General features: G+C 56.1%; 111 protein-coding genes and 5 tRNA genes (2 of these 116 cut by a window edge). 36 read left to right on the top strand and 80 right to left on the bottom strand.

Annotated features, from left to right (window positions below):
* On the top strand, positions 1-915 hold the 3' portion of the coding sequence (emrB, locus tag ENTCL_RS05195; RefSeq protein ID WP_013365060.1) for a multidrug efflux MFS transporter permease subunit EmrB. It extends 633 nt beyond the left edge of the window; 915 of the gene's 1,548 nt are visible here — the last part of the coding sequence; its start codon lies beyond the left edge, outside the window; the stop codon is at positions 913-915.
* A gap of 53 nt (positions 916-968) precedes the next feature.
* Here emrB and luxS read toward each other — a convergent pair whose 3' ends face one another.
* From luxS to mltB, 16 genes are all read right to left on the bottom strand, one after another.
* Positions 969-1,484, bottom strand: coding sequence for an S-ribosylhomocysteine lyase (gene luxS / locus ENTCL_RS05190; protein ID WP_013365059.1), 516 nt, complete (start codon positions 1,482-1,484; stop codon positions 969-971).
* Positions 1,485-1,635: 151 nt separating this feature from the next.
* Positions 1,636-3,192 carry a glutamate--cysteine ligase gene (gene gshA, locus ENTCL_RS05185; RefSeq protein ID WP_013365058.1) on the bottom strand — a complete coding sequence of 519 codons (1,557 nt, stop codon included), beginning with the start codon at positions 3,190-3,192 and terminating at the stop codon, positions 1,636-1,638.
* 78 nt (positions 3,193-3,270) lie between these two features.
* Entirely contained in the window at positions 3,271-3,699 is a 429-nt protein-coding gene (locus tag ENTCL_RS05180; protein WP_013365057.1) for a YqaA family protein, read from the bottom strand.
* On the bottom strand, positions 3,696-4,262 hold the full coding sequence (yqaB, locus tag ENTCL_RS05175) for a fructose-1-phosphate/6-phosphogluconate phosphatase (RefSeq protein ID WP_013365056.1): 567 nt from the start codon (positions 4,260-4,262) through the stop codon (positions 3,696-3,698). Before yqaB ends, ENTCL_RS05180 begins: the two co-directional genes overlap by 4 nt.
* Before the next feature lie 125 nt (positions 4,263-4,387).
* The gene (locus ENTCL_RS05170) at positions 4,388-4,702 is read right to left on the bottom strand and encodes a BON domain-containing protein (protein WP_013365055.1); all 315 of its coding nucleotides are present in this window, start codon (positions 4,700-4,702) and stop codon (positions 4,388-4,390) included.
* Positions 4,703-4,857: 155 nt separating this feature from the next.
* A tRNA-Arg gene (locus tag ENTCL_RS05165) sits at positions 4,858-4,934 on the bottom strand.
* A 178-nt stretch (positions 4,935-5,112) separates the two neighbouring features.
* Positions 5,113-5,189, bottom strand: a tRNA-Arg gene (locus ENTCL_RS05160).
* Positions 5,190-5,235: 46 nt separating this feature from the next.
* A tRNA-Arg gene (locus ENTCL_RS05155) sits at positions 5,236-5,312 on the bottom strand.
* Positions 5,313-5,375: 63 nt separating this feature from the next.
* Positions 5,376-5,452, bottom strand: a tRNA-Arg gene (locus ENTCL_RS05150).
* A 4-nt stretch (positions 5,453-5,456) separates the two neighbouring features.
* Positions 5,457-5,549, bottom strand: a tRNA-Ser gene (locus ENTCL_RS05145).
* A 275-nt stretch (positions 5,550-5,824) separates the two neighbouring features.
* Positions 5,825-6,010: a carbon storage regulator CsrA gene (csrA, locus tag ENTCL_RS05140; protein ID WP_000906486.1), complete on the bottom strand. Its 186-nt coding sequence runs from the start codon at positions 6,008-6,010 to the stop codon at positions 5,825-5,827.
* 240 nt (positions 6,011-6,250) lie between these two features.
* Positions 6,251-8,878: an alanine--tRNA ligase gene (alaS, locus tag ENTCL_RS05135; protein ID WP_013365054.1), complete on the bottom strand. Its 2,628-nt coding sequence runs from the start codon at positions 8,876-8,878 to the stop codon at positions 6,251-6,253.
* A 188-nt stretch (positions 8,879-9,066) separates the two neighbouring features.
* Complete coding sequence (recX, locus tag ENTCL_RS05130) at positions 9,067-9,570, bottom strand: recombination regulator RecX (RefSeq protein WP_013365053.1); 504 nt, start codon at positions 9,568-9,570, stop codon at positions 9,067-9,069.
* A 76-nt stretch (positions 9,571-9,646) separates the two neighbouring features.
* Positions 9,647-10,705, bottom strand: a complete 1,059-nt coding sequence (recA, locus tag ENTCL_RS05125; protein ID WP_013365052.1) for a recombinase RecA — start codon at positions 10,703-10,705, stop codon at positions 9,647-9,649.
* A 73-nt stretch (positions 10,706-10,778) separates the two neighbouring features.
* Positions 10,779-11,276 (bottom strand): nicotinamide-nucleotide amidase, encoded by a 498-nt coding sequence (pncC, locus tag ENTCL_RS05120; RefSeq protein WP_013365051.1) that lies wholly within the window; start codon positions 11,274-11,276, stop codon positions 10,779-10,781.
* Positions 11,277-11,453: 177 nt separating this feature from the next.
* Entirely contained in the window at positions 11,454-12,530 is a 1,077-nt protein-coding gene (gene mltB, locus ENTCL_RS05115) for a lytic murein transglycosylase B (RefSeq protein ID WP_013365050.1), read from the bottom strand.
* 276 nt (positions 12,531-12,806) lie between these two features.
* Between mltB and srlA the strand changes: the two genes are divergently transcribed.
* The 7 genes from srlA to gutQ all read left to right on the top strand — a co-directional run bounded on the left by srlA (position 12,807) and on the right by gutQ (position 17,702).
* Positions 12,807-13,370 (top strand): PTS glucitol/sorbitol transporter subunit IIC, encoded by a 564-nt coding sequence (gene srlA, locus ENTCL_RS05110; protein WP_013365049.1) that lies wholly within the window; start codon positions 12,807-12,809, stop codon positions 13,368-13,370.
* Positions 13,367-14,329 carry a PTS glucitol/sorbitol transporter subunit IIB gene (gene srlE, locus ENTCL_RS05105; RefSeq protein ID WP_013365048.1) on the top strand — a complete coding sequence of 321 codons (963 nt, stop codon included), beginning with the start codon at positions 13,367-13,369 and terminating at the stop codon, positions 14,327-14,329. The genes srlA and srlE overlap by 4 nt, the downstream gene beginning before the upstream one ends.
* 11 nt (positions 14,330-14,340) lie before the next feature.
* A complete protein-coding gene (gene srlB / locus ENTCL_RS05100) occupies positions 14,341-14,703 on the top strand; it encodes a PTS glucitol/sorbitol transporter subunit IIA (RefSeq protein ID WP_013365047.1) in 363 nt (120 codons plus the stop codon).
* A 17-nt stretch (positions 14,704-14,720) separates the two neighbouring features.
* A complete protein-coding gene (gene srlD, locus ENTCL_RS05095) occupies positions 14,721-15,500 on the top strand; it encodes a sorbitol-6-phosphate dehydrogenase (RefSeq protein WP_013365046.1) in 780 nt (259 codons plus the stop codon).
* A gap of 42 nt (positions 15,501-15,542) precedes the next feature.
* Entirely contained in the window at positions 15,543-15,902 is a 360-nt protein-coding gene (gene gutM / locus ENTCL_RS05090; RefSeq protein ID WP_013365045.1) for a transcriptional regulator GutM, read from the top strand.
* A 68-nt stretch (positions 15,903-15,970) separates the two neighbouring features.
* A complete protein-coding gene (gene srlR / locus ENTCL_RS05085; RefSeq protein WP_013365044.1) occupies positions 15,971-16,744 on the top strand; it encodes a glucitol operon DNA-binding transcriptional repressor SrlR in 774 nt (257 codons plus the stop codon).
* Positions 16,737-17,702 carry an arabinose-5-phosphate isomerase GutQ gene (gene gutQ, locus ENTCL_RS05080; RefSeq protein ID WP_013365043.1) on the top strand — a complete coding sequence of 322 codons (966 nt, stop codon included), beginning with the start codon at positions 16,737-16,739 and terminating at the stop codon, positions 17,700-17,702. The genes srlR and gutQ overlap by 8 nt, the downstream gene beginning before the upstream one ends.
* Here gutQ and norR read toward each other — a convergent pair.
* Entirely contained in the window at positions 17,695-19,206 is a 1,512-nt protein-coding gene (norR, locus tag ENTCL_RS05075; RefSeq protein WP_013365042.1) for a nitric oxide reductase transcriptional regulator NorR, read from the bottom strand. The two genes, gutQ and norR, sit on opposite strands and share 8 nt — an antisense overlap.
* Before the next feature lie 188 nt (positions 19,207-19,394).
* On the opposite strand from norR, the gene norV reads away from it, so the two are divergent.
* Together norV and norW are read left to right on the top strand one after the other, a co-directional pair.
* Positions 19,395-20,843, top strand: a complete 1,449-nt coding sequence (gene norV, locus ENTCL_RS05070) for an anaerobic nitric oxide reductase flavorubredoxin (protein WP_013365041.1) — start codon at positions 19,395-19,397, stop codon at positions 20,841-20,843.
* On the top strand, positions 20,840-21,973 hold the full coding sequence (gene norW / locus ENTCL_RS05065; RefSeq protein ID WP_013365040.1) for an NADH:flavorubredoxin reductase NorW: 1,134 nt from the start codon (positions 20,840-20,842) through the stop codon (positions 21,971-21,973). Before norV ends, norW begins: the two co-directional genes overlap by 4 nt.
* A 46-nt stretch (positions 21,974-22,019) precedes the next feature.
* Here norW and ENTCL_RS05060 read toward each other — a convergent pair whose 3' ends face one another.
* The 23 genes from ENTCL_RS05060 to ENTCL_RS04960 all read right to left on the bottom strand — a co-directional run bounded on the left by ENTCL_RS05060 (position 22,020) and on the right by ENTCL_RS04960 (position 45,531).
* Positions 22,020-23,066 (bottom strand): EAL domain-containing protein, encoded by a 1,047-nt coding sequence (locus ENTCL_RS05060; protein ID WP_013365039.1) that lies wholly within the window; start codon positions 23,064-23,066, stop codon positions 22,020-22,022.
* A 402-nt stretch (positions 23,067-23,468) separates the two neighbouring features.
* On the bottom strand, positions 23,469-24,290 hold the full coding sequence (locus tag ENTCL_RS05055) for a prepilin peptidase (protein ID WP_013365038.1): 822 nt from the start codon (positions 24,288-24,290) through the stop codon (positions 23,469-23,471).
* 5 nt (positions 24,291-24,295) lie between these two features.
* Positions 24,296-25,378 carry a hypothetical protein gene (locus ENTCL_RS05050; RefSeq protein ID WP_013365037.1) on the bottom strand — a complete coding sequence of 361 codons (1,083 nt, stop codon included), beginning with the start codon at positions 25,376-25,378 and terminating at the stop codon, positions 24,296-24,298.
* Between the two features lie 14 nt (positions 25,379-25,392).
* Positions 25,393-26,418: a type II secretion system F family protein gene (locus tag ENTCL_RS05045; protein WP_013365036.1), complete on the bottom strand. Its 1,026-nt coding sequence runs from the start codon at positions 26,416-26,418 to the stop codon at positions 25,393-25,395.
* The gene (locus ENTCL_RS05040) at positions 26,405-27,736 is read right to left on the bottom strand and encodes an ATPase, T2SS/T4P/T4SS family (RefSeq protein ID WP_157865576.1); all 1,332 of its coding nucleotides are present in this window, start codon (positions 27,734-27,736) and stop codon (positions 26,405-26,407) included. The genes ENTCL_RS05045 and ENTCL_RS05040 overlap by 14 nt, the downstream gene beginning before the upstream one ends.
* A 197-nt stretch (positions 27,737-27,933) precedes the next feature.
* Entirely contained in the window at positions 27,934-28,419 is a 486-nt protein-coding gene (locus tag ENTCL_RS05035) for a hypothetical protein (RefSeq protein ID WP_013365034.1), read from the bottom strand.
* Positions 28,407-29,234: a hypothetical protein gene (locus ENTCL_RS05030; protein WP_013365033.1), complete on the bottom strand. Its 828-nt coding sequence runs from the start codon at positions 29,232-29,234 to the stop codon at positions 28,407-28,409. The genes ENTCL_RS05035 and ENTCL_RS05030 overlap by 13 nt, the downstream gene beginning before the upstream one ends.
* A 1-nt stretch (position 29,235) precedes the next feature.
* Positions 29,236-29,796: a hypothetical protein gene (locus tag ENTCL_RS05025; protein WP_013365032.1), complete on the bottom strand. Its 561-nt coding sequence runs from the start codon at positions 29,794-29,796 to the stop codon at positions 29,236-29,238.
* A 3-nt stretch (positions 29,797-29,799) separates the two neighbouring features.
* A complete protein-coding gene (locus tag ENTCL_RS05020; RefSeq protein WP_013365031.1) occupies positions 29,800-31,257 on the bottom strand; it encodes a type IV pilus biogenesis protein in 1,458 nt (485 codons plus the stop codon).
* 18 nt (positions 31,258-31,275) lie between these two features.
* Positions 31,276-31,704, bottom strand: coding sequence for a TcpQ domain-containing protein (locus ENTCL_RS05015; RefSeq protein ID WP_013365030.1), 429 nt, complete (start codon positions 31,702-31,704; stop codon positions 31,276-31,278).
* A gap of 16 nt (positions 31,705-31,720) precedes the next feature.
* Positions 31,721-33,292, bottom strand: a complete 1,572-nt coding sequence (locus ENTCL_RS05010) for a type II secretion system protein (RefSeq protein WP_013365029.1) — start codon at positions 33,290-33,292, stop codon at positions 31,721-31,723.
* Between the two features lie 65 nt (positions 33,293-33,357).
* Positions 33,358-34,080 (bottom strand): type IV pilus major pilin, encoded by a 723-nt coding sequence (locus tag ENTCL_RS05005; RefSeq protein ID WP_013365028.1) that lies wholly within the window; start codon positions 34,078-34,080, stop codon positions 33,358-33,360.
* 301 nt (positions 34,081-34,381) lie between these two features.
* A complete protein-coding gene (locus ENTCL_RS04995) occupies positions 34,382-34,819 on the bottom strand; it encodes a lytic transglycosylase domain-containing protein (RefSeq protein WP_013365027.1) in 438 nt (145 codons plus the stop codon).
* A 39-nt stretch (positions 34,820-34,858) separates the two neighbouring features.
* The gene (gene hilD / locus ENTCL_RS22665) at positions 34,859-35,770 is read right to left on the bottom strand and encodes a transcriptional regulator HilD (protein ID WP_013365026.1); all 912 of its coding nucleotides are present in this window, start codon (positions 35,768-35,770) and stop codon (positions 34,859-34,861) included.
* A gap of 88 nt (positions 35,771-35,858) precedes the next feature.
* Positions 35,859-36,635 (bottom strand): YaiO family outer membrane beta-barrel protein, encoded by a 777-nt coding sequence (locus tag ENTCL_RS22660; RefSeq protein WP_013365025.1) that lies wholly within the window; start codon positions 36,633-36,635, stop codon positions 35,859-35,861.
* Positions 36,632-37,243 carry an acetyltransferase gene (locus ENTCL_RS22655; protein WP_420805092.1) on the bottom strand — a complete coding sequence of 204 codons (612 nt, stop codon included), beginning with the start codon at positions 37,241-37,243 and terminating at the stop codon, positions 36,632-36,634. Before ENTCL_RS22655 ends, ENTCL_RS22660 begins: the two co-directional genes overlap by 4 nt.
* Entirely contained in the window at positions 37,176-38,399 is a 1,224-nt protein-coding gene (locus ENTCL_RS22650) for a glycosyltransferase family 2 protein (protein WP_013365023.1), read from the bottom strand. Before ENTCL_RS22650 ends, ENTCL_RS22655 begins: the two co-directional genes overlap by 68 nt.
* A gap of 2 nt (positions 38,400-38,401) precedes the next feature.
* Positions 38,402-39,049 carry a PIG-L deacetylase family protein gene (locus ENTCL_RS04985; protein WP_013365022.1) on the bottom strand — a complete coding sequence of 216 codons (648 nt, stop codon included), beginning with the start codon at positions 39,047-39,049 and terminating at the stop codon, positions 38,402-38,404.
* A gap of 772 nt (positions 39,050-39,821) precedes the next feature.
* Positions 39,822-40,445 carry a thiol:disulfide interchange protein DsbA gene (gene dsbA, locus ENTCL_RS04980; protein WP_013365021.1) on the bottom strand — a complete coding sequence of 208 codons (624 nt, stop codon included), beginning with the start codon at positions 40,443-40,445 and terminating at the stop codon, positions 39,822-39,824.
* A gap of 148 nt (positions 40,446-40,593) precedes the next feature.
* On the bottom strand, positions 40,594-41,610 hold the full coding sequence (locus ENTCL_RS04975) for a HoxN/HupN/NixA family nickel/cobalt transporter (protein ID WP_418112712.1): 1,017 nt from the start codon (positions 41,608-41,610) through the stop codon (positions 40,594-40,596).
* Between the two features lie 13 nt (positions 41,611-41,623).
* On the bottom strand, positions 41,624-43,843 hold the full coding sequence (hypF, locus tag ENTCL_RS04970; protein WP_013365019.1) for a carbamoyltransferase HypF: 2,220 nt from the start codon (positions 43,841-43,843) through the stop codon (positions 41,624-41,626).
* A gap of 8 nt (positions 43,844-43,851) precedes the next feature.
* Positions 43,852-44,379 (bottom strand): electron transport protein HydN, encoded by a 528-nt coding sequence (gene hydN / locus ENTCL_RS04965; protein ID WP_013365018.1) that lies wholly within the window; start codon positions 44,377-44,379, stop codon positions 43,852-43,854.
* Between the two features lie 138 nt (positions 44,380-44,517).
* Entirely contained in the window at positions 44,518-45,531 is a 1,014-nt protein-coding gene (locus ENTCL_RS04960) for a LacI family DNA-binding transcriptional regulator (RefSeq protein ID WP_013365017.1), read from the bottom strand.
* A 236-nt stretch (positions 45,532-45,767) separates the two neighbouring features.
* On the opposite strand from ENTCL_RS04960, the gene ascF reads away from it, so the two are divergent.
* Complete coding sequence (gene ascF / locus ENTCL_RS04955) at positions 45,768-47,210, top strand: PTS cellobiose/arbutin/salicin transporter subunit IIBC (RefSeq protein ID WP_013365016.1); 1,443 nt, start codon at positions 45,768-45,770, stop codon at positions 47,208-47,210.
* 21 nt (positions 47,211-47,231) lie between these two features.
* Positions 47,232-48,656 carry a 6-phospho-beta-glucosidase gene (locus ENTCL_RS04950; RefSeq protein WP_013365015.1) on the top strand — a complete coding sequence of 475 codons (1,425 nt, stop codon included), beginning with the start codon at positions 47,232-47,234 and terminating at the stop codon, positions 48,654-48,656.
* A gap of 44 nt (positions 48,657-48,700) precedes the next feature.
* On the opposite strand, the gene hycI is transcribed toward ENTCL_RS04950, so the two are convergent.
* The 9 genes from hycI to hycA all read right to left on the bottom strand — a co-directional run bounded on the left by hycI (position 48,701) and on the right by hycA (position 56,512).
* On the bottom strand, positions 48,701-49,156 hold the full coding sequence (gene hycI / locus ENTCL_RS04945; protein WP_013365014.1) for a hydrogenase maturation peptidase HycI: 456 nt from the start codon (positions 49,154-49,156) through the stop codon (positions 48,701-48,703).
* A complete protein-coding gene (locus ENTCL_RS04940) occupies positions 49,149-49,559 on the bottom strand; it encodes a formate hydrogenlyase maturation HycH family protein (protein WP_013365013.1) in 411 nt (136 codons plus the stop codon). Before ENTCL_RS04940 ends, hycI begins: the two co-directional genes overlap by 8 nt.
* Entirely contained in the window at positions 49,556-50,323 is a 768-nt protein-coding gene (locus ENTCL_RS04935; protein ID WP_013365012.1) for an NADH-quinone oxidoreductase subunit B family protein, read from the bottom strand. The genes ENTCL_RS04940 and ENTCL_RS04935 overlap by 4 nt, the downstream gene beginning before the upstream one ends.
* On the bottom strand, positions 50,323-50,865 hold the full coding sequence (locus tag ENTCL_RS04930) for a formate hydrogenlyase complex iron-sulfur subunit (RefSeq protein ID WP_013365011.1): 543 nt from the start codon (positions 50,863-50,865) through the stop codon (positions 50,323-50,325). Before ENTCL_RS04930 ends, ENTCL_RS04935 begins: the two co-directional genes overlap by 1 nt.
* 15 nt (positions 50,866-50,880) lie before the next feature.
* Positions 50,881-52,590: a formate hydrogenlyase subunit HycE gene (gene hycE / locus ENTCL_RS04925; protein ID WP_013365010.1), complete on the bottom strand. Its 1,710-nt coding sequence runs from the start codon at positions 52,588-52,590 to the stop codon at positions 50,881-50,883.
* A gap of 17 nt (positions 52,591-52,607) precedes the next feature.
* Positions 52,608-53,531, bottom strand: a complete 924-nt coding sequence (locus ENTCL_RS04920; RefSeq protein WP_013365009.1) for a respiratory chain complex I subunit 1 family protein — start codon at positions 53,529-53,531, stop codon at positions 52,608-52,610.
* 3 nt (positions 53,532-53,534) lie between these two features.
* Positions 53,535-55,361 (bottom strand): formate hydrogenlyase subunit 3, encoded by a 1,827-nt coding sequence (gene hycC / locus ENTCL_RS04915; protein WP_013365008.1) that lies wholly within the window; start codon positions 55,359-55,361, stop codon positions 53,535-53,537.
* Positions 55,358-55,966, bottom strand: coding sequence for a 4Fe-4S dicluster domain-containing protein (locus ENTCL_RS04910; protein ID WP_013365007.1), 609 nt, complete (start codon positions 55,964-55,966; stop codon positions 55,358-55,360). The genes hycC and ENTCL_RS04910 overlap by 4 nt, the downstream gene beginning before the upstream one ends.
* Positions 55,967-56,050: 84 nt before the next feature.
* Positions 56,051-56,512 (bottom strand): formate hydrogenlyase regulator HycA, encoded by a 462-nt coding sequence (gene hycA / locus ENTCL_RS04905; protein WP_013365006.1) that lies wholly within the window; start codon positions 56,510-56,512, stop codon positions 56,051-56,053.
* 225 nt (positions 56,513-56,737) lie between these two features.
* Between hycA and hypA the strand changes: the two genes are divergently transcribed.
* From hypA to ENTCL_RS04870, 7 genes are all read left to right on the top strand, one after another.
* Positions 56,738-57,082 (top strand): hydrogenase maturation nickel metallochaperone HypA, encoded by a 345-nt coding sequence (gene hypA, locus ENTCL_RS04900; protein ID WP_013365005.1) that lies wholly within the window; start codon positions 56,738-56,740, stop codon positions 57,080-57,082.
* 12 nt (positions 57,083-57,094) lie between these two features.
* Positions 57,095-57,964 (top strand): hydrogenase nickel incorporation protein HypB, encoded by an 870-nt coding sequence (gene hypB, locus ENTCL_RS04895; RefSeq protein WP_013365004.1) that lies wholly within the window; start codon positions 57,095-57,097, stop codon positions 57,962-57,964.
* Complete coding sequence (locus tag ENTCL_RS04890) at positions 57,955-58,227, top strand: HypC/HybG/HupF family hydrogenase formation chaperone (protein ID WP_013365003.1); 273 nt, start codon at positions 57,955-57,957, stop codon at positions 58,225-58,227. The genes hypB and ENTCL_RS04890 overlap by 10 nt, the downstream gene beginning before the upstream one ends.
* The gene (hypD, locus tag ENTCL_RS04885; protein WP_013365002.1) at positions 58,227-59,348 is read left to right on the top strand and encodes a hydrogenase formation protein HypD; all 1,122 of its coding nucleotides are present in this window, start codon (positions 58,227-58,229) and stop codon (positions 59,346-59,348) included. Before ENTCL_RS04890 ends, hypD begins: the two co-directional genes overlap by 1 nt.
* Positions 59,345-60,355 (top strand): hydrogenase expression/formation protein HypE, encoded by a 1,011-nt coding sequence (hypE, locus tag ENTCL_RS04880; protein WP_013365001.1) that lies wholly within the window; start codon positions 59,345-59,347, stop codon positions 60,353-60,355. The genes hypD and hypE overlap by 4 nt, the downstream gene beginning before the upstream one ends.
* An 83-nt stretch (positions 60,356-60,438) precedes the next feature.
* Complete coding sequence (flhA, locus tag ENTCL_RS04875; RefSeq protein ID WP_013365000.1) at positions 60,439-62,514, top strand: formate hydrogenlyase transcriptional activator FlhA; 2,076 nt, start codon at positions 60,439-60,441, stop codon at positions 62,512-62,514.
* Between the two features lie 51 nt (positions 62,515-62,565).
* Positions 62,566-62,994 (top strand): TOBE domain-containing protein, encoded by a 429-nt coding sequence (locus ENTCL_RS04870; RefSeq protein ID WP_013364999.1) that lies wholly within the window; start codon positions 62,566-62,568, stop codon positions 62,992-62,994.
* Between the two features lie 35 nt (positions 62,995-63,029).
* Here the strand turns inward: ENTCL_RS04870 and ENTCL_RS04865 are convergent, their stop codons facing one another.
* A complete protein-coding gene (locus ENTCL_RS04865) occupies positions 63,030-63,374 on the bottom strand; it encodes a nitrous oxide-stimulated promoter family protein (RefSeq protein ID WP_013364998.1) in 345 nt (114 codons plus the stop codon).
* A 191-nt stretch (positions 63,375-63,565) separates the two neighbouring features.
* Here ENTCL_RS04865 and ENTCL_RS04860 point away from each other — a divergent pair, with 191 nt between their 5' ends.
* Positions 63,566-63,799, top strand: a complete 234-nt coding sequence (locus ENTCL_RS04860) for a SymE family type I addiction module toxin (protein ID WP_013364997.1) — start codon at positions 63,566-63,568, stop codon at positions 63,797-63,799.
* 4 nt (positions 63,800-63,803) lie between these two features.
* Here the strand turns inward: ENTCL_RS04860 and cynR are convergent, their stop codons facing one another.
* Positions 63,804-64,691, bottom strand: coding sequence for a transcriptional regulator CynR (gene cynR, locus ENTCL_RS04855; protein WP_013364996.1), 888 nt, complete (start codon positions 64,689-64,691; stop codon positions 63,804-63,806).
* A gap of 110 nt (positions 64,692-64,801) precedes the next feature.
* Here cynR and ENTCL_RS04850 point away from each other — a divergent pair, with 110 nt between their 5' ends.
* From ENTCL_RS04850 to ENTCL_RS04820, 7 genes are all read left to right on the top strand, one after another.
* Positions 64,802-65,461 carry a carbonic anhydrase gene (locus ENTCL_RS04850; RefSeq protein WP_013364995.1) on the top strand — a complete coding sequence of 220 codons (660 nt, stop codon included), beginning with the start codon at positions 64,802-64,804 and terminating at the stop codon, positions 65,459-65,461.
* A gap of 31 nt (positions 65,462-65,492) precedes the next feature.
* A complete protein-coding gene (gene cynS, locus ENTCL_RS04845) occupies positions 65,493-65,963 on the top strand; it encodes a cyanase (RefSeq protein ID WP_013364994.1) in 471 nt (156 codons plus the stop codon).
* Positions 65,964-66,060: 97 nt separating this feature from the next.
* A complete protein-coding gene (locus ENTCL_RS04840) occupies positions 66,061-67,260 on the top strand; it encodes a cyanate transporter (protein WP_013364993.1) in 1,200 nt (399 codons plus the stop codon).
* A gap of 370 nt (positions 67,261-67,630) precedes the next feature.
* Positions 67,631-68,287 carry a hypothetical protein gene (locus ENTCL_RS04835; RefSeq protein ID WP_013364992.1) on the top strand — a complete coding sequence of 219 codons (657 nt, stop codon included), beginning with the start codon at positions 67,631-67,633 and terminating at the stop codon, positions 68,285-68,287.
* Complete coding sequence (locus ENTCL_RS04830) at positions 68,287-69,297, top strand: acyltransferase family protein (protein WP_013364991.1); 1,011 nt, start codon at positions 68,287-68,289, stop codon at positions 69,295-69,297. The genes ENTCL_RS04835 and ENTCL_RS04830 overlap by 1 nt, the downstream gene beginning before the upstream one ends.
* Before the next feature lie 227 nt (positions 69,298-69,524).
* On the top strand, positions 69,525-71,210 hold the full coding sequence (locus ENTCL_RS04825; protein WP_013364990.1) for an arylsulfatase: 1,686 nt from the start codon (positions 69,525-69,527) through the stop codon (positions 71,208-71,210).
* 77 nt (positions 71,211-71,287) lie between these two features.
* Positions 71,288-72,550 carry an anaerobic sulfatase maturase gene (locus ENTCL_RS04820; RefSeq protein ID WP_013364989.1) on the top strand — a complete coding sequence of 421 codons (1,263 nt, stop codon included), beginning with the start codon at positions 71,288-71,290 and terminating at the stop codon, positions 72,548-72,550.
* A gap of 33 nt (positions 72,551-72,583) precedes the next feature.
* Here the strand turns inward: ENTCL_RS04820 and ENTCL_RS04815 are convergent, their stop codons facing one another.
* Positions 72,584-73,579: an HAD family hydrolase gene (locus ENTCL_RS04815; protein ID WP_013364988.1), complete on the bottom strand. Its 996-nt coding sequence runs from the start codon at positions 73,577-73,579 to the stop codon at positions 72,584-72,586.
* 17 nt (positions 73,580-73,596) lie between these two features.
* Positions 73,597-74,739 carry an OmpP1/FadL family transporter gene (locus ENTCL_RS04810; RefSeq protein ID WP_044612063.1) on the bottom strand — a complete coding sequence of 381 codons (1,143 nt, stop codon included), beginning with the start codon at positions 74,737-74,739 and terminating at the stop codon, positions 73,597-73,599.
* 300 nt (positions 74,740-75,039) lie between these two features.
* Here ENTCL_RS04810 and ENTCL_RS04805 point away from each other — a divergent pair, with 300 nt between their 5' ends.
* The 3 genes from ENTCL_RS04805 to ENTCL_RS04795 all read left to right on the top strand — a co-directional run bounded on the left by ENTCL_RS04805 (position 75,040) and on the right by ENTCL_RS04795 (position 80,391).
* A complete protein-coding gene (locus ENTCL_RS04805) occupies positions 75,040-76,971 on the top strand; it encodes a methyl-accepting chemotaxis protein (RefSeq protein WP_013364986.1) in 1,932 nt (643 codons plus the stop codon).
* A gap of 224 nt (positions 76,972-77,195) precedes the next feature.
* Complete coding sequence (gene mutS, locus ENTCL_RS04800) at positions 77,196-79,763, top strand: DNA mismatch repair protein MutS (RefSeq protein ID WP_013364985.1); 2,568 nt, start codon at positions 77,196-77,198, stop codon at positions 79,761-79,763.
* Positions 79,764-79,929: 166 nt separating this feature from the next.
* On the top strand, positions 79,930-80,391 hold the full coding sequence (locus tag ENTCL_RS04795; protein WP_013364984.1) for a helix-turn-helix domain-containing protein: 462 nt from the start codon (positions 79,930-79,932) through the stop codon (positions 80,389-80,391).
* A 50-nt stretch (positions 80,392-80,441) separates the two neighbouring features.
* On the opposite strand, the gene rpoS is transcribed toward ENTCL_RS04795, so the two are convergent.
* Together rpoS and nlpD are read right to left on the bottom strand one after the other, a co-directional pair.
* Positions 80,442-81,434, bottom strand: a complete 993-nt coding sequence (rpoS, locus tag ENTCL_RS04790) for an RNA polymerase sigma factor RpoS (protein WP_013364983.1) — start codon at positions 81,432-81,434, stop codon at positions 80,442-80,444.
* 58 nt (positions 81,435-81,492) lie between these two features.
* Positions 81,493-82,557 (bottom strand): murein hydrolase activator NlpD, encoded by a 1,065-nt coding sequence (gene nlpD, locus ENTCL_RS04785; RefSeq protein ID WP_238981811.1) that lies wholly within the window; start codon positions 82,555-82,557, stop codon positions 81,493-81,495.
* Here nlpD and ENTCL_RS23940 point away from each other — a divergent pair.
* Positions 82,499-82,633 carry a peptidase gene (locus ENTCL_RS23940; protein ID WP_238981791.1) on the top strand — a complete coding sequence of 45 codons (135 nt, stop codon included), beginning with the start codon at positions 82,499-82,501 and terminating at the stop codon, positions 82,631-82,633. The two genes, nlpD and ENTCL_RS23940, sit on opposite strands and share 59 nt — an antisense overlap.
* 105 nt (positions 82,634-82,738) lie before the next feature.
* On the opposite strand, the gene ENTCL_RS04780 is transcribed toward ENTCL_RS23940, so the two are convergent.
* The 11 genes from ENTCL_RS04780 to cysG all read right to left on the bottom strand — a co-directional run bounded on the left by ENTCL_RS04780 (position 82,739) and on the right by cysG (position 91,569).
* A complete protein-coding gene (locus ENTCL_RS04780; RefSeq protein ID WP_013364981.1) occupies positions 82,739-83,365 on the bottom strand; it encodes a protein-L-isoaspartate(D-aspartate) O-methyltransferase in 627 nt (208 codons plus the stop codon).
* Positions 83,359-84,120: a 5'/3'-nucleotidase SurE gene (gene surE / locus ENTCL_RS04775; RefSeq protein ID WP_013364980.1), complete on the bottom strand. Its 762-nt coding sequence runs from the start codon at positions 84,118-84,120 to the stop codon at positions 83,359-83,361. The genes ENTCL_RS04780 and surE overlap by 7 nt, the downstream gene beginning before the upstream one ends.
* Entirely contained in the window at positions 84,101-85,150 is a 1,050-nt protein-coding gene (truD, locus tag ENTCL_RS04770; RefSeq protein ID WP_013364979.1) for a tRNA pseudouridine(13) synthase TruD, read from the bottom strand. Before truD ends, surE begins: the two co-directional genes overlap by 20 nt.
* Positions 85,147-85,626 carry a 2-C-methyl-D-erythritol 2,4-cyclodiphosphate synthase gene (ispF, locus tag ENTCL_RS04765; protein ID WP_013364978.1) on the bottom strand — a complete coding sequence of 160 codons (480 nt, stop codon included), beginning with the start codon at positions 85,624-85,626 and terminating at the stop codon, positions 85,147-85,149. The genes truD and ispF overlap by 4 nt, the downstream gene beginning before the upstream one ends.
* A complete protein-coding gene (gene ispD, locus ENTCL_RS04760; RefSeq protein WP_013364977.1) occupies positions 85,626-86,336 on the bottom strand; it encodes a 2-C-methyl-D-erythritol 4-phosphate cytidylyltransferase in 711 nt (236 codons plus the stop codon). Before ispD ends, ispF begins: the two co-directional genes overlap by 1 nt.
* Positions 86,337-86,356: 20 nt before the next feature.
* Positions 86,357-86,668 carry a cell division protein FtsB gene (gene ftsB, locus ENTCL_RS04755; RefSeq protein ID WP_013364976.1) on the bottom strand — a complete coding sequence of 104 codons (312 nt, stop codon included), beginning with the start codon at positions 86,666-86,668 and terminating at the stop codon, positions 86,357-86,359.
* 150 nt (positions 86,669-86,818) lie between these two features.
* Entirely contained in the window at positions 86,819-87,145 is a 327-nt protein-coding gene (locus tag ENTCL_RS04750) for a DUF3561 family protein (RefSeq protein WP_013364975.1), read from the bottom strand.
* Positions 87,146-87,190: 45 nt separating this feature from the next.
* On the bottom strand, positions 87,191-87,796 hold the full coding sequence (cysC, locus tag ENTCL_RS04745; RefSeq protein ID WP_013364974.1) for an adenylyl-sulfate kinase: 606 nt from the start codon (positions 87,794-87,796) through the stop codon (positions 87,191-87,193).
* Positions 87,796-89,226 (bottom strand): sulfate adenylyltransferase subunit CysN, encoded by a 1,431-nt coding sequence (cysN, locus tag ENTCL_RS04740; RefSeq protein ID WP_013364973.1) that lies wholly within the window; start codon positions 89,224-89,226, stop codon positions 87,796-87,798. Before cysN ends, cysC begins: the two co-directional genes overlap by 1 nt.
* Positions 89,227-89,235: 9 nt before the next feature.
* Positions 89,236-90,144, bottom strand: coding sequence for a sulfate adenylyltransferase subunit CysD (cysD, locus tag ENTCL_RS04735; protein WP_013364972.1), 909 nt, complete (start codon positions 90,142-90,144; stop codon positions 89,236-89,238).
* A 9-nt stretch (positions 90,145-90,153) separates the two neighbouring features.
* Complete coding sequence (gene cysG / locus ENTCL_RS04730; protein ID WP_013364971.1) at positions 90,154-91,569, bottom strand: siroheme synthase CysG; 1,416 nt, start codon at positions 91,567-91,569, stop codon at positions 90,154-90,156.
* A gap of 237 nt (positions 91,570-91,806) precedes the next feature.
* Between cysG and ENTCL_RS04725 the strand changes: the two genes are divergently transcribed.
* Positions 91,807-92,850 carry an aminopeptidase gene (locus tag ENTCL_RS04725; RefSeq protein ID WP_013364970.1) on the top strand — a complete coding sequence of 348 codons (1,044 nt, stop codon included), beginning with the start codon at positions 91,807-91,809 and terminating at the stop codon, positions 92,848-92,850.
* A 59-nt stretch (positions 92,851-92,909) separates the two neighbouring features.
* On the opposite strand, the gene ENTCL_RS22645 is transcribed toward ENTCL_RS04725, so the two are convergent.
* The 4 genes from ENTCL_RS22645 to cysJ form a co-directional block, all read right to left on the bottom strand.
* Complete coding sequence (locus ENTCL_RS22645; RefSeq protein ID WP_013364969.1) at positions 92,910-93,062, bottom strand: Hok/Gef family protein; 153 nt, start codon at positions 93,060-93,062, stop codon at positions 92,910-92,912.
* 235 nt (positions 93,063-93,297) lie between these two features.
* Positions 93,298-94,032 carry a phosphoadenosine phosphosulfate reductase gene (gene cysH, locus ENTCL_RS04715; RefSeq protein ID WP_013364968.1) on the bottom strand — a complete coding sequence of 245 codons (735 nt, stop codon included), beginning with the start codon at positions 94,030-94,032 and terminating at the stop codon, positions 93,298-93,300.
* Between the two features lie 136 nt (positions 94,033-94,168).
* Positions 94,169-95,881, bottom strand: a complete 1,713-nt coding sequence (gene cysI / locus ENTCL_RS04710) for an assimilatory sulfite reductase (NADPH) hemoprotein subunit (protein WP_013364967.1) — start codon at positions 95,879-95,881, stop codon at positions 94,169-94,171.
* A complete protein-coding gene (cysJ, locus tag ENTCL_RS04705; RefSeq protein WP_013364966.1) occupies positions 95,881-97,683 on the bottom strand; it encodes an NADPH-dependent assimilatory sulfite reductase flavoprotein subunit in 1,803 nt (600 codons plus the stop codon). The genes cysI and cysJ overlap by 1 nt, the downstream gene beginning before the upstream one ends.
* Before the next feature lie 304 nt (positions 97,684-97,987).
* On the opposite strand from cysJ, the gene queD reads away from it, so the two are divergent.
* Positions 97,988-98,353 carry a 6-carboxytetrahydropterin synthase QueD gene (gene queD / locus ENTCL_RS04700; protein ID WP_013364965.1) on the top strand — a complete coding sequence of 122 codons (366 nt, stop codon included), beginning with the start codon at positions 97,988-97,990 and terminating at the stop codon, positions 98,351-98,353.
* Positions 98,354-98,430: 77 nt separating this feature from the next.
* Here the strand turns inward: queD and queE are convergent, their stop codons facing one another.
* From queE to ENTCL_RS04685, 3 genes are read right to left on the bottom strand one after another with little or no spacing between them, the layout of a single operon-like run.
* A complete protein-coding gene (gene queE / locus ENTCL_RS04695; RefSeq protein WP_013364964.1) occupies positions 98,431-99,102 on the bottom strand; it encodes a 7-carboxy-7-deazaguanine synthase QueE in 672 nt (223 codons plus the stop codon).
* Between the two features lie 54 nt (positions 99,103-99,156).
* Positions 99,157-99,864 (bottom strand): N-acetylmannosamine-6-phosphate 2-epimerase, encoded by a 708-nt coding sequence (locus tag ENTCL_RS04690; protein ID WP_013364963.1) that lies wholly within the window; start codon positions 99,862-99,864, stop codon positions 99,157-99,159.
* Positions 99,864-101,417, bottom strand: coding sequence for a PTS transporter subunit EIIC (locus ENTCL_RS04685; RefSeq protein ID WP_013364962.1), 1,554 nt, complete (start codon positions 101,415-101,417; stop codon positions 99,864-99,866). The genes ENTCL_RS04690 and ENTCL_RS04685 overlap by 1 nt, the downstream gene beginning before the upstream one ends.
* Before the next feature lie 171 nt (positions 101,418-101,588).
* Between ENTCL_RS04685 and ENTCL_RS04680 the strand changes: the two genes are divergently transcribed.
* Together ENTCL_RS04680 and ENTCL_RS04675 are read left to right on the top strand one after the other, a co-directional pair.
* Positions 101,589-102,413 (top strand): MurR/RpiR family transcriptional regulator, encoded by an 825-nt coding sequence (locus tag ENTCL_RS04680; RefSeq protein ID WP_013364961.1) that lies wholly within the window; start codon positions 101,589-101,591, stop codon positions 102,411-102,413.
* 392 nt (positions 102,414-102,805) lie between these two features.
* A complete protein-coding gene (locus tag ENTCL_RS04675; RefSeq protein WP_013364960.1) occupies positions 102,806-103,915 on the top strand; it encodes an SDR family oxidoreductase in 1,110 nt (369 codons plus the stop codon).
* A 59-nt stretch (positions 103,916-103,974) separates the two neighbouring features.
* Here the strand turns inward: ENTCL_RS04675 and eno are convergent, their stop codons facing one another.
* From eno to rlmD, 5 genes are all read right to left on the bottom strand, one after another.
* Positions 103,975-105,270 (bottom strand): phosphopyruvate hydratase, encoded by a 1,296-nt coding sequence (eno, locus tag ENTCL_RS04670; RefSeq protein ID WP_013364959.1) that lies wholly within the window; start codon positions 105,268-105,270, stop codon positions 103,975-103,977.
* 83 nt (positions 105,271-105,353) lie between these two features.
* Complete coding sequence (pyrG, locus tag ENTCL_RS04665; RefSeq protein WP_013364958.1) at positions 105,354-106,991, bottom strand: glutamine hydrolyzing CTP synthase; 1,638 nt, start codon at positions 106,989-106,991, stop codon at positions 105,354-105,356.
* Positions 106,992-107,218: 227 nt separating this feature from the next.
* On the bottom strand, positions 107,219-108,010 hold the full coding sequence (mazG, locus tag ENTCL_RS04660; protein WP_013364957.1) for a nucleoside triphosphate pyrophosphohydrolase: 792 nt from the start codon (positions 108,008-108,010) through the stop codon (positions 107,219-107,221).
* A gap of 96 nt (positions 108,011-108,106) precedes the next feature.
* Complete coding sequence (gene relA, locus ENTCL_RS04655) at positions 108,107-110,338, bottom strand: GTP diphosphokinase (protein ID WP_013364956.1); 2,232 nt, start codon at positions 110,336-110,338, stop codon at positions 108,107-108,109.
* A 51-nt stretch (positions 110,339-110,389) separates the two neighbouring features.
* Positions 110,390-111,691: a 23S rRNA (uracil(1939)-C(5))-methyltransferase RlmD gene (rlmD, locus tag ENTCL_RS04650; protein WP_013364955.1), complete on the bottom strand. Its 1,302-nt coding sequence runs from the start codon at positions 111,689-111,691 to the stop codon at positions 110,390-110,392.
* Between the two features lie 57 nt (positions 111,692-111,748).
* On the opposite strand from rlmD, the gene barA reads away from it, so the two are divergent.
* Entirely contained in the window at positions 111,749-114,496 is a 2,748-nt protein-coding gene (gene barA / locus ENTCL_RS04645; protein ID WP_013364954.1) for a two-component sensor histidine kinase BarA, read from the top strand.
* A gap of 33 nt (positions 114,497-114,529) precedes the next feature.
* Here the strand turns inward: barA and ENTCL_RS04640 are convergent, their stop codons facing one another.
* Both ENTCL_RS04640 and truC read right to left on the bottom strand, forming a co-directional pair.
* Positions 114,530-114,973, bottom strand: a complete 444-nt coding sequence (locus ENTCL_RS04640; protein ID WP_013364953.1) for a flavodoxin — start codon at positions 114,971-114,973, stop codon at positions 114,530-114,532.
* 16 nt (positions 114,974-114,989) lie between these two features.
* Positions 114,990-115,343 carry the 3' portion of a tRNA pseudouridine(65) synthase TruC gene (gene truC, locus ENTCL_RS04635; RefSeq protein WP_013364952.1) on the bottom strand. The gene runs 429 nt beyond the window's last position, so 354 of the gene's 783 nt are visible here — the last part of the coding sequence; the start codon falls outside the window, past its right edge — the gene reads right to left on this strand; its stop codon occupies positions 114,990-114,992.

Here is a 115,343-nt window from a genome sequence, read left to right as displayed (position 1 = left end):
CTGGTGATCGGTATCGGCAGCCTGCAGATCATGCTCGACCGCGGTAAAGAGCTGGACTGGTTTAACTCAACGGAAGTGGTGGTGCTGACGGTCGTGGCGGTGATCGCCATCAGCTTCCTGATCGTCTGGGAGCTGACCGACGATAACCCGATAGTCGACCTGTCGCTGTTTAAGTCGCGAAACTTCACCATCGGCTGTCTGTGCATCAGCCTCGCCTACATGCTCTACTTCGGCGCTATCGTACTGCTGCCGCAGCTGCTGCAGGAGGTCTATGGCTATACGGCCACCTGGGCCGGGCTGGCGTCGGCGCCGGTTGGGGTGATCCCGGTTATCCTGTCGCCGATTATCGGCCGTTTCGCCCATAAGCTCGACATGCGACGGCTGGTCACCTTCAGCTTTATTATGTATGCCGTGTGCTTCTACTGGCGCGCTTATACGTTTGAGCCGGGAATGGACTTCGGCGCGTCGGCGTGGCCGCAGTTTATTCAGGGCTTCGCGGTGGCCTGCTTCTTTATGCCGCTCACCACCATTACCCTGTCCGGCCTGCCGCCGGAGCGGCTGGCGGCGGCATCGAGCCTGTCAAACTTTACCCGTACGCTGGCGGGCTCTATCGGCACATCGATTACCACCACCATGTGGACTAACCGGGAAGCGATGCACCATGCGCAGCTTACCGAGTCGGTGACGCCGTTCAACAGTAACGCGCAGCAAATGTACGATCAGCTGCAGTCGCTGGGGATGACCCAGCAGCAGGCTTCCGGCTGGATAGCCCAGCAGATCACCAGCCAGGGTTTGATCATTTCCGCTAACGAGATCTTTTGGATGTCGGCGGGGATCTTTCTCATCCTGCTGGGGCTTGTCTGGTTCGCCAAACCCCCGTTCGGCGCGGGCGGTGGCGGCGGAGGCGCGCACTAGAAAGCAAAAAGCCAGTTCATCATGAACTGGCTTTTTTTGTATCAGGAACGAGACTAGATGTGCAGTTCCTGCAGCTTCTCTTTCGGCAGCGCCAGCTCTTCATTGCTGTTCACGCGTACGCCGCGATCGATAATGTGGTGAGCAATCTCCTGCGCTTCTTCCAGCGAGTGCATAGTGTAGGTGCCGCACTGGTAGACGTTCAGCTCAGGGATCTGGCTCTGGTCTTTCACCTTCAGCACGTCGGCCATCGCCGCTTTCCAGGCCTCGGCCACGCGGGTTTCATCCGGCGTGCCGATCAGGCTCATGTAAAAACCGGTACGGCAGCCCATCGGCGAAATATCGATGATTTCCACGCCGTTGCCGTTGAGGTGATTGCGCATGAAACCCGCAAACAGGTGCTCAAGGGTGTGAATACCGCGTTCCGGCATCACTTCTTTGTTAGGTACGCAAAAACGCAGGTCAAATACGGTGATCGCATCGCCGTGCGGGGTGTGCATGGTCTTCGCTACGCGAACTGCAGGTGCTTCCATTCGGGTATGGTCGACCGTGAAGCTATCTAATAACGGCATTCGTCACCTCCGATAGTGATTTTTTTAAAAAAAATTGAACTCTTTCGTACGGGGCGAGTCTGAGTATATGAAAGACGCGCATTTGTTATCATCATCCCTGACTTCAGAGATGAAATGTTTGGCCACAGTGATGTGGCCTTTTTCTTTTCTGTCAGGCAAAACGCGCAACCAGCGCGGAAAACGGCTCGCTATCCGCCGCCTCGATTTCACGCTGACGCGCCACCGATGCTTCCCGCTCTGCGTCAAAATCCGCTTCACTCAGAATCTCCAGCGGCTCTTCCCGCAGCAGAGTCCGGTATGCATCGCCGAGCGCTTTCCCCGTCCCCCCGATTCCTTGATCAATCATAGAACGCAAAATGCGCGCCGAAAACGTTAATTCCGGGTCATCAAAGCAGGCGACCAGCTCGTCGCACACGTTCTGATACGCCTGACCGCCGTCAATGCCGTCCAGCGTCTGGGCAACGCGCTTGAGATCGCGGAACAGGTCTTTCCCCACCTTCGGCAGCGGGAACTGCGCGGTCTCACAGCCGATACCTAACGTCAGGCCCGGCTTACGCCCTTCAAGGATCACGCGATTCCAGTTCGTGCGCGTGCACAGCAGCTCGTCGCTGCTCATTTCCGGCGCATCCGCCAGCACGCACCAGACCATGAACAGGTCGAGGAAACGCACCTGCTGTTCGTCGACGCCGATCGGCGAGAACGGGTTAATATCCAGCGAGCGCACTTCAATATATTCAATGCCGCCGCGCAGCAGCGCGTCCGACGGCGTTTCGCCGCTACGGGTCACGCGTTTCGGGCGAATCGGCGCGTACAGCTCGTTTTCAATCTGCAGAATGTTGCTGTTAATCTGCAGATGCTTGCCGTCTTTCTGCAGGCCGATTCTGGCGTACTCTTCCGACGGTGTTTTAATCGCCCGCTTCAATCCTGCCACATAGCCGTGCAGATCGTTAAACGTAATTCCGAGATTGCTTTGCGATTTATTGGTATAGCCCAAATCGCTCAGGCGCAGCGACGTCGCATACGGCAGGTAATACATCCCGCATTCGGTTTTCTCAAACGGCAGCGTCGTCGGCTTCCCTTGCAGGAACGAAGAGCAAATGGCCGGAGAAGCGCCGAACAGATAGGGGATCACCCAGCCGAAACGGTAATAGTTGCGGATAAGGCGGAAGTAGCCGGCGGAAATCGCCTCTTTGTCGTTCTCGGCATCATCAATGCCGCACTTCGCCTGCCAGAACGCCATCGGCAGCGAGAAGTTGTAGTGCACGCCGGAGATAGTCTGCATCAGCGCGCCATAGCGGTTTTTCAGCCCTTCGCGGTACAGCGTTTTCAGCCGTCCCGCGTTGGACGTCCCGTACTGCGCCAGCTCAATATCCTGGCCCGGCGCAATGTAGCACGGCATACTCAACGGCCACATGCGCTCATCGCCCAGCTTACGCGCGGTATAGCGATGCACATCGCGCATGAAGGTCAGCATATGATCGATATCGCCATCCACCGGAGTGATAAACTCCAGCAGCGCTTCCGCAAAATCGGTGGTGATCCACTTATGCGTCAGCGCCGAACCGAGCGCCTGTGGATGTCCTGTCGTTGCCAGTGTGCCATCTGCATTGACACGCAGCGTTTCGCGCTCGAGCCCGCGCTGGATCCCCTTAATCGCCTGAGGATGTTTTTCCAGCCAGGCCAGCGCCTGTGATACGTCCGGGATCAAATTGACCTCCCGCCTGTCGAAATCATTCTATTAAGCATAATTGTAATGGTTGACGATTAAAGGTCACAATCAGTCCAATTAGTGCCACCACGTCATACCCTGAAGCGTTGCGGCCGCAAGAAGCACGTAGCGCAGCGCTTTGCCAAGGCATAAGAAAAAAAGTACCGGTCCCCACGAAATGCGCATCCATCCTGCCAGCAGACAGAGCAGATCGCCCACGACAGGCATCCAGCTCAGCAGCAGCGTGGCGGCGCCGTAGCGCCTGAGCCAACCCACCGCTTTATCCTGCCAGCGTGATTTCTCACGCAACGGGAACAAACGTCCAAGAATAACGTTAGTTGCCCCTCCAAGGCTATTACCCATTGTTGCTATTAACACGAGCAGCCATGGGTGACTGACCTTCGCCAGCAGCATGCCGACCAGAACAACCTCAGAATTGCCTGGCAGCAGCGTCGCGCTCAGAAAGCTGCTGGCAAACAGCGAAAACAGCGCTAATGCGTCGCTCACAGCAGACGCACGTCCACAGCGTCCATTCCCGCGCTTTTAGCCGCCTGCAGGCCAAAATCAGCATCTTCAAACACCACGCACCGGCCGGGTTCAACCCCCATCTGCGAGGCGCACAGCAGGAAGGTATCAGGCGCAGGTTTATGATTTTTGACATGATCCGCCGCCACAACGGCGGAGAAATAGTGGCGTAACCCCAGATGCGTCAGCAGCGCCTCAGCAATAGCGCTTTCGCTGCCGGTGCCGACCGCCATCGGACGTCGGCCGTGCCACGCTTTGACGACATCAATCAGCGGCAGCGGACGGACGGTATCCAGCAGCATGGTTTTCACGGCATCGGTTTTCTCCCGCGCCAGCGCATACGGGTCGAGGGAGGCATGATGCTGTTCGATAATCGCCTGCGCAATCCGCCAGGTTGGAGCGCCGTTCAACGCCACCATTGCCTGCTCATCGAAACGCATGTCGTAGCGGCCAAGCACCTCACGCCAGGCCTGCCGATGGGTCGGTTCGGTATCCAGGATGGTGCCATCCATGTCGAAAATCAGCCCTGCATAACGTTCGTACATCGAATCCTCACAAACCGGGTAACGGAACGCTACTTTAGCGTAAAAGAGGGGAAGTTGTCGCCGCCCGCGGCACAAACAATAAAGGCACCATCCGGTGCCTTTAGGGGAGGAATGTCTGTATTGCGCTATTTAACCCGCATGCCGTTCTCGACGACACGCACCCCGGTTACGCCACGGGTAATCTCAACAGCGCGGTTAGCAATAGCCTGAGAAGTGACAAAGCCGCTCAGCTGCACGCGCCCCTTAAAGGTCACTACGCTAATTTCAGAGGATTTGATGTCTTTATCACTGAACAGAGCCGATTTCACTTTGGTGGTGATCACGGTGTCATCGATATAGCCGCCGGTGCTTTCCTTCGTTGAGGAACCAGCGCAGCCCGCCAGCGAAAACGCGACAATTATCGCTGCGCAAAACGCAGACACAGCTTTGAGCCATTTCATGGATTTCTCTCCTTGCTACCTGAATGCAGAATGATAACTACTATAAACTAGCCTGAAAGGAGAAAATTGCCAATGAGAATCAGATGATTAAGCGCATTTTAGCGCAACGGAAATAGGAAAATCTTCAGAGACAGGGGCATTAAGAAGGGAGGAGATGGTGCATCCGGGAGGATTCGAACCTCCGACCGCTCGGTTCGTAGCCGAGTACTCTATCCAGCTGAGCTACGGATGCATCGGGATTACTGCTTTACTACTGATATTACGAATAACGCGATATGGTGCATCCGGGAGGATGACTCGGCTTCGCCTCGCCCTGACGGGCCGTTGCTTACGCAACGTTATCCTCCCTGGTGCTGGCGATTATCGCGCAGACCATGACACAGTCTTTGCCGCTGTTATCCTGGAGAATATGGTGCATCCGGGAGGATTCGAACCTCCGACCGCTCGGTTCGTAGCCGAGTACTCTATCCAGCTGAGCTACGGATGCATCGGGATTGCTGCTTTACTACTGATATCACGTATCGCGTAAAAGATGGTGCATCCGGGAGGATTCGAACCTCCGACCGCTCGGTTCGTAGCCGAGTACTCTATCCAGCTGAGCTACGGATGCATCGGGATTACTGCTTTACTACTGATATCTGGCGTCGTTACTAAAACCACACCAGGTAAGAGATGGTGCATCCGGGAGGATTCGAACCTCCGACCGCTCGGTTCGTAGCCGAGTACTCTATCCAGCTGAGCTACGGATGCAAAATGGCGGTGAGGCGGGGATTCGAACCCCGGATGCAGCTTTTGACCGCATACTCCCTTAGCAGGGGAGCGCCTTCAGCCTCTCGGCCACCTCACCACACGCCTCTTACGAGTGCTTCGAAGAACTTGTTTAAGCTCATCGTCGCTGCGTGGCGCACATATTACTTTCTGGGACTTATAAGTCAAACAATTTTTCCAGCACTTTTATCGTTTGCACACTTCACGTTCAATTAGCCTGCAAAAGCGGCAAAAAGAGCGATTAATCAACATAGATCTGCGGCGTCACGAGAAAAAGGATGAGCGAAGAAAAGGGATATTCAGAGGGGTAACGCTGGAGGATTGCGTCTCACCGTAGAGTGAGACGCAGAGAAATCAGTAACTGGACTGCTGGGATTTTTCAGCCTGGATACGCTGGTAGATCTCTTCACGATGGACAGAGACTTCTTTAGGGGCATTTACGCCGATGCGCACCTGGTTGCCCTTCACCCCTAAAACTGTCACGGTGACCTCATCGCCTATCATGAGGGTCTCACCAACTCGACGAGTCAGAATCAGCATTCTTTGCTCCTTGAAAGATTAAAAGAGTCGGGTCTCTCTGTATCCCGGCATTATCCGTCATATAACGCCAAAAAGTAAGCGATGACAAACACGTAAACGTGTAAGCAGTCACGGCATCACATTCTGTTAAACGTAAGTTTAGCCGATTTACACAATTTCAACCTGACTTTATCGTTATCAGTATTGCGACGGCGAGACGCCAAAACGCCGGAGCGTAAGGCGTCTGCCGCGTTATTGTTATTACAGTTTTGCGCTAACCCAGCCTTTTACGCTGGCCAGTGCTGCAGGAAGAGCCGCTGCGTCAGTACCACCGGCTTGCGCCATGTCCGGACGACCGCCCCCTTTACCACCCACCTGCTGGGCGACCATACCAATCAGCTCTCCGGCTTTCACACGGTCCGTCACATCCTTAGAGACGCCCGCAATCAGAGAAACCTTACCTTCTGCGACCGTGGCCAGTACGATGACGGTAGAACCTAACTGGTTCTTGAGATCGTCAACCATGGTGCGCAGCATCTTCGGCTCAACGCCGGCAAGCTCACTTACCAGCAGCTTAACGCCGTTAATCTCTTCCGCTTTGCTGGAAAGGCTCGCACTCTCCTGCGCTGCCGCCTGCTCTTTCAGCTGCTGCAGCTCTTTTTCCAGCTGGCGCGTACGCTCCAGCACGGTACGAACTTTGTCCGCCAGATTATGGCTGTCGCCTTTGAGCAGCTGCGCAACGTCGCTCAGCAGATCGCTCTCAGCGTGCAGGCTGGCAATTGCGCCCTCGCCCGTTACCGCTTCAATACGACGAACGCCCGCCGCCGTACCGGATTCAGAGGTAATACGGAACAGACCGATATCGCCAGTGCGCGAGGCATGCGTACCGCCGCACAGCTCGGTGGAGAAGTCGCCCATGCTCAGCACGCGTACGCGATCGTCGTATTTCTCGCCGAACAGCGCCATCGCGCCTTTCGCTTTCGCGTCTTCCAGCTCCATGACGTGGGTTTCGACCGGCAGGTTGCGGCGGATCTGCGCATTGACCAGATCTTCCACTGCGCGGATCTCTTCCGGCTTCATGGCTTCAAAATGGGAGAAGTCGAAGCGCAGCGCTTTGTCGTTCACCAGCGAACCTTTCTGCGCCACGTGCGTACCCAGCACATCGCGAAGCGCGGCGTGCATCAGGTGCGTCGCCGAGTGGTTCAGACGGATACGCGCGCGGCGGACCTCGTCAACATCAGCCTGTACGGCGTCGCCCACCTTCAGGCTGCCGTTGCTCAGTTTGCCGAGATGACCAATCGCCTGACCATATTTTTGCGTGTCGCTGACCGCAAAGCCAAAGCCTGCGCCTTTCAGTTCGCCCTTATCGCCGACCTGACCGCCAGATTCCGCATAGAACGGCGTCTGATCGAGAATGACAACCGCATCCTGACCGGCGTTAATGCTGTTAACCGCTTTACCGTCGACGAACAGCGCGGTCACTTTACCGTTCAGTTCAAGATGGTCGTAGCCTTTAAACTCCGACGCGCCGTCAACGCGGATCATAGCGTTATAGTCAGCGCCAAAGCCGCTGGACTCACGCGCGCGGCGGCGCTGTTCTTCCATCGCGGCTTCGAAGCCGGCTTCGTCAACTTTGATATTGCGCTCACGGCAAACGTCCGCCGTCAGGTCAACCGGGAAACCGTAGGTATCGTACAGACGGAACGCGGTTTCGCCGTCCAGCGTATCGCCGGACAGTTTCGCCAGCTCTTCGTCGAGCAGCGCCAGGCCACGCTCAAGCGTACGGGCGAACTGCTCCTCTTCGGTTTTCAGAATCTGTTCAACCTGCGCCTGCTGACGCTTCAGGTCATCGCCTGCGGAACCCATTACCTCAACCAGCGGCCCAACCAGCTTGTAGAAGAAGGTATCCTTCGCGCCCAGCATGTTACCGTGACGAATGGCGCGGCGAATGATGCGGCGCAGCACGTAGCCACGGTTCTCGTTGGACGGAATAACGCCGTCGGCAATCAGGAACGCGCAGGAGCGGATATGGTCGGCAATAACGCGCAGCGATTTGTTGCTCAGATCGGTCGCGCCGGTCACTTTCGCCACGGCCTGAATCAGCGTGCGGAACAGGTCGATGTCGTAGTTAGAGTTAACGTGCTGTAGCACCGCGGCAATACGCTCAAGGCCCATACCGGTATCCACGGACGGCTTCGGCAGCGGTTCCATGGTGCCATCAGCCTGGCGGTTAAACTGCATGAAGACGATGTTCCAGATTTCGATATAGCGGTCGCCGTCCTCTTCCGGGCTGCCCGGAGGTCCGCCCCAGATGTGGTCGCCATGATCGAAGAAAATCTCGGTGCACGGGCCGCAGGGACCGGTGTCGCCCATCTGCCAGAAGTTGTCAGAGGCGTACGGCGCGCCTTTGTTGTCGCCGATGCGGATAATACGCTCACGCGGAACGCCCACTTCGTTTGCCCAGATGTCGAAAGCTTCGTCATCGGTCTCATAGACGGTGACCCACAGCTTCTCTTTCGGCAGCGCAAACCAGTTATCCCCGGTCAGCAGTTCCCAGGCATATTTAATCGCATCATGCTTGAAGTAGTCGCCGAAGCTGAAGTTGCCCAGCATTTCGAAGAACGTGTGGTGGCGCGCGGTGTAACCGACGTTTTCCAGATCGTTGTGCTTACCGCCCGCGCGCACGCAGCGCTGCGCGGTCGTTGCGCGGGAATAATTACGTTTATCGAGACCCAGGAACACGTCTTTGAACTGGTTCATCCCGGCGTTGGTAAACAGCAGGGTCGGGTCGTTGTTCGGCACCAGGGAGCTGCTGGCAACTACCTGATGTCCCTTGCTATGGAAAAAGTCGAGAAACGCCTGACGGATCTCAGCGGTGCTCTTGCTCATAATTATCCTGAAATCAAGCTAACGGATTGTTGCAGGCGCGATTGACCGGTTTTTAGACAGTCAGGCCACCTGGCGGAAAAAAGTGGGAATAAGATAAGTTTTCTTTAGAGGGAAGTAAAATCCAGGATGGTTCTATCTGCAAAAATACGCCAAATAGTCGCGTTTCGTGACGGATGACGTATGAGACGTCATACAAATCGGGAGGTAAAGAGCGCCTGGATATCCTCCATCAGATAGCCGCGGTTGAGTAAAAAGCGCTGTACCTTCACTTTTTGCGCAAATACCGTCGGCAGCGGCGTGCCGAATTTCCGCTCCGCCTGCTCGCGCGCCAGCGCCTGCCAGTCGGTCTCGCACTCATACATCGCCTGCTCGATCTCCTGCCGCGCAATCCCTTTCTGGTTAAGCTCCTGGCGGATACGCGCCGGACCGTAGCCCTTACGGCTGCGGCTGGCGATAAACAGCCGGGTGAAGCGCGCATCGTCAAGATAGCGGCTTTCGAAGCACCACTGGATAACGCTGTCGATGTCCTCGGGGGTCGCCTCCATCGCTTCCGGACCGTTTTTCCCCATCACCGGCGCCGCCAGCTTGCGGCGCAGCTCTTTTTCGCTGTGATCGCGCATCGCCAGAATGCGAATCGCTCTGTCCAGCAAACGCGCGTAGGCGGAACGGCGGGGTGAGGAACTGTCGGTCATAGCGGGCCTTTATCGACAACGGAACAAAAACAAAAGGGCCGCATCAGCAGCCCTTTTCGTCACTTTCAACACTCTATCAGAAATCTTCGCTGGTTTCCGCGACGTCGTTATCGTCAACGGTGAACGCCGGAGTAGGATCCTGGTTGTTGAGCAGCAGTTCGCGAACTTTCTTTTCGATCTCTTTTGCGGCGGCCGGGTTTTCCTTCAGCCAGGCAATCGCGTTAGCTTTACCCTGCCCGATTTTTTCACCGTTATAGCTATACCAGGCGCCCGCTTTTTCGATCAGCTTCTCTTTCACGCCGAGATCGACCAGTTCGCCGAAGAAGTTAATCCCTTCGCCGTAGAGGATCTGGAATTCAGCCTGTTTAAACGGCGCCGCGATTTTGTTTTTCACGACCTTCACGCGGGTTTCGCTGCCGACGACGTTTTCACCCTCTTTCACCGCGCCGATACGACGAATGTCCAGGCGCACGGAGGCGTAGAATTTGAGCGCGTTACCCCCGGTGGTGGTTTCCGGGTTGCCAAACATCACGCCGATTTTCATACGGATCTGGTTGATGAAGATCAGCAGCGTGTTGGACTGCTTCAGGTTACCGGCCAGCTTACGCATCGCCTGGCTCATCATACGCGCCGCGAGACCCATGTGAGAGTCGCCGATTTCACCTTCGATTTCCGCTTTCGGCGTCAGCGCCGCGACGGAGTCGACGACGATAACGTCGACCGCGCCGGAACGCGCCAGCGCATCACAGATTTCCAGCGCCTGCTCGCCGGTGTCCGGCTGGGAGCACAGCAGGTTGTCGATATCGACACCCAGCTTGCGGGCATAAATCGGGTCCAGCGCGTGTTCGGCATCGATAAACGCACAGGTTTTACCTTCGCGCTGCGCTGCCGCGATCACCTGCAGGGTCAGCGTGGTTTTACCGGAAGACTCCGGCCCGTAAATTTCAACAATACGGCCCATCGGTAAACCGCCGGCACCCAGGGCGATATCCAGCGAAAGCGAGCCGGTGGAGATAGTTTCCACATCCATGGAGCGGTCTTCACCCAGGCGCATGATAGAGCCTTTACCGAATTGTTTTTCGATCTGGCCCAGTGCTGCCGCCAACGCTTTCTGTTTGTTTTCGTCGATAGCCATTATTACTCCTGTCCGGGTGTTACCGCGTGAATACTGTTCTGTTGACGCAATTATACTGTATAGTCATACAGTATCAAGCATTTTGTAGAAATTGTTGCCACAGCAGCTGCAGCGCATACGCGGTGGCCTGTCTGCGTACCGCTTCGCGGTCTCCGGCGAAGCATTCACAGCGGGTAAAGCCCTGCCCGTTCGCACAGGCAAGGCCAAACCACACCGTGCCGACGGGCTTCGCCTCGCTGCCGCCGTCCGGGCCGGCGATACCGCTGACCGACAGCGCGTAGGTCGCCCGTGCCGCCCGCAGCGCGCCAATCGCCATTTCGACAACCACCGGCTCGCTGACCGCGCCGTGGTCCAGCAGCGTCTCTTCCCGCACGCCGATCATCTGCGATTTCGCCTCATTGCTGTAGGTGACGAACCCGCGCTCAAACCACGCGGAGCTGCCGGCGATATCGGTTATCGTTTTGGCTATCCAGCCGCCGGTGCAAGACTCCGCGGCGGTCACCGTCGCGCCCTGGGCCTTCAGCGCCAGGCCGACCTGCTCGCTGAGCCGCATCAGTTCACTGTCTGTCATGGTTATCCCTCGCGACCAAAAAAAGATGGGCATCAAGATAGCACTTTCTAAAAGAAGGTGGAGAGCGGGGAACAAATTTGCGCAGCGTCTTCAGAAAAATCGCGAGGCGACCGGGCAGACGCCAGCCGCGTCGATCGAAATGTGTCAGTCCCTCCTGGGCGAGGAGGGACCTGCGGGCTACTGCTGCGTGCGCGCCTGCGCCACGGCCAGCCCCAGTTGCCAGACCGCCATCGCGTAGTGGGTGCTGTGGTTATAGCGAGTGATGGCATAGAAGTTCGGCAGACCGTACCAGTATTCATAGCCGGTGCCGACATCCAGACGCAGCAGGCTCGCCTGCTGATGGCTGCCGAGCGGCTGGGTCGGCGTCAGCCCGGCGGCGGTCAACTGCGACACGCTGTAGCTGGTCTTAAAGCCGTTTTCCATCCCCGGCGCCTGGCCCATCGCCTTCACCGCCACCTGGTCGCCGCTCACCCAGCCATGCTGTTTGAAATAGTTCGCCACGCTGCCGATGGCGTCGTCCGGGTCCCACAGGTTGATGTGACCGTCGCCGTTGAAGTCCACCGCATACTGCTTGTAGGACGACGGCATAAACTGCCCGTAGCCCATCGCCCCGGCGAAGGAGCCTTTCAGATCGAGCGGGTCGTCCTGCTCATCGCGCGCCATCAGCAGGAACGTCTCCAGCTCGGCGGAGAAATACTGCGCGCGCCGCGGGTAGTTAAACGACAGCGTCGCCAGCGCGTCAAGAATGCGCGTTTTCCCCATCACGCGGCCCCAGCGGGTTTCCACGCCGATAATACCGACGATAATTTCCGGCGGTACGCCGTACACCTGCCAGGCGCGGTTCAGCGCATCCTGATGCTCGTTCCAGAACACCACGCCGTTTTGCACATTATCCGGGGTGATGAACTGTTTGCGGTAGCGCAGCCATGCGCCGTTCGGCCCGGTCGGCGCCTGCACGGTCGGCGCCTGGCGATCCATCAGGCGCAGAACATAGTCCAGACGCTTCGCCTGGGAGAGGATTTCATGCAGCTGCTGGCGGTCAAAACCATGCTTACTCACCATGCTGTCGATAAACTGTTCGGCCGCCGGATTATTGGCAAAATCGCCGCCGCTCATCGTGACATTATGCTGCGGCTCCAGCAGGAAGCCCCCGGACGAGGTGGTCTGAGGCGCGGCCTGCGTTTTGGGTTTGCTGCTACAGGCAGCGAGCAGGACACACAAAGGGAGTAAAGCCAGGTAACGACGCTTCAACATGGGACATCCGTTTAACAATTTCAGCAAGGGGGGGTGTATGGTAAAGCATACCGCGAATGACAAGAAGCGGTAGTCCCCCTTCAGCGCCAAATTCTCTGCCCTTAAGCGCAATGCGCCGTCCTGGCGTCTTTTTCATCTCAAATACATCACACCAACAAACTTTCACTTCAAAAGATTTATCTTTCATTTTGCGATCAAAATAACACTTTTAAACCTTTCAAAGTGATTAAAATATATTGCAGACAGAACAGGTACCCTTTGAGGAGAGAAAGAAGAATGATTGAAACCATCACCCACGGCGCCGAGTGGTTCATCGGGCTGTTTCAGAAAGGCGGAGAAGTGTTTACCGGTATGGTCACCGGGATCCTTCCGCTGCTGATCAGCCTGCTGGTCATCATGAACGCGCTGATCAACTTTATCGGCCAGGCGCGAATTGAGAAGCTGGCGCAAAAGTGTGCGGGGAATCCGTTGACCCGCTACATGCTGCTACCGTGCATCGGCACCTTCGTGTTCTGCAACCCGATGACCCTGAGTCTCGGGCGCTTTATGCCGGAAAAATACAAACCCAGCTACTATGCGGCGGCCTCCTACAGCTGTCACTCCATGAACGGTTTATTTCCACACATCAACCCCGGCGAGCTTTTCGTTTACCTCGGCATCGCCAGCGGTCTGACCACGCTCGGCCTACCGCTCGGCCCGCTGGCGGTCAGTTACCTGCTGGTTGGCCTGGTCACTAACTTTTTCCGCGGCTGGGTCACCGATCTGACGACCGCGATTTTCGAGAAAAAGATGGCGATTCAGCTTGAACAGAAAGTGCATTTAACAGGAGCGGCATCATGACGCGCATTCGCATTGAAAAAGGCGCCGGCGGCTGGGGCGGCCCGCTTGAGCTAGACGCCACGCAGGACAAAAAAATCGTGTACATCACCGCAGGCACCCGGCCGGCGATCGTCGACCGCCTCGCGCAGCTTACCGGCTGGCAGGCCGTGGACGGCTTCAAAGAGGGCGAACCGCCGGAAGAAGAGATCGGCGTGGCGATTATTGACTGCGGCGGCACGCTGCGCTGCGGGATCTACCCCAAGCGGCGGATCCCGACCATTAATATCCACGCCACGGGGAAATCCGGCCCGCTGGCTCAGTTCATCATGGAAGACATCTATGTCTCCGGGGTGAAGGAAAACAACATTCAGCCCGTCGGACAGGCGTCGCAAACGGCCTCCGCGACGGTGCACCGCGACTATGACGCCAGCAAGAAAATCACCGAGCAGAGCGACGGCCTGCTGGCCAAAGTCGGGATGGGAATGGGGTCAGCCGTTGCCGTGCTGTTTCAGGCGGGGCGCGAAACGATAGACACCGTGCTGAAAACCATCCTGCCGTTTATGGCGTTCGTCTCGGCGCTTATCGGCATCATCATGGCCTCCGGTCTGGGCGACTGGATTGCCCACGGCCTGGCGCCGCTCGCCAGCCACCCGCTGGGCCTGGTGACGCTGGCGCTAATCTGCTCCTTCCCGCTGCTCTCGCCCTTCCTCGGCCCGGGCGCCGTGATTGCGCAGGTCATCGGCGTGCTGATCGGCGTGCAGATTGGTCTGGGGAATATTCCGCCGCACCTGGCGCTGCCGGCGCTGTTCGCCATCAACGCCCAGGCCGCCTGCGACTTCATTCCGGTAGGGCTGTCGCTTGCCGAAGCGCGTCAGGAGACCGTACGCGTCGGCGTCCCGTCGGTGCTGGTCAGCCGCTTCCTGACCGGCGCGCCGACGGTGCTGATCGCCTGGTTTGTTTCCGGATTTATCTATCAATAAGGGGTTTCGCCATGACCGTGATTTATCAGACCACCATTACCCATATCGGCGCCAGCGCGCGCCTGGCGCTGGATGAACAGATGCTTATCACTTTTCGCGAAGGGGCCCCGGCCGATATCGAAGAGTTCTGCTTTATCCACTGCCATGGGGATCTCGCCGGTTCTCTGCGCGCTGCCAGCGCGCTGAAGCTCGGCGGACAGTGTTATCCGGTCACCGCCGTCGGCGATGTGGCGGAACAAAATTTACGCGAGCTGGGGCATATCACGGTGCGTTTTGACGGCCAGAGCACCCCAGAGTTTCCGGGTACCGTTCACGTCCGCGGGCCGGTACCGGAAGATATCGCGCCAGGTTGTGAACTGAAGTTTGTTGCTTAAGCCGTAAGGAGAAATGTATGAGTCAGGTTGCCGTTGTCATTGGCGGAGGACAAACCCTGGGGGCGTTCCTTTGCCGTGGGCTTGCCGCCGAAGGGTACCGCGTTGCGGTGGTGGATATACAAAGCGATAAAGCCACCCACATCGCCCAGGAGATTAACGCCGAATTTGGCGAAGGGTCAGCCTGGGGGTTTGGATCGGACGCCACCAGCGAGGCCAGCGTCGAGGCGCTGGCGCGCGGCGTCGATGAGATTTTCGGCCGCGTGGACCTGCTGATTTACAGCGCGGGCATCGCCAAAGCCGCGTTTATCAGCGATTTTACCCTCGGGGATTTCGACCGTTCGCTGCAGGTGAACCTGGTCGGCTATTTCCTCTGCGCCCGGGAGTTTTCGCGGCTGATGATTCGCGATGGCATTAAAGGCCGCATTATTCAGATCAACTCGAAATCCGGCAAGGTAGGCAGTAAGCACAACTCCGGTTACAGCGCGGCCAAATTCGGCGGCGTGGGTCTGACCCAGTCTCTGGCGCTGGATCTCGCCGAATATGGCATTACCGTTCACGCGCTGATGCTCGGCAACCTGCTGAAGTCGCCGATGTTCCAGTCTCTCCTGCCGCAATACGCCGCCAAGCTCGGTCTGCGCGCGGATGAGGTTGAGCAATACTATGTCGACAAAGTGCCGCTGAAACGCGGCTGCGACTACCAGGACGTGCTGGACGTGCTGCTGTTTTACGCAAGCCCGAAGGCCTCCTACTGCACCGGACAATCGATCAACATCACCGGCGGACAGGTCATGTTCTGATGACACCGGCCCCGCAAGGGGCCGTTATTACGGAGAGAAAAGATGGTATCAAGCCTTATCACCATTGCGGTTATCGCCTGGCTTGCCCAGCTGGCGCTCGGTGGCTGGCAGATACGCCAGTTTAATCGCGCATTCGATAAACTCTGCCAGCAGGGGCGCGTCGGCGTTGGCCGCTCCGGCGGGCGCTTCAAGCCGCGCGTGGTGGTGGCGATCGCGCTGGATAACGAGAATAACGTCGTCGATACGCTGCTGATGCGGGGACTAACGGTCTTTGCCAGGCCGCAAAAAATAGCGGCCTTACAGGGGAAGTCTTTGCAGGATTTGCAACCTGATGTGATCTTTCCCCATGATCCTCTCAGTCAGAATGCACTATCATTGGCGCTTAAACTGAAACATGGGTAATTTCGTTTTGAACGTAAATATCTTGCGAAATTATCATTTCGAAATCTGACCGCAGGATACCGACGCCTATGAAACCTCGCCAGCGCCAGGCAGCCATCATCGAATATTTACAAACACAGGGGAAGTGTTCGGTCGAAGAGCTGGCGCACCACTTTGCCACCACCGGCACCACTATCCGTAAAGACTTAGTCGCCCTGGAAAACGCCGGGACGGTCATTCGCACCTACGGCGGCGTCGTGCTGAACAAAGATGAAGCCGATCCGCCCATCGATCATAAGACGCTGATCAACACGCACAGAAAAGCGCTGATCGCCCAGGCCGCCGTACAGTTTATTCATGACGGCGACTCCATCATCCTCGACGCCGGCAGCACGGTGCTGCAGATGGTGCCGCTGTTAAGCCGCTTCAACAACATCACGGTAATGACCAACAGCCTGCATATCGTCAATGCGCTGTCCGAATTTGATAACGAGCAGACCATCCTGATGCCGGGCGGCACCTTCCGCAAAAAATCCGCCTCTTTTCACGGGCAGCTTGCCGAAAACGCGTTTGAACATTTCAGCTTCGACCGCCTGTTTATGGGCACCGACGGCATTGACCTGAACGCGGGCGTGACCACCTTCAACGAGGTGTATACCGTCAGCAAAGCCATGTGCAACGCGGCGCGGGAGGTCATTCTGATGGCTGACTCCTCCAAGTTCGGCCGCAAAAGCCCCAACGTCGTCTGCGGGCTGGAAAGCGTCGACAAGCTCATCACCGACGCCGATATCGACCCGGCGTTTCGCCAGGCGCTGGAAGACAAGGGAATTGACGTCATTATTACCGGAGAATCTCATGAGTGATTTTTTACTGAACGCTGGCCGCCAGACGCTGCTGCTTGAGCTTCAGGAGGCAAGCAGGCTGCCGGATCGTCTGGACGAAAGCTTTGTGCGCGCCGCGCAAACCATCATCAGCTGCAAAGGCAAACTGGTCGTCTCCGGTATCGGCAAATCCGGGCATATCGGCAAAAAGCTCGCCGCCACCTTCGCCAGCACCGGCACCCCGGCGTTTTTCGTTCACCCGGCGGAAGCGCTGCACGGCGACCTCGGCATGCTCGAAAGCCAGGACGTGATGCTGTTTATCTCCTATTCCGGCAGCGCCAAAGAGCTGGAGCTGATTATTCCGCGGCTGGAGGAAAAGTCGATTGCGCTGCTGGCGATGACCGGGAAATCGCAGTCTCCGCTGGCACTGGCCGCCGCCGCCGTGCTGGATATTTCGGTCGCGCGCGAAGCCTGTCCGATGCGCCTGGCCCCCACCTCCAGCACCGTCAATACCCTGATGCTGGGCGACGCGCTGGCAATGGCGGTGATGCAGGCCCGCGGCTTCAGCGAAGAGGATTTCGCCCGCTCGCATCCGGCAGGCGCCCTCGGCGCGCGTCTGCTGAACAAGGTGCATCACCTGATGCGTAAAGACGATGAGGTGCCAAAGGTGACCGTCGACGCCAACGTGATGGACGCGATGCTGGAGCTCAGCAGAACCGGGTTAGGGCTGGTTGCGGTCTGCGACAGCGCCGGTCAGGTCAGCGGCGTCTTCACCGATGGCGATCTGCGCCGCTGGCTGGTGCGCGGCGGCACGCTCAACGACGCTGTCAGCGAGGCGATGACCACGGGCGGCGTCACGCTGCAGTCGCAGGAGCGGGCCATCGACGCCAAAGAGATCCTGATGCGCCATAAGATCAGCGCCGCGCCGGTGGTCGATGAGAACGGCTATCTCACCGGCGCCATCAACCTGCAAAACTTCTATCACGCCGGGATTATTTAAGCCCCAGACGTTTTGCCAGCCGGTGCAGGTTGGCAACGTCCATCTCCAGCGCGCGGGCGGCGGCGGCCCAGGTATTCTGGTTCGCCGTCAGCGCGCGGGTAATGGCCTCCCGCTGAAACGCATCGGTCGCATCGCGCAGGTTCATCCCCTCCATCGCCGGTACGGACGGCGCGGCCCCGGTGGCAGCCTCCTGTCCGGCGCCAAAATGTGACGGCTCCAGCAGCACCTCATCGCCGGTGCCTGCCGCCCGCGCCAGCACCACCGCGCGGTGAATCGCATGCTCCAGCTCGCGCACGTTGCCCGGCCAGCCATAGCCGGTAAGCCGCGCGCGCGCCGCGGGCGTCAGCACCACCCGCGACAGCCCCAGCCGCAGCCGGCACTGCTCGCAGAAATACCCCGCCAGCAGCACCACGTCGTCCTCACGCTCGCGCAGAGGCGGCACCAGCAGCGGAAAAACGCTGAGCCGATGATAGAGGTCGGCGCGAAAACGCCCCGCCAGCACCTCTTCACGCAGGTCGCGGTTGGTCGCCGCCAGCACGCGCACGTCCACCCGCAGGCTGCGATCATCCCCTACGCGCTGGATGTCGCCGTACTGCAGCACCCGCAGCAGCTTGGCCTGCAGCGCCAGCGACAGCTCGCCGATTTCATCAAGAAACAGCGTCCCGTTGTCCGCCGTCTCGAACTTCCCGCTGCGGTTGCTGATAGCGCCGGTAAACGCGCCCTTCACATGGCCGAACAGCTCGCTTTCCGCCACGCTTTCCGGCAGCGCGGCGCAGTTGAGATAAACCAGCGGGCTGGCGGCGCGGGCCGATCCTTCGTGTATCGCTTTCGCCACCAGCTCTTTGCCGGTTCCCGTTTCGCCGGTAATCAGCACGTTAAGATCTGAGGCTGCGACAATGCCTATCTCTTTAATCAGCTGCTGCATCGGCGCGGAAAGGCCAATCATCTCCGTGTGCGTCGGCGCGCTGTCGGTCGCCTCGCCGCCGGACAGCGCATTCTGGCTTTCGAGGCGCGCGATAAGCAGCGCATTATTCAGCGCCCCGGACACCAGCGCGGCGACCAGCCGCAGCTCTTCGTCGCTGAAGCTGTCAAACTGCTCGGCATCCATGCCGTCGAGGGTCAGCGCGCCGATAAGCCGCTGTCCGGCGAACAGCGGCAGCCCGACGCAGGCATGAACCTTCAGGCTTTCCTGCCCGGGGATCATCCCGTCATACGGGTCGGGCAGGTCGCTGTCGGCCGGGAAGCGCACAACGTCGCCCGCGCGGGCGATCGCCTCCAGCCGCGGGTGCCCGTCGAGGGTAAAGCGTCGGCCCAACACGTCCTGCGCCAGGCCGTCGATCGCCAGCGGAATAAACTGGTGCGCTTCATAGCGCAGCAGCGCGGAGGCATCGCAGCCAAGCAGCTGGCGCAGCGTGGCGATCAGGCGGGCAAAGCGGTCGGCGTGGCCGATATCACTTTGCAATTCAATGGCTATCTTCGCCAGCTCTTGTACGGAAAAACTCATTGCTGCCTCATTGTCATTTTGACCGTGACCATTGTCACATTGACAGCGGCAATCATAGTCATTATGACAACAACCCGTAAAGCAAAAAATATCAATACCTTTAAAAATCAATCAAATAAAAAAATGGCACGCTATTTGATTATAGCCAGACATCTTTTTGGAAAAACGCATTACTGATTGAGGTTGTTATGGCTATTCAGGTTAAAAATAATATTCATTGGGTTGGACAGCGCGACTGGGAAGTCCGTGATTTTCACGGGACAGAGTACAAAACCCTGCGAGGCAGCAGCTATAACAGCTATTTGATCCGCGAAGAGAAAAACGTGCTGATCGACACCGTGGATCACAAGTTCAGCCGCGAGTTCGTGCAGAACCTGCGCATGGAAATCGACCTCGCAGATATCGATGCCATCGTCATCAACCACGCCGAAGAAGATCACGCCGGGGCGCTGACGGAGCTGATGTCCTGCATTCCGGATACGCCGATTTACTGTACCGCCAACGCCATCGACTCTATCAACGGTCATCACCACCATCCGGAGTGGAACTTCAACGTGGTGAAAACCGGCGATAGCCTGGATATCGGCAACGGCAAACAGCTTATCTTCGTGGAAACCCCGATGCTGCACTGGCCGGACAGCATGATGACCTACATGACCGGCGACGCGGTACTGTTCAGCAACGACGCCTTCGGCCAGCACTACTGCGACGAGCGCCTGTTTAACGATGAAGTGGACCAGGCTGAGCTGTTTGAACAGTGCCAGCGCTACTACGCCAACATCCTGACGCCGTTCAGCCGCCTGGTGACGCCGAAAATCACCGAGATCCTCGGCTTTAACCTGCCGGTCGATATGATTGCCACCTCGCACGGCGTGGTCTGGCGCGATAACCCAACCCAGATAGTCGAGCTGTACCTGAAGTGGGCGGCGGACTATCAGGAAGACCGGATCACCCTGTTCTACGACACCATGTCCAACAACACCCGCATGATGGCCGACGCGATAGCCCAGGGCATCAACGAAGTGGACCCGAACGTAGCGGTGAAAATCTTCAACGTGGCGCGCAGCGATAAAAACGACATTCTGACCAACGTGTTCCGCTCCAAAGGCGTGCTGGTGGGGACCTCCACCATGAACAACGTCATGATGCCGAAAATCGCCGGGCTGGTGGAGGAGATGACGGGCCTGCGCTTTCGCAACAAGCGCGCCAGCGCCTTCGGCTCCCACGGCTGGAGCGGCGGCGCGGTAGACCGGTTATCCACCCGCCTGCAGGACGCCGGTTTTGAGATGTCGCTGAGCCTGAAGGCCAAATGGCACCCGGATATCGACGCGCTGGAGCTGTGCCGCGAGCACGGTCGCGAAATCGCCCGCCAGTGGGCGCTCGCCCCGCTGCCGACGGCGGGTAAAACCGCCAGCGCCGCCGGGCAGGCCTGCGCCTGTGCCGCCGCCGCAGCGGCTGACCTTGGCCCCAGCATGCAGTGCAGCGTCTGTCAGTGGATCTACGATCCGGCAACGGGCGAACCGAACCAGGACGTCCAGCCGGGCACGCCGTGGCGCGAAGTACCGGACAGCTTCCTGTGCCCGGAATGCTCGCTGGGGAAAGAGGTCTTTGACGTACTGGCGACGGAGGCAAAATGAACCACGGCATCGTTATCATCGGTTCGGGCTTCGCCGCCCGCCAGGTGGTTAAAAATATCCGCAAGCAGAACGCCGATGTACCGCTTACGCTTATCGCCGCCGACAGCATCGACGAGTACAACAAACCGGATATCAGCCACGTCATCAGCCGCGGCCAGCGCGCCGACGACCTGACCCTACAGCCCGCAGGGGCGTTCGCAGAGCAGTACGCCGTGCGCCTGTTTCCCCACGCCACGGTAACGGATATCGACGCCAGCGCCCGCGTGGTGAAAAGCCGTGACGCGCAGTGGTCTTACGATAAGCTGGTGCTGGCGACCGGCGCGACGCCGTTCGTTCCGCCGGTGCCGGGGCATGAACTGATGCTGACCCTCAACAGCCAGCGCGAGTACGGCGCCGCGCAGCAGCGTCTGTTTGATGCTAAGCGGGTGCTTATTGTCGGCGGCGGGCTCATCGGTACCGAGCTGGCGATGGATTTTTGCCGCGCCGGCAAGCAGGTGACGCTGGTGGATAGTGCCGCCAGCATTCTGGCCTCGCTGATGCCGCCAGAGGTCAGCAGCCGTCTGCAGCATCGTCTCATCGACATGGGCGTCCATCTGCTGCTGAAAAGCCAGCTTGCCCTGCTTGAGGAAACGGCAAACGGCATTCGCGCCACGCTGGACGACGGGCGCAGCGTCAATGTGGATGCGGTAGTGGCCGCCGCCGGGCTGCGCCCGGATACCGCCCTCGCCCGCCGCGCCGGGCTGCGGGTTCAGCGCGGAGTGGAGGTTAACGGCGCGCTACAGACCAGCGACCCGCATATTTACGCGCTCGGCGACTGCGCGGAAATCAATGGCCGGGTTCTGCCCTTCCTGCAGCCGATTTTGCTCAGCGCCCTGTGCCTTGCCAAAAATCTGCTCGGCCAGCCCGGCGCCCTCACGCTGCCGCCGATGCTGGTGAAGGTCAAAACGCCGGATATGCCCCTGCATCTGGCGGGCGAGAGCCACCGCCGCGACCTGTGCTGGCATCTCGTCAACCGGCACAGCGGCATGGTGGCGAAAGGTCTTGATGAAGAGGGCAAGCTGCGCGCGTTTGTCGTCAGTGAAGACAACATGAAAGAAGCTTTCGCGCTGCTGAAAAGCCTGTCGGCCTGAGCGTCGTTTTAGCCCCAGTTGCTGGGGCTTTTACCAGAACGAATACTCACGCAACTTCCGTATTATCTGCCAGGCAATACAGATAATGAATAAATTCGACGTCATTTTTGACACCTATTTTTTTATAGGCGCTCAGCTTTTGGACGGACATTGTTTTAACGCTGCGGACGCTATTTTTTGAACTTAAGGCTAGCTTTTTCCCTAGGGCAATTAACGTAATAACCTCCGTTTCACGCGGAGAAAGGCGATGAAGACGAGCACAGCGATGCAGGAGTTCAGGCGTCATATGTCTGGTTATCGTATTCACCGTTGCATCTTCGGAAGTCATAGCGCTGCCCGTCTGCCGTAAATAGGTAATAAATTCATCACCATCAATAGGTGGGCTATAGCAAAAACCCTGAACAAGAGTGACACCTTTCGCAGATAATGCAGAGATCTGGGATTGACACTCAACCCCTTCAGCAATAATGCCTAGCTGCAGAATATCCGCCAGATGGACAATATTATCGATAATGCAGTCCGCCGTTTTCTCTCGGGTCATTGCCGCAATAAACTCGCGAGGGATCTTGAGATAATCCCCGCCAACCTGATGTAACAATGCCAGACCCGAATAGCCGGTACCAAAATCATCCAAAGCAAGCCTTACTCCCTTACGTCTCAGGAGGGAGACGGAGGAAAGGAGCTGCTGGTGAAACTCCTCAAATGAGGCATGTTCAAGAATTTCAAGAATAACGGTAACCCGCCCCCCCAGGGCAGCGATAAGGGCCTCACAGGAAGCGTGCAACCATGATTGCTCAAGCATGTCGGTTGTGACGTTAAACGTCAGCATAAACCCCGCAGGTAGCGCCTGTCCGGCAAACCGGTGGCATGATTCGGTCATTAGCGCTCGGGTTAATACCGCCAGGTCCTGCTGATCGCGCATATGTGGTAAAAACTCAGACGGAGGTAAAACACCCAATAAAGGATGAGACAGTCTGGCTAATACCTCGGCACCAACGCATTCATTACCCACCGTATCATGTACAGGCTGAAAGAAGGGAATAAACCAGTTATTATGCAAAGCGTCTCGGACATCCGGCATCGTCAAGGACATAACTCCCCCGATTTTATTTCACGGTACAACACAGGAAACTGCCGTAAAAACAATACGCCAAGAACATTAAACAAGATAAACAAATACAATAAAACCACCTTCAGAACACGCATAAAAATAGCGACGCTAAAACCGCATATGAAATAAAAACAATCGCGACAAACCAATCTGTCTCACCACCTGATAAAATAGTACATATTTTTTTATCCCGCGCAAACAAGACGTGCCAGATGAAAAGACCAGAAACCAAATAAAATACAGATAAAAAATTAAATGAAATTAAAACAAAACAACATAAAAAACCAAACACGAATAGATTAGCGATCGATTATCTCAAAAAAGCACCCACCACCGACAGACCAGATAAATATAAATAACGCATGCACAAATATCAAAAATATATTAACTAGAGAGTGTGCGAATGAGCATAATGAGATAAAGAGAAAAACCGCCTGTCGCAATTGCTGGCCCAAAAGGGATCACCTGATAAATGTGTCCGTCAGTGTCGATATCGCTGACTCTTCTCTTCTTAAGTAGCATAAACATAAGCATCCCCAAAACTGAAGATAACACCAGTAAGGCAGGCATCTGCTGCCAGCCTAACCATCCCCCTAGCGCACCGTACAATTTTATATCTCCCGCTCCCATCCCCTCTTTTTTTCGCACAACGCTAAAAATCAACACAACAGCCGAGAGAAACAACCAGGTTATCACCGCACCAAGCACTGCATCCCTGAGGCTGACTGGCGTTAATCCACCAACAGCAAATACCAGCCCCCCCCACAGCAAGGTGAATACCAGACTGTCAGGCAGCAACAGGTGATCAACATCTATCGCAACCAGACATAACAGCACGGCAAATAAAAAAAGGACCGGTAGCGTAGACAGCAGGTTTTGTCCACAAAACGCAACCATCCAGACGCCAATGAGAGAGAAAACTACACCAGTAGTAACCTCCATTAGCGGGTAGCGTGATGAGATCGCGCTACCGCAAAAGCGGCATCTCCCCTTTAAAAGCACCCAGCTGATAACCGGGATATTGTCGCGCTTCTGAATTGCAGACTTACAGGAACAGCAATGCGAAGGTGGCCATGCAATATTAAACACCTCGCTTCCGGGGGCCAGCAACGCAACAGGAATACGGTAGATAACAACATTTAAAAAACTACCGATACATAAACCTGTTACTAAAAAAAAGAGGAGGATGCCGCTTTCAATTAACATATCTATTACTCAAGACCACATGCTTTGAGGTTTTCTGGCGTCATACTAAAATCACTACGGCTATAATCAGCAATAAAGGTACCATGATCTCGGGTATGCGGTTTGCCGGATCCAGCAACGCCAATAATGGTAGACTCCATAATCTTCATATCTATGCTATCAATTTTCATTGCGTTTTTAAATGAGCCTCGGTCCTCCATTGAATACGATGCTCTTTTAGGAATTGGTTGATAACGTAACTTCTCAGTATCAGCCCCTCCGAATAAGATAAAGTTTCTAGCAGCGGCACCAGAGTACCGAGGGTACAACAACCCTCTGAATTGATAATAATCAATCTTGCTGTCTTTGACATTACTCCGGCTTAGTTTTTGATAAAGGAAAAGGGCTTGTGATTCATCATCCTGTTCGATTGGAACCTCAATCGCATTATATTTAAGCCATACTACCTTTTCTGAGTACGATTTATTCATCCTCCCTACCAGATCAACCATTTTCTTATAATCATGTCTGGCATTCCAGTTCGGCCTGTTATTTTGAAAATAAAATACATCTACTGATTTAAAATCCCGCCCAGGCAAATAAATATCTTTAGTTTGTCCTTTATTCCAAGAGTCGATCACCGCCTTATAAACATGTTTTCCCAGCTCAGGTACATGTTTCCATTCATATTGTCCATTGGTATGCAATACACCTGTAGGATCGGCGTAAGAAAAGACGCCATCTCGGTTAGCAAAACGGTTAGTTGGTGTTTTAAATAGCTCGACATAAACATGGATTTCATGTGCATCTGGACCTCTGCTTCCCCAGGCAGGAACCCATGGTTCAATAGATTCAGACATTCCACGCCATGGATCCATCCAAAGATCCAGCCCCCCAGAAAGGGTATGGGTCGGTTTAATAGCTTCCGTAAATGTTAATCGTAATGGAGTTTCAAGCGTGGGGCATCCCCGAATCTCATCAACGCTGGAAGGCTTCGGAGTGTTCACCGTAAAAGCCCCTCCTTCTGAGCCTCCAGAAGGAGCTGCTCCACCTGGAAACGATGCAAACATCGCTGTCATCAATAACGCATACTGCATTCTCATTTTCATATTAACCTCTTTTGTTAACCAGTCATTTTTGATAGTTCATCAGAAAGCGCAAATAGCGCAATAAACACCCAAACTACACACCCACCCAGAATCATCGTCGAAAAGGACTTCAACATACCCGCCAGCGCATTGATATTTTGATCGATTTTCTCTTTTGCTTTATCAGCGACAGTGACCAGCACCTGGTCAAACGAGGGTAAACTGGCATATAAGCTAATATTCAGTAATTCATCGCCGCCCAACAAACCCGTTTTGAACGCATCGCCATAGTTGAGCCCTCTGGCCATATTGTCTCGCATTTTCTGTATATGCGATTTAACCCAGCGGTTGGCATTTCTCTCAATAATAATGAGGCAATTTGCAATTGGAATTCTGTTTTTAATCATTAGAGACAAGTCGTTAATAAAAACGGTAGCAACCAGTTTCTTGTAAATAGAAAAAGGAATAACTCTATCAATAACTTTATTCCTGAACTCCCCATGAATATTGAACATAACAAAACGAATGATGACTATCGCAGCCACAATGACAATTAAAAAAGTCACCCATAATCCATTATATAAAGCAGTACCAAAATGATAGAGGTTTTGCGTCACGCCAGGCCAGCGACTTACCGCAACGACTTTCTCAAACGCCGGAAAAACTTTTATGGCATAACCAGCGATGACCACTAATGCCAGGACCATCATAATGGCAGGGAAAGTCACTGACTTAATCAGCTGGCTCTTTAATTTTTGCTGATAGTTGATAGTCATAACCATGCTGGCAAAACCTTGAGCGAGGCTACCGCTATTCTCAGCAGCCGTAATGGCGCTCAACTCCTCCATTGGTATTAGCGTTTCAAATGAAGATGATACCGACGGACTTTTTTTCATTCGAGTCATCAATGTATCAAGCTTCTTTGAAAATCCCTTTCCCAGCAGGGCCTCTCCTTCAGAGCGTAGCTTTTCAATAGAATCGTAAATTGGTAAGCCAGATTCCAGCATATCTGCGCAAAACTGATAAAGATAAACTCGTTGCTTTTTATTAAATTTTTTCAAGTAATACCTCCATATCAGCATCCTGGATTTGACCGAACTCCATCATAAACCAGTGATAACACGCTCGTTTTCGCAGGACATGCATAAATACTTTTTCTTTAATATCAAAACCTTCAGAGATCCCTGGAGATGTAAGACGTTTTTCTCGCCAGATAGAATAAACATTCAGCCACTGCCGATTTGCCAATGCGTCCAGTTCTCGATGTGTTGGTATTAAATACTCCATGACCAGCTGACGGGATTTCACCCCGGTAAAATTACAATTCCCGCATCCATCATCATTTGCTTTATACAACTCAAATTCTTTACCAAGAATATTTACATCATGCTTTATTTTACAATTTGGACAGAGCACTGGAATAAGTTTTTGACACTGTAAACCAGCAATAAAACCAGGGGTAGACAGTTTATCACTGCTAATTCCCAACGCTGAGAGTCGCTGCAGCAATGTCACGATGTTCCCCGCATGGACGGTTGTGAAACAATAGTGACCGCTCTCAACAGCGCCAGCTAATGCATTGGAAGATACAGGGTCGCGAATCTCTCCTACCATTAAAACATCAGGATCGCGCCGTAACGATGACTTTATCGCCGTGTGAAACCCACCGCTTTCACCGTCTAAAACAGAACTCTGTTTGGCTCCATATATCTGATACTCAACGGGATCCTCTACTGTGAGAAAACAGCCTTTGTCGCCATACCGGTTGACCTGCATCCATTCCATCATATTCTTCAACGTTGTTGACTTACCAGAACCTGTGGTTCCAGCAATAAAATAGACGCCGTATGGATTACTAAGGATTTTCTTTACATCATTAATTTCATCCTCTGAGACACCTATCTTCCCTAAATCAGGATTTACTACTGTCGATAATCCAGAAGGAATAATACGTAACACACAGTGGTAACACCCTTCTACTTCACCAAAAATTGGATAGTGTTCATAGCGAAAGCGATAACTACGCTCATTCAATGTATATAGTATGTTTGCACTTTGTGCAATTGCTCTATTCCATGTTGTATCACGCGTTGATGCCTGAACATTATAAAGCACAAAAATTAATTCATCGCATTTTGTAGATAGCATCTGATTATCAAGCATAAGTACGCCATTAATTCTAAGCTCTACTTTTGCCATCACATCGCTACGGGTAATATGTAAATCACTAGCTCCGCGCTTTACCGCATGCAACAACATTGCTTCCAATTCTTGTTGGATAGTACTGGAGTTAAGATCGCGTCGTTTAGTGTTTTCTAATGAGATATTCTCAATAAGTTCAAAATATAAAACAGAGTCAACAATAGCGACACCGCGCACATGCTGTTTATGAACGAAAGAAATATAATTCAAGTCAGATTGAATTTTCCCAGGAACGATTTCATCGGTATTTTTTAAAATAAAGTAGAAATGCTCATCCTGCTTACCAATAAGAATTTCTTCTTCCACTATAAAAAATTGCCAAAACTCGTTTCTATAGGCATGACTATTGATATTTCTAAGTTCTATTTTATCCACTATTGTATTTCCTTCAAAAGGAACTTTTGGCTCCCTTGTGAAACAAACTTATATTTTTTGGCGTTATCTGCAACAAAAATATCAGATGGTTTACGAAGTTTGATATTGTCCCCATCCTTAACAAGAATTCTCGGTAAGCCGGCGACTTCGGATATTAATAAAATAGCCGGTACCTCAGTGGCAATCACCGGTTTAAGCTCTGCTGTACTATCAGTCACCGCCGGAGAAGAAAGCTGTGGTATTACCTGGCCGTCTGCCTTTAATTTATTTAGTTCATTGCGTAATTTTTCTAATGCGAGTTGGTTACTGAGCTGCCTTTTCTGTGCCTCAAAGTTGAAATCTTCCTCCAACAGGCGAACAATTTGCTCCTGACCAGGGCTGGCCAATGAAGAAGCACCATTTACTTCCTGCGCCGCAACGCTTGCACATGCAGATAATGTCGCTACTGCAATACTAAAAACTGATATGATATTTAGTTGGCGCATAATAAAGTTCCTGAAACCTCTACTTCGGATGATTTTTTCTTTTCTACTTTATTCACGAGAAAAGATTCATTATAAGCCTGACGCCCCAAAAAAGATGATATCTCTCGTATATTGTCAGGTAATATGGTAGTCCATTGCACATTGAGGAACCCATAAAGATTCTTCACATCAGGTAGAATATGTTCCACAGCACTAATTTCAGACTGGGGGTAACCAGAAATGTTTACCTTGTTTTTGCCATCAGCGACCATAGAGTTAAATGAATGTACATAGTTCACTAGCTCACTGCATTTCGCGACGGCGATAGGCTTTCTTAACTTGTATTTTTCAATCAAACTATCATTACTCAATAACGATGGGCTAACCATATATTCTAATCCTTTGTCTGAAATATTTGCCTTGAAGTTATTATTGAATATAGATAGTTCTTGAACATTAAATATTCTGCCACTTAAAGATTTATAGCTAAAAGTACATTTCGATAGATCGCAAACATAGCTATCAAGATTAAACCCAGATAAAGACAACGGAATACTGCTTTTGTTAATTTCTAAAAGTGAATTCACAAATTGCGATAATGGCGCGCCGTTTAAGATCCTGAAGTAATAATCATCAATTGACTTTTTTTTCCTTGAAAGTTCCTGCTCCGTTTTTACTCTCTCTGCCTCCATTAAAGATTCTTGATGCTGGAAATAGTACCATGCGCCGCCAGCAATGAGTCCAAAGAGAATAAATGAGACCATGCCAATGATCAGATACGACTGTCGTTGAATCTTGGCTATATAATTTTTCCAGTTTGAATTAGATAAACTCATATCAAGTCCCTATGAAAACCTTAAGCACTACACCAAATAATGATAAAAAGAGCACACCTATTCCAAGCATCATAGATAAATACGTGACTTTCTTCTTGCTAACACTCTTTTTATAATTGTGATTGGTTTCCAGCACCTCTTCAATATGAGCAATGGTTAAGCAATTCCATGACAAAGATGCATAATCGCTCGATAGTATATACTCACGATAACATTCAAAAAATGCACCATCTAAAAAAATATCAGTTCCTTCAATAACTTCGCCGTTGTAAATTGCTAACAGATAGTTCTCGTCGTCAGAATCATTTGTATAGTAAATACCGTCACCAAAAACATTACGGACGTAGAGCGCGAAGGGTTCACCTAGAGCGTAAACTTCTGAACTGTAACCTGAACACACTTTCTTGTCTGCATTAAGATACTCAATCCGCCGATGGTGTTTTTCTGCTACGCGCCTCCAGCTCCTTTGTCTGGCATCCGTCAGTTTTTTTGTCGTATTTTCCGATGAAACCCAAACGACTCCCAATGCTATTTTTTCATCTGCAATCTGCTCAAGCTTCATAATTTATGGCGCCATTACGGGAGCTCGATAATAATCTATCCCAACAATCATTGCGATAGTGTTATCACTATTCTCTCGGTTATAATTGCCACCAAATATCATTGCACCACGATCGTCGTTCTCCTCCCCACCTTCGTATTTAGCAACAACCATAAGCGTTCCCGGTTTAAGAACAGAGGTATTAAACATTTCCGTCGTACTGACATTTGGCAACTGAACAGATTCAAAATTTTCCACAGAGTTGAGCGTCTTTTTAGTAAATGCGCTAACAACCTCAATAGTACCATTAGATAATATACGTGGTGTTAATATAAAACTAGAACCCGTCACTACCTTATCAGTTTCAATAGTGGTATCAACGACAGATGTCAGTGAATTAGTCGTCTGCGTTCTTCCAGAAATATAGTTCTGTGTTTGAGTTAAATTTACAGGTACAGGCACATTATTCCGCGTAATAAATGTCCCGCTCTGCAGTACGTTTTTCCCGGTCAATTGATAGATCGCTTCAATTTTCCCCGAAATATTGAATTTTTGTTTACTTTCTAACGGAGTCCAGAAATCACGCCCAAAACTCGCTCCCGTTAGTGACGTGAGTAAACTGGGATCAATACCTAAATTTGTACCACCATTGAGATAGTTAACATTAGCGGCTGCACCAAGCTTTTGGACCTTCTTTTTGTCAATGGTAAATATTTTATAGGTCAATACAAACTGGCGATTGTTATCTTCACGATGCTTTTTCAGCACCTCTTCCAGCATACGATGCTCCGATGGGCGGCCTATGAATGCCAAAACAGAAGCGTCCTTAATAATATTATAATTACCGCTACTTACATACTGTTTAGCCATGTTATCGACATCATCCCAAAAGCTGGATTCAAACTTCAGCTCCGTCTTTCCTTTCAATCCACCGCTAGATGTAGCTTCATTACCAGAAAGATCGATGCTGGTTTCAAACTTATTATTTTCCCCATAAAAATCCAACTTGATAGCATAATGCTCATAATAGGAAATGTTTAAAATATTATTTTTATCAAGCTTTACACTAACATCATACAGTGCTGATACATAACGGATAAATTCATCTACCGTCCCATTAAAATTTACATTATGCAGTTCCTTTTGCACATCATCTTTCTTTTGCCCTGGGTAGGTTTCTTTAATTCTATAGGTCAACCCTGCCTGAGCGGCAACAGTACTCATCACCGTCTCAATGCTCATTATATCGAAACTGGTAATAGAAATTTTCTGCTCCAGGAGACGTTTTTTCTCCTCACTGTAAGCAACCGGCTTTCCCAAAAAAGGGGTATTGTAAATTGTAAAAGGAGAAGATTTTACCTCTTCTGCTTCCAGAATATCAGGGCTTTGAGCGAGTTTATTTTCTATCGAAAACTTTTCATCAAAAGACGAGCATCCCTGCAATGCAATCGCCATAAGCATTACTGATATTTTTAACTTCATGTTTGTTACACCTTATTATTACTGAGAGTCTATAACCAGCACGTTGTTCCCGGTATACAGTTTCACCACCAATCCATATTGTTCTGAAGAAAAAAGTTCTCCCAACGACCGCAGAATGTCTTCATTAGACTTTCCGTTAAACTTAACTTCTCTGTAGATAATATAGTCTTTATCACTACCCCAGAGCAGCTTATAGTTTTGAGTAACAGCCCATTTTTTAACTTCCTGGCTCAAGAGAGCGCCTTCATTAAGCGTAATGGAAGACCCCATGCCATTGTTATTAACTTTAGCTCTTTCAGTTATAACATTGGCTTCAGATAGACGGTCAACGCTAAAAGGGCTTTCTGGATTAGCTATTTTCTTTGTATTATTTGATGCAACAGGAGATGCAATCGCCTGTAAAGATAACGCACCCAAAATAATGGCTAAACTCCATTTTGCTTGCATATTTTTCTCCGTGAAATTAATTTTGTTCTTCAGTACTACACCAGGTTGTGATATTGACAGATAAAAACCTTGGATTTAAATATACCAATGCCGAGTTATCTATAGGGTTAAATACTCCCATGGTCGCTGTGATATACCATTTCCCTGCAGATTGATTCACCTGAATAGCTGTACCTGATAACTGACCCAACTGCCCGCCACTGTTTCTGTTAATAGAGAGTTGACTGAAGTCTGCTTTATATCCCCCCTGCCCATCCCTTGTATCGGCAACAATAGACGATACTGACGCCGTCAGCCGTGGATGGAGTGTTGTACCGTCCGGGGCTACAGGACACTCCTGAATATTGAGCTCAATACGTCCTTCTTCAGTAGTCACATTGCCGGTATAATTGTCCGGATTTGTTATTACCAGATGATTTTCAGTACTGTTTCCAAATGCAGAATAGATTGTATTGGGAATTGTCCTGTATACTTTTTTCCCTGCATCCGTTAAAGAAGTCTCTTCCACTAAAACATTCGCCAACAGCGTCGCCGGATTACCTGCATCATCATTGAGTTTTAGCAATGAAGCATCATTGTTATTGCTATCGCTACCTACCGCTTGCGTAAGACATAATTTGCTGGTACCTGTATTTAGATCCCAACACAAGCCTGGCTCATTGTTATTTGCGCCAGAACCTTTAGTTAGCACCAAGTTATTACCTGTATCATCAGCCGTCAGACAGGGGCCGGACATTTTGCTCGCTATATTCCAGCACACTTTATCAGTTCCAACACGACCATCGGCGCGTAAAAATTTTCCACTATTCGGATCGATACTTAACCGAAGGCCATAATTCTTGTTTTTATCTAAAGAAGCTAAATTTTTCGCCAGACTTGCCAACGTAACGGGCTGTCCGGCCACAGTAGCCAACCCCCATCCAGTCACGCCAGTGGAGCTGCGTTCGAGTACATAAATGTCCTTTAAAGTGATAGAGTATTTTTCTGCCGCTTTCTCAAGACTATTCACATAGTTGGTAAAAGAGAATGCATCATCAGGACTTAGTTTATCGTAGCTAAGTATAAAATCGACGCGATCTATTGCACTCCCGATAGAAGCATCTTTTCCTACGAAGTCTATTCGGTTGATACGAAAATCACTATTGGTTAACACACTCGGCTCATCACAGGGTATGTAATCATTCGTGAAGTCATACTTACCTTGTGTGCCCGTACTGATACAAAACTTCCGTGTAAAATGAATTCGGGTCGATTTACCCGCCCCCCAGTTAATGATCTCATTAGCATTAACTGACAGGGAATCCTCTAACCTTTTATTATTTGTACGGTTTGTATAAGGTTTGTTGGGTGTATCACTATACAATGGGTTAATTATCTCTTGTTCTTTACCCGGGCGCCCTACCAACACTTTCTCATCGGAAACAAACTTTAAAATACCATCAATCTCAGAAATTAATGCATTAGAAACAATCTGTCTCCTGGCTTCGTTCGCTTCCTTTTCTTTATATTTTACAATCGACATCATAGCCACGCCCATAATAGCGAGCGTGATAATCATTTCCAGAAGCGTGAAACCCTTCATTCTCATAACTAATTCCTGAGTAAAGATACTGGTCCTCCGGATGGAAAACCAGTATTCAGGGTTAATAATAATTAGCGGCTTGCCAGCGTAATGGAGTTAACGGTAGCAGTACAGGTAGCCAGGAGCTTGGCAGAATTCAGAGACTCCTGACCATCCGCACCAAGGCTACGCAGAATAGCAGTGCCATCTGATGCAGCAGTCATATCAACACCGCCTGCAGTCAGGGAGTAGTTGCCCGAACCAGACGTCCCTACAGCTACGTATTCCCAGTTGTTGCCAACCTGGCCCAGAATGGAACGACACTGTTCCTGACTCAGTCCATTCAGTTCCATGGCAAACCCTTTAAGGGCATTTGGACCAGTTGCACCAGCTACGGTAATCGCACCGCCGATGCCGATGAAGTCACCAGAAATATTATTACGCACTTCATCCGGAGTGATTTTACCCAGCTGCGTCAGCTGAGCTGCGGAAATTGCATCGGTTGTAGTCTTAATCGTATCGCCCGTTAACGTCAATGGTGATACATATGCAGGGTATCTACCATCACGCTGGTAAGCATCCTTCATTGCAACGCGCACGGTATTGGTGTTGGTAACCAGTTCAGTCACCGCGCGAGAATCAAACGCACGCTGTGCCAGCACCACCACGCCTGCAGCAATCGTACCGATAATACCGAGAACGATAATAACTTCCAGGAGGCTCATACCACGCTGCTTACGCAGTTCCTGATATTGCGCCAGTTTTTTACGAGCTTGTTCCTTCAATGCCTGAGTTTTATTATAAACAACGATCATAACTACTCCTTTGAGGATACTATCTCAAGAGAACTGCTCTTGAGGATATTAAAAAGATCATGGGACCAGAATATAAACTCATCAAAGATCAATGGATTTACCCATGAAAGCATCAGTAAATAGATAACTCCCATAAGAAAACCACACCCAACCTTTCCCGGATAGACTATCCATTTATGGTTTTTTACATTCATCCATTTCATTAGCAATGATTCATCACTGAAATTCACTAACACGATAATTATAGAAATTAACATCCTGTAACGTTATCGTTAACAGAGCCGATAGTGTAATTTTAAGCTCACATGCCAGGTTTTTCTTTTCGCTTTATGATCTGATAGTGCTTGCGCACTTTTTTCGCATACTGCTGTCGCTTTTTTATTTGTCGCGGCTTGGTTGAAAAACCCGCATTGTATGCACCGACTGCATCCCAGTTATTCCCAACTCTGTTCATGGCCAGCTTTAAGAAATATGTACCAACATAAATATTTATACATTTATCCAGCAACAGTTCAGGACTAACATCAAATTTTTGCAGGTAGCTAAAGTGCTGCGAATCAATTTGCATAATCCCAACGCCGAATCCCTTTGTAGGGTTTTTGCCGATAGCTAAATGATCAAAATTTGATTCAACCCTGGCTATTGCACGTAAAAGATCCGGGTCGATATAACTATCACGCCCTGCATTCTCGAAACAATCCGCGATAACTGAATTGCAATAAAGAATAAAGAAAAACATCGCACCGCAGCGTTTTAAATAAAAATAAAACATAGTTAATCAATGATTTATCGAACGCATAAATGCTGATGGTGTAATATTGAATCTTTTTTTAAAGCAATAAATAAAATATGAGACGCTGTCATAACCGCATAAAACAGCAACTGTACTCACACTGTGTTTTCCAGCGCGCAATAGCTTTGTTGCCAAGTTCATTCTGGCAGTAAGGTAAAGCTCACTGAAAGTTGTTCCTTCTACAGCAAGTTTTCTCTTTAGTGTCGATGCGCTCATAAATATCATTGATGAAACATCAGCCAACTTCCACTGTCTTTCTGGTTCTGCGTAAATAATACTATAGACCTTATCTTTGACACTCATTTTTATAGAACGCGATAACATTCCTGCCGCCACCGGATGGCGAATAAAAAATGATAATACAAAGAGTAAAGAATTAGGAACTAAGCCACTATCTATGCTATCGCTTTTGAACTCGCCTGGCGAATGTTGTTTATCTTGACAAATTAATTTATTTTTTAATGAATCAAATACCTCGCGTCTGGCCGGGAAATCCTCGGTATAAACCACCCTCGGATGGTTGATTACCCCTGTTGGTATAGCTTGTAGATTTTCAGTCAGCAACTCGTACGTGCTCATCAATATATTATGCGGTACTTCTAATACTTCAAATGAAAGATGCCCATTGATATCTTCGAGGAGCACACTTACTGTTTGTTCCTTTTCAAGAACAATCATTCCGGGAGCTTCACATTCAATGATTTGTTTGCTTTCAGTTGTTATTTTTATATTTCCACTTCTGATGCAAACTAACGTAAATGAAGTCACGCAGAGATTATCTACTAAAATAGCCTCACGCGGTTTGCTTATGCACGATGATGATAGCGTGCAAATATTCCTGGGTTGTACCTGCATTGAATCAAGACCAGATACTTCCGCTAAATAATAGTTTCCCATACTCCCTCCTTAAGCAGAAATAGCAATAAACCAGCATATTCACTTTAACATCCATTAAAAGTGAAATAGCTCATGGATAAAAATCGCATTACCACCTAATATTCAATGATACATGACCAGAAAGTCCGCTGTAGCTATACAGAGGTGTTTCATACCATTGTTTTCCCAATAACACCCCTAGCGCCAGATCGTTTGTTAATGGCTGATTACGTTTTAGACTGATACTATGAAGTTTTCCACGTTGAACACCTGGCATCCAGTCATAAACATACGCGCCAGTCCCCGTACTTATCCATAACTGTGTACTCCCTTTTCCGGTGAAATCCTTTATTTTTAAAGATAGTAAATGACTATCACTATCTCCAGAACCGACCGTGTAATAATGTGAATAGCGATATGACGTAATTAACGAGCGGGTATATACACTCCCGCCAACTGACCAGGAGTTTACTTCCGTGTTTCCATAATATTCCGAATGCTTCCCACCTAACGTCAGTACTACTGGTTTAAGTACTTTAACGTTAATGTCGCCAAATACCTCGCGCTGAGCAAAAACGGGACTATTATCAGCAACTGACAGGCCAGACCTAGTAGAAATAGCTGGTGTCCAGTTATACCACAGAGTCCCTCTGCCTCGAGTTCCCTCAAACGATACGCCACCATTATATTCTCGCTTCCCATGAGCTACATTTAGTGCAACGGCACCATTATTTTCCAGTCGATTAACGGCCTCTATAAACGCAACGTTACGCTTTCCATATTGCGAGCTATAATCAGTATATTCATATCCTGCAGAAACTTCCCCAGCCGCATATGCGGGCAGGGTTAGTATCATACAAGGAAGAAAAAACAGGGTATTCCTCATGACTTCCTCTCTACATTTATCAATTCCTGTCGCAAACGGTAATCACCAACGGGCAAATTACGCTCAACGGTAATTCGCGGCGCCAGACGGGTTCCTGGCTGGATAATTCTTCCTGGTAAAATAATGACTTGTACTCCTAAAGCTGAGTCCGCGCCGATCAGACAACCGAGTTTCTCTCTTCCGGAGTCAATTATCTGGTTGCCAACATGAACACTGATTGTACGTCCATCGAGGCGGTGGTTGCTGGTTCTGACCTGCGCACCAAGATATACGCGTGGTTCAAGTACGCTGTCCGCAATAAAGCATTGCGGACCAATTCGCACACCGTCTTCAATTACAGACCCTTTGATCTCAGCAGCAAACCCCGTTCGTACGTCGTTTCCGAGAAAAGTTCCTGCGCGAATGAATGTATAATTACCAATAAGACAGTTTGAGCCTATTACTACGGGTCCTTCTAAAACCACACCATGGCATATTCTGCTACCGTGACCAATCAATACAGGCCCATTTTTCTCATCAATAACCGCACCGATAGAAATATTAACACCGGGATATTTCGGACCTTGTTGCAGATTCAGATTTTGATGCTGCTGCAGTCGTTTGTTTATCGACAACGGGGTGAGTCGATTCCACCATATGTGTATATCTTGTGGGTTTATCCCTTGTGGGCTCTCGGCCGGTGAAAAATGCAGGAACTCCATGAATCATCCATATTGCATAGGAAAGAAGAACATACAGTACTGACAAAGGTGCCAGCACAACCAAAGACAACGATCGGTGTAGCAGCGCGCTTAAAAAACCTATACTGCATACTATGGTTACCCATAACAGAGGAAAGATGGTCTGAAATACGCCGGCGATATCACTTTCCAATAATGACATTCCCCAGGCAGTCAGATAAATCAGTACACCGAAGGCAACCACAAAGAACATAGGTAAAATGCTGAATAAACCAAAACGCGTAAGCAGTATTTTTCTGTGTAAACGTATGCAGACAGCATAACCGACAATCCAGCGACGCCAGCGCTTCCACTCCTCACGTAATGTATTGCACTCCTGAGGGTAAACAATACAACGGTTACACTGCCGGATGCGATACCCTCTCTGAACCAATGTCCATGTCAGATCGAGATCCTCTACTTTTGTTCGATCGGAAAAGCCATGTTTCAGCAATACTTCCGTGCGGAACATGCCGCACGCCCCACTGATAATAAATGGAGCTCCGCCCAAAACCTGTTGTAACGTACGCTTCATCGCAATCATTGGGAGTTTAACTGTCGCGCGAATATGCGGGAGAACCCCTGCAACTCTTAAATCTGAAGAAGGTATTCCACCAACAGCATCCGCGCCCCGTTCAATTTCTGCCAACAAAAAACCAAGTCCATCACTATCAGAAGGAATACGCGTATCGGCATCGCTAAGAAATACATGTTCCGCTGTTGCATGTTTTACGCCATTCATCAGCGCACCTCCTTTACCCGTATTTTTTTGATGAATAACTAACAGTCGTTCTCCCCACCTCGCAGCCATCATTTCCAGTACCTTTGCCGTATCATCTGTCGAACCATCATTAACGCAAATGACCCGCTTTATATATCGATTATTCAGCAAACTCGTCAGAGAAGCCTCAAGGCATGGAGCTTCATTAAATGCAGGGATAATAGCTTCAACAGAATCCAGATTCTGGCTAGGCTTTCGCCGCAGGATAACCAGAAGATAAAGCAGCATTGCCATACACATCATCATGAAAATTAACGTTTTCATGCTTAAAGCACCATTTTATGAATACTGAATGCTTCACTCATTTCGCATCCCACCTGTTGTCCTCGAAAACGGGCAACAGCACGTACCTGATCGGGTTGCATATAGTTTCGGTGCAATTGGCTATTATGTGCCTGCAAAGCAACTATTTTCTTATCCATATTATCCTGACTTATTTCGGCATATACGTGCGGAGCAAAAGATGCCCACGTACTCGGTGTTTCGTAACATAGAATTTGCCGAGCCATGCGACAGGCAACAATGGATGCATCATAAACAATACGGTGATCCTGATGACGATCGCTACGACACATTGTGTAAACTCGCGATACCCCCTCCGCTAGATGGATATGTCCGTAGATGGCGTCTTCCAATGCTTTAATAACAGCATCTAACTGCATTCCGAGACGTGTATCATCAAAATCGAAGTTAATTACCTGCGTGATACCTAAATGTGCTAATGCTGTTCTTGTTTCAGCAACCCTGTTAACACTTTCATGGCATCCTGCTTTTCCTTCAGTTAGAACGATTGCAATTATTGAAACCCCGATATCGGCATAGTGAGCCAGGCTTCCACCACATCCAAACTCGATATCATCCGGGTGTGCACCTATGGCTAAAATATTTTTAAGTTCAGTTTTTAGACTTAACATAAAGGGTTTTCTTCCTTCTCACTTTAGCTTTCTCAGTCCCTATAGGTACTTACCGCCCGAGGCATTCACTCACATTAATAAAAAGAGCACTGACAATATTAATATAAACAAACCAGCTAACTAAAATAATCTCTTTAAAAACACGTAATGAGCGTGCTCTTTATTAAAGATTAAATATTAGCTCAACATTCCCTCACTTCTTATGTAGGTAATACCCTACCCGATCGATTATCTTGCGTAAATACAATAATCAGACCAATAACAAATCAAACAGTCAAAACAAAAGCACAAAACACCAACAAACACATAAAATTAAGTTGAAAACATCAAAATGACACACAAAAATCTATACAATCCATTAAATTTAACACCAGTTATGTTTTTTTATATTACATAAAAATAAATTAACAAATTATCGCAATATTAATACTTTACTTATTTATGCGAAACTGGATTAAGCAAATGCCAATAATTTAATTTTCCACGAAATTGTTTCTTCAGATATTAAATAGCACTAATTCGATAAAACCGAATAATAAGATCGAAAAAGCAATGGCAGTATTTTAAATAGTAAAGGAATCGCAGCTGACCAAACTTGTTACGGTACCAGGAGCACCTCACGGATACAGTCAAGTGCTGGAGCACATAGTAAGATGGATGCATTATTAATGCGGGAAAGGGAATAGGGCGTATTAGGTAGAGATATAACAAAGCAGCGGTCAGGTCCCCGCTGCTGGCATTACTGCATAAATAGCCAACAGCGGGGCGGCCATTAACGGGTAGTCAAAAGGTAATCAACCGTCTCAGCAAAATGCGTCACAAACGCGCTGACATCCTGGGTATTAAGCCCTTTCGGGTTTACCTGGTATTGCCCTTTAACAAACATGGCGGGCACGCCGGATAGCTCAACCGCCTGCGCCATGGCGTTCTGCTTTGCCGTTAAGGATTTCACCGCAAAGCTATTCCATGCCGCGTCGAAGTCACTGGCATTAACCCCCGCTTTTTCGAAAACAGCGCGAATATCGTCAACGGTGTTAACCGACCGATTTTTTTGCACCGCTTCAAACATCAGCGGCTTGACCTTGTCCTCTACCTGCAACAGTTTTGCGACCGACCAGGCGTGGGTAAGATCTTCGCCTAATGGGCCCATAAAGCTGGCGTGGTATTGCGTTAACGTCACGCCGGAAGGCAGCTTTTTCTTCACGCTGTCAGCCACTTTCATCACTTCATCGTACTGATAGCAGGAGGGGCAATAAAAGGAGAAGAACTCAAGCACGGGGGGCGCATCCTGCACCGTTTTTTTCAGAGAGACGAACTCTTTTCCATCAGAGTAAGAAGCGGCCTGTGCGCCAAACGAAAGTAACAGAGCAACGAAGGGAAGCAGATACTTTTTCATTTCCATATGCCTGGTTAAAAGGTGATATATAAAATTTATATGAATAATTCATTGATTATTCACATAATTTATAATAACAACGAGCACAGGGAAAAACGTCTTCCCTTACGCTCATTTACGTATCCCCTTTCAACCGCCCCTGCCGGTATCAGTGCCGGACCGCCAGCGAATCGTATCCCCGCCAGCGGTAGTTGAGCATCGACACGCCCCAGCACAGCGCAAACAGGCCGATAACCATAAACCCGGCGTTGCCGAGGTTCTCGTTCAGCGCGCCAATCCACGCCCACACGCCGCCGCTGAGCGCAAACTTATCCCTCACCAGCCCCAGAGCTTCCAGGCCGCCGATAAACAGCGCCACGACAACGGAGGTGCCGGTGATGGTCATGTTGTAGTACAGCTTGCGCTGCGGCTTGTTGAACGCCCAGCCGTAGGCCCCGACCATCAGCACGTTATCGAGCGTATCGACCAGCGCCATGGCGCTGGCGAAGAGCGCCGGAAACACCATGATCGACCAGATAGCGATACCGCTGGAGGCGCTGGCCGCAGACAGCCCCAGCACGCCGATTTCCGTCGCCGTATCAAACCCGAGGCCGAACAAAAAACCCACCAGATACATCTGCCAGCTCTTGTTCACCAGGCGGAACGTTTTGCCGAACAGCCAGCTCATCATGCCGCCGCCGGTCGCCACGCTCTCGCTAAACGGCTTCCCTTGCTTAAACGCCTGAAAGCTGTGCCAGACGCTGCGCAAAATCACGAGGTTGACGAAGGCCATCGCCAGCAAAAACGCGGAAGACACCGCCGTGCCGATCAGGCTACCGGCGTCGTGAAGCCAGGCCATATCCCGGCTGAAGGCCGTTGCCGTTGCGGCAATCGCCGCCGAGGCCAGCACCACAATCGACGAGTGGCCGAGCGAAAACCATGCTCCAACGCCGAACGGGCGCCTGCCCTGCTGCATCATTTTGCGCGTGACGTTATCAATCGCCGCGATATGGTCGGCATCCACCGCATGGCGCAGGCCATAGCCCCAGGCCAGCAGGCTGGCCGCCATCAGCGCGCCGCTGTGGCCGAAAGCCCGCCACGCCCAGCACCAGGCCAGCAGATTGGCGACCAGCAGCAGGAAAATCAGCAGCGCCGCGCGCGGCTGCAGGCGGAGTCGTCGGGTCATCCTCATGGCGTACTTACCCCTGAAGCCGGGCGGCGGCGATGACCGCCTGCCCGTAAGCAATCGCGCCATCGCCCGCAGGCAGCAGCGCCGGAAAGAGAAGCGTAAAATCGGCAAGCCTGACCGCCAGACGCGATTTTAACAGCCGGTTATGCAGCACGCCGCCGCTGCAGGCAATCGTGGTGATACCGCGCTGAGCGGCGTGGTGGCGGGCAAGGTCGGCAAGCCCCTGCGCCAGCGCATCGTGAAACGCCCAGGCTTTCTGCGCCGCAGGCGCCTGCCAGCGCAGCCACTGCGTCCAGAATACGGCCAGATCCAGCTCGCCGTCCCGCAGCGGCAGCGTCACCGGATGCGTCACGCCGCCGCACTGCAGCGCCATCGCCTCCAGCAGGCAGGCCGCTTCGCCCTCGTAGCTGAGCGTATCGGGCGCGCAGCCGAGCGCGCTGGCGACCGCGTCAAACAGCCGTCCGCAGGACGACGCCAGCGGCGCGTTAATTCCCCGTTCGATCGCCCTCGCCAGCGGCAGCCAGGGCTGCCGCAACAGCGCGTGCGCGGCCTCCAGCTGCTGCCAGTCCGGCACAAACGCCAGGCAGTGCGCCAGCAGGTTGCGCCACGGCTGACGCGCGGCCAGATCGCCGCCGGGCAGCGCCACGGCGGGCAGCCCGCCAAGGCGTTCGCACTCGCGGTAGTTCACCCGCAGGCACTCGCCGCCCCACAGGGCGCCGTCCTCCCCCATGCCGATGCCGTCCAGCGTCAATGCGATAACGTCGCCGCCCTCCAGCGGCCAGCGATGTTCGGCCAGGCAGGCCGCCACATGCGCATGGTGGTGCAAAACGGTGATGTGCGGCTGCGGCATCGCGCGCGCCCACTGGCTGGAGCGGTAGCCCGGATGCGCATCCGACACGACCTGCTGCGGAGTAAAATCATAGATGGCCTGCATCAGCGTCAGCGCGCTGCGCCACTGCGTTTCCACGCCCTCATCGGTAAGGTCGCCAAAATGCTGGCTGAGCACGGCCTGCTGGCCGCGCGCCAGACAAAAGGTGTTTTTCAGGTCGGCACCAAGACACAGCAGCGGCGGAACGTCGGTAAAGCCCGGCGGCAGCGGCAGCGCGTCAGGCACATAGCCGCGCGCGCGGCGCAGCATTTCGCCGCTCTGCCGTACCAGCGAGTCGTCCATCCGCTGCACGATATCGCGGTTATGCAGCAAAAAACCGTCGGCGATAGCGGCTAAATCATCGCACGCATCCGCATTGCAGAGCGCGGGCGGTTTGCCGCTCAGGTTGCCGGACGTCATCACCAGCGGGCGCTTTAACGCCTGCATCAGCAGATGCTGAACCGGGTTCGCCGGGCGCATCACGCCCACCTCCGCCAGCCCTGGCGCAATGCCTGCGCATACGCCGTCAACGGCCGCTTTCGCCACCAGCACAATAGGCGCTGCGGGCAGCGCCAGCAGGGTCCTGGCGCTGGCAGGCAGGTGGCTGGCGTCAGGGATCATCACCGCCAGCGGCTTCGCCGGCCGTCGCTTGCGCGCCCGCAGCGTTGCAACCGCCTCATCGTTACCGGCATCGCACACCAGATGGAACCCGCCCAGCCCTTTTACCGCCACAATGCCGCCCGATGACAGCAGATTCACCGCAGCAAGCAGCGCCGCCTCACCGCGATGGCTGACGCCGCCGTGCCGCCAGGTCAGCGCCGGACCGCAGTCGGCGCAGGCCACCGGCTGCGCATGGAAGCGTCTGTCGTGCGGGTTGCGGTATTCGGCCTCGCAGGCGGGGCACAGCGGAAAGGCGGCCATCACCGTAAACGGGCGGTCGTAGGGCATGGCGTTGATGATGGTAAAGCGCGGCCCGCAGTGGGTGCAGTTGATAAACGGATAGCGGTAGCGGCGGTTATCGGGATCGTTCATCTCCGCCAGGCAGGCCGGGCAGGTCGCCGCATCCGGCACAATCTGCGTGCTCATGCTGCCCGCCTCGCTCTGACGGATGGTAAAGTCTTCCGGCAGCTCGTCCCAGCTGAACGGCGTGGTCTGTACCGCATCGATGCGCGCCAGCGGCGGGCAGCGGGCGTAGAGCTGTGCCACGAACCCCGCATCGGCGCCCACAAGATGCACCAGCACCCCTTCGCTGTCGTTGCTGACGTCACCGCGGCGGTTAAGCTGCTGCGCCAGCTGCCAGACAAAGGGGCGAAACCCGACGCCCTGCACTTTGCCGCGAATGCGGATGGCCACCCCGTTCATTCTGCTCCTTATCCGGCAAACGCCGCACGGCGGCGTTTTTCGGCGCTCATCTGTTCCAGACGGTTGCGATCCACGCAGATCAGCGCATGGGTCGGACAGGCCGCCATGCACGCCGGACCTTCCGCACGATGATGGCAGAGATCGCATTTGTTGGCTTCGGCTTTTTCCGCCAGCACGTTCAGCCCCACGCCGCTGTTGCGGATAACCGGGCGCACCACCACCTCCATCGCCCCGTACGGACAGGCGACGACGCAGGTTTTACAGCCGATGCAGCGCTCCTGCATCACGTGGACAAACCCCTTATCGCGGCTTATCGCCCCGTTCGGGCAGACGTTCGCGCAGGGCGCGTCTTCGCACTGGCGGCAGGCGGTAGCGGTAGAAATATTCACGCCCTTGATCACATGAATACGCGGCAGGAAGCTCTGCGGCGTCAGCGCGGCGCAGTCCTGATTTTCCTGATGCGATACCACGCACGCCACTTCGCAGGTCCGGCAGCCAATGCACTTGCTTGCATCAGCGATGATGAAACGGTTCATCAAAATCTCCAGCAGAAATCATTAACCCGTAACGGTATGCATAATTCGCGCCATATTTTAACTACTTGTTTCTCATGCGGTTAGATGAGGTATCCGCAATACCTGACGCTGTCATCGTCACTTCTGACGATGACAGCGTCAGGCCCGCGGTCCCGCCGTCACCGACTCGCGCAGGCACAGCTCGCCGGGGAAGGTCTGCTGGACGTTGAACTCGCCGCCGTCGAGCATAAAGATAAGGCGGTTGATGGTTTCCTGAATCATGGCGGTCACCGGGATTTTGACGCTGGACAGCGACGGCACGGTATAGGGCGCCAGCGCGATGTCATCAAAACCGATCACCGACACCTGCTGCGGCACGCGAATGCCGCGCAGGTGAAGCTGCCTGATGGCGCCTATCGCCATATCGTCATTACTGGCGACCAGCGAGCTGAAGGACGCATCGCGCGCCAGCAGCGTCTCGACGCCGCGGGCGCCGGTTTCCGGGGTCCACTTCCCTTCCACAATCAGCTCATCGCGCAGCGCAATGTCGTGCTGCGCCAGCGCCGACCTGTAGCCGGACAGGCGCTCCACCCCGGTCGGCGAATCCAGCGAGCCGGTGATAAACGCAATATCCCGGTGCCCGAGCGCAATCAGCTTTTCCACAGCGGCCTGGCTTGAGGCCTTGTGATCCGACCACACGCAGTGGCTGGCGTGGCGGCGCAGACGGCGGTTGAGCACCATAATGGGCTGCTGGTGCTGCTCAACTATCTCGTCCATCTCCTCTACGCTGAGAAAGCGCGGGTAGATGATGATGGCGTCACAGCGCAGGTCGAGCAGATACTGAATCGCGGCCCGCTCCTCGTCGGCGCTGTGCTTACCGTCCGCAAGGATCAGCTGGCGCCCCCGGTCTTCGGTCATCCGGGCAGCGTGGGATAGCAGTTCGCTGAAGTACACGCCGTGATACAGCGTGTTGGTCACCACCAGCCCCAGGGTCTGCGTGCTGCTGGTCGCCAGATTGCGCGCCAGCAGGTTTGGACGATAGCCGCTTTCAGCAATAGCCTCGAACACGCGATCCTTCGTCTCCTGGCTGACATAGCCGTTGCCCGACAAGACCCGGGATACGGTGGCTTTCGACACCCCCGCGCGTTTTGCTACCTCCAGCATGGTTGCCATCTTGCGTCGTCCTTAAAGAATAAAGTGCAGGCAGTGTACTTCAGCCCCCGGCGATTTTCAGCACCCGGTCACGATAAGTGATCTTATTCACGAAAGAGAAATAACATCAAAACATATCTTGCATCACACAATGAAACTAATCATGATTTTGTGGAACCGGTTTCCTACATGACGTTTCATCCCTGTCCTTGCAGGCGTGCAGATGTCCCTTACTGATAACACAGGATAGAAATCCGATGTCTAAAAACTATGCCGCGCTGGCCGGCGACGTTGTGCTGGCGCTGGGCGGCGCGGGCAACATTGTCGCCGCCACCCACTGTATGACCCGCCTGCGCTTTGTTTTGCAGGACCCGACCCTCGCGGACAGCGCGGCGCTGAAAAATATTAAGGGCGTGATGGGCGTCGTGCGCAGCGACAACCAGTGCCAGGTCATTATCGGCAATACCGTGTCCCAGGCCTACCGGGAAGTGGTCCGGCTGCTGCCGGAAAACCTGCAGCCCGCCGAACCCCAGGGCAAACCGCCGCTGACGCTGCGCCGGATCGGCGCCGGCATCCTCGATGCGCTGATTGGCACCATGTCGCCGCTGATCCCGGCGATTATCGGCGGGTCGATGGTCAAGCTGCTGGCGATGGTGCTGGAGATGAGCGGCGTGCTGCCGAAAGGCTCCCCGACCCTGACCATCCTCACCACCATCGGCGACGGCGCTTTCTTCTTCCTGCCACTGATGGTGGCCGCCTCCGCCGCCATCAAATTTAAAACCAACATGTCGCTGGCCATCGCCATCGCCGGCGTGCTGGTGCACCCGAGCTTTATTGAGCTGATGGCGAAAGCCGCGCAGGGCGAGCACGTCGAGTTTGCCCTTATCCCGGTGACGGCCGTGAAGTACACCTACACCGTGATCCCGGCGCTGGTGATGACCTGGTGTCTGTCGTATATCGAACGCTGGGTGGACCGTATCACCCCGGCGGTCACCAAAAACTTCCTCAAGCCGATGCTTATCGTGCTGATCGCCGCCCCGCTGGCCATCCTGCTGATTGGCCCCGTCGGTATCTGGATCGGCAGCGCCATCTCCGCGCTGGTGTACACCATTCACGGCTATCTGGGCTGGCTGTCGGTCGCCATCATGGGCGCGCTGTGGCCGCTGCTGGTGATGACCGGGATGCACCGCGTGTTCACCCCCACCATCATTCAGACCATCGCCGAAACCGGCAGGGAAGGCATGGTGATGCCGTCGGAAATCGGCGCCAACCTGTCGCTTGGCGGTTCGTCGCTCGCCGTGGCGTGGAAAACCAAAAACCCGGAGCTGCGCCAGACGGCGCTGGCCGCCGCCGCCTCGGCCATTCTGGCGGGGATCTCCGAACCGGCGCTGTACGGCGTGGCGGTACGTCTGAAGCGCCCGTTGATTGCCAGCCTGATAAGCGGGTTTGTCTGCGGCGCGGTGGCGGGCATCGCCGGGCTTGCCAGCCACTCGATGGCGGCGCCGGGGCTGTTCACCAGCGTGCAGTTCTTCGACCCGGCCAACCCGATGAGCATCGTCTGGGTCTTTGGGGTGATGGCGCTGGCGGTGGTGCTCTCTTTCGTCCTGACCCTGCTGCTGGGCTTTGAGGATATTCCGGTTGAACAGGACGCGGCGGATGCCCGTCGCGCCCAGGGCGTCACGACGCCTGCTAATTATTGACACTGATTCACGAGGTAATGCATGTCGAGTTTTCCGCAAGGATTTTTATGGGGCGGCGCACTGGCCGCCAACCAGTCTGAAGGCGCATGGCGGGAGGGCGGAAAGGGCTTAACCACCGTCGATACTATCCCGCACGGCGCCGGGCGCATGCCGGTGAAGCTGGGCCTGGAAAAGCGCTTTACCCTGCGCGACGACGAGTTTTACCCCAGCCATCAGGCCATCGATTTCTATCATCGCTATAAGGAAGATATCGCGCTGATGGCGGAGATGGGATTTACGGTCTTTCGCACCTCCATCGCCTGGAGCCGCATCTACCCGAAAGGCGACGAGCTGACGCCAAACCCGGAGGGTATTGCGTTTTACCGCGCGCTGTTCGAAGAGTGCAAGAAATACAACATTGAGCCGCTGGTCACGCTCTGCCACTTCGACGTGCCGATGCATCTGGTGGTGGAGTACGGCTCCTGGCGCAACCGCAAAATGGTTGAGTTTTTCACCCGCTATGCCCGCACCTGCTTCGAGGCTTTCGACGGGCTGGTGAAATACTGGCTCACCTTTAATGAAATCAACATCATGCTGCACAGCCCCTTCTCCGGCGCCGGGCTGGTGTTCGAAGAGGGCGAAAACCAGGATCAGGTGAAATACCAGGCCGCGCACCACGAGCTGGTGGCCAGCGCCCTTGCGACCCGCATCGCCCACGAGGTGAACCCGCAAAACCAGGTGGGCTGCATGCTGGCGGGCGGTAATTTTTACCCCTGGTCCTGCAAGCCGGAAGACGTCTGGGCGGCGCTGGAAAAAGACCGGGAAAACCTGTTCTTTATCGACGTGCAGGCGCGCGGCGCCTACCCGGCTTACTCCGCCCGCGTATTTCGTGAAAAAGGGATAAACATCGAAAAAGCGCCGGAAGATGACGACATCCTGAAAAACACCGTCGATTTCGTCTCCTTTAGCTACTATGCCTCCCGCTGCGCCTCGGCGGAGATGAACAGTCAGAACACCAGCGCGGCCAACGTAGTGAAATCGCTGAAAAACCCGTACATCAGCGCCAGCGAATGGGGCTGGGGCATCGACCCGCTCGGCCTGCGCATCACCATGAATATGATGTATGACCGCTATCAGAAGCCGCTGTTTCTGGTGGAAAACGGGCTGGGCGCGAAGGACGTGGTGGAGGCCAACGGCGAGATCAACGACGACTACCGTATCACCTATCTGCGCGAGCATATCCAGGCGATGGGCGAGGCCATTGCCGACGGCGTACCGCTTATCGGCTATACCACCTGGGGCTGTATCGACCTGGTGTCGGCCTCGACCGGTGAGATGAGCAAGCGCTACGGCTTTGTGTACGTCGATCGCGACGACGCGGGCAACGGTACGCTGGACAGAAAACGCAAGAAGTCGTTCTGGTGGTATAAGAAGGTGATTGCCAGTAACGGGGCGGACCTGGCGTAATGCGCTGTGCCGGGCGGCGCAAGCATCGCGCCGCCCGGCCCGGCTCAGAGCGGTGTAAAGCCGCCGTCGCCTTCCCACGCGGCCAGGCGCTGATACACCACTTCCACCGCTTCTTTAATTTTCGGCGTCATCGGGTAGTAAAAACCGACGATATCCGGCTGAATCCCCAGAAAAATCACCTCGCCGACGTCCTCTTTAAGCTGATCGACCAGGTAGTTCAGCGGCATATTATGGGTGGTCATCATAAACATTTCGGCGATATCGTCGGGATCCACGATGCGGATCTCGCCCGGATTTAGCCCCATGTCGGTGGCGTCGACGATCAGCAGCCGCTGCGGGCGCAGCTCCCGGATCGCCACCACCTCGTTTTCCGGCGCGCTGCCGCCGTCAAAAACCCGCCATTGTCCCTGGGGACGGGCGGCGCACATTTCCGCCAGCAGCGGCCCGGCGCCGTCGTCGCCCATCATGCTGTTGCCCACGCAGAGCAAAACGTCAGTCACGCAGCCTCCTCACCATCAGGTAGATGGCGTTTTCCTGGTAAATATCGTGCAGCATGCTGAGCATCAGCTTGCTGCAGGCCTGCTGCTGCGGGGTTTGTCGCGCCTGCGCGTCATCGAAGGCGCGCGCCAGCATATTGACGTGATTGCTGTCGATGACTATCTCGCCGTACTTCGGCACGCCCTCCATTTTACGCCGGGCTTCGCTGCCCTCCGCCAGCGTCGCGATCCAGGCCAGATACTCCGGCCACGGGCAGCTTAGCGCCGCCTCAAGACAGTCGATGACGCCAAGGTGGTGGCCAATCGCGAGGCTGTAGTAAACCACCTGCTGCGCGGCCGCGGGCGTTGCGTCGTTTTCATCAATAAACTTGCGGCTCAGCTGACTGAACACCACCGTTTCGCTCATCGGATGCGCGCCTCCTCAACCACCTGATTAAGATGCGTGACGATCTCGGTCAGGCGCGGATCGCTCTCCGCCTCCAGCCAGCGCAGTACCTGATGGTCGCCCTGCCCCAGCATGCGCATATAGTCATCGGCAATCTGGCGGCCATAGCGGTAGCCCGCCAGGCGACGCGCGGCGCGATCGATGCGTACGCGCAGCGGCTGTACCATCTCCGGATGCAGAATTTCGGTAGGTTTCTCGTCCAGCTCGCCCGGCGTGCGGGCGTGAATTTTCTGCTCCAGCAGCCCCAGCGCCATCGCGAAACCATACAGCGTGGCGGCAGGCGTCGGCGGGCAGCCGGGAATATACACGTCGACCGGGACGATTTTATCGGTGCCGCCCCAGACGCAGTACAGATCATGAAAAATGCCGCCGCTGTTGCCGCAGGCGCCGTAGGAGATACAAATTTTCGGGTCCGGCGCAGACTGCCAGGCGCGCAGCGCCGGAGAGCGCATCGCGCGGGTCACCGCGCCGGTAAACAGCAAAATGTCCGCATGGCGCGGCGACGGCACCACTTTGATCCCGAAGCGTTCGGCGTCAAACAGCGGCGACAGGGTGGCGAAAATCTCGATTTCGCAGCCGTTGCAGCCGCCGCAGTCAACGCGGTATACGTACGCGGAGCGTTTGATCTTCTTCAGGAGCGACGCCTTCATGCTGGCGATGGACTCGTCCACCGTCATCGGCACCGGCATTCCATTGTCATCGCGCGGCCCTAACAGATTGCTCATCAGCTGGCCTCTCTCATGTGGCGGGTGAGTTCAATACGATCGGACGGCACCAGGCATTTCTGGCGCTTGCATTCCGGGCAGGTTTCAAAGCTTTCGCGGTGGTTTTCCGCGCGGCTGTCGCCGTTGTGCTTAAGCAGCGCGATGGCGTAATCAATCTCTTTTTGCACGGCGAACGGGCGCTGGCATACGCGGCAGCTGCACAGCGCAAAGCGCGACTGCTGGAGGAAATCTTCTTTCTTCCACACCGCCAGCTCATACTCCTGAGACAGCCTGATGGCCGCCGTCGGACACACCTCTTCGCAGCGGCCGCAGAAAATGCAGCGCCCCAGGTTGAACTGCCACGCCAGCGCATTGCCGGCGAGGTCGGTTTCTACCGTCAGCGCGTTGGACGGACAGGCGTTAACGCAGGCCGCGCAGCCGATGCACTGCTGCGGGCTATGCTCCGGTTTGCCGCGGAAGTTTTTATCCACCTCGATAGGCTGCAGCGGATACGCGGCCGTAGCGGTGCCGGTTTTTAACGCTTTTTTGATAAAAGTAAACATGATGGCTCCGTTAACTTATTTCAGCGGCGAGTTCTTACGCTCGATGCTATAGCGCTCAAGCTCTTTGTACGGCACCGTCTGGCTCTTCTTCTTACGCACATCTACCACCGTCATCCGGTCCGTGCAGGAGTAGCATGGGTCCAGGCTGCCGATAATCAGCGGCGCGTCGGAGACGGTGTTGCCGCGCAGCATATAGCGCAGCGTCGGCCAGTTGGCGTACGTCGCCGCGCGGCAGCGCCAGCGGTAGAGTTTCTGGTTGTCGCCGGTCATGCTCCAGTGGATATCGTCGCCGCGCGGCGCTTCGGCAAAACCGAGCGCGAAACGGTGCGGTATATAGGTAAAGCCCTCAACCATCAGCGGCCCGCCAGGCAGGTTATCGAGGCCGAAGTCGATCATGTTCAGCGCGGTATAGACCTCGTTGATACGCACCTTCAGACGGGAGATAACGTCGCAGCCCTGCTCGCTGTGCACCTCCATCGGCAGCAGACCGTAGCCGACGAACGGATGGTCGGCGCGGGTGTCGCGGGCGTGGCCGCTGGCGCGCACCATCGGTCCGACGTTACTGAAATCGCGGGCAATCTCCGGATCAAGACGGCCAATGCCGACGGTGCGCTGCGCCATGTTCGGCGTGCTGAGCAGCATGTCGACCAGATCCTGCACCTCGCGGCGCATCTGCTGGGCAAGCTGGCGGGTCTTGATCATGTCATCTTTCAGCAGATCGCGACGAATCCCGCCGATCAGGTTGAGTCCGTAGGTTTTACGCGCGCCGGTGAGGATCTCCGCCATCTTCATGGAGGTTTCGCGCACGCGGAAGAACTGCATAAAGCCGGAGTCGAAGCCGACGAAGTGGCAGGCCAGCCCCAGGTTGAGCAGATGCGAATGCAGGCGCTCCACCTCAAGCAGAATGGCGCGGATCATCTGCGCGCGCTCCGGGACCACGATGCCCATCGCGTTTTCCACCGAGGTGGTATACGCCGTGCTGTGGGCGAAGCCGCAGATACCGCAGACGCGATCGGAGAGGAAGGTGACTTCGTTGTAGCCCATGCGGGTCTCCGCCAGCTTCTCCATCCCGCGATGGACGTAGAACAGGCGGTAGTCGGCATCGATAATGTTTTCGCCGTCGACGAACAGACGGAAATGCCCCGGCTCGTCCGAGGTGACGTGCAGCGGGCCAATCGGCACCACGTTGTTTTTCTTACTGCCGAGCTCGTTGATGAACTCGTAGGTTTCGCTGTCGGTGGTCGGCGCCGGGCGCTGACGGTAGTCCATGCTGTCTTTTCGCAGCGGATAGAGTTCATCCGGCCAGTCATCCGGCAGAACCAGACGACGCTCGTCCGGCAAGCCGACCGGGATGAGCCCGTACATATCGCGCACCTCACGCTCGCCCCACACGGCGGCAGGCACGCGCGGCGTGACGGACGGATACTCGGGCTTATTGGCATCCACTTCAACGCGTACGGTTATCCAGCACTTCGTCCCCTGCTCCATCGACATCACGTAGTAAACGGCATAGTGGCCGTTCAGCTTACGTTCATCGTTGCCGAACAGCACCGACAGCCAGCCGCCCTGCTGGTAGTAAAGAAACTCCACCACTTCCGGCAGATAGTTAACCTTTACGGTAAGGGTGACCTGGTCTTTGGTCTGCCACGCTTCGTCGAGCACAACGCCGGGAAAGGCCTGGTGCAGCGCCGCGAGATAATGTTGACCTGTTTTTTCTTCAGACATGTAGAAACTCTCTTAAATCACGCCACCAGCAAGGAGACGAACGCTAAAAAGGCAAAGCCAAACCCGGCCCAGGTAACCCGCGAGGTCGCGGCAAAACGCAGGCGCGCCATGCTGTTTTCAAACAGCGCAATCACCGCCACGCCAAGCAGCAGCTTCACGATGGCGACAATCACGGCCAGCGCCGCGCCTGCGGCGGTAATCTGCTCCATCTGTCCCCACGGCAGAAAAACGCCGACGAACATCTGCAGCACCACCAGCTGTTTCAGGCTAATGCCCCACTTGAGCATGGCAAACCCGCTGCCGCTGTATTCGGTCAGCGGGCCTTCCTGCAGCTCCTGCTCGGCTTCGGCGAGATCAAACGGCAGCTTGCCCATCTCGATAAAGGTGGCGAACGCGCAGGCGCACATCGCCAGCACCAGCGGCACCGAGCGCGGCAGCGGCCAGTGATACAGGGTGTCGGCAATATTGCTGATGTGCGTCGAGCCCGCCACCTGGGCCGCCACCCACAGCCCCAGCAACAGGACAGGCTCCACCAGCACGCCGAGCATGGCCTCGCGGCTGGCGCCAATCCCGGTGAACGGGCTGCCGGTATCCAGCCCGGCAATCGCAAAGAAGAAACGGGCGATGGCGAAAAGGTAGATAAGGGTGATCAGGTCGCCGAGCGACGGCAGCGGTGAACCGACCGTAATGACCGGCAGCGCCATGGCGATGGTCAGCATGACGCCGACCATTACGAACGGCATCAGGCGAAAGACCCAGCCGGATGCCGCAGGCGCGACGCTCTGGCGCCCCAGCAGCTTTATCAGATCGCGGTATTCCTGCAGAACGCCAGGACCGCGGCGGTTGTGCAGCCGGGCGCGCAGCACGCGCGTCACGCCTGACAGCAGCGGCGCGACGGCAAACAGCGCCAGCGCCTGAATTATCGGAAACAGCACACTCATTTGTCAGGCTCCTCGGGAAATCACAATCACCACCAGCACCGCCAGCTCAATCAGCGCCAGACGGTGGAAGATGGCCGGCACCGCCGCCCGCTCCCAACCGGGCACCAGCGACACCGGGTTCAGCCATTTGCGCAGCTTCAGCACCGGCGCAAACGCCTCTTTCACCGGCATCGCGAAGCCGTGGGCGGTAATAACCATCGCGGACTCGTGCTCATAGCCGCACGCCCACGCGCTGCCGCGCGAACGGCCCGGCAGGCGATCGCCTTTCATCAGCATCATGATGAGGAACGGCAGCAGCGGACAGGCGATCAGCAGCAGGGTTATCATCGGCTGCGATACGGCGGTATGCGCGGTCTCCAGCGGCAGCGGCACCGCGTTTTGCAGCAGCGGCAGCAGCCAGGGCGCGGCGACCCCGCCAATCACGCAGCACAGCGCCAGCGCCACGGTGCAGGCCGCCATCAGCAGCGGCGCGCAGCAGGCCTGCTGCGCCTCCTTGCTGCGCGGCGCGCCGAGGAACGTGACGCCGTACACCTTCGCCATACACATCACCGCTAACGCGCCGGTAATCGCCAGGCCGACGGCCAGCAGCGGCCCGATCAGACGGCCAACAAACGCCCCGCTCTCGCCCAGTCTGAAGAAGGACTGATAGATGACCCATTCGCCGGCAAAACCGTTCAGCGGCGGCAGCGCGGCCATCGCCATCAGCCCCACCAGCATCGCCAGAGAAATCACCGGCATCCCTTTGCCAATACCGCCAAGCTTTTCAATATCGCGATGGCCGGTACGAAACCAGACGCTGCCCGCGCCCAAAAAGAGCGTGGTTTTAAACAGGGTGTGGTTGAAAAGATGGTACAGACCGCCGGTCAGCCCCAGCGCGACCAGCACCGGCTGCTGCAGCGCCACGCCGGTCACCCCGGCGCCCAGCCCCAGCAGGATGATGCCGATGTTCTCCAGGGTGTGATACGCCAGCAGTCGCTGGATGTTGTGCTCCATCAGCGCATACAGCCCGCCAACAAACGCCGTCACCATCCCCAGCGCCAGCAGCGCCACGCCCCACCACAGCGGCTGATGGCTGCCGATAAGCGACAGCGTCAGGATCCCCAGCAGGCCGATTTTCATCACCACGCCGGAAAACAGCGCGGCGGCCGGAGCGCTGGCGTTGGCGTGCGCCTGCGGCACCCAGCCGTGCAGCGGAATAATGCCCGCCAGCAGGCCAAAACCCGCCACGCCGAGCAGCCAGATATCAGAGCCGAGCGGCAGCATCTGCGCCCGCACGTTCAGCGCGCTCAGATCCAGCGTGCCGTAACGCTGCCACACCAGCCAACAGGCCAGCGCCAGCAGCAGCGTGCCCAGACGCCCCAGCGCGAACCAGAGCTTGCCCGACTGCGCGCAACCGGTAAGAAACGCGGCGCACAGCGCCATGATTTCCGCCATTACCACCAGCGCGCCAAGGCTGCTGGCGACCACCGCACAGACCGCTGCCGCCAGCAGGAGGTTAAGCAGCAGGCCGTTGCTTTTGGTCTGCGGATGACGGTGCCAGTCGATGTTATAAATACTGACGAACAGGCCGCATACGCCCAGGGTAATCAACCAGATGGCATTCAGCGGCGTCAGCAGAACACTGTGATGAATCAGCGGCATCAGGCCGTCGGTCACCTCGCCGTGGACTAACGTCTGAATCCCCGCCGCCGCCGCGCACAGGCTGCCGACCGCGCCGCCGATACCGGCAACCGCGCCGCTCAGCGTTTTATGAAAGGACAGCAGCCCGGAGAAAATGGCCGCCGCGGCAAACCAGGCCACGGCGCTGTTGGTTAAAAGAAGAGCCGTCATTTTGCGCCTCCATCCAGAGCCTGAAATAACGACAAGTCGCCGTAATCGACGTTCACGTTCAGCTCGCGCTTACGTTTACTGACCTGGGCGATGTCACGAATATCAACCTGCAGCAGCGCTTTGGTCGGGCAGGTGCGTACGCAGGCCGGTCCCTGCGGGTCGAAGTAGCACAGGTCGCACTTCACGGCGATGGCGCGCACGCCGGGAACCCAGTCCAGCAGCGTGCTGACGCGCGCGGGCGCCGGCGGCGCAGGAAGCGCTTTCGGGCTGTTCACGTTGGCCGGGATATCCAGCGGACGGCTGCCGGAAAACTCGATGGCGCCAAACGGACAGGCGATGCCGCAGAGCTTGCAGCTCACGCACAGGCTTTCATTCAGCTGTACCGCACCGTCGATGCGGGTAATGGCGTTGACCGGGCATACCCCGGCGCAGGGCGCGTCTTCGCAGTGATGGCACAGCTGCGGCGCGGATTCTTTTTCATTTCTCATCACCCGTAAGCGCGGCATCGCCTGCAGGCCATGCTGGCGATGGGTTTCGGCGCACGCCGCTTCGCAGGTGCGGCAGCCGATGCATACGGTGGAGTCAGCGATTACAAAACGGTTCACCAGGTCATCCTCAGGTGACAGTCATTTTTGACGAAAACAGGCGGCACGGCGTCATTTTTGACGCACGTCGACACCTCTGAAAGTTCAGGCCAGTTGCGCCTGTTGTCCGCACAGCTGCGGCAGGCTTACCGGCTGGTCACGCTCGATGGCGGTATACAGCCCGTTGTAAACCGACGCGATTTTCTCCAGATAATGCTCCAGCACTTTTTCGCGGTCGCGGTTGCTGATACGCCCGTCAACCTGCCCGTCGGCGCTCAGCTGCGCCTGTGCAATCAGCTGCTTATCTGAACCGTCCACGCTCTCGACGTAGTATTCGATGGTGTGGCTGTTGAAGCCTTCGGCGAGCGTCACGGAGATATGAAAGTGTTCAAACAGCACAAAGCACAGATCCTTCTCCGCCGCGCAGCTCATCGCGTGATGCAGGCGCGCTTTCGACAGGGTTATCCCCTGGACCAGCGAGTTGCAGTAGGTATGCCAGTGATCCTGCTGGCGACGATGGCGGTCGGCGATGTAATCCGCCTTTTCGCTAATTTCCCAAATTGTCATGTCAGGTTATCCGGTTAAATGGAGACTTACCGGTTAAGCACGTTCCATGCCAATTTTTAACATATTGATTTTTATTAAAAACATAGCCATGACCTCTCTGCAGCGACATGTCATTTTCGTCACCGTGACGTCGTCATCGTCAGTTTTTACTATCTGGCATCAATATTGCATTCACTGCGCATCAGGTACTGAAAATCTGATACGGATTACGTATCGGGAGGCAGCATGCACGAAATTACGCTCTGCCAGCGGGCGCTGGAAATTGTCGAACAGCAGGCCGCCGGCAGCGGCGCGTCGCGGGTGACGGCCGTCTGGCTGAAAGTCGGCGCGTTCTCCTGCGTGGAGCCCGCGGCGCTTGAGTTTTGCTACGAACTGGTCTGCCGCGGCACGCTTGCCGAAGGCAGCACCCTGCATATAGAGGAGCAGCAGGCGGAGTGCTGGTGTCCGTCCTGTCAGCAGTATGTCCATCTGCTCTCTTCCCACGTCCGGCGCTGCCCGCAGTGCCAGAGCAATGAGTTACGGATCGTGGCCGACGACGGCCTGCAGATCCAGCGTATTGAAGTTGAGTAACAGGAGTCCGTTATGTGTACCACCTGTGGTTGCGCCGAAGGCAACCGATATATTGAAGGCGACGAGCGCAACCCGCATTCGGCCTTTCGCAGCGCCCCTTTCGCACTGGCGACGCGCCCGGCGATGCGCATCACCGCGATAAAATCTGACTTCAGCCCGCAGCGGTCGGCCCTGGGCGATTTGCACTACGGACACGGCGAGGCGGGCACCCACGCGCCGGGAATGAGCCAGCGCAAAATGCTGGAAGTGGAAATCGACGTACTGGACAAAAACAACCGCCTGGCGGCGCGCAACCGCGCCCGCTTCGCCGCCCGCGGGCAGCTGGTGCTGAATCTGGTCTCCAGCCCCGGCTCCGGCAAAACCACCCTGCTGACGGAAACGCTGCTGCGGCTGAAAGGAAAAACGCCGTGCGCGGTGATTGAGGGCGATCAGCAAACCATTAACGACGCCGCCCGCATCCGCGCCACCGGCACCCCGGCGATTCAGGTCAATACCGGCAAAGGCTGCCACCTGGACGCGCAGATGATTGCCGATGCCGCCCCGCGGCTGCCGCTGGCGGACAACGGCATCCTGTTTATTGAAAACGTCGGCAACCTGGTCTGCCCGGCAAGCTTCGACCTCGGCGAACGTCACAAGGTCGCCGTGCTCTCGGTGACCGAAGGCGAGGACAAGCCGCTGAAGTATCCGCACATGTTCGCCGCCGCCTCGCTGATGCTGCTGAATAAAGTCGATTTGCTGCCGTATCTGCAGTTCGACGTGGAGAAATGCATCGCCTGCGCCCGGGAGGTAAACCCGGCGCTGGAGGTCATCCTGGTGTCCGCGACCAGCGGTGAAGGGATGGACGCGTGGCTTAACTGGCTGGAGGCGCAGCAATGTGCATAGGCATTCCCGGGCAAATCTGCGCCATCGACGGCCAGCTTGCGAAAGTGGACGTCAACGGCATCAAACGCGACGTTGACCTGACGCTGGTCGGCGCCAGCGACGAACACGGCCAGCCGCGCCTCGGGCAGTGGGTGCTGGTTCACGTCGGCTTCGCCATGAGCGTGATTAATGAAGAAGAAGCGCGCGATACCCTTGAGGCGCTGCAAAACATGTTTGAGGTAGAGCCGGACGTCGGCGCTCTGCTGTACGGCGAGGAGCAATGATGCGCTTTGTTGATGAATACCGCGCGCCGGAACAGGTGATGAAGCTTATCGACAGCCTGCGGGAGCGCGCCCGCCACCTGCCCTACAGCGCGGCCGCCCCGCTGCGCATTATGGAAGTCTGCGGCGGGCATACCCACGCCATTTTTAAGTTTGGCTTAGACCAGCTGCTGCCGGATAACATCGAATTTATCCACGGTCCGGGCTGCCCGGTTTGCGTGCTGCCGATGGGGCGCATTGACGCCTGTATCGAAATCGCCGCTCACCCGGAGGTTATCTTCTGCACCTTCGGCGATGCGATGCGCGTGCCCGGCAGGCAGGGATCGCTGATGCAGGCGAAAGCGCGGGGCGCCGACGTGCGGGTCGTGTACTCGCCGATGGACGCCCTGACGCTGGCGCGCCAGAACCCGCAGCGCAAGGTGGTCTTTTTCGGTCTGGGTTTTGAAACGACCATGCCCGCCACCGCCATCACGCTGCAGCAGGCGCGTCGGCAAAACGTGACCAATTTCTTCTTCTTTTGCCAGCACATCACCCTGATTCCCACGCTGCAAAGCCTGTTGGAACAGCCGGATAACGGTATTGACGCTTTTCTGGCGCCGGGTCACGTCAGCATGGTCATCGGCACCGACGCTTATGATTTCATCGCCGGATGCTATAAACGCCCGCTGGTGGTCGCTGGTTTCGAACCTCTTGATCTACTGCAAGGCGTAAGCATGCTTGTTGAGCAGAAAATAGCGGGTCACAGTCAGGTCGAGAATCAGTATCGCCGGGTGGTGCCTGATGAAGGCAACCGGCTGGCGCAGGCCGCCATCGCCGAGGTGTTTACCGTCAACGGCGACAGCGAATGGCGCGGTCTCGGGCTTATCAACGACTCCGGCGTACATCTGACCTCCGGCTATCAGCATTTTGACGCCGAGGCGCATTTTCGCCCGGCGCCGCAGCGCGTATGCGATGATCCTAACGCGCGCTGCGGCGACGTGCTCACCGGACGCTGCAAGCCGCATCAGTGCCCGCTGTTTGGTACGACCTGCAACCCACAAAGCGCCTTCGGCGCGCTGATGGTCTCCTCGGAAGGGGCCTGCGCGGCGTGGTATCAATATCGACGTCAGGAACACAACGCATGAAAAGCATTCAGATAGCGCACGGCAGCGGCGGTCAGGCGATGCAGCAGCTGATAAACGACCTGTTTATGCAGGCTTTCGCCAACCCGTGGCTTGCCGAACAGGAAGACCAGGCGCGCATTGACCTTGCCCAGCTCACGGCCAGCGGCGACCGGCTGGCGTTTTCCACCGACAGCTACGTTATCGACCCGCTGTTCTTCCCCGGCGGCGATATCGGCAAGCTGGCGGTCTGCGGCACGGCCAACGACGTCGCCGTCAGCGGCGCTATCCCTCGCTTTCTGTCCTGCGGCTTTATCCTGGAAGAGGGCCTGGAGATGGCCACGCTGGAGGCGGTCGTCGCCAGCATGGCGCAGACGGCGGCGGCGGCCAACATCGCCATCGTCACCGGCGATACCAAAGTGGTGCCGCGAGGCGCGGCCGATAAGCTGTTTATCAATACCGCCGGGATCGGCGCGATCCCGGCGACGGTTCGCTGGGGCGCGCAGCAGCTGGCGGCGGGCGATGTGCTGCTGGTAAGCGGCACGCTGGGCGATCACGGCGCCGCTATTTTAAACCTGCGCGAGCGGCTGGGGCTGGAGGGGGATCTCCAGAGCGACTGCGCGGTGCTGACGCCGCTGATTCAGACCCTGCGCGATATTCCGGGCGTGAAGGCGCTGCGTGACGCGACCCGCGGCGGCGTCAACGCCGTCGCCCATGAGTTTGCCGCCGCCAGCGGCTGCGGCATTGAGCTGCATGAAGCGCGTCTGCCGATCAAACCGGCGGTACGCGGCGTCTGCGAGCTGCTGGGCCTTGACCCGCTGAACTTCGCCAACGAAGGCAAACTGGTTATCGGCGTCCGTCCCGATGCGGCGGACGAAGTGCTGGAGCAGCTGCAGCGTCATCCGCTCGGGCGCGATGCGGCAATTATCGGGGAAGTGAGCGAGCGAACCGGCGTACGCCTGGCGGGGATTTACGGCGTGAAACGCACGCTTGAACTGCCGCACGCGGAGCCGCTGCCGCGCATTTGTTAACCCGGCGGCGCGAAACATCTTTTCTATAATCATCGACACGTTTTATTTTGCACGGGTTAACCGCTGCTTTTTGGATAATTGCAATGTCATATACACCGATGGGCGATCTCGGACAGCATGGGCTGTTCGACATCACCCGGACTCTTTTACAACAGGCCGACCTGGCGGGCGTCAGCGAAGCGCTGACGCGGCTGGCAAAGCAATCCGCGCTGGCGGACAGAGCCGCAATCATCCTCTGGCAGCCGGGAAACCACCGCGCCCGCTATTACGCCAGCGCGCAGCCAGGCGCTCCCATCGAATACGAAGACGAAACGTATCTGGCTTACGGTCCGGTGCGCCGCCTGCTGTCGCGCCCGGACGCGCTGTACTGCAGCCACGATGAGTTCAGCGAAGCGTGGCCGCAGCTGGCCGAAAGCGGGCTGTACGATCCCTTCGCGCAGTACTGCCTGCTGCCGCTCGCCGCGGAAGGCCGAATTTTCGGCGGCTGCGAGTTTATCCGCAACGATGCGCGCCCGTGGACCGAGAAAGAGTTTCAGCGTCTGCACACCCTGGCGCAGATTGTTGCGGTGGTGACCGAGCAGATCCAGAGCCGGGTCAGCAACAACGTTGATTACGATCTGCTGTGCCATGAGCGCGATAACTTCCGCATTCTGGTGGCTATCACCAACGCCGTACTGTCGCGGCTGGATATCGATGAGCTGGTGAGCGAAGTCGCCAAAGAGATCCACCACTATTTTTGCATCGATGCCATCAGCATCGTGCTGCGCAGCAACCACAAGGGCAAGCTGAACATCTACTCCAGCCACTACCTCGATGAGAACGAGCCGGTTCACGATCAAAGCGTGGTTGACGAAGCAGGCACCCTCAGCGAACGGGTGTTCAAAAGCAAAGAGATGCTGCTGCTGAAGCTGCACGAAGGCGACGCGCTCGCCCCCTACGAGCGGATGCTGTTCAACATGTGGGGCAACCAGCTACAGACGCTGTGCCTGCTGCCGCTGATGTCGGGCGACAAAATGCTGGGCGTGCTGAAGCTCGCCCAGTGCGACGAGAAGGTGTTCAACACCGCCAATCTCAAGCTGCTGCGCCAGATCGCCGAACGCGTATCGATTGCCCTGGACAACGCGCTGGCCTACCAGGAGATCCATCGCCTGAAAGAACGGCTGGTCGACGAAAACCTGGCGCTCACCGAACAGCTGAACAACGTCGACAGCGAATTCGGCGAGATAATCGGCCGCAGCGAGGCGATGTACAGCGTACTGAAGCAGGTGGAGATGGTGGCCCAGAGCGACAGCACGGTGCTGATCCTCGGCGAAACCGGCACCGGTAAAGAGCTTATCGCCCGCGCCATCCACAACCTTAGCGGACGCAACGGCCGGCGGATGGTGAAAATGAACTGCGCGGCGATGCCGGCAGGGCTGCTGGAAAGCGATCTGTTCGGCCACGAGCGCGGCGCCTTTACCGGCGCCAGCGCCCAGCGTATCGGCCGCTTCGAGCTGGCGGATAAAAGCTCGCTGTTTCTTGATGAAGTGGGCGACATGCCGCTTGAGCTGCAGCCGAAGCTGCTGCGCGTTCTGCAGGAGCAGGAGTTCGAGCGCCTTGGCAGCAATAAGCTGATCCAGACCGACGTCCGGCTGATCGCCGCCACTAATCGGGATCTGAAAAAAATGGTGACCGATCGCGAGTTCCGCAGCGATCTCTACTACCGCCTGAACGTGTTTCCAATCCACCTGCCGCCGCTGCGCGAACGGCCGGACGACATCCCCCTGCTGGTGAAAGCGTTTACCACGAAAATCGCCCGCCGCCTCGGGCGGCAAATCGACAGTATTCCGGCGGAAACCCTGCGAACCCTGAGCCGTATGGAGTGGCCGGGCAACGTCCGCGAACTGGAAAACGTGATTGAGCGGGCGGTGCTGCTGACCCGGGGCAGCGTGCTGCAGCTCTCGCTGCCGGAAATCAGCATTGAGTCGGACACCCCGGAGCTGGCGGCGGAAAAACCGCTCGACGGCGAGGACGAAGCGCAGCAAATTCTGCGGGTGCTGAAAGAGACCAACGGCGTGGTCGCCGGGCCGAAAGGCGCCGCGCAGCGCCTGGGGCTTAAGCGCACCACTCTGCTTTCGCGGATGAAGCGCCTTGGCATCGACAAAGACATGCTGGTGTAAGCGGCTGTTACAGGCTATAACTCTGTGCACGTTCAACAGAAAGGAGGCATCATGGCAGTATCTGCACGCAACCAATTAACCGGGAAAGTAAGCGCCGTAGCCACCGGCGCGGTGAATGATGAGATCGAGCTGACCCTCGCAGGCGGCGCAAAGCTGGTGGCTATCGTCACCCACAGCAGCAAAGAAGCGCTGGGTCTGAAGGACGGCAAAGAGGCGATTGCGCTGATTAAAGCGCCGTGGGTAACGCTGGCGACGGAAGATTGCGGACTCAAGTTCTCCGCCCGCAACCAGTTTGCCGGCAGCGTCTCCCAGGTCACCGAAGGGGCGGTCAACGCCACCGTTCACGTCAAAACGGACGCTGGTTTTGAGCTGGTGGCGGTTATCACTAACGAAAGCCAGCACGAGATGAAGCTGACGGCAGGTAGCCGCGTTATCGCGCTGATTAAGGCCTCGGCGATTCTGATTGCCACCCGCGCGTAATGCGCTGCGCGCGCCGCGCACATGCGGCGTGTCGCTTATTTTTTCGGTCGATATTTTTCCGGTAGCTCCGGCACCGGACGCCGGTCGTCCAGCAGATGGCGAATCGTCAGAATGGGGTGTCGCCACAGCATTCGCGGCCCCGCCCAGCGCATAATCTGCTTCATCTCTTCCCGTTTGGCCGGCTGATAACAGTGAACCGGACACTGCTTGCAGGCGGGTTTCTCCTCGCCGAAGACGCACTTATCAAGCCGTTTATCGGCATAGGCGTTTAGCGCCTGATAATACCCCTCCCCGTCGGAAGCCTGCGGGCACTGACGCGCATAGAGAGCAATCATCTTTTTGATCGTCAGCTTTTCCCGAAGAATGCGTGTTCCAGCCATCACGATATCCTGACTAATAAGTTGCATAAATAATACACCTTTATTGATATCCCCTCCAGCGACAATGACCGCACTCAGTCCGAAAGCGGATGCTGCCCTGCATAGACAAAAAGCAGGCTTATCGTATTATTTACCTGTTTTTATATACAGTATTTGTACTGTCAGCATGTAACGGCAAGGGGGAAACCGCTATGCAGTCTCAGCCTCATCAGGGAGTGAGTAAAACCTCCCGTCAGGTCACCGTAAGCTATGTCAGAAAACGTCATCAGGACCCAGAAACCTTCCGTACCCGCAGGATGAGCCGCCACCCGAGCCTGGTGCTGAGCGGCGACTGGCTGGAGGAGGCCGGGTTTCCCACAGGTACGCCGGTCGCCGTTTCCGTCGCCTGGGGCAGGCTTATCTTAAGCCCGGTGGAGGTGGAATAAGGCATCATGCGCCCAGCGCTGAAGAAAGGTGATGAGCACAGGCAATGAACGCACGCAGGGCCGCGCTTTGATAGGCCCCCCTGCGCTGCATAATGACAGCCGTTCTTTGCAGCAGCAGCGGGTTGAGAGGGATAGCCACCAGCCCCTCGTGCTCGCTGGCGATAGCCGCAGGCAACAGCGTTGACAGCGATGTCCGGCGAACAGCTTCGATGACCGCGCTGATTGAGTTCGCCTCCATCATCACCTGCGGCCAGATGCCGTTTTGCCGGCAGTAGCGATCGATCTGCTCTCGCGTCGCGAACTCTGCGCTCAGCAGAATGAGGTGCTCATTATTAAGTACGTTGAGGCTTACCCGCCGACGCGAAGCCAGAGGGTGGCGCTGATTCACCACCAGCGCCAGGGTCTCCGTCAACAGTGGCTGAGTTTCGACGTCCTGCGAGTGCCCCTCTTCAAACGCGATGCCGACATCCAGCATATCGTCGATGAGCAGGCTCTCCATTCTGTCCTGAGACATCTCATGTACCGTCAGCCTGACGCCAGGATACCGGTGGTAAAACGCTTCGATCAGCGGCCCGACAAAGTAGGCGGTAAACGTCGGCGTCACGCCGACGCGCAGCGAACCGCGGCTGAGATCGCCCACATCATGGATGGCGCGTTTGCCCTCCTCGAGGTCCTGTAGCGCCCGCCGGGCGTAGCGCAGATACACCTCTCCCGCATCCGTCAGACGCGTGGCGCGCCCGGTTCGATCGAAGAGCTGAGTATTCAGGCTCTCTTCCAGCTGCTTTATCTGCTGCGACAGCGCCGGTTGCGATACGTGTAGCACCAGCGCGGCGCGGGTGAAGCTGTGGTGTTCCGCCACCGCCAGAAAATAGGTGATGTGCCGTAGCAGCATGCAACCTCCTATAAGAAATACCAATAGAACCCATCATAAATGAGTCTTTTATCTTATAAAAGAAGGCGCGTAACCTGCCGTTTATTGACACCGAAGACACAGGATCGCCCGTGAAAGAGATCGTTGAAGGCATTCTTAAATTCCAGCGTGATGCGTTCCCGGAACGCGCCGAACTCTTTAAGGGGCTGGCGACCCGGCAGAATCCGAAAGCGCTGTTTATCTCCTGCTCCGACAGCCGCCTGGTTCCCGAACTGGTCACCCAGCGCGAGCCGGGAGAACTGTTCGTCATTCGCAACGCTGGCAATATTGTTCCCTCCTGGGGCCCTGAGCCCGGCGGCGTCTCCGCCTCTGTCGAATATGCCGTCGCGGCGCTGCGGGTATCCGACATCGTTATCTGCGGACATTCAGACTGCGGCGCCATGGCGGCAATCTCCTCCTGCGCCTGCCTTGACCACATGCCCGCCGTTAGCCACTGGCTGCGCTATGCCGATTCCGCGCGGGTGGTTAACGAGGCTCGCAGCCACGCGGATGCTCACGCCAAAGCCGCATCAATGGTGCGCGAGAATGTCCTCGCCCAGCTGGCGAATATTCAGACCCACCCCTGCGTGCGCCTGGCCTTAGCGGAAGGACGCGTCGCGCTGCACGGTTGGATCTATGACATCGAAAGCGGGAGCGTCAGCGCCTTCGACGGCGCCAGCGGCCGCTTTGTTTCATTAGCGGATCACCCGCGTACTCGCGCGGTCGCTCCCGCACATCCCGCAGCGATATAGCGTTCATCTTTAACAAAAAAAGAGGTTTACTATGATTCAGTCTCAAATCAGCAGAGAAGTTCGCCTGACCCTCGCCGACGCCATTTTGCTGGCGAAGGCCAGAAAAGATCTCTCCTTCGCCGAGATTGCCGAAGGAACCGGGCTGTCTGAAGCCTTTGTTACCGCCGCGCTGCTGGGACAGCACGCGCTTCCGGCCGCCGCGGCGCAGCATGTGGGCAAGACGCTGGGCCTGGATGATGATGCCGTAGCGCTGCTGCAGACAATCCCACTGCGCGGCAGCATCGAGGACCGGGTACCGACAGACCCGACGATGTACCGCTTCTACGAAATGCTGCAGGTTTACGGCACGACCCTGAAAGCGCTGGTCCATGAGAAGTTTGGCGACGGGATCATCAGCGCCATCAACTTTAAGCTTGAGGTGAAAAAAGTGGCCGACCCAGAAGGCGGCGATCGCGCGGTGATCGTGCTGGACGGCAAATACCTGCCGACAAAACCGTTCTGATTATCGCCTTTTACGCGGCTGACGTTTAGTATCAGCCGCCCCCTTCGGGAGAATCCATGTCTGATCTTCTTTATTTTGCGCAGCGTCAGGTACGGTCATGAGCCAAAAACAAAAACAGAGCCTGATGCTGCTGGTGTTAGTCCTCACGGGCCTTAATATGCGCCCGCTGCTGACCTCCGTCGGCCCGCTGCTGCCCCAGCTGCGTCTGGCAAGCGGCATGAGCTTTACCGTCGCCGCGCTGTTGACCGCCCTACCGGTTATCGCAATGGGCGTACTGGCGCTGGCGGGAGGCTGGATAGACCGTCATATCCGCGAGCGCAACAGCGTGGCCCTGAGCCTGCTGATGATCGCCATTGGCGCGCTGCTGCGTGAAACGGCGCCCCATAGCGGCATTCTGTTGTGCAGCGCGCTGCTGGGCGGGATCGGTATCGGGATCGTACAGGCCATTATGCCAACCGTTATCAAGCGTCTGTTTCATCAGCGAATGCCGCAGGTTATGGGCCTGTGGTCGGCGGCGCTGATGGGCGGCGGCGGGCTGGGCGCCGCCATCACCCCCTGGCTTACGCAGCACAGCAGCGTCTGGTATCACGCGCTGGCCTGGTGGGCGCTGCCGGCGCTTATCGCTCTCATTGGCTGGTGGCCGCAAAGTAAAACGCTGGCGCAACCCGCGCACGCCGCCGCCTCCGTACCGCTGCGGGTGCACATCACCCCACGCGCCTGGACGCTTGGTCTCTACTTTGGGCTGATCAACGGCGGTTATGCAAGCCTGATTGCCTGGCTACCGCCTTACTACATACAGCTTGGCGCCAGCGCCCAGGCCAGCGGTACGCTGCTGGCGCTGATGACCGTCGGGCAAACCGCCGGGGCGCTGCTTCTGCCGATATTTGCCCGCCGGCAGGACCGGCGCAGGCTGCTGTTTTTCGCACTGGCGCTACAGCTGGCGGGGTTCTGCGGCTTTATTATGCTTCCGCTCTCGCAGCCCGTACTCTGGGCGCTGCTCTGCGGCGTGGGTCTCGGCGGCGCGTTCCCGCTTTGTCTCGTCCTGGCATTGGATCACTCCCCGCATCCGGCGATTGCCGGGCGGCTGGTCGCCTTTATGCAAGGTATCGGCTTTATTGTGGCGGGACTGTCGCCGTTCCTGTCTGGCGTGCTGAGAAGTCTGAGCGGTGATTTTCTGCTGGACTGGGCGTTGCATGCTCTGTGCGTGGTCGGGCTGATGCTGCTGACCCTGCGTTTTATCCCGGCGCGCTACCCGCACGAATGGCGGACGTTGAGCACAACGTTCCAGAAGCCCTGAGGATAATATATGCTGCCTGCTGCTGGCCAGTAATATGCCAGTGTAAAAACAACGGGGAGAAAACGCGTTTTTTCTCCCGTTAATATAAAAACGGCAGGCAATATTACTTTTCTGTCGGAAATAATTCTTCCGTTAAATTATTCCAGCCCGTTAAGTTCGCCTTGCGCATTACCTGTACGGCAGTCTTTTTTCCGCCGTATCGCCCCCCAAGGCCCGGCCATAATGCCGGTGTCGTTTCCCCGGGAATCGTAGTATACTTCCGGCGTTTTTTAAAACAGCACCACCCTCATATTTAAATTAATCCTGTTCGTTTAAATATTGTCACCAATAAACCTCTTATTTTATGTCAGCAGAAAGGGAGTTTTAAAACGTGAAGACATTGCTTGCGGGCGTCACGCTGCTCATTTTAGGAGACAGCCACGTCACCTTCCAGGATTCATTACTCTCCGTCCTGCCGGAATCGTATGAAAAATTAGGCGCGAAGGTCGTGACCTACGGCGTTTGCTCCTCGGCCCCGAACGAATGGCTAAAAGGGCCGGAAGACGACGGCTGCGGCGGTGCGCTCAGAATGGGCACCGAGCCGGTAAAAGACCCGTTTGCGGCGCCCTTTCCTTTCCCTGACATCAACAGCCTGATAGCAAAATGGAACCCCACGGCGGTTATCGTGGTGTACGGCGACACTATCGGCTCCTACGGCGCGGATACCCTGCCTGGCGAATGGATAGATGCGCAGATCGGCCCGCTGACGGCGGCTATCAGCAGCAAAACGAGCTGCATCTGGGTCGGCCCGACCTGGGGCACCTTCAACCCGCGCTACGGCAAAACGGAAGAAAAGACCCGGCGCATCGCGGCATATCTGAGCACCCACACCCGTCCGTGCACCTACATTGACGGCACGTCGTTTATGCAGAGTAGCGCCGTGAAAACCGTGGATGGCCTCCATTTAACGCCGGAGAGCTATAAGGCCTGGGGCGCGGGCATTGTTAACGCCACCCTGCCGGCACTAACGACGGAGAACAAAGGCTGATGATGCACCGTCGTCACGACATTGACGGCCTGCGCGGCCTCGCCGTTGTACTGGTGATGTTTTTTCATGCGGGGTGGTTGTCCGGAGGCTTTGTCGGCGTCGACGTGTTCTGCGTGATCTCCGGGTACTACATGAGCCAGACGGCCCTGATGTCAGCGTCGTTTTCGCCGTGGACCTTTATCACCCACCGTTTGCAGCGTTTGCTGCCGGCGCTACTGTTCATGGTTGCGCTGGTTTGCGCCGCCATGCTGTGGTGGCTGCTCCCCCGCGACAGAGCTGATATTGCGCAAAACGGGATGACGGCGCTGCTCTATTTTTCGAACCTCTGGGCTCACGAGCACGCGGGATACTTCGCCGGGCAATCGCTGGCGTATCCCTTCCTGCATACCTGGTCGCTGTCGGTAGAAATGCAGTTTTATCTTTTAATCCTGCTGCTCGGCATGGCGCGTCAGGGATGGCTTGCGCTGTGTCTGATAGGCGCAGGCTCGCTGCTGTCAAGCCAGGCAGGCTGGGGAATGGGTTATTACGGCCTGACCGACAGGCTCTGGCAGTTTGCGCTTGGCGGCGCGATAGCCTACCTTCCCGCGCGGCAGCTGGCGCGAGTACCTTCTTCGCTGCTGTATGCTGCGGCCGTTGCCGCTATCGTGGCCTGTGGTTTCCTCTACACCAACGCAAATGCAAGCCCCTCGCTGTGGTCAATCGTCCCCTGTCTCGCCGCAGCGCTGATAATTCTGCTGCCGGAATCCCCCGCGCAGAGGGTCCTGAACACGCTCTCGCCGGTAGGGCTGATTTCATACTCGCTCTATCTGTGGCACTGGCCGATTATCGTCGGGGCAACCTACCTTTTCGAGCGGCAGATAACCGGGCTATCGATGGTACTGGCGCTGCTGGTATCGCTGCTGATGGGGGTTATCAGCTACGCGTTTATTGAAAAACGCCTCTCCGCCGTTCGCTTAATCGCCATGAATCTCGGCGTAGCCGCCGCGCTTTACGGCATCAGCATCTGGTAATGCGTGCTGATTCCTGATTACGTCCTCTCTGCTTCAGAGTAACTCCGGTGGTATCCCACTACTGGAGTTTTTTACTTTTATGTACTTCACTTGACAATGCCTTACTCAAAGGGAGTAGCGATCTGCGCTGCGCCAATGGTTGCCGTGCACCTGGCCCCTGGTCTCATTGAATGAATCAGTCCTGAAAAGAATGCCCCCTGACGAATACGACAACAAAGGAGTTGAGTATGAAGAATACGTACAAGGGAATAGGTGTGCTTGCGTTTGCCGCAGGTTCGCTTATGCCGGCAGGCGTTGCGCACTCCGCCGACCAGACAGCTACGCAACCGGACGCTGGCGCAAAGAAGCCAAACATCATTCTGATTGTCTCTGACGATACAGGCTATGGCGATCTGGGCGTTTACGGCGGCGGTGAAGGACGAGGCATGCCGACGCCGAACCTTGATCGTATGGCGGATGAGGGGATGACATTTTTTGATTTCTACGGACAGCCCAGCAGTACCCCTGGGCGCGCGGCGATGCAGACAGGGCGTATCCCTAACCGCAGCGGCATGACCACGGTGGCCTTCCAGGGCCAGGGCGGCGGTCTGCCGAAAGAAGAGTGGACGCTGGCTTCGGTACTCAAAACGGGCGGCTACAAAACCTTCTTTACCGGCAAGTGGCATCTCGGAGAGGCGGACTACGCCCTACCCAACGCTCAGGGCTATGACGAAATGAAGTACGCCGGTCTGTACCATCTTAACGCCTACACTTACGCCGACCCGACATGGTTCCCGGATATGGACCCGAAACTGCGTGAAATGTTTGCCAAAGTGACTCGCGGCGCGCTGTCCGGTAAAGCGGGCGAAACGCCGAAAGAAGAGTTCAAAATCAACGGCCAGTATGTCAATACGCCGGAGGTTGACGGTAAAGAGGGCGTGGTGGGTATTCCGTTCTTTGATCGCTACGTTGAGAAAGCCTCGCTGGACTTCCTGGATGCTAACGCCAAATCCTCAGAGCCGTTCTTTATGAGCATCAACTTCATGAAGAACCACCAGCCTAACATGCCGGATCCGGACTACATCGGCAAATCGATGTCGAAAAGCAAATATGCGGATTCAATGGTCGAGATGGATGCCCGCGTCGGGCACATCATGGATAAGCTGCGCGAATTGGGGCTTGATAAAAACACGCTGGTTGTCTGGACCACGGATAACGGCGCGTGGCAGGACGTCTACCCTGATGCTGGCTACACGCCGTTTCGCGGCACTAAAGGCACCGATCGCGAAGGGGGTACTCGCGTACCGGCTATTGCCTGGTGGCCAGGGAAAATTAAGGATCACAGCCGCAACCACGATATCGTCGGCGGTCTTGACCTGATGGCAACGTTTGCCTCTGTCGCCGGAATCAAGCTTCCGGAAAAAGATCGCGCCGGACAGCCGATTGTCTTCGACAGCTACGACATCTCTCCGGTGCTGTTTGGCACAGGAAAAGACCCGCGAACCTCCTGGTTCTATTTCACCGAGGATGAACTGACCCCGGGGGCCGTTCGCGTCGGCCACTATAAAGCGGTCTTCAACCTGCGCGGCGACGATGGCGCCCAAACGGGCGGACTGGCGGTAGATACCAACCTCGGCTGGAAAGGACCGTCTTCCTACGTCGCAACGGTACCGCAGATTTTTGACCTCTGGCAGGACCCACAGGAACGCTACGATATCTTCATGAATAACTATACCGAGCATACCTGGACGCTGGTGACCTTTAACGAGGCTATCAAAGAACTGATGCAAAGCTATGTGAAGTATCCACCGCGTAAACCGCAAAGTGAGGCCTATAGCGGCCCGATTACCCTGTCGCAATATGAGCGTTTTAAAAATATCCGTGACCAGCTTGAACAAAAAGGTTTCCAGCTGAGTATGCCTACCGGCAATTAACATTAGAAAACGGCCCGGCAGTTTGGCTGCCCGGGCCGCATTTTTATGTGCGCAATGAATGATGCAGGATGTCGCCAATGAAAAAGAGCACCACAATCCCGTTGACGCCGTTACAGAATCAGGGGAAATATCTGCCCGCCTATAAACGCCGCTATCACATGATGGCCAAACCCTCCGGTTCGACCTGTAATCTCGACTGCAACTATTGCTTTTATCTGCACAAAGAGCAGTTGCTGCACCAGGAAAGAGATAAGGGCATGAGCGATGAGGTGCTGGAAAACTTTATCCGTCAGTATATTCAAAGCCAGGACGGTGAAGAGATTATCTTTTCCTGGCAAGGGGGCGAGCCTACGCTGATGGGGCTGGCGTTTTTTAAAAAAGTGGTTGCCCTGCAGCAGAAATATCAGCCTAAGCACCAACGTATCGAAAACGACCTACAGACCAACGGTATTTTACTTAACGATCAATGGGCCGCCTTTTTAAAAGAACACCGCTTTCTGGTCGGTATTTCAATTGACGGGCCTGAGGAGATGCATGACCGTTTTCGCGTCACCCGCAGCGGCAAACCTACCTTTCAGAAAGTCATGCAGGCGATTGAGACGTTAAAACGCCACGGCGTACCGTTTAATACTCTGGTGGTGGTTAACCGAATCAATGCGCGCTTTCCCCGTGAGGTCTACCGCTTTCTGACCAGGACCCTCGGCTCCACCTACATCCAGTTTACGCCCTGCGTTGAACCCGTTGACTTTAAAACCACCGCGCCGCAGTTCTGGCAGGAAGACACTATTCCGCTGACCGGCAGTCGCCGGGCTAAACCCGGCGATCTGGACTCGATCGTCACCGACTGGTCCGTCGATCCCGACGACTGGGGCACGTTCCTGACAGAAGCCTTTGATGAATGGGTTACGCACGATCTGGGGCGAGTTCAGGTAAACCTGTTTGAAACCGCCGTGGTGCAAACGATGGGGCTACCGTCTCAGCTGTGCATCACCGCGCCGTTTTGCGGGAAAGCGCTGGCGATCGAGAAAAACGGCGATGTCTACTCCTGCGATCACTACGTATACCCGGAGTATAAGCTCGGTAACATCCGCGCCCACAAGCTGGCGCATATGGTCTTTTCAGAGCGGCAGAAAACCTTCGGGATGGGTAAAAAAGAGACCTTGCCCGCTTACTGCAAGAGCTGCCCACACCTGAATTTGTGCTGGGGCGAGTGCCCGAAAAACCGGATAGTCAGAGCCCCCGACGGCGAGGAAGGCCTCAACTACCTGTGCCCAGGCTTTAAGCATTTTTACGCAACGGTAAAACCCACCCTCGAGAAAATCGCCGCGATGCTGAAATAGCATCGTAACTGGCCGCGGCTGCGGCCTGTCTTTTCACTTCCCGGAGCAAAGACTGGGATCAAACACAGTTTTCCAGTCCTGCTTCATATCCACCACCACCCAGCCTTTTTGTTTCGCCAGGGATAATCCTTCGACAAGCTTACCGCTGGCCGTCGGGGGGCTGTCATAGGCATATTCCCGCGCCGCATCCGTGTGATGCACCAGCAGGCCAAACGTTTTGGCATCGGGGTTGCTGGCAGCATATTGCAGCATCGCGAGGTCGCCATCGCTATTGCCAAAAGCGGCGACCGGACGCTGCCCCATAAACAGATGAATGGCGACGGGCTTCGATGCGCCATCATCATTGAACGCCCCTTTCATGGTTTTTTGCAATTCAACGCCTTTTTCGCCGAGCGAGTAATCACTCAGCGAGAACGACCCGACCACCTGCTCCGGCGGAATGCCATACATGCTGTCCGACATCACCCGCATAAAATCGATGCCGCCGCCGGAGATAATCCACGTTTTAAAACCGTTAGCCCGCAGGTAATCAAGAAGCTGACGCATCGGCTGATAGCCCATACGATCATAGCGGCAACCGGTCCGTTTATCCTTGTGCGTATCAAGCCAGTCGCGAACGCGCGCGGCAAAAGCTTCAGTGGTCATACCGCTGTGCGTCAGCGCTACCAGCCTGAGTAGCCCCTTCTCGCCGGACGCAGCCACGGCTTTCAGGTCATTTTCCAACACGGCGGCAATCAGTGGGTCTTTCTGCCATTCGGGATGCTCAGGCGCCATCCGTTTGATTTCATCCACCGCAAACTGCAGTTGAAACGTCAGCGGCGCTTCCGGCCAAAGCGTACCGTCATTATCGAAGACCACATAACGCTTATTCAGCGGAATAAAGTCAGGACTCCCGTCGCGGGTTGTTTCCTGAATCCATTTTTCGATAGCCTGTTTTGTCGGCGTATCATTCCAGGCTGGCAGCGCATCGGAGTTTGCCGAGCAGCCGAAGCTCAGCAGCAGCGTGCCGAGAAGTACGGATTTCCTCATCATGCATCCTTCCAGGGTCAGAACTGATAGCTGTAGTTAACGCTGGCGAACCACAAATACGGGTTGTCATAACCCCCTTTAAACACTGCGGGAGATTGCACCTGCGCCGATTGCATATGCAGATATTCCACGGCAAAACCAATATTACTTGCCGGGGTGATTTGATACTGCGCGCCAGTAGCAAAGCGCCATTCGTCGCCGGTGGGCAGCGTCATTGCCGCGTCGCTCTGGTCGCGGTATGGCGAACTGTCGTAAGCCACGCCCGCGTTAAGACGCCACTGTTCAGTGGGCCGGTATTGCACGCCCAGTGCGGTATGCCAGGTATCCGTCATCCGGTTACTTTTATCCAGCGTCTGACCGCTGACGGTAATTTGCGGGGCGCCAAACTGGCTCCAGTCCTGCCAGCCCAAATCGCCCATCACTGACCATTGCGTATTGAGGTCATGCACCAGGCTCAGCATAATTTGCTGCGGCGCGCGGACCTGTGCGGAAATCGGCAGGGTATATTCAACATCAGGCAAATTCGGGAAGCGTGCTTTTCCATCAATATTAAAGTCATAATCCGTTTTGCTGTTCCAGGTGATGCCCGCGCGGGTGCGTTCAGTGAGCGCCATCAGCAAGCCCAGACGGTAACTCATCGCCCAGTCGTGGTCCTGATCTTTCTCATCGCTGCCATCAACGCTGCGCGTCAGCGATAAAAAACCATAGTTAATATTGGCGGAAGCGCCAAGAGAGAGACGATCGTTGAGTTTATATGCCAGCGACGGGCTCAGCGTCATCGCCACCATGGTGCTTTTTTTAATAAGCCTGTCCCCCGCCCAGTCGCCAAAATCAATTCCTAACCCATAGTTGCCGTAAAGGCCCAGCCCGGCATACAGGCTGTCGTTCATTTTCTGACTATAAAAACCGCTGGCGTTAGGGAATATTTTCATGACATTCCCCGGGCGTTTTAACGATGGGTTATCGAGCTGATAATCGATATTACCGTTCATCAACTGCAGCCCTCCGGTAAACATGTGATCCGGCAGGCGCGTCATCCCCGCGGGATTGCTCACAATGGTCGATGCATCCTGGGCCCGGGCGGCTTGACCTGCGCCAGCCAGCGCCGTGTCCTCCGTACCTATTTCATAGAAATAAAGTGCGCTGGCATGTGACAGCATTGAAAAAAACAATCCAAATCCACCACCAATGATAACCGTGAGCGTCCCTTTCCGGCCTGTCGAAACAGACGTTATCGCCACAAGCAACCTCTTGATTATTAGTATAAAAACAGATACAGAAAATGAGTTATAAAAGTATAGCGTCAAATTGAGTCTCTATAGGTAAAACATCCTGACATTAGTATTCCTCCTCACATTAGAAAATAAATAAAAGAAGAAACCGCTATACAGCAGCGCCGCTTTTTTTCCGATAAATGATAAACACGCGCAGCGTGCGAGTGACATTATGGGGAAAAGACGATGAAAGACGCGACGTTTAGAAAAAAGAAGGTACGAGTCAGAACGCTAATGCTGTTATCCATTTTCGTCACTATCACCGTCGGCTTTACGGTGACGATTGGCTTTTTGATCTGGCAATCCATGGCGCAGCAGGAATCGCTGGCCAAAAAACACTTCCAGCAGATTGCGCTGGCGCAGTCCTTACAGGTCAGCCAACGGCTTGATTCCGCGCTGGCGGCCGCCCGGGATATGGGCAACAGCGCCCTGGCGCTGCGCGATGCCGGAATTCTCGACCGCCAGGGACTGAATCATCTGCTCAGCCAATACCTCAGCGCGCACCCGCAGTTTTTGTCGATGTCGATGGCCTTCGAGCCTGACGCCTTCGACGGCAAAGATGCGGCGTTTGCCGGTCAAAGCGGCGAAGACCCGGCCGGACGCTATGCGCGCTATGTCGATCGCGATAACGCCGGAACGCCCGCGCTGCACAATCTGGTGGACTACGAAACGCCGGGCAGCGGCGATTACTACCTGCTGCCGCGCAAACGGCAAAAAGAGGTGATCATCGAACCCTACATTTACCCCTATAACGGCGTCGATGTGATGCTGACCTCCATTGCCGCTCCCATCATGCGCGACGGTAAATTTTTAGGTTCGGTGACGTCCGACTTTTCGCTGGCGACGCTGCAGGGTCTTATCGGCGCCATCCGGCCATGGAACGGCGCGGGCTACGCGGTGCTGCTGTCGGCGGACAACAGGGTGGTCTCCAGCCCAGAGAAAACCGCCATCGGCAAACCTTATCGCGGTACGGTATCCGGCAGCGAAGTGACCCGCGTTGACGATCCGCTGCTCAAGGAACCGGCGTTTATTACCTGGCAGAAAATCGACGTCGGCAACAGCGGGACGCCGTGGAAGCTCGCCATCATTACTCCAGTCAGCGACGTGATGGCCGAGGCCTGGCGCTACCTGATGAAAGCGCTGGCCCTGATGGCGCTGAGCATCGTGGTGGTCAGCGTGGTGATGGCGCAGGTCTTCACCCGCAAAGTGGATCGTCCGGTCGGCGGCGAGCCAACGGATGCCTCTGAAATTGCGCTGGCGGTGGCGCGAGGCGAGCTGAACAACACCATCCCCGTACGCCAGGGCGACAGCAGCAGCATCTTCTTTGCGCTGCATACCATGCAGGCGCAGCTAAAGCGCATCGTCGGCAATATCAACGATGCCAGCCACTCCGTGCACGGCGGCAGCGGCGAGATTGCCGCGGGCAACCTCGATCTTGCGTCACGCACCGAGGAGCAGGCGGCGGCTATTGTGCAGACCGCCGCCAGCATGGAGGAGATCTCGGTAACGGTGAAAAACAACGCCGATAACGCGCACAAGGCGACGCATCTCACCAGCAAAGCCGCCGATATCGCCGGGCGCGGGGAGGTGCTGGTTAACGAAGTGGTGGACGTCATTACCCGGATTGACGAAAGCGCGCGCAAAATCGGCGAGATCAACAGTATCGTCGACGGTATCGCATTCCAGACCAATATTCTGGCGCTGAACGCCGCGGTGGAAGCCGCGCGCGCCGGTGAGCAGGGGCGCGGTTTTGCCGTGGTGGCGGGCGAAGTGCGCAATCTCGCCCAGCGCAGCGCCGACGCGGCGAAGGAGATCTCCCAGCTGATCGGGGAATCCTCCAGCCGCGTCAGCAAGGGGGTCGAGCTGGTGCACGAAACCGGCGGCATGATGAAGCAGATCATCGATGCCGTCTCCAGCGTGCGCCTGGTGATCAACGACATCGTCCAGGCGCTGGACGAGCAGACCCGGGGCATCAATCAGGTCAGCACCGCCGTAAACCAGCTCGACAGCACCACCCAGCAAAACGCCTCGCTGGTGCAGCAGATATCCGCTGCCGCCATGTCGCTTGAAGACCAGGCGAAATCACTGGAGCAGACGCTGGCGTTCTTTAACTCGTAAATCAGGACGTTGCGGGCGCCTGCACCTCGGGCGCCCGGTTTTTGCTCTCCATGCTCCCCCGTCCGTTCTGGCATCACTCTTCGCTGGATAACGTTTCGCTTTTTCGTCACACTACCCGTCATGCAAAAACCGGCAGGCTATTCCGGGGATTATCCCCCATCGGGAACGCCTGGCTAAGGTTGGCCGAATGAAAATAAAAGAATTGATATTGCGGGTAAAATCCAATGGTTAACTCATCAGAAATGGACTATTCAGACCACACGCCGATGATGCAGCAGTATCTGAAGCTGAAGGCCCAGCATCCGGAAATTCTGCTGTTCTACCGGATGGGCGACTTCTACGAGCTGTTCTATGACGATGCGAAACGCGCATCGCAGCTGCTTGATATTTCGCTGACCAAACGCGGCGCCTCGGCGGGCGAGCCCATTCCGATGGCGGGCGTCCCCCATCACGCGGTTGAAAACTACCTCGCGAAGCTGGTGAACCTCGGCGAGTCGGTGGCGATTTGCGAACAGATTGGCGACCCGGCCACCAGCAAAGGTCCGGTTGAGCGTAAGGTAGTGCGCATCGTGACGCCTGGCACCATCAGCGACGAAGCGCTGCTGCAGGAGCGCCAGGACAACCTGCTCGCCGCCCTCTGGCAGGACAGCAAAGGCTATGGCTATGCGACGCTGGATATCAGCTCCGGCCGCTTTCGCCTGAGCGAACCCGCGGACCGCGACACCATGGCCGCCGAGCTGCAGCGTACCAACCCGGCCGAACTGCTGTATGCCGAAGACTTTGCCGAGCTGGCGCTGATTGAGGGCCGTCGCGGCCTGCGCCGTCGCCCGCTGTGGGAGTTTGAAATCGACACCGCGCGCCAGCAGCTGAACCTGCAGTTTGGCACCCGTGACCTGGTCGGCTTTGGCGTCGAAAACGCCCCGCGCGGGCTGTGCGCGGCGGGCTGTCTGCTGCAGTACGTGAAGGACACCCAGCGTACGGCGCTGCCGCATATTCGCTCCATCACCATGGAGCGCCAACAGGACAGCATCATCATGGATGCGGCGACCCGCCGTAACCTGGAGATCACCCAGAACCTGGCCGGCGGCGTGGAAAATACCCTCGCCGCCGTGCTCGACTGCACCGTAACCCCGATGGGCAGCCGTATGCTCAAGCGCTGGCTGCACATGCCGGTTCGCGATACCGCCGTGCTGCTCGACCGCCAGCAGACTATTGGCGCGCTGCAGGACAGCGTCGAGCTGCTGCAGCCGGTGCTGCGCCAGGTCGGCGACCTCGAGCGTATCCTGGCGCGGCTGGCGCTGCGCACCGCCCGTCCGCGCGATCTCGCCCGTATGCGCCACGCCTTCCAGCAGCTGCCGGAGCTGCGCGAGCTGCTGGCTGGCGTCGACAGCGCCCCGGTGCTCGCGCTGCGTGAGAAGATGGGCGAGTTTACCGGGCTGCGCGAGCTGCTGGAGCGGGCCATCATTGAGGCGCCGCCGGTGCTGGTGCGCGACGGCGGCGTAATTGCTCCGGGCTATAACGAAGAGCTTGACGAATGGCGCTCCCTTGCCGATGGCGCGACGGACTACCTCGACCGCCTGGAGATCCGCGAGCGCGAGCGTCTGGGGCTGGATACCCTGAAGGTCGGCTATAACGCCGTACACGGTTATTACATCCAGATAAGCCGCGGCCAGAGCCATATGGCGCCGATTCACTACGTGCGCCGCCAGACGCTGAAAAATGCCGAGCGCTACATTATTCCGGAACTCAAAGAGTACGAAGACAAGGTGCTGACCTCGAAAGGGAAAGCGCTGGCGCTGGAAAAACAGCTCTACGACGAGCTGTTCGACCTGCTGCTGCCGCATCTTGCCGAACTGCAGCAAAGCGCCGCAGCGCTGGCGGAGCTCGACGTACTGGTTAACCTCGCCGAGCGGGCGTACACCCTTAACTACAGCTGCCCGGTATTTAGCGACAAGCCCGGCATCCGCATTGTGGAAGGCCGCCACCCGGTGGTAGAGCAGGTGCTGAACGAACCGTTTATCGCCAACCCGCTGAGCCTGTCGCCCCAGCGCCGGATGCTGATCATCACCGGCCCGAACATGGGCGGTAAAAGTACCTACATGCGGCAAACCGCGCTGATTGCGCTGCTGGCCTATATCGGCAGCTACGTACCGGCGCAGAAGGCTGAGCTAGGCCCAATCGATCGCATCTTCACCCGCGTCGGCGCGGCGGATGATCTGGCGAGCGGCCGTTCGACCTTTATGGTGGAGATGACCGAGACGGCAAATATCCTGCACAACGCGACCGAAAACAGCCTGGTACTGATGGACGAAATCGGCCGCGGCACCTCGACCTACGACGGCCTGTCGCTGGCATGGGCCTGTGCGGAAAGCCTGGCCAACCGCATCAAAGCGCTGACGCTGTTCGCCACCCACTATTTCGAGCTGACGCAGCTGCCGGAAAAAATGGAGGGCGTGGCCAACGTGCACCTCGACGCGCTGGAGCACGGCGACACCATCGCCTTTATGCACAGCGTGCAGGACGGCGCGGCCAGCAAAAGCTACGGGCTTGCCGTGGCGGCGCTGGCGGGCGTGCCGAAAGAGGTCATCAAGCGGGCGCGGCAGAAGCTGCGCGAGCTGGAAAGCCTCTCGCCCAATGCCGCCGCGACCCAGATTGACGGTACGCAGATGTCGCTGCTGGCGCCCGCCGAAGAAACCTCTCCTGCCGTGGAAGCGTTGGATAACCTCGATCCGGATTCGCTGACCCCACGCCAGGCGCTGGAGTGGATTTATCGGCTGAAGAGTCTGGTTTAACGCCGCCGTGCCCGGTAGCGTTTACCGGGCCTGTACGGTTTCTCCAGGCCAGGCCCGCCGCGGCTGTCGCCATCGTGTCGTGCTGCTGTCGGGGTGAGGTCGTGTCGCTGTCGATACATTTAGGCAATACTTTCATCCGACAACTCACTATCCTGGAGATACCGATATGAGCAGTAAATTCAGAGAGTATCGCCTTGCCCGCGCCTGGTCTCAGGAGCAGTTGGCTGAAATGGCCGGACTGAGCACCCGCACAGTGCAGCGTATTGAAAACGGCGAGCAGGCAAGCCTTGAAACCCTAAGCGCGCTGGCTGCCGTGTTTGAGGTCAGCGTCAGCGAACTCACCAATGATGGCGCCTCGGGCGGCGAAGCGCTGGATGAACGTATTGTGCAGGTGCGGACAAAAGTCGCCCAGGAGGGGCGGTTTTACCGCTCGGTGCTGACGGCCGTTGTCGTCTGCATTTTTCTGTACGCCATTAATCGCACCACCTCCCCTGACGGCCACTGGTCATTCTGGGTCGCTGGCATCTGGGGCGCCCTGCTGGTTATCCGCGGCCTGCGGGTGTTTATTTTTGGCGGCTTAATTGAGAAGTGGCAGCAGAAACGCATTCAGAAAATACTGCGCAGATAGCGAAAAGAAAAAGGCCAGTCTCTCGACTGGCCTTTTTGACCAAAATAAGGTTATTCGCGGAACAGCGCTTCGATATTCAGCCCTTGCCCCTGCAGAATTTCGCGCAGGCGACGCAGACCTTCAACCTGAATCTGGCGAACGCGTTCACGAGTCAGGCCAATTTCACGGCCGACATCTTCAAGCGTTGCCGCTTCATACCCCAGCAGACCGAAACGACGCGCCAGCACTTCACGCTGTTTGGCGTTCAGTTCGAACAGCCATTTGACGATGCTTTGTTTCATATCATCGTCCTGCGTGGTGTCTTCCGGACCGTTGTCTTTTTCATCGGCCAGAATATCCAGCAGCGCTTTTTCAGAATCGCCACCTAACGGGGTGTCGACTGAGGTGATGCGCTCGTTGAGACGCAGCATACGGCTGACGTCATCAACCGGTTTGTCCAGTTGCTCAGCGATCTCTTCTGCGCTCGGCTCGTGGTCCAGCTTGTGGGACAACTCGCGCGCAGTACGCAGATAAACGTTAAGCTCTTTGACAATATGGATAGGCAGGCGAATCGTACGGGTTTGGTTCATGATAGCCCGTTCAATCGTCTGGCGAATCCACCAGGTTGCATACGTTGAGAAACGGAACCCACGCTCCGGGTCGAACTTCTCGACGGCGCGGATGAGCCCCAGGTTGCCTTCTTCAATCAGATCCAGCAGCGCCAGACCACGATTGCTATAACGGCGGGCAATTTTCACCACCAGACGCAGGTTACTTTCGATCATCCGGCGTCTTGAGGCGACATCGCCACGCAGTGCACGGCGTGCAAAATAAACTTCTTCTTCGGCCGTTAACAATGGGGAGTAACCGATCTCCCCAAGGTAAAGCTGAGTCGCATCCAGCACACGCTGTGTGGCACCCTGAGATAACAGCTCTTCCTCAGCCAGGTCGTTATCACTGGGTTCCTCTTCACTCAAGGCTTTCTCGTCGAAAGCCTCCATTCCGTTCTCATCAAATTCCGCGTCTTCATTTACTTCATGAACTTTCAGCGTATTCTGACTCATAAGGTGGCTCCTACCCGTGATCCCTGGACGAAACACACCTTAAGCATGTTTCGCCAAATTATCGCTGCGGTAAGTACTGCAGCGGGTTGACGGATTTCCCCTTGTAACGAATTTCAAAATGTAAGCGTGTTGAACTGGTTCCGGAGCTACCCATGGTAGCGATTTTTTGCCCCGCCTTAACTTCTTGTTGTTCCCGGACCAGCATTGTGTCGTTATGGGCGTAGGCGCTCAGGTAATCATCGTTGTGTTTGATGATAATAAGATTACCGTAACCGCGCAGTGCGTTACCGGCATAGACGACGCGCCCATCTGCGGTCGCGACGATAGCCTGTCCTTTACTGCCTGCGATATCGATGCCTTTATTGCCGCCATCGGCTCCGCTAAAGTTCTCGATAATTTTGCCGTCAGTCGGCCAGCGCCATGAGGAGATCGGCGAACTGGTAGACGTACTGCTTGCAGTCGGTTGGGTTGTGCTTGCAACAGGTGCCGTAACAGGCGCTGTGACCGGGGCCGCAGGCTTGTTGTTGGGCAACATTTTGTTAGCACTTTGTTCACCTGAATCCTCAGAATACGTAATTGTTGGTTGAGACGCAACCACTGCGGAGGAATTTTGTGCAGCTTTTGAAGCGGATCCCGCCGCCGCAACGCTGGCCATTGCAACCGCATTATTTCCCGTGATCGACTGCCCCGATCCGTTGCCGACCTGTAAGGTTTGCCCCACGTTCAGCGCATACGGTTCCGGGATATTGTTGCGCTGCGCCAGATCGCGGAAATCGTTCCCGGTGACCCATGCAATATAGAAGAGCGTGTCGCCGCGTTTGACGGTGTAGGTGCTGCCGCCGGCATAGCTACCTTTTGGGATATTGCCATATTTGCGGTTGTAGACGATGCGACCGTTGACGGTCTCTACGGGCTCCTGCGCCATCGCCTGAGGATGGGCCGTCTGCATCTGCGGCTGCTGTGCCGGCTGAACCTGCTTAGCAGGCTGCGCGGTCGAACCCATTTTAGGCGGCGGCGTAATCAGCATGCCGGAATCCGAACTGGATGACGGCGCGCCGCCGACGGTGCTGACCGGCGCCGGTGGATTACTGGAGCTTGAACATCCTGCCAGCCAAAGTGAAATCAGTGATGCTGCCGCAACACGGCTTACGGTGAATTTCGGGCTTCCCGCGCTCATTTATCCCCCAGGAATGTGTTAACTACCAATAACGTAATTACCGCGCAACGCGTCGGCTCAGGCATATCGCAAATGCGCACACCCTACGCCATCACTCGCGTTGAAATAAACAGGAAAACTCCTGTAATTACGCCAGCTCGCCTTTGACCAGCGGTACAAAGCGAACGGCCTCCACGGTATCAATAATAAACTCGCTCCCCCGCCGACGAATGCGCTGCAAAACCTGCTGCTCGTCTCCCACGGGTAAAACAAGGATGCCGCCTTCCGCCAGCTGCGACATCAGCGCCTGCGGAATTTCCGGCGGCGCCGCCGTGACAATAATGGCATCAAATGGCGCTTTTGCCTGCCATCCCTGCCATCCATCGCCATGGCGAGTTGAAACATTATGTAAATCCAGCTGTTTGAGACGCCGACGCGCCTGCCACTGCAGGCTTTTGATGCGTTCGACGGAGCAAACATGGTGCACCAGATGCGCCAGAATCGCCGTCTGATAACCCGACCCGGTGCCGATTTCCAGCACCCGGGACTCCGGCGTCAGCTCCAGCAGCTCGGTCATCCGCGCCACCATATAGGGCTGAGAAATCGTCTGTCCCTGGCCTATCGGCAGCGCGACGTTTTCCCATGCCTTGTGTTCAAAGGCTTCATCAATAAACTTTTCCCGCGGAACCTCGGCAATCGCTTCCAGGACATGCTCGTTGAGAATGCCCTGGTTACGTAGTTGATTAAGAAGACTTTGTACGCGTTTACTTACCATTTCGCGTCGACTCCTACGCGATCCAGCCACCCCGATACGACCCCGCGGGCGTTATGCGCGGTTAAATCCACATGCAGCGGCGTTACCGACACGTAACCCTCTTCGACGGCGGCAAAATCGGTATCCGGTCCGGCGTCGAATTTTTCGCCCGGCGGGCCAATCCAGTACAGGGTATTGCCGCGCGGGTCCTGCTGCGGGATCACCTGATCGGCCGGATGACGGCTGCCGCAGCGGGTCACGCGAATGCCCTTGATCTCCGATAGCGGGAGATCGGGCACGTTGATATTCAGAATGCGCCCGGTACGCAGCGGCTCGCGGGCTAACGCGCGCAGAATGTCGCAGGTAACGGCGGCAGCGGTGTCATAGTGCGTATAGCCGTTAAGCGAAACGGCAAGGGCAGGAAAACCCAGATGGCGGCCTTCCATCGCCGCGGCGACGGTTCCCGAGTAGATAACGTCATCGCCCAGATTGGGGCCTGCGTTGATCCCTGACACGACGATATCCGGGCGCGGGCGCATCAGCGCGTTGACGCCCAGATAGACGCAGTCCGTCGGGGTTCCCATCTGCACGGCGATATCGCCGTTGTCAAACGTGAAGGTGCGAAGCGAAGACTCCAGCGTCAGCGAGTTCGACGCGCCGCTGCGGTTACGATCGGGAGCGACAACCTGCACCTCGGCAAACTCCCGCAAGGCTTTCGCCAGCGTCTGAATGCCTGGCGCATGGATCCCGTCATCGTTACTCAGCAATATTCGCATAATCACCTGTTGTGTTGATAAGTTCCCTTACCACACTGGTGGCAAAACTGCCCGCCGGCAGCCAGAAACGTAGCTCTACCGTTACGTCATCCCACCAGTTCCAGCTAAGCTGTTGCGGGTACAGCAGCATCGCCCGGCGCGACGCTTCAACCTTCTCACGCACCAGCAGCGACTGCAGGTCGCCCTGCTCCGCAAGGGTCTCCTGCTCAAACGCCAGCGCCGCGCGCTGGGTTCCCCAGTCGCCGCTTCCGGGCAGCGCGGCGGTAATCATCAGCTCACGCGCCGCGACGCGGCTCTGAAGTTCGGACATCTCGTCGTCCGTCGCCACGAACCAGCTGCCGCGCCCCGCTAATTGTAGCGCATCGCCGTCAACAACTTGATTAAAGTCTGTTTTTTTTAAACGCGCGCTGACCAGCTGATTAAACAACGCGCTGCGTGCCGCCGACAACCAAAAACTGCGTTTATTGCGATCGCGCACCGGCGCATCGCTCTGCGCCCAGCGCAGCGCGCCCAGCAGATTGCTGCCGCCGATACCGAAACGCTGCGCGCCGAAGTAGTTCGGCACGCCCTGTTCCGCTACCGCCTGCAGGCGTTTCTCCACATCATCGCGATCGGTCACTTCCCGCAGGATAAGGGTGAACGCGTTGCCCTTCAGCGCCCCAAGACGGAGTTTGCGCTTATGGCGCGCATATTCAAGCACCTGGCAGCCTTCAAGCTGGAACTGACGCATGTCCGGCATCTCTTTGCCCGGCAGGCGCGCGCACAGCCACTGCTCGGTGACAGCGTGCTTATCTTTCTGCCCGGCGAAGCTGACTTCGCGGGAGTGAATCTTCAGGAACTTCGCCAGCGCATCGGCGACAAAACGGGTATTGCAGCCGTTTTTAAGAATGCGCACCAGCAGGTGCTCGCCTTCGCCGTCGGGGGCAAAGCCTAAATCCTCCACCACCAGAAAATCTTCCGGGCTGGACTTAAGCTGCCCCTGCCCCTGCGGCTTGCCGTGCAGGTAGGTCAGTTGATCAAACATCATCATGGTTGTGCCTTATGCAGCAGAGCGACCGCTTCGCAGGCAATACCTTCGCCGCGCCCGGTAAAGCCGAGCTTTTCCGTGGTGGTCGCTTTCACGTTGACATCATCCATATGGCAGCCGAGATCTTCGGCAATAAAAACCCGCATCTGCGGAATATGCGGCAGCATTTTCGGCGCCTGGGCGATTATCGTGATGTCGACATTGCCCAGCTGGTAGCCTTTGGCCTGAATCCGACGCCAGGCTTCGCGCAGCAGCGCGCGGCTGTCGGCGCCTTTGAACGCCGGGTCGGTATCCGGAAACAGTTTGCCGATGTCGCCGAGCGCCGCAGCACCCAACAGCGCGTCGGTCAGAGCGTGCAGCGCCACATCACCGTCGGAGTGCGCCAGCAGGCCTTTTTCGTAAGGAATGCGTACGCCGCCGATGATAATCGGGCCAGCGCCGCCAAACGCATGTACGTCAAAACCGTGTCCAATTCGCATTACGCCTTCTCCTGAAGTCCGCTACGGGTAAGGTAAAATTCTGCAAGCTGCAGGTCTTCCGGACGGGTCACTTTAATATTATCAGCGCGACCGGCGACCAGCTCGGGATGAAAGCCACAATATTCCAGCGCCGAGGCTTCATCGGTGATGGTCGCCCCTTCGTCAAGCGCGCGGGTTAAGCAGTCAAAGAGCAATTCACGCGGGAAAAACTGCGGCGTCAGGGCGTGCCAGAGATCGTTTCTGTCGACCGTATGCGCAATCGCGGTCGTCCCCGGCTCGGCGCGCTTCATGGTGTCACGCACCGGCGCCGCCAGAATACCGCCGACGCGGCTGGTCTCGCTAAGCGTAAGCAGACGCTCAAGATCGTCGCGATGCAGGCATGGACGCGCGGCGTCGTGCACCAGCACCCACGGCGCATCGCCCGCGGCGCGCAGGCCTGCCAGAACGGAGTCCGCGCGCTCAGCGCCGCCGTCGACAACGGTAATTTGAGGATGACCTGCCAGCGGCAGTTGAGGGAAGCGGCTGTCGCCTGGGCTTACGGCGATAATCACCCGCTGGACGCGGGGGTGAGCAAGTAATGCCGCCACTGCGTGTTCGAGAATCGTTTTGTTACCGATTGAGAGATATTGTTTCGGGCACTCTGTCTGCATGCGGCGGCCAAATCCGGCGGCCGGCACCACGGCGCAAACGCCCGGAAAAGTTGCTGCCATATCGTAAATCCTGGGCCTGTTTATCGGTTATTTTGCCCCGAACCCTGATTGCGTTTAGACGCATCCGGCACCAGACGGTAAAACGTCTCGCCCGGACGGGTCATGCTGAGTTCATTGCGCGCGCGCTCTTCGATAGCTTCCTGACCGCCGTTGAGATCGTCGATTTCGGCGAAAAGCTGATCGTTACGCGCTTTGAGTTTGGCGTTCGTTGCCTGCTGCGAGGCCACGTCATCACTGACCCGGCTGTAGTCATGAAGACCATTCTTGCCGAACCACAGCGAGTACTGTAGCCAGACCAGTAAAGCCAGTAATAGCAGCGTTAGTTTACCCATCCTGCCCCCTGAAAAACGGCATCATCATCCCATAACTTGCCCGGCTACTCCACTCGGGCCGCGGACGATGCCGCTATCGCGGGGAATGTACCACATTTTACCCACTGAGTTGTACGTCTCATTGCATTCTGTTGCAACTGCGCGAGGCCGTCAGCCCAGCAGCCATAAAAACAGCAGGCCGAACAGCGCGGTTACCGTAACCAGCGTCGCCAGAACGCTATAGATGAGCTTACCATTGACCAGCGAATGCAGCGCAATGCCGATAACCACCGACACCGGCAGCAGCGCCAGGAAGAAGGGCCAGGTGTAGAGAAAGAAAAACAGCGTATTGCTGCCATAGAACAAAACGGGGATACCCAGCGCCAGCAGCCATGCGACGAAGCCCACGACGGCGCCGGAGAAGGACCAGGTCGTCTCTTCTGCCTCCAGCGTCATGGGCTCCGATGGGGTCATGCTAATGTTCTGGGTATTGCGCATATCAAATCCTGTGTGCTGACCGGCCGGCATAAACCCGACACTGTCTCAGGATCTGATAATATCGCCCCGTCTCATTAGGTCTAATAATTGGTTAACCAAATTTGTTACCAATTGTTCGCCATCCAGATGAATTTCAGGTTTTTCTGGTGTCTCGTAAACCGCATCTATGCCTGTGAAATTCCTGAGCTCGCCGGCGCGGGCTTTTTTATATAGCCCCTTCGGATCGCGCGTTTCACAAATCGCCAGCGGCGTATCGACGAACACCTCGAAAAAGCGCCCCTCCCCAACCAGCTCGCGCACCATCTGGCGCTCCGCGCGATGGGGAGAGATAAACGCGGTCAATACCACCAGCCCGGCATCTACCATCAGACGAGCGACCTCTCCCACCCGGCGGATATTCTCCTTACGGTCGGCATCGCTAAAGCCGAGGTCGCGGCACAGCCCGTGACGCACGTTGTCGCCATCCAGCAGGTAGGTGCTGACGCCATGCGCGTGGAGCGCCGCCTCCAGCGCGCCGGCCACGGTGGATTTACCCGAACCCGACAGCCCGGTAAACCACAGCACCACGCCGCGATGTCCGTGGAGCTGCTCGCGCTCCGGCTGCGTTACCGCGTGGTCGTGCCAGACGACGTTTTCGTCATGCTGCGCCATCAGCGGCTACCCAGCAAATCGCGGGCGTTCCAGTGCGGGAAGTGCTTGCGCACCAGCGCATTGAGCTCCAGCTCGAACGCGCTGTAATCACCGGAGGTCTGCAGCGGCTTCGCCGCCTGCGGCTCATGAACCATACCTGCGCCCACCGTCACGTTGCTCATGCGATCGATAAAAATTAAGCCGCCGGTGACCGGGTTATGCTGGTATTTATCCAGCACCAGCGGCTCGTCAAAGGTCAGCTCGACCCGCCCGATACCGTTCAGCGGCAGGCTGGCGACCTCATGGCGGGTCAGGTTGTTGATATCTACCTGATAGGTAATACCGTCCACCCGGGCGCGGGTCTTTTTACCGGCGATTTTGATTTCATAGCGTTGCCCCGGCTGCAGCGGCTGCTCGGCCATCCACACCACGTCCACGCTGGCGCTTTGTACCGCCGGCAGGGCGTCGGCGGCGTCGACCAGCAGATCGCCACGGCTGATGTCGATTTCATCTTTCAGCACCAGGGTAATCGCCTCCCCGGCGCTCGCCTGCGGCAGGTCGCCGTCAAAGGTGACGATACGGGCAATGGCCGACTCAACGCCGGACGGCTGCACTTTGACCCGCTGGCCGACCCGCACGGTCCCGGAGGCTAACGTTCCCGCATAGCCGCGAAAATCGAGGTCAGGACGGTTGACGTACTGAACCGGAAAACGGACAGGCTGCTGCTCTGCCGTGCGCTGAATATCAACGGTTTCCAGCACCTCCAGCAGCGTCGGGCCGCTGTACCACGGCATCTGCGCGCTCCGGCTGGCGACGTTATCCCCCTCCAGCGCCGACAGCGGCACAAAACGGATATCAAGCTCGCCCGGCAGCTGCTGCGCAAAGGTCAGATAGTCATCGCGGATTGCGGAGAACGTCTCCTCGCGGTAGCCCGCCAGATCCATCTTATTGATGGCGACCACCAGGTGCTTAATCCCCAGCAGCGTGGAGATAAAGCTGTGGCGGCGGGTTTGATCGAGCACGCCTTTGCGGGCGTCAATCAGCAGGATAGCCAGTTCGCAGGTTGACGCGCCGGTCGCCATATTGCGGGTGTACTGCTCATGACCCGGGGTATCGGCGATAATGAATTTGCGCCTCTCGGTCGAGAAATAGCGGTACGCCACGTCGATAGTGATGCCCTGCTCGCGCTCGGCCTGCAGGCCGTCCACCAGCAGCGCCAGATCGAGCTTTTCCCCCTGGGTGCCGTGACGTTTGCTGTCGCTGTGCAACGATGAGAGCTGATCTTCGTAGATCTGGCGGGTATCGTGCAGCAGGCGGCCAATCAGGGTACTTTTACCGTCATCCACGCTGCCGCAGGTTAAAAAGCGCAGCAGGCTTTTGTGCTGCTGCGCGTGAAGATAGGCCTCTACGCCGCCTTCATCGGCAATCTGTTGTGCAATCGTCGTGTTCATCGCGGCTCCTTAGAAATACCCCTGACGTTTTTTCAGCTCCATCGAGCCTGCCTGATCGCGGTCAATGACCCGCCCCTGACGCTCGCTGGTGGTGGACACCAGCATCTCTTCGATAATCTCCGGCAGCGTCTGCGCGTTCGACTCTACGGCGCCGGTCAGCGGCCAGCAGCCAAGCGTACGGAAACGGACCATTCGCTTTTTGATGACTTCGCCAGGCTGGAGATCGATACGATCGTCATCCACCATCATCAGCATGCCGTCGCGCTCAAGCACCGGGCGTTCGGCCGCCAGGTACAGCGGGACGATATCGATATTCTCTAAATAGATGTACTGCCAGATATCCAGCTCGGTCCAGTTGGAGAGCGGGAACACGCGGATGCTCTCGCCTTTGTTGATCTGGCCGTTGTAGTTATGCCACAGTTCCGGGCGCTGGTTTTTCGGGTCCCAGCGGTGGAAGCGGTCGCGAAACGAATAGATACGTTCTTTTGCGCGAGACTTCTCTTCATCGCGGCGGGCGCCGCCGAACGCGGCGTCAAAACCATATTTGTTCAGCGCCTGCTTCAGCCCTTCCGTTTTCATGATGTCGGTATGCCTGGCGCTGCCGTGCACGAACGGGTTAATGCCCATCTCCACCCCTTCCGGGTTTTTATGCACCAGCAGCTCGCAGCCATAGGCCTTCGCCGTGCGATCGCGAAACGCGTACATCTCACGGAATTTCCAGCCGGTATCGACATGCAGCAGCGGGAACGGCAGCGTGCCTGGGTAAAACGCCTTACGCGCCAGGTGCAGCATGACGCTTGAGTCCTTGCCGATGGAATACATCATTACCGGGTTGGAAAACTCGGCGGCGACTTCGCGGATAATATGGATGCTTTCCGCCTCCAGCTGCCGCAGGTGAGTGAGTCGTTTTTGGTCCATAACCGTTCCTTAAGCCAGATTCACCACAGAAGAGGCGAAGCTCCCCGTGTCGAGGGTATGTTGAAACCAGGCCAGCTGATGGTGCAGCTGCACCACCTCGCCGATGACCAGCAGCGCAGGCATCGGCGCGTCTTTTGCCAGGGTTTCCAGTTGTTGTAATGTGCCGGTGATAACCTGCTGATCGGCGCAGGTGCCGCGGCTAATCACCGCCACCGGCGTGGCGCTGTCGCGGCCGTGTTGAATCAGCTGCTGGCTAATCTCGGCAGCCTTCATCGTGCCCATATAGATGGCGAGCGTCTGGCGGCTTTGCGCCAGATGCGCCCAGTCAAACGGCGCGCTGTCGGGTTTGTAATGCCCGGTAACGAAGGTGACGCTTTGGGCGAAATCGCGGTGCGTCAGCGGGATCCCAGCGTAGGCCGTCGCGCCGGCGGCAGCGGTGACCCCTGGCACGACCTGAAACGGAATACCGGCCTCCGCCGCCGCCTGCAGCTCTTCGCCGCCGCGGCCAAAAATAAACGGATCGCCGCCCTTGAGGCGCACCACGCTTTTCCCCTGCAGCGCGGCGTCAACCAGTAAGCGGTTGGTTTCATGTTGGGGTACGCTGTGGCTGCCGGCGCGTTTACCCACGCAGATTGTCTCCGCATCGCGGCGCACCAGCTCGCGCACCGCTTCGCTGACGAGGTGGTCATAGAACACCACATCCGCCTGCTGGATAAGCTGCAGACCGCGCAGCGTCAGCAGCCCGGCATCGCCCGGCCCGGCGCCGACCAGCGCTATCTCGCCGATGGTGCGCTCAGGACGGTCAATTTCCTCTTCCAGCGCCCGCTGCGCCGCCGCGTCGTTACCGGCGATCATCAGGCTGGCAAAACGCCCGTTAAACACGCGCTCCCAGAAGCGACGGCGTTCGGCAACGCTCTTTAGCCGCGTCTTTAAATGGTTGCGCCAGTAGCTGGACGCCGACGCCATGCGGCCAAGGTTAGTGGGCAGCAAGGCTTCGATTTTTTCCCGCAGAATGCGCGCCAGCACCGGCGCCGAACTGCCGGAGGAGATGGCCACCAGCAGCGGGGAGCGGTCGACAATCGCCGGAAAGGTGAACGTGCACAGCGCGGTGTTATCCACGACGTTCACCAGCCGCTGCCGGGCATCCGCCGCGGCAAACACCCGCTGGTTCAGCGCGATATCGTCCGTCGCGGCGACCACTAAAAACACCGGGTCGATCTGCGTCTCGTCAAACGCCTGCGCCAGCCAGACAATTTCCCGCTGCTCGCACAGCGTCGTCAGCTCTGCGGTAAGCGTATTGGCAACAACCCGCACCTGCGCCCCGGCGCGGCGCAGCAGCGAAATCTTGCGGGTCGCGACATCGCCCCCGCCGATAACCAGCACCGGACGGTCTTTAATAGCAGCAAAAAGAGGAAGGTAGTCCATAGAACAATAACGCACCATAGTCAGTCATAACGCGACTATAGGGTGCGTCTTAGAGCAAATGAAATTACGAAATGGAATGAGTAGTTCCGCAAAGGAATAACACAGCGAAAAAGTAAAGCTCAAAAGGTGCTTAATGCGTGAAAATTCGCCGCTTTCAGACGAATTGAAATTGTGTTGTGGCGATCACAGTTTCATACTAGCAGGGTTAATAATTCTGCCCCGATGTAAGGACACACTATGCTTTCCGCACTCTGCCGCCGTCTCGTTGTACTGGCGCCGGGCGCATGTCTCGCATTTTCTGCTCTGGCCGCGACCCCATCTGCGGGCGATATCGCCAGCCAGCAAGCCCGTTATATCGCCACCTATTTCCCAGGCCGGATGACCGGCAGCCCGGCGGAGATGCTGTCAGCGGATTATGTACGCCAGCAGTTCAGCCAGATGGGCTACCAGAGCGATATTCGCACCTTCCACAGCCGCTACATCTATACCAGCCAGAATAATCGTAAAAACTGGCATAACGTCACCGGCAGTACGGTCATCGCCGCTCATGAAGGGAAGGCGCAGCAACAGATTATCGTGATGGCGCATCTTGATACCTACGCGCCGCACAGCGATGCCGATACGGAGAAAAACCTTGGCGGCCTGACGCTGCAGGGGATTGACGATAACGCGATGGGCGTTGGCGTGATGCTGGAGCTGGCCGAGCGACTGAAAAACGTGCCGACGCAGTACGGCATCCGCTTTGTCGCCACCAGCGGCGAAGAGGAGGGAAAACTGGGGGCGGAGAACTTCCTCCAGCGCATGAGCGCTCAGGAGAAGAAAAACACGCTGCTGGTGATTAATCTCGACAACCTGGTGGTCGGCGACAAGCTGTATTTCAACAGCGGCAAAACCACCCCGACCTCCGTTCGCAAGCTTACCCGCGACCGGGCGCTGCAGATTGCCCACCGCCACGGCGTTCAGGCCACGAGCAACCCGGGGCTTAACCCGAACTATCCGAAGGGTACCGGCTGCTGCAACGATGCCGAGGTGTTTGATAACGCGGGTATCCCGGTGCTGTCGGTGGAGGCAACCAACTGGTCACTGGGCCATAAGGATGGTTTTCAGCAGCGCGCCAAATCGCGGGCGTTTCCGGATGGCACCAGCTGGCACGATGTCCGACTGGATAACCAGCAGTATATCGACAAAGCCCTGCCCGGACGCATTGAGCACCGCGGACGCGATGTCGTGAAAGTGATGCTGCCGCTGGTGAAAGAGCTGGCGAAAGCGGGGAAAATATAACAGGGTGCCGGAGGAAAAACCGTCACTATCCAGAACGCGGGGTTTCCCCCGCGTTGCCGCTACTTCTTCGGTTCGTAAGCGAGAACAGCTTTAAACTCCATACCACGCTCTCTAATACTCAACTCACACAGCGAGTCTCGTACCATTAGCGTGAATCCCAGCGCCGTAATACACAGCGCGATGATTGCCACTACGGCATACTTTGTCAGCATGTCTTGCCTCCCTGCAAAGAAGAGACTAACATCCGAATTGCTAGGTTCATACGTTGGCCTCGGGTTGATAGAAATATCTCCTGGGGCTTTCGTCTATCTGGATCCGGGTAAATGCCCGAGGCCAGTCAGCCTCAAGCACCCGCCGCCATTTTACGTCCGATATCTCCCTGGCCAACAGTCATTAACCAGCTCATGTCTGATTCTGGAAAGGTGACCGCATTACGGAATGCAAGCCTCACCCTTCGTGCAGCCCGCACTCCCGCTTCAGCCCAAAGAAGCGCGTCTCTTCTTCCGCCATACCGGGCTCCCATTTACGGGTTGTATGAGTATCGCCAACCGATAAATATCCTTCATCCCATAATGGGTGATATTTCAGCCCGTGTTTTTGCAGATACTGGTACACCGTACGGTTATCCCAGTCGATAATCGGCAGCACTTTAAACACGCCGCGCTGTATTGCCAGCACCGGCAGGTTCGCCCGGCTGCCGGACTGTTCGCGGCGCAGACCGGCAAACCAGGTTTGCGCGTTAAGTTCTTTCAGCGCCCGGTTCATCGGTTCGACCTTGTTGATCTCATTGTATTTCTCAATACCGTCAACGCCCTGCTCCCACAGCTTGCCGTAGCGCGCCTCCTGCCAGGCCGCGCTTTGCTCTGCGCGATAGACCTTGAGGTTCAGCCCGAGTTTATCCGTCAGCTCATCGATAAACTGGTAGGTCTCCGGGAACAGATAGCCGGTATCGGTGAGTATCACCGGAATGTCCGGACGAATTTGATTCACCAGATGCAGACTGACTGCCGCCTGAATACCAAAGCTCGACGACAGCACATAGTCACCCGGCAGATTTTCCAGCGCCCAAGCAACGCGGCCTTCAGCATCGAGCTTTTCCAGTTGGGCGTTGGTTTCCGCCAGCGCAAGGATGCGCTCGACTTTTGGCAGGTCGTTCAGGCCGTTTAGATCGAGTTTGGACATAAGTTCCTCACTGTTTGCCTTGCGGGTTAAGTAGGCCGGATAAGGCGTTCACGCCGCATCCGGCAAAAGGTGTCACAGTGCCTGATCGCGCTTCGCTTATCAGGCCTACAAAACCGAGCAGAAGCGGCAATTCATGTTACTCCCAGAAATCCCGGGCCGGATCGAGCACCGGGCGAATGATGCCCGCACGCACCGTAAAGTCGCCGAAGCCTTCACCCGCTTCGCGCTCTTTCGCCCAGCGCCCGACCAGTTCGTCGACCGAATCAAGAATCTCTGATTCGGTAATATTTTCACGGTACATCCGCGGGATACGCGTACCGATGCGGTTGCCGCCCAAATGCAGGTTGTAGCGGCCCGGCGCTTTACCGACCAGCCCCATCTCCGCGAGCATTGCGCGGCCGCAGCCGTTCGGGCAGCCGGTGACGCGCATCACAATATGTTCATCAGGAATCCCGTGTTTTGCCAGGATCGCTTCTACTTTGTCGGTGAACGACGGCAGGAAACGTTCCGCTTCCGCCATCGCCAGCGGACAGGTCGGGAACGACACACAGGCCATCGAGTTTTCACGCTGCGGTTTCACCGCATTCATCAGCCCATGCTCGCGCGCCAGCTTTTCGATCTTCGCTTTTTCGCTTTCCGGAATGCTGGCGACGATCAGATTCTGATTCGCCGTCAGGCGGAACTCGCCCTTATGGATCTTTGCGATCTCCAGCAGACCGGTCTTCAGCGGACGTCCCGGGTAGTCAAGGATGCGGCCGTTTTCGATAAACAGCGTCAGATGCCAGTTATTGTCGATGCCTTTTACCCAGCCGATGCGGTCGCCGCGGCCGGTGAATTCGTACGGGCGGATCGGCTCAAATTTGATGCCGGCGCGACGCTCCACTTCTTCTTTGAACGTCTCAACGCCCACGCGCTCCAGGGTGTATTTGGTTTTCGCATTTTTACGGTCGGTACGGTTGCCCCAGTCGCGCTGAGTGGTCACCACCGCTTCCGCCACGGCCAGCGTGTGCTCAAGCGGCAGGAAGCCGAACTCGCTGGCGGTACGGGCATAGGTTTTCTTGTTACCGTGCTCGATGGACAGACCGCCGCCTACCAGCAGGTTAAAACCCACCAGCTTGCCGTTTTCGGCAATCGCCACGAAGTTCATGTCGTTAGCGTGCAGATCGATATCGTTCTGCGGCGGGATCACCACTGTGGTTTTGAACTTACGCGGCAGATAGGTCTGGCCGAGGATCGGTTCTTCGTCAGTAGTGGCGACTTTCTCCTGATCGAGCCAGATCTCCGCATAGGCGCGGGTACGCGGCAGCAGATGCTCGGAGATCTTCTTCGCCCATTCGTACGCTTCGGCGTGCAGCTCAGACTCATACGGGTTCGAGGTGCAGAGCACGTTACGGTTCATGTCGTTGGCGGTCGCCAGCGCATCCAGCCCGACCGAGTGCAGCATCTGGTGTACCGGCTTCACGTTCTTCTTCAGAATGCCGTGGAACTGGAAGGTCTGACGGTTGGTCAGACGGATGCTGCCGTAAATCGTGTTGTCATGGGCAAATTTGTCGATTGCCTGCCACTGTCTGGTGGTGATAACCCCACCCGGCAGGCGACAGCGCAGCAGCATCGCGTGGCGCGGCTCCAGCTTTTGTTCAGCACGTTCCGCGCGGATATCGCGGTCATCCTGCTGATACATACCGTGGAAACGGATCAGCAGGAAGTTGTCGCCGTTGAAACCGCCGGTCAGACCGTCATTCAAATCTTCGGCAATGGTGCCGCGCAGGTAGTTGCTCTCAACCTTCATGCGCTCGGCATCAGTCAGTTTGCCTTCGACCACCAGTGGGCCTGGGTGTTTTTCGCTCATTAGTAGACATCTCGCTGATAACGGCGCTCTACGCGCAGCTCACTTAAAAATTCATCCGCCGCTTCGGCATCCATACCGCCGAATTCGGCAATCACGTCCAGCAAAGCCTGCTCAACGTCTTTCGCCATGCGATTAGCGTCGCCGCAGACATAAATGTGGGCGCCGTCATTGATCCAGCGCCACAGCTCTGCGCCCTGTGCGCGCAGTTTGTCTTGTACGTATACTTTTTCTTTCTGGTCACGCGACCAGGCCAGGTCGATGCGGTTCAGCACGCCTTCTTTAACATAGCGCTGCCACTCCACCTGGTAGAGGAAATCATCGGTAAAGTGCGGGTTGCCGAAGAACAGCCAGTTTTTACCTGCCGCCCCGTCAGCCGCGCGCTGCTGCATAAAGGCGCGGAACGGCGCAATACCGGTGCCCGGGCCAATCATAATGACCGGCGTCTGCGGGTTCGTCGGCAGACGGAAGTTGTCGTTGTGCTCGATAAAGACGCGGACCTCGCCCTCTTCTTCTACGCGGTCAGCCAGGAACCCTGACGCCCCGCCGGTACGAGCCCGACCGTCGATGTCATAACGCACCACGCCCACGGTGATATGCACTTCGCTCTCCACTTCCGCCTGTGAGGATGCGATGGAGTACAGGCGCGGCGTCAGCGGACGCAGCAGGCCAATCGCCGCGTCTGCATCCAGCTGTGCCGGAGAGAAACGCACCATATCAACAATTGGCGTCTCGGCAGCGTAGCGTTGAAGCTTCGCTTTATCGCCCACCAGCGGCAGCAGCGCTTTGCTGCGGGTCAGGGTGGCGTAGTTCTCAACGATGGCGGCGGTATTGACCGTCAGTTCGAAGTGCCACTGCAGCGCTTCGCTAAGCGGCAGCATTTTGCCGTCAACGGTTACCGGCTCATCGCCTTTCAGCCACAGCAGCTCTACCAGCTCTTTCACTAATGCCGGATCGTTCTGATACCAGACACCCAGCGCATCGCCGGGCTGATAGCGCAGACCGGAATCGCCCAGGTCGATTTCAATATGGCGCACGTCTTTTTCGGAATCGCGGCCAGTGATTTTTTGATTTACTGAGAGCGTCGCCGTCAGCGGCGCCTCTTTGGTATACGGGCTGGTATGGACCTCGTTAAAGGCGCCGGTTGCGCTCGCCGGGATAACGCCCGTCGCCGCCGGCGCGCGGGCCTTCAGCGCTGCCACAATCCGCTCGCGCCACTGCGCCGCCGCGGTCTGGTATTCAACATCGGCATCGACCCTGTCCAGCAGGCGCTCGCCGCCGAGCTCCGCCAGACGGCTGTCGAAATCTTTACCTGCCTGGCAGAAGAATTCATAGGAGGTATCGCCAAGGCCAAACACTGCGTACGCGGTATTGTCGAGCTTCGGCGCTTTTTTCGAGAACAGGAATTTGTGCAGGGCGACCGCTTCTTCCGCCGGCTCGCCTTCTCCCTGGGTAGACGCCACCACCACCAGCAGTTTTTCTGACGCAATTTGCTTAAATTTATAATCACCGGCGTTAACCAGAGTCACGTTCAGCTTCGCCGCCAGCAGGTCATCGCGCAGCGCCTCCGCCACGCGGCGGGCGTTGCCGGTCTGAGAGGCGGAAATCAGCGTAATTGCCGGAACCTCAGCCGCCTGCGCGGGCGCTGACGCCACTGCGCCCGGGTGCTGGTTCAGCATGCCCCAGAAATAGCCGGAGACCCAGGCAAGCTGGGTGGAGGAAAAATCGGTAGTGGCTGCCTGCAGGCGTGCCAGCTGCTCCGGGTTTAGCGGAAGCAATGCGGAAGAGGGGGCCTGTGTTGTCATGCGTCGTTATGTTCCAGTAGCAAAGCCGAATTTAAGCGAGAAAACCCAAACTGAAGCTAAGGTTAACGGCGGGGATAATAACAATTAAAGAAAGGATAGAAATAATAAATAACCAAATGAACTAACCAGTTTTAGTTATTGTTCTTACCTGCAAAACAGATAAATCAATTAATTGAAAAATAAAGTAATTATCCATATTTCACCTTCAGAGACGGGCAACCAACGCAAATGGCGGTTTTAGTCAATGCGAAAAAAAACGCTTTCCGGTATCATGCGCCGGTTTTTTCCGCATTTTTGAGAGTCCATGATGTCCACCACCCTGTTTAAAGATTTCACCTTTGAAGCCGCCCACCACCTGCCGCACGTACCGGAAGGCCACAAGTGCGGTCGCCTGCACGGCCACTCCTTTATGGTTCGTCTGGAAATCACCGGCGAGGTGGATCCGTATACCGGCTGGATCATGGATTTTGCGGAGCTGAAGGCGGCGTTTAAGCCCACCTACGATCGTCTCGATCATTACTATCTGAACGACATCCCCGGACTGGAAAACCCGACCAGCGAAGTGCTGGCGAAATGGATCTGGGATCAGATGAAACCACAGGTGCCGCTGCTGAGCGCAGTGATGGTCAAAGAAACCTGTACCGCAGGCTGCGTTTATCGCGGGGAGTGAGTATCGTCGGGCAGGCGCTAACACCTGCCCGTTGTGCCCGGATATCAGGGCCCGGCCATCGCTGCCGGGCTATTTTTTCAGGCAATATTGAGATATTTATGCGTCTGCATCGACAGACGCCAGTTGCGGGCAATGCAGGTCTCGATGCACAGGCGCGTGGCGTCATCTTTCTGGCTTATCGGCTGTAACGCGATCACCCGCTGTTTGTCATCGCTCAGCGTTTCCAGCAGCTCGTCCAGCGCTTCGATATCGCGCACGCGGCCAACGGGATGCTTAATCTCATCCGCGCGGTGCAGCGCCTGCGACAGCACTTCAAAGCCGCCGCGCATGTTCACTTTCGGCGATACGGTGACCCAGGTGCTGTGGGAACAGCGCACCTCATGGGTTCCGCTGGTTTCAATCTGGCAGCTGTAGCCGTTTTGCTCAAGCAGCGCGGTCAGCGGCGTTAAATCATGGATGCAGGGTTCGCCGCCGGTGATGACGACGTGGCGCGCCGTCCAGCCCTGGCGAGTAATTGCGGTCAGCAGGTCTTCGGCGGTTGCCGCCCCCCATTTGTCGCTCTCTTTGGTTTTCGCAAGAATACTGAACAGCGACACTTCCCGATCTTCAAGCATGTCCCAGGTATGTTTGGTATCGCACCACGCACAGCCCACCGGACATCCCTGCAATCGAATAAAAATGGCAGGAACGCCGGTGAAGTAACCCTCGCCTTGCAGGGTCTGGAACATTTCGTTAATCGGGTACTGCATAATCGTCTCTGTTAAGGGGGTAAACAGTAATTATCGCAGATCCCGCGTCAACGGTCATGCCTGATTGGTGCTTTCCCCGGCAATCGCCGCCACAAAGCGCCCGGTAATCTGCTGCGGGCGGGTAATCGCGCCGCCGACCACCACCGCGTGCGCACCCAGCGCCAGACAGCGTGCGGCGATAGCCGGCGTTTCCACGTTGCCTTCGGCGATAACCGGAACCGACACCGCGGCCAGCACCTCGCCCAGGAAACGGCAGTCGTCTTCCGGTAGCGAATGGCCTTTGGTGGCCCGGGTGTAGCCGTACAGCGTGGTGCCGACGCAGTCAAACCCCAGCGCCTGCGCCGTTTTGGCTTCCTCTACGCTTGAGATATCCGCCATCAGCAGCAGCGACGGATAGCGCGCGCGGATCTGCGCCACCATCTCCGCAAGCGGTTGTCCATCCGGGCGCGGACGATCGGTGGCGTCCAGGGCTACCATCTCCGGCTCCGCCGCCATCAGCTCGTCAACCTCACGCATCGTGGCGGTGATAAACACCTCACTGCCCGGATAATCGCGCTTCAGGATGCCGATAACCGGCAGGCTCACCTGCTCTTTGATCGCCTTAATATCCACAACGCTATTGGCGCGGATGCCCGTTGCCCCGCCTTCTGCCGCTGCGACCGCCATCCGTGACATAATAAACGCGCTGTGTAAGGGTTCGTTTTCCAGCGCCTGGCAGGAGACAATCAGTTTCCCTTTTACCGTCTCTAACATGGTTTTCATTAGGCTAAAATCTCTTCAACTTCGTTTTTGATGATGGTGACGTGCGGCCCGTAAATCACCTGCACGCCGTTGCCGCGAACAATCACCCCGCGAGCGCCCGTCGCTTTCAGGGCCTGCTCATCGACTTTGCTTCCCTCTTTTACCGTGATGCGCAGGCGGGTCGCGCAGCAGTCCACCTCTTCCAGATTCGCCCTGCCGCCCAGTGCGGTAATGATGGCCTGCGCACGTTCGCTCTGCGCGACGTTGCTTTCGGCGACCGGTTCTTTCTCACGGCCCGGGGTCGCAAAATCAAAGCGGTTAATCAGGAAACGGAAGGTAAAGTAGTAGAGGAAGAACCACGGGATCCCCACCAGCGGCACGTACATCCAGTTGGTTTTCGCTTCGCCCTGCAAAATGCCGAACAGCACGAAATCAATGAAGCCGCCGGAGAACGTCTGCCCGATAGTGATATGCAGAATATGCGCGAGCATAAAGGCCAGGCCGTCAAACAGCGCGTGGATCACGTAGAGCACCGGCGCGATAAACAGGAACGAGAACTCGATAGGCTCGGTGATCCCCGTCAGGAACGAGGTCAGCGCCGCAGAGAGCAGCAGGCCCGCCACGCGCTTTTTGTTCTGCGGTTTCGCCGTGTGGTACATCGCCAGACAGGCGCCCAGCAGGCCAAACATCATGGTAATAAAGCGCCCGGACATAAAGCGCGAGGTGCCGATGTAGAAATGCTGAGTATTCGGATCGGCGAGCTGGGCAAAGAAAATACGCTGGGTGCCTTCAACCAGATGACCGTTGATCATCTCGCTGCCGCCCAGCGCCGTCGTCCAGAACGGCAGGTAAAAAATATGGTGCAGGCCGAACGGGCCCAGCATACGCAGAATAAAACCGTACAGCAGCGTACCGACATAGCCCGTGGCTTCCACCAGGCCGCCCAGGCCAAAAATCAGCTTCTGGAAATGCGGCCAGATAACGGTCATCAGCGCGCCGACGAAGATCGCCGCAAAAGAGCTGACTATCGGCACAAAGCGCGAGCCGCCGAAGAACCCGAGGAACTGCGGCAGCGCTATCTTGTTATACCGGTTGTGCAGCAGGCAGGTAACCAGGCCAATCACCACCCCGCCAAACACCCCGGTTTCCAGCGTCTGAATGCCGAGCGTCATCCCCTGGCCAACGGCGCCGGGGTTCTCATGCGCCAGTTTGCCGGTCAGGATCAGCAGCGCGTTAATGGTGGCGTTCATCACCAGAAACGCCAGCAGCGCGGCAAGCCCGGCGGTGCCTTTGTCCGACTTCGCCAGCCCGACCGCCACCCCTACGGCGAACAGCACCGACAGGTTGGCAAAAACTATCGAACCCGCACTGCTCATGATGGTAAAGATTGCCTGCAGCCAGCCGACGTCCAGAAAAGGATACGCCGTCAGCGTATTCGGGTTCGATAACGCCCCGCCAATGCCCAACAGAAGGCCCGCCGCCGGTAATACGGCGATGGGCAGCATGAAGGATTTGCCGAACCGCTGCGCTTTTTCAAACAGCGCCCCGGATGACGCACCGTTAAAAAGTGACATAAAAAAATCTCCACGACTTCAGGTTATGATGAAAATTTTTACCACATATAAAATTAAAAGCGAAAATTATCACCAATTATCGCGAGGCAGATCATACTTTTTTAAAATGACTGGCATCTTCAACAGGCTTTCCCCACACTAACGGCAGAGAAGGCATTAAGGGATGTGTGCATGTCAGAAAATGAAAATCTGCTGCTGAGGCTGCGCCAGGAAGTCTCCGGGTACAGCCCGACGCAGCAAAAGCTGGGGGAGTTTGTGCTGAGCGCGCCGGCAAAGGTGCTCTACCTCACCATCACCGAACTGGCGCGCGAAACCGAGACCAGCGAAGCCAGCGTGACGCGCCTGTGCCGCACCCTGGGCTGCAAAGGCTATAACGAGTTCAAAATGGCGCTGGCGCTGGATATTCAGCAAAACCAGGCGCCGCAGCCGGTGGGCGATGAGATAGACGGCGTCGTCAGCGAGTCCGTTCAGGCGTTACAGGATACCGCCACTCTGCTGGACAGAGCGCTGCTGGAAACGGCCGCCGGTGCGCTCCACCAGGCACGATCGGTGCAAATCTACGGCGTCGCTGCCAGCGCAATTTTAGGCGAGTACCTGCACTACAAGCTGCTGCGTCTCGGAAAACCGGCGCAGCTGTTCAGCGATATGCACCGCGCGGCGATGAATGCGACAACCCTGACAAAGGACGATCTGGTGGTCGCGATTTCCAGCTCCGGATCCACCCGCGATCTTCTGCATGTGGTAAAGCTGGCGCGCAAGCGCGGCGCCAGGGTGCTCGCCCTGAGCAACACCCCGCGCAGCCCGCTGGCGACCCTTAGCGATATGCTGCTGGTCGCCGCAAAACCCGAAGGGCCGCTGAGCGCCGGCGCCCTGACCGCCAAGGTGGGCGTGATGCTGCTGGTCGAGTTGCTGACCACATCGCTTATCGCGCTCGACGGTCACTACAGCGAGGTCAGCCAGCAAACCGCCAGCGCCACGCTGCCGCTGCTGCTGTAATTCGCATTATTTTTAACGGCCTTGTCCGGACGAGGCCTTTATCATAAAACAGCCATTAAATAATTAAACAATGCATCAATAAGTCATTTTTTAATTATTTATGACGCAAATACAACATGGACAAATGATGTAACAAAACATTATTAATTTTACAATTTGAATTAGTTAACGGTTTTATATAAAAATAAATAAAACCATACAAATCAATAAAATAATTCTTTTCACAAAAGAAAAGGAATTTTTTTATTCTTAAGATGGTCAAATACATCCTCTGTTTTTACTTTCCTTAAAATAAGCTTAAGACGCGCCTGGTCACCACATCGTTTTATTGATACGCCGTTTAATTTCGCCTGCCTAAAATCCGCCTGACCTACCATGATGAGATAGCATTCATGAATACATTATTAATTACGGGCGTTACCGGGTTTCTCGGCGGGGCGGCGCTGGAAAAAATTCTCAACGACAACCAGCCGGTAAATCTATTGCTGTTAGTGCGGGCGAGCGATCGCGCGAAGGGCCTTGAGCGTGTCAAAGAAAACATGCGCAAGTTTAATATCCGTGATGACAAGCTGAATGCCCTGACCGAAGATGACATTCTTCTCGGCGATCTCGGCAATCCAGAAGACTTTCTCGATGATGCGCGCCTGAATAAGGTGACCCATGTGCTCAACTGCGCCGCGGTCGCTTCTTTTGGCAACAACCCGCTTATCTGGAAAGTGAACGTGGAAGGCACGCTGGCGCTTGCGCAGCGCATGGCTCAGGTAACAGGATTACAGCGCTTCCTGCATGTCGGTACCGCAATGTCCTGCGCGCCGGAGCCGGACTCCCTGGTGGCGGAGAGCGCGGAATTCAGGGAAAACGCCGAGCACCTCGTCGAATATACCCATTCGAAATCAACTATCGAGCGCCTGATGCGCGAGCAGTGTCCACAGCTGCCGCTGCTGATTGCCCGCCCGTCTATCGTCGTCGGCCACACGCGCCATGGCTGCCAGCCATCCAGCAGCATCTTCTGGGTGTTCAGCATGGGCCTGATGCTGCAAAAATTCATGTGCTCAATGGAAGACCGTATTGACGTCATCCCGGTAGACTACTGCGCAGATGCCCTGCTGATGCTACTGAACAGCCAGGCCGAGAATGGCGAAGTGGTGCACATTTCTGCGGGTGAAGAGAACAGCGTTAAGTTTGCCGATATCGACCGCGGTATGGCGCTGGCGCTAGAAAAAGCGCCGGTTGGCGATAAATACGCCCAGGTGAGCTACGAGACGCTGGTTAAAATGCGCCGTGAGCTGAAGGATATTTTCGGCCCCTGCAACGAGCGCCTGATGCTGAAAGCCATGCGGCTTTACGGCGCGTTCGCCACGCTTAACGTCCGCTTCAGCAACGACAAGCTGCTGAGCATGGGAATGCGTAAACCGCCGCGTTTTACCGACTATATCGCCCGCTGCGTACAAACCACTCAAGGGTTAACCATCCCTGAACAGATGGCGGTTGATTTCAAATAACCAAATAGCCAAAAAAAATGCCAGCCGCGAGGCTGGCATTTTTGTCTCAGGCAGCGTGATTACTGGCCTTTGATCTCTTTACGACCGTTGTACGGCGCTTTTTCGCCCAGCGCTTCTTCGATACGAATCAGCTGGTTGTATTTAGCAACGCGGTCAGAACGGCTCATAGAACCGGTTTTGATCTGGCCTGCAGCGGTACCAACAGCGAGATCTGCGATGGTAGCATCTTCAGTTTCGCCAGAACGGTGAGAGATAACGGCAGTGTAGCCCGCGTCTTTCGCCATCTTGATAGCAGCCAGAGTTTCGGTCAGAGAACCGATCTGGTTGAATTTGATCAGGATGGAGTTAGCGATGCCTTTCTCGATACCTTCTTTCAGGATCTTGGTGTTGGTAACGAACAGATCGTCGCCAACCAGCTGGATTTTGTCGCCCAGTACTTTGGTCTGGTAAGCAAAACCGGCCCAGTCAGACTCGTCCAGACCGTCTTCGATAGAAACGATCGGGTACTGTTTGGTCAGATCTTCCAAGAAGTGGGTGAATTCTTCAGAGGTGAACGCTTTGTTGCCTTCGCCAGCCAGAACGTATTTACCGTCTTTGTAGAATTCAGACGCCGCGCAGTCCATCGCCAGAGTGATGTCTTTGCCAAGCGTGTAGCCCGCAGCTTTAACCGCTTCAGCGATAACAGCCAGCGCTTCTGCGTTGGAGCCCAGGTTCGGCGCGTAGCCGCCTTCGTCGCCAACAGCGGTGTTCATGCCTTTGCTTTTCAGCACTTTAGCCAGGTGATGGAAAACTTCAGAACCCATGCGGATAGCTTCTTTAACGCTTGAAGCGCCAACCGGCTGAATCATGAATTCCTGGATGTCGACGTTGTTGTCAGCGTGCTCGCCACCGTTGATGATGTTCATCATCGGAACCGGCATGGAGTATTTACCCGCGGTGCCGTTCAGTTCAGCGATGTGTGCGTACAGCGGCAGGCCTTTGGACGCTGCTGCAGCTTTGGCGTTTGCCAGAGACACAGCCAGGATTGCGTTCGCACCGAAGTTAGATTTGTTTTCAGTACCGTCCAGGTCGATCATGATCTTATCGATGCCAGCCTGGTCTTTAGCGTCTTTGCCAAGGATAGCCTGAGCGATCGGGCCGTTAACCGCGCCAACAGCTTTGGTTACGCCTTTACCCAGGAAACGGGATTTGTCGCCATCGCGCAGTTCCAGCGCTTCGCGGGAACCAGTAGAAGCACCTGACGGAGCAGCGGCCATACCGACGAAACCACCTTCCAGGTGTACTTCGGCTTCAACAGTCGGGTTACCACGGGAGTCGATGATTTCACGACCGATGACTTTAACGATTTTGGACATTAGATTTTCCTCAGTACAAGTTAAACTAAAACTCCAGACAAACAACGCGTACCAAAGGTACGCGTTGCCGTTCTAACTTTTTTTTACTTCGCCTGGCGCTTCTGGTACTCGCTGGCGGCTTTCACGAAGCCAGCAAACAGCGGATGTCCATCACGCGGCGTAGAAGTAAACTCCGGATGGAACTGACAGGCGACGAACCATGGGTGGTTCGGCACCTCGATGATCTCGACCAACTGATCATCCCCGGAACGGCCCGCAATGCGCAGGCCCGCAGCTTCAATTTGTTTCAACAGCAGGTTGTTCACTTCGTAACGGTGACGGTGACGCTCGGTGATGGTTGGCTCGCCGTACATCTTGCGAACCAGGCTGTCATCGCTGAGCTGGCACGCCTGCGCACCCAGACGCATCGTGCCGCCGAGGTCGCTCTTCTCAGTGCGAACTTCGACATTGCCGTTTTCGTCACGCCATTCGGTAATGAGCGCCACGACCGGGTACTTACAGTCTGGCACAAATTCCGTCGAGTTGGCGTTTTCCATTCCGACGACGTTACGCGCGAACTCAATCAGCGCAACCTGCATACCCAGGCAAATGCCCAGATACGGAATATTGTTTTCACGCGCATAGCGTGCGGTGGCGACTTTGCCTTCTACACCGCGGTAGCCGAAGCCGCCAGGGATAAGAATAGCATCCAGACCTTTCAGGATCTCGACGCCGCGTGTTTCAACATCTTGCGAATCGATAAGTTTGATGTTGACGGTAACGCGATTTTTCAGACCACCGTGTTTCAGCGCTTCAATCACGGACTTATAGGCGTCCGGCAGCTCAATGTACTTGCCGACCATACCGATAGTCACTTCGCCTGCCGGATTGGCTTCTTCGTAAATCACCTGCTCCCATTCTGACAGGTTTGCTTCCGGGCAGTTCAAGCTGAATCGTTTACAAATATAATCGTCCAGGCCCTGAGATTTCAACATGCCCGGAATTTTATAAATGGAATCGACGTCTTTCAGAGAAATAACGGCTTTTTCTGGAACGTTGCAGAACAAAGCAATTTTGGCGCGTTCGTTCGCCGGTACGGCGCGATCGGAGCGGCAAATCAGAATATCCGGCTGAATACCGATAGAAAGCAGCTCTTTAACCGAATGCTGCGTCGGTTTGGTTTTCACTTCACCGGCAGCGGCCATGTACGGCACCAGCGTCAGGTGCATAAACAGCGTATGCTCGCGGCCAACTTCAACCGCCATCTGCCGAATCGCTTCAAGGAACGGCAGAGACTCGATATCACCGACGGTGCCGCCGATCTCCACCAGCACCACGTCGTGGCCTTCGCCACCGGCGATGACGCGCTCTTTAATCGCGTTGGTGATGTGCGGGATAACCTGAACGGTCGCGCCCAGATAGTCGCCACGGCGCTCTTTGCGCAGGACGTCTGAGTAGATACGGCCGGTGGTGAAGTTGTTGCGGCGCGTCATCTTGGTACGGATGAAGCGCTCGTAGTGACCCAGGTCCAGGTCGGTTTCAGCGCCGTCTTCAGTAACGAACACTTCCCCGTGTTGGATCGGGCTCATGGTACCCGGATCGACGTTAATGTACGGATCCAGTTTCATGATGGTCACGTTGAGGCCACGGGCTTCAAGAATGGCTGCGAGGGAGGCTGCGGCAATGCCTTTACCCAGAGAGGAAACTACCCCGCCGGTCACAAAAATATAGTTCGTTGTCATGCTGAACCTGAGAAGTTAGGTTTAAAAGACGATGGAATAACCAGGACGGGAAAGCAGTATACCCGATCATGGCAGGCGCCACAAACTTTCATTATTCCTCCTCTTCATCAGGCTCATGCAAACGCAGGGAGTGAGAAAATAGCCCCTTTTGGGTAAATGTTTTTGACGTAAATCAAGCGCTTGTCATTTTAAAAATCACACAAATAGCGCTTGATCACGAAAACTCGTTAGAGATCAGTTTCCTGCCGTTTTACCTGCTGCCACACGCCTTCCATCGTTTCGAGGTCTACGCCGGTCATTTCCAGGCCGCGTTCGGCCACAATTCGCTCGACTTCGCGAAAGCGTCGCTCAAACTTCAGGTTAGCTTTTTGCAGCGCCGTTTCGGCTTTTACCCCCAAATGACGGGATAAATTCACGGTGGCAAACAGCAGGTCGCCGACTTCCTCTTCGAGTTTAGCCTGATCGATCACCGCCTGCCGCGCCTCGTGCATGACCTCGTCGATTTCTTCATACACTTTATCCAGCACCGGGCCGAGCGACGTCCAGTCGAAGCCCACCGCCGAGCAGCGGCGCTGAATTTTCTGCGCGCGCATCAGCGAAGGCAGGCTGTGCGGGATATCGTCCAGCGCCGAATGCTGCGCTTTTTCCGCCCGTTCCGCGCTTTTGATGGCTTCCCAGCGCGCCAGCACTTCGCGGCTGTTTTCCGCCGTCGCGTCGCCAAAAATGTGCGGATGGCGGCGCTCCAGCTTATCGCTGATGGCGCAACAGATATCGTTAAAATCAAAACGCCCCTCTTCCTGGGCCATCTGGGCGTAAAACACGACCTGAAACAGCAGATCGCCCAGTTCGCCGCGCAGATCGTCAAAATCCTCACGCGCAATGGCGTCGAGCACCTCGTACGTCTCTTCCAGCGTATAGGGCGCGATGGTGGAAAACGTCTGCTCTTTATCCCACGGACAGCCGTTTTCCGGGTCGCGCAGGCGCTTCATAATGCCGAGCAGGCGGTCAATTTGGTTCATTGGTGAGTCCTGAAAACGTAGGCCCGATAAGCAAAGCGCCATCGGGCATTGCGATATTGCCGGATGCGGCTAACGCCTTATCCGGCCTACAAATAATTAATTACCGTGCAGACGGCGCGCGTCGATCACGTCCGGCACCTGATTCAGCTTGCCGAGCACGCGGCCCAGCACCTGCAGGTTGTAGATCTCAATGGTCATATCGATCGTGGCGAGCTGCTGTTTGGTGTCGCTGCGGCTGGCGACGCCGAGCACGTTGACCTTCTCGTTGGCGAGAATGGTCGTGATGTCGCGCAGCAGGCCGCTGCGGTCATTGGCCACCACGCGTACGACCAGCGAATAGCCCGCCGAGTAGCTTTCGCCCCATACGGCATCGACAATACGCTCCGGCGCATGCGCCTGCAGCTCCGCCAGCTGGTCGCAGTCGGCGCGGTGCACCGAAATGCCGCGACCCTGAGTAATAAAACCGACGATTTCATCACCCGGGATCGGCTGACAGCAGCGGGCGATATGGTGCATCAGGTTGCCGACGCCTTCGACCACCACCCGGCCATCGTCTTTCTTACGGCTCGGCGGGCTGTAGGTTTTCTGCTGCAGCTGCTTGAGCGCCGCCGCATCCTGCTCCGCTGCGCTCGGCTTGTTGAACTGCGACTGCAGGAAGTTGACCATCTGGTGCAGGCGAATATCGCCGCCGCCGATGGCCGCCAGCAGCTCGTCCAGCTCGTTGAAGTTGTAGCGCGGCAGCAGGAACTTCTCCGCCTCCTTCAGGCTGATGCCTAGCTGCGCCAGCTCGTCGTCGAGGATCTGCCGTCCGGCGAGAACGTTTTTATCCCGGTCCTGCTTGCGGAACCAGGCGTGGATTTTCGAGCGTCCGCGGCTGGTCGTCACATAGCCGAGGTTCGGGTTCAGCCAGTCGCGGCTCGGGTTCGGCTGCTTCTGGGTGATGATTTCAATTTGATCGCCCATCTGCAGCTGGTAGGTGAACGGCACGATGCGTCCGCCGATTTTCGCCCCGATGCAGCGGTGCCCGACATCGCTATGGATGTGGTAGGCAAAGTCGAGGGGCGTGGAGCCGGCAGGCAGGTCGACAACGTCGCCTTTCGGGGTAAAGACGTAGACCCGGTCGTCAAACACCTGGCTGCGCACTTCGTCGAGCATTTCGCCGGAATCGGCCATCTCTTCCTGCCAGGCGATAAGCTTACGCAGCCAGGCAATACGGTCCTCATGACCGCGGCCGCCGCCGGAGCCTGCGCCCTCTTTGTATTTCCAGTGCGCCGCGACGCCCAGCTCGGCGTCTTCGTGCATCTGCTTAGTGCGAATCTGGATTTCGACGGTTTTACCGCCCGGGCCCAGCACCACGGTGTGAATCGACTGATAGCCGTTCGGCTTGGGGTTCGCGACGTAATCGTCAAACTCATCGGGCAGGTGGCGATAGTGAGTGTGCACTATCCCCAGCGCGGCGTAGCAGTCCTGCAGCCGCTCAGCCACAATACGCACCGCACGCACGTCGAACAGCTCATCGAACGAGAGATGCTTTTTCTGCATCTTGCGCCAGATGCTGTAGATATGCTTCGGACGACCGTACACCTCGGCCTTCACGCCCTCTTCTTTCATCGCCGCGCGCAGATGCCCGACAAACTCGTCGATGTAGTGCTCGCGGTCGATACGGCGCTCGTGCAGCAGCTTCGCAATGCGCTTGTATTCCGCCGGGTGCAGGTAGCGGAAGCAGTAATCCTCAAGCTCCCACTTCAGCTGGCCGATGCCAAGACGGTTCGCCAGCGGCGCATAGATGTTGGTGCACTCTTTCGCCGCCAGCACGCGCTCGTCTTCCGGCGCGTCTTTCACCTCGCGCAGATGGGCGACGCGCTCGGCAAGCTTAATCACCACGCAGCGGAAATCATCCACCATCGCCAGCAGCATACGGCGCACGTTATCCACCTGCTCGGCGGAGACGGAGTCGATATGCGTCGCTTTCAGCTGGCGTATTGCCGCCATATCCCGCACGCCGTGAATGAGAGTGACCACTGACTTACCGATGAACTCCGTCAGCGCCTCTTCGCTGACCACGCCGCTGTCGACCAGCGGAAACAGCATCGCCGCCCGCAGCGTGTCGATATCCATATTCAGCATGGAGAGGATTTCGACCATTTCCACGCCGCGCCACAGCAGCAGGTCGGCGTCGGGATGGCCCTGCGTCTGCTCCCGACAATAGGTCCAGGTCCCGGCTAAGCGTTCACATGACTGCTGGCTGGCAATACCCAGGCTTGCGATCCACTTCTGCGGATCAAATTCTCCAGCTTTATTTAGATGTGCACTTCTTACCGCAACCATTGTCCTCTCCTTTTGGGACCGGGCCTGTCGGATTCGACAAGCCTTGATTCATTATTTGTGTTCAAACAGCACTATTGATTCCAGATGCCCAGTGTGCGGGAACATATCAAGCATTGCCATACGCTGAATTTGGTATCCCGCCGCCAGCAGCGCCTCGCTGTCGCGCGCCAGGGTCGCCGGGTTACAGGATACATAGACCACCCGCCGGGGCGCTAATTTTACAACGTGCTGCATGACGCCTGATGCTCCCGCCCGCGCAGGATCGAGTAAAATTTTGTCAAAACCGTTTTTCGCCCAGGCCTGGCGCGTGACATCTTCCTCCAGGTTTTCATGAAAAAATGTCACATTGTGCAAACCATTACGCGCGGCGTTTTGCTGCGCCTTCTCCACCAGCGCGGGCACGCCCTCCACGCCGACAACGCTTGCGGCGCGTCTGGCGAGCGGCAACGTAAAATTGCCCATTCCGCAGAACAGGTCAAGCACGCGGTCGTCTGGCTGGATATCAAGCCAGTCGATAGCCGTCGCCACCATCTTCTGATTCACGCCGTCGTTGACCTGAATGAAATCACGCGGGCTGAACGTTAAGCGTAGCCCGTCTGCGCTATACCAGGGCGCGTCTTCCCCGCTCACGCGCTCGAGGACTTCGCTTTGCGGCGCCAGATACAGCGCAAGCTGGTGAGAATGCGAAAACTGTTCCAGTTTTTCCCGATCCGTCGCCGGCAATGCCGCCGTGTGCCGTAGCACCATCAGCGGCCCGTTATCCGCCAGCACCAGCTCGACGTGCCCCAGATGCTGCCGCGCTTTCAGCCCCGACAGACACTCGCGCACGGCGGGCAGCAGCGCCTCAAGAGCGGGCACCAAAACGGGGCATTGCACTATGTCGATGATGTCGGCGGCGTTCGCCTTACGAAACCCCATCTGCAGCTGCTGGGACTTCGGCTGATAGCTCAGGCTCAGGCGCGCCCGGCGCCGGTAGCCCCAGGGCTCTGCGGCAATTACCTCATCGACGTCGTGCTTCATCAGCCGCGCCAGCGCGGCCTGCTTGCTGCGCTGCTGGAGCGCGACGCTGGCATGCTGCTGCTGGCAGCCGCCGCAGACGCCAAAGTGCGGGCATCGCGGCGCAACGCGCTCAGGGCTGTCATTAAGACGACGCTTCACCTGCCCGCGGGCGTACTGTTTTTTATCTTCCGTTATCTGGATTTCCGCGCTCTCTGTGGGTAATAATCCATTGATAAACAGCGCCTTTCCGTTATGGCGCGCCACGCCCTGACCGAAGGGATCGAGGTCATTGACCGTTACGGTTATGATCTGGCGCGTCGTCACGCGCCGTTTTGCAGAGTAGAATTGCGCCATCGTAGAGATTTTTCTCAAACAAACATGTTAACCCTGATTCTCCCATAACGGACCTCCATGACCAACTACAGCCTGCGTGCGCGTATGATGATCCTGATTCTGGCCCCGACCGTCCTTATCGGTTTGCTGCTCAGCATCTTCTTCGTCGTGCATCGCTACAACGACCTGCAGCGTCAGCTGGAAGACGCCGGCGCCAGCATTATTGAACCGCTCGCGGTCTCCAGTGAATATGGCATGAATCTGCAAAACCGTGAGTCAATCGGCCAGCTGATTAGCGTCTTGCACCGCCGTCATTCGGACATCGTCCGCGCCATTTCGGTTTACGATGAGCATAACCGCCTGTTTGTGACCTCCAACTACCAGCTCGATCCCGGTGTACTGCAGCTGCCCAAAGGCGCGCCGCTACCCCGTCGGCTGAGCGTCAACCGCAGCGGCGATATCATGATCCTCCGCACGCCGATCATTTCGGAAAGCTATTCACCGGATGAATCGCCGATGTCGGAAGCCAAAACGCCGGTCAATATGCTGGGCTACGTGGCGCTGGAGCTGGATCTCAAATCGGTTCGCCTGCAGCAGTACAAAGAGATTTTTATCTCCAGCGTGATGATGCTGTTCTGCATCGGTATCGCGCTGGTCTTCGGCTGGCGCCTGATGCGCGACGTCACCGGGCCGATACGCAACATGGTGAATACCGTTGACCGCATTCGCCGCGGTCAGCTGGACAGCCGGGTGGAGGGCTTTATGCTCGGCGAGCTCGACATGCTGAAAAACGGCATCAACTCGATGGCGATGTCGCTTGCCGCCTACCACGAAGAGATGCAGCACAACGTCGACCAGGCCACCTCGGATCTGCGCGAAACGCTCGAGCAGATGGAGATCCAGAACGTTGAGCTGGATCTGGCGAAAAAGCGTGCCCAGGAAGCGGCGCGGATTAAATCTGAGTTTTTGGCCAATATGTCCCACGAGCTGCGCACGCCGCTCAACGGGGTGATAGGCTTTACCCGCCTGACGCTGAAAACCGACCTGAACCCGACCCAGCGCGATCATCTGAACACGATCGAGCGCTCCGCCAATAACCTGCTGGCGATTATCAACGACGTGCTGGACTTCTCCAAGCTGGAGGCCGGTAAGCTTATTCTCGAAAGCATCCCCTTCCCGCTGCGTAATTCGCTGGATGAAGTGGTCACGCTGCTCGCGCACTCCGCGCACGATAAGGGACTTGAGCTGACGCTGAATATCAAAAACGATGTCCCGGACAACGTGATCGGCGACCCGCTGCGCCTGCAGCAGGTCATCACCAATCTGGTCGGCAACGCGATTAAATTCACCGAAAGCGGCAACATCGATATCCTGGTGGAGAAGCGCGCCCTCAGCAATAACAAGGTGCAGGTCGAGGTGCAGATCCGCGATACCGGCATCGGTATTCCGGAAAGCGATCAGTCGCGGCTGTTCCAGGCCTTCCGCCAGGCCGACGCCAGTATTTCCCGACGCCACGGCGGCACCGGGCTGGGGCTGGTCATCACCCAAAAACTGGTCAAGGAGATGGGCGGCGATATTTCCTTCCACAGCCAGCCGAACCGCGGCTCCACGTTCTGGTTCCACATTAATCTCGATCTGAATCCTAACGTGGTCAGCGAAGGCCCGGCGACCGATTGCCTGGCGGGTAAGCGTCTTGCCTACGTCGAGGCCAACGCGACGGCCGCCCAGGCGACGCTCGACCTGCTGGCGACCACGCCGCTGGACGTGGTCTACAGCCCAACCTTCTCCGCCCTGCCGGACGATCGCTACGACATCCTGCTGGTGGCGATCCCGGTATCGATGCGCGATTTGCAGCTGCACAAAGAGAAGCTGATGCAGGCCTGCCTGATGACCGACTACCTGCTGCTGGCGCTGCCGTGCCACGCCCAGGTCGATGCTGAAGCGCTCAAGCAAAACGGCGCGGCGGCCTGCCTGCTTAAACCGCTGACCTCAACCCGCCTGCTGCCGGCGCTGACGGATTACTGCGCCCTCAGGCAACCGGAGCCGACAGCGCTGCCTGAAAACAATAAGCTGCCGATGACCGTCATGGCGGTGGATGACAACCCGGCGAACCTCAAGCTTATCGGCGTGCTGCTGGAAGACCAGGTGCAGCACGTTGAGCTGTGCGACAGCGGCCAGCAGGCGCTTAACCGCGCCAAGCAGATGCAGTTTGACCTGATCCTGATGGATATTCAGATGCCGGAAATGGACGGCATCCGCGCCTGTGAGCTGATTCATCAGCTGCCGCACCAGCAGAAAACGCCGGTCATTGCCGTGACGGCCCACGCCATGGCCGGACAGCGCGAGAAGCTGCTGAGCGCTGGGATGAACGACTATCTGGCGAAGCCGATTGAAGAGAACAAGCTGCGCAGCCTGCTGCTGCGCTATAGGCCCGGGCTGAACGTACCGCTGCCGGACAGCGTCGAGCCGATACCGTCGGTCAACCTCAACGCCACCCTCGACTGGCAGCTGGCGATGCGCCAGGCAGCCAATAAGCCCGATCTGGCGCGGGAAATGCTGCAGATGCTGATCGCCTTCCTGCCGGAAGTGCGCAACAAAGTGGAAGAACAGCTGGTCGGCGAAGAGCCGGAAAACCTGATCGACGCCATCCATAAGCTGCACGGCAGCTGCGGCTACAGCGGCGTGCCGCGGCTGAAGAACCTGTGCAACCTGATTGAAGGGCAGCTGCGCGGCGGCACCGCGCCACAAGAGCTGGAGCCGGAGTTTCTTGAGCTGCTGGATGAGATGGATAACGTGGTGCGGGAAGCGCGCCGGATTATCGGCTAACGCCCGCCCTCTCCGCAGCGGAGAGGGTCGGAGCTAGCGTAGCAGCGTCGCCCAGTGCTCGACCCAGGGGTTAGAGACCGTTTCCGGCTCCGGGTCTTCGCTGGCGTCAATCATCAGCATCTCGCCGATGCGCTGCGCGCCCTGCTCCTGCAGCAGGGCGTCAAAACGTTTGCCGCCGCCGCAGAAGTTTGCATAGGTGCTGTCGCCTAGCGCGATAATGCCGTAGCGCAGGTGCGGCTGATACATATCCTGAATCCCCTGAAACAGCGGCACAATGCTGTCCGGCAGGTCGCCCTGCCCGGTGGTGGACGTGACCACCAGCGCGTATTTGCCCTGGTAAGACTCCCAGTCGCTCACCTCAGGATCTTCAAAAACTTTCGCCGTGTGGCCCTGCGCTTCAAGCAGGGTTTGCGCCTCTTCCGCCACCAGCAGCGCGTTTCCGTACATGGTACCGACAAAAATACCGACGTCTGCCATCTGTTATCTCCCTGAATTAACCGTTTATATGGTCATCCTGACCGTTGTGCGGCGTAAACTCAACCCTCTCATTATCAGGGAGAAGGCCGCGCCAGCCGAAATGTGACAGCGCCTGCATCCAGACCTCGTCAAGACCGGCGCGGATGACCAGCGGCTCGCCGGTGAAGGGGTGGGTCAGGCGAAGCTCGCTGGCGTGCAGCATCAGGCGGTCGCAGCCGAAATGTTCCGCCGCGCTGCGGTTCTGGCGCAAATCACCGTGCTTGCTGTCGCCGATGATCGGGTGGCGCAAATGCTTAAGGTGACGGCGCAGCTGATGCTTACGCCCGGTTTTCGGGTCAAGTTCGACCAGCCCGTAGCGGGTGGTGGGATA

Source organism: [Enterobacter] lignolyticus SCF1, assembly GCF_000164865.1.
GTDB classification, from domain to species: Bacteria; Pseudomonadota; Gammaproteobacteria; order Enterobacterales; family Enterobacteriaceae; genus Enterobacter_B; species Enterobacter_B lignolyticus.
Note: the sequence above shows the minus strand (reverse complement) of the source record. Positions and strands in the feature narration are given on the sequence as shown.

Coding starts and splice junctions, on each gene's coding strand:
- luxS (WP_013365059.1), bottom strand. CDS start 1,484: ATGCCGTTATTAGATAGCTTCACGGTCGACCATACCCGAATGGAAGCA.
- yqaB (WP_013365056.1), bottom strand. CDS start 4,262: ATGTACGAACGTTATGCAGGGCTGATTTTCGACATGGATGGCACCATC.
- ENTCL_RS05170 (WP_013365055.1), bottom strand. CDS start 4,702: ATGAAATGGCTCAAAGCTGTGTCTGCGTTTTGCGCAGCGATAATTGTC.
- csrA (WP_000906486.1), bottom strand. CDS start 6,010: ATGCTGATTCTGACTCGTCGAGTTGGTGAGACCCTCATGATAGGCGAT.
- alaS (WP_013365054.1), bottom strand. CDS start 8,878: ATGAGCAAGAGCACCGCTGAGATCCGTCAGGCGTTTCTCGACTTTTTC.
- recX (WP_013365053.1), bottom strand. CDS start 9,570: ATGACCGACAGTTCCTCACCCCGCCGTTCCGCCTACGCGCGTTTGCTG.
- recA (WP_013365052.1), bottom strand. CDS start 10,705: ATGGCTATCGACGAAAACAAACAGAAAGCGTTGGCGGCAGCACTGGGC.
- pncC (WP_013365051.1), bottom strand. CDS start 11,276: ATGACAGACAGTGAACTGATGCGGCTCAGCGAGCAGGTCGGCCTGGCG.
- mltB (WP_013365050.1), bottom strand. CDS start 12,530: ATGTTGAAGCGTCGTTACCTGGCTTTACTCCCTTTGTGTGTCCTGCTC.
- srlA (WP_013365049.1), top strand. CDS start 12,807: ATGATTGAAACCATCACCCACGGCGCCGAGTGGTTCATCGGGCTGTTT.
- srlE (WP_013365048.1), top strand. CDS start 13,367: ATGACGCGCATTCGCATTGAAAAAGGCGCCGGCGGCTGGGGCGGCCCG.
- srlB (WP_013365047.1), top strand. CDS start 14,341: ATGACCGTGATTTATCAGACCACCATTACCCATATCGGCGCCAGCGCG.
- srlD (WP_013365046.1), top strand. CDS start 14,721: ATGAGTCAGGTTGCCGTTGTCATTGGCGGAGGACAAACCCTGGGGGCG.
- gutM (WP_013365045.1), top strand. CDS start 15,543: ATGGTATCAAGCCTTATCACCATTGCGGTTATCGCCTGGCTTGCCCAG.
- srlR (WP_013365044.1), top strand. CDS start 15,971: ATGAAACCTCGCCAGCGCCAGGCAGCCATCATCGAATATTTACAAACA.
- gutQ (WP_013365043.1), top strand. CDS start 16,737: ATGAGTGATTTTTTACTGAACGCTGGCCGCCAGACGCTGCTGCTTGAG.
- norR (WP_013365042.1), bottom strand. CDS start 19,206: ATGAGTTTTTCCGTACAAGAGCTGGCGAAGATAGCCATTGAATTGCAA.
- norV (WP_013365041.1), top strand. CDS start 19,395: ATGGCTATTCAGGTTAAAAATAATATTCATTGGGTTGGACAGCGCGAC.
- norW (WP_013365040.1), top strand. CDS start 20,840: ATGAACCACGGCATCGTTATCATCGGTTCGGGCTTCGCCGCCCGCCAG.
- ENTCL_RS05060 (WP_013365039.1), bottom strand. CDS start 23,066: ATGTCCTTGACGATGCCGGATGTCCGAGACGCTTTGCATAATAACTGG.
- ENTCL_RS05055 (WP_013365038.1), bottom strand. CDS start 24,290: ATGTTAATTGAAAGCGGCATCCTCCTCTTTTTTTTAGTAACAGGTTTA.
- ENTCL_RS05050 (WP_013365037.1), bottom strand. CDS start 25,378: ATGAAAATGAGAATGCAGTATGCGTTATTGATGACAGCGATGTTTGCA.
- ENTCL_RS05035 (WP_013365034.1), bottom strand. CDS start 28,419: ATGCGCCAACTAAATATCATATCAGTTTTTAGTATTGCAGTAGCGACA.
- ENTCL_RS05030 (WP_013365033.1), bottom strand. CDS start 29,234: ATGAGTTTATCTAATTCAAACTGGAAAAATTATATAGCCAAGATTCAA.
- ENTCL_RS05025 (WP_013365032.1), bottom strand. CDS start 29,796: ATGAAGCTTGAGCAGATTGCAGATGAAAAAATAGCATTGGGAGTCGTT.
- ENTCL_RS05020 (WP_013365031.1), bottom strand. CDS start 31,257: ATGAAGTTAAAAATATCAGTAATGCTTATGGCGATTGCATTGCAGGGA.
- ENTCL_RS05015 (WP_013365030.1), bottom strand. CDS start 31,704: ATGCAAGCAAAATGGAGTTTAGCCATTATTTTGGGTGCGTTATCTTTA.
- ENTCL_RS05010 (WP_013365029.1), bottom strand. CDS start 33,292: ATGAGAATGAAGGGTTTCACGCTTCTGGAAATGATTATCACGCTCGCT.
- ENTCL_RS05005 (WP_013365028.1), bottom strand. CDS start 34,080: ATGATCGTTGTTTATAATAAAACTCAGGCATTGAAGGAACAAGCTCGT.
- ENTCL_RS04995 (WP_013365027.1), bottom strand. CDS start 34,819: ATGTTTTTCTTTATTCTTTATTGCAATTCAGTTATCGCGGATTGTTTC.
- hilD (WP_013365026.1), bottom strand. CDS start 35,770: ATGGGAAACTATTATTTAGCGGAAGTATCTGGTCTTGATTCAATGCAG.
- ENTCL_RS22660 (WP_013365025.1), bottom strand. CDS start 36,635: ATGAGGAATACCCTGTTTTTTCTTCCTTGTATGATACTAACCCTGCCC.
- ENTCL_RS22650 (WP_013365023.1), bottom strand. CDS start 38,399: ATGAAAACGTTAATTTTCATGATGATGTGTATGGCAATGCTGCTTTAT.
- ENTCL_RS04985 (WP_013365022.1), bottom strand. CDS start 39,049: ATGTTAAGTCTAAAAACTGAACTTAAAAATATTTTAGCCATAGGTGCA.
- dsbA (WP_013365021.1), bottom strand. CDS start 40,445: ATGAAAAAGTATCTGCTTCCCTTCGTTGCTCTGTTACTTTCGTTTGGC.
- ENTCL_RS04975 (WP_418112712.1), bottom strand. CDS start 41,610: ATGACCCGACGACTCCGCCTGCAGCCGCGCGCGGCGCTGCTGATTTTC.
- hypF (WP_013365019.1), bottom strand. CDS start 43,843: ATGAACGGGGTGGCCATCCGCATTCGCGGCAAAGTGCAGGGCGTCGGG.
- hydN (WP_013365018.1), bottom strand. CDS start 44,379: ATGAACCGTTTCATCATCGCTGATGCAAGCAAGTGCATTGGCTGCCGG.
- ENTCL_RS04960 (WP_013365017.1), bottom strand. CDS start 45,531: ATGGCAACCATGCTGGAGGTAGCAAAACGCGCGGGGGTGTCGAAAGCC.
- ascF (WP_013365016.1), top strand. CDS start 45,768: ATGTCTAAAAACTATGCCGCGCTGGCCGGCGACGTTGTGCTGGCGCTG.
- ENTCL_RS04950 (WP_013365015.1), top strand. CDS start 47,232: ATGTCGAGTTTTCCGCAAGGATTTTTATGGGGCGGCGCACTGGCCGCC.
- ENTCL_RS04940 (WP_013365013.1), bottom strand. CDS start 49,559: ATGAGCGAAACGGTGGTGTTCAGTCAGCTGAGCCGCAAGTTTATTGAT.
- ENTCL_RS04935 (WP_013365012.1), bottom strand. CDS start 50,323: ATGAGCAATCTGTTAGGGCCGCGCGATGACAATGGAATGCCGGTGCCG.
- ENTCL_RS04930 (WP_013365011.1), bottom strand. CDS start 50,865: ATGTTTACTTTTATCAAAAAAGCGTTAAAAACCGGCACCGCTACGGCC.
- hycE (WP_013365010.1), bottom strand. CDS start 52,590: ATGTCTGAAGAAAAAACAGGTCAACATTATCTCGCGGCGCTGCACCAG.
- ENTCL_RS04920 (WP_013365009.1), bottom strand. CDS start 53,531: ATGAGTGTGCTGTTTCCGATAATTCAGGCGCTGGCGCTGTTTGCCGTC.
- hycC (WP_013365008.1), bottom strand. CDS start 55,361: ATGACGGCTCTTCTTTTAACCAACAGCGCCGTGGCCTGGTTTGCCGCG.
- hycA (WP_013365006.1), bottom strand. CDS start 56,512: ATGACAATTTGGGAAATTAGCGAAAAGGCGGATTACATCGCCGACCGC.
- hypA (WP_013365005.1), top strand. CDS start 56,738: ATGCACGAAATTACGCTCTGCCAGCGGGCGCTGGAAATTGTCGAACAG.
- hypB (WP_013365004.1), top strand. CDS start 57,095: ATGTGTACCACCTGTGGTTGCGCCGAAGGCAACCGATATATTGAAGGC.
- ENTCL_RS04890 (WP_013365003.1), top strand. CDS start 57,955: ATGTGCATAGGCATTCCCGGGCAAATCTGCGCCATCGACGGCCAGCTT.
- hypD (WP_013365002.1), top strand. CDS start 58,227: ATGCGCTTTGTTGATGAATACCGCGCGCCGGAACAGGTGATGAAGCTT.
- hypE (WP_013365001.1), top strand. CDS start 59,345: ATGAAAAGCATTCAGATAGCGCACGGCAGCGGCGGTCAGGCGATGCAG.
- flhA (WP_013365000.1), top strand. CDS start 60,439: ATGTCATATACACCGATGGGCGATCTCGGACAGCATGGGCTGTTCGAC.
- ENTCL_RS04870 (WP_013364999.1), top strand. CDS start 62,566: ATGGCAGTATCTGCACGCAACCAATTAACCGGGAAAGTAAGCGCCGTA.
- ENTCL_RS04865 (WP_013364998.1), bottom strand. CDS start 63,374: ATGGCTGGAACACGCATTCTTCGGGAAAAGCTGACGATCAAAAAGATG.
- ENTCL_RS04860 (WP_013364997.1), top strand. CDS start 63,566: ATGCAGTCTCAGCCTCATCAGGGAGTGAGTAAAACCTCCCGTCAGGTC.
- cynR (WP_013364996.1), bottom strand. CDS start 64,691: ATGCTGCTACGGCACATCACCTATTTTCTGGCGGTGGCGGAACACCAC.
- cynS (WP_013364994.1), top strand. CDS start 65,493: ATGATTCAGTCTCAAATCAGCAGAGAAGTTCGCCTGACCCTCGCCGAC.
- ENTCL_RS04840 (WP_013364993.1), top strand. CDS start 66,061: ATGAGCCAAAAACAAAAACAGAGCCTGATGCTGCTGGTGTTAGTCCTC.
- ENTCL_RS04830 (WP_013364991.1), top strand. CDS start 68,287: ATGATGCACCGTCGTCACGACATTGACGGCCTGCGCGGCCTCGCCGTT.
- ENTCL_RS04825 (WP_013364990.1), top strand. CDS start 69,525: ATGAAGAATACGTACAAGGGAATAGGTGTGCTTGCGTTTGCCGCAGGT.
- ENTCL_RS04820 (WP_013364989.1), top strand. CDS start 71,288: ATGAAAAAGAGCACCACAATCCCGTTGACGCCGTTACAGAATCAGGGG.
- ENTCL_RS04815 (WP_013364988.1), bottom strand. CDS start 73,579: ATGAGGAAATCCGTACTTCTCGGCACGCTGCTGCTGAGCTTCGGCTGC.
- ENTCL_RS04810 (WP_044612063.1), bottom strand. CDS start 74,739: ATGCTGTCACATGCCAGCGCACTTTATTTCTATGAAATAGGTACGGAG.
- ENTCL_RS04805 (WP_013364986.1), top strand. CDS start 75,040: ATGAAAGACGCGACGTTTAGAAAAAAGAAGGTACGAGTCAGAACGCTA.
- mutS (WP_013364985.1), top strand. CDS start 77,196: ATGGTTAACTCATCAGAAATGGACTATTCAGACCACACGCCGATGATG.
- ENTCL_RS04795 (WP_013364984.1), top strand. CDS start 79,930: ATGAGCAGTAAATTCAGAGAGTATCGCCTTGCCCGCGCCTGGTCTCAG.
- rpoS (WP_013364983.1), bottom strand. CDS start 81,434: ATGAGTCAGAATACGCTGAAAGTTCATGAAGTAAATGAAGACGCGGAA.
- ENTCL_RS04780 (WP_013364981.1), bottom strand. CDS start 83,365: ATGGTAAGTAAACGCGTACAAAGTCTTCTTAATCAACTACGTAACCAG.
- surE (WP_013364980.1), bottom strand. CDS start 84,120: ATGCGAATATTGCTGAGTAACGATGACGGGATCCATGCGCCAGGCATT.
- truD (WP_013364979.1), bottom strand. CDS start 85,150: ATGATGATGTTTGATCAACTGACCTACCTGCACGGCAAGCCGCAGGGG.
- ispF (WP_013364978.1), bottom strand. CDS start 85,626: ATGCGAATTGGACACGGTTTTGACGTACATGCGTTTGGCGGCGCTGGC.
- ispD (WP_013364977.1), bottom strand. CDS start 86,336: ATGGCAGCAACTTTTCCGGGCGTTTGCGCCGTGGTGCCGGCCGCCGGA.
- ftsB (WP_013364976.1), bottom strand. CDS start 86,668: ATGGGTAAACTAACGCTGCTATTACTGGCTTTACTGGTCTGGCTACAG.
- ENTCL_RS04750 (WP_013364975.1), bottom strand. CDS start 87,145: ATGCGCAATACCCAGAACATTAGCATGACCCCATCGGAGCCCATGACG.
- cysC (WP_013364974.1), bottom strand. CDS start 87,796: ATGGCGCAGCATGACGAAAACGTCGTCTGGCACGACCACGCGGTAACG.
- cysN (WP_013364973.1), bottom strand. CDS start 89,226: ATGAACACGACGATTGCACAACAGATTGCCGATGAAGGCGGCGTAGAG.
- cysD (WP_013364972.1), bottom strand. CDS start 90,144: ATGGACCAAAAACGACTCACTCACCTGCGGCAGCTGGAGGCGGAAAGC.
- cysG (WP_013364971.1), bottom strand. CDS start 91,569: ATGGACTACCTTCCTCTTTTTGCTGCTATTAAAGACCGTCCGGTGCTG.
- ENTCL_RS04725 (WP_013364970.1), top strand. CDS start 91,807: ATGCTTTCCGCACTCTGCCGCCGTCTCGTTGTACTGGCGCCGGGCGCA.
- ENTCL_RS22645 (WP_013364969.1), bottom strand. CDS start 93,062: ATGCTGACAAAGTATGCCGTAGTGGCAATCATCGCGCTGTGTATTACG.
- cysH (WP_013364968.1), bottom strand. CDS start 94,032: ATGTCCAAACTCGATCTAAACGGCCTGAACGACCTGCCAAAAGTCGAG.
- cysI (WP_013364967.1), bottom strand. CDS start 95,881: ATGAGCGAAAAACACCCAGGCCCACTGGTGGTCGAAGGCAAACTGACT.
- cysJ (WP_013364966.1), bottom strand. CDS start 97,683: ATGACAACACAGGCCCCCTCTTCCGCATTGCTTCCGCTAAACCCGGAG.
- queD (WP_013364965.1), top strand. CDS start 97,988: ATGATGTCCACCACCCTGTTTAAAGATTTCACCTTTGAAGCCGCCCAC.
- queE (WP_013364964.1), bottom strand. CDS start 99,102: ATGCAGTACCCGATTAACGAAATGTTCCAGACCCTGCAAGGCGAGGGT.
- ENTCL_RS04690 (WP_013364963.1), bottom strand. CDS start 99,864: ATGAAAACCATGTTAGAGACGGTAAAAGGGAAACTGATTGTCTCCTGC.
- ENTCL_RS04685 (WP_013364962.1), bottom strand. CDS start 101,417: ATGTCACTTTTTAACGGTGCGTCATCCGGGGCGCTGTTTGAAAAAGCG.
- ENTCL_RS04680 (WP_013364961.1), top strand. CDS start 101,589: ATGTCAGAAAATGAAAATCTGCTGCTGAGGCTGCGCCAGGAAGTCTCC.
- ENTCL_RS04675 (WP_013364960.1), top strand. CDS start 102,806: ATGAATACATTATTAATTACGGGCGTTACCGGGTTTCTCGGCGGGGCG.
- eno (WP_013364959.1), bottom strand. CDS start 105,270: ATGTCCAAAATCGTTAAAGTCATCGGTCGTGAAATCATCGACTCCCGT.
- pyrG (WP_013364958.1), bottom strand. CDS start 106,991: ATGACAACGAACTATATTTTTGTGACCGGCGGGGTAGTTTCCTCTCTG.
- mazG (WP_013364957.1), bottom strand. CDS start 108,010: ATGAACCAAATTGACCGCCTGCTCGGCATTATGAAGCGCCTGCGCGAC.
- relA (WP_013364956.1), bottom strand. CDS start 110,338: ATGGTTGCGGTAAGAAGTGCACATCTAAATAAAGCTGGAGAATTTGAT.
- rlmD (WP_013364955.1), bottom strand. CDS start 111,691: ATGGCGCAATTCTACTCTGCAAAACGGCGCGTGACGACGCGCCAGATC.
- barA (WP_013364954.1), top strand. CDS start 111,749: ATGACCAACTACAGCCTGCGTGCGCGTATGATGATCCTGATTCTGGCC.
- ENTCL_RS04640 (WP_013364953.1), bottom strand. CDS start 114,973: ATGGCAGACGTCGGTATTTTTGTCGGTACCATGTACGGAAACGCGCTG.